General features: G+C 36.6%; 109 protein-coding genes, 1 tRNA gene and 3 pseudogenes (2 of these 113 cut by a window edge). 65 read left to right on the forward strand and 48 right to left on the reverse strand.

Annotation, left to right across the window (positions count from 1 at the left end):
- On the forward strand, positions 1 to 545 hold the 3' portion of the coding sequence (locus ACY45D_RS11660; RefSeq protein WP_463106902.1) for a lysophospholipid acyltransferase family protein. It extends 403 nt beyond the left edge of the window; the window shows 545 of its 948 coding nt (coding positions 404-948); its start codon lies beyond the left edge, outside the window; the stop codon is at positions 543 to 545.
- On the opposite strand, the gene ACY45D_RS11665 is transcribed toward ACY45D_RS11660, so the two are convergent.
- From ACY45D_RS11665 to ACY45D_RS11675, 3 genes are all read right to left on the reverse strand, one after another.
- A complete protein-coding gene (locus tag ACY45D_RS11665; protein ID WP_463106903.1) occupies positions 513 to 2,945 on the reverse strand; it encodes a DNA internalization-related competence protein ComEC/Rec2 in 2,433 nt (810 codons plus the stop codon). The two genes, ACY45D_RS11660 and ACY45D_RS11665, sit on opposite strands and share 33 nt — an antisense overlap.
- A gap of 169 nt (positions 2,946 to 3,114) precedes the next feature.
- Positions 3,115 to 3,822, reverse strand: a complete 708-nt coding sequence (gene lolD, locus ACY45D_RS11670) for a lipoprotein-releasing ABC transporter ATP-binding protein LolD (RefSeq protein WP_463106904.1) — start codon at positions 3,820 to 3,822, stop codon at positions 3,115 to 3,117.
- Positions 3,815 to 5,050 carry a lipoprotein-releasing ABC transporter permease subunit gene (locus tag ACY45D_RS11675; RefSeq protein WP_120384091.1) on the reverse strand — a complete coding sequence of 412 codons (1,236 nt, stop codon included), beginning with the start codon at positions 5,048 to 5,050 and terminating at the stop codon, positions 3,815 to 3,817. Before ACY45D_RS11675 ends, lolD begins: the two co-directional genes overlap by 8 nt.
- 22 nt (positions 5,051 to 5,072) lie before the next feature.
- On the opposite strand from ACY45D_RS11675, the gene ACY45D_RS11680 reads away from it, so the two are divergent.
- Positions 5,073 to 5,645, forward strand: coding sequence for a PilZ domain-containing protein (locus ACY45D_RS11680; protein ID WP_089604790.1), 573 nt, complete (start codon positions 5,073 to 5,075; stop codon positions 5,643 to 5,645).
- Positions 5,646 to 5,711: 66 nt separating this feature from the next.
- Here the strand turns inward: ACY45D_RS11680 and ACY45D_RS11685 are convergent, their stop codons facing one another.
- On the reverse strand, positions 5,712 to 6,620 hold the full coding sequence (locus tag ACY45D_RS11685) for a DMT family transporter (RefSeq protein ID WP_463106905.1): 909 nt from the start codon (positions 6,618 to 6,620) through the stop codon (positions 5,712 to 5,714).
- 48 nt (positions 6,621 to 6,668) lie between these two features.
- Positions 6,669 to 7,139: a YaiI/YqxD family protein gene (locus ACY45D_RS11690; protein WP_463106906.1), complete on the reverse strand. Its 471-nt coding sequence runs from the start codon at positions 7,137 to 7,139 to the stop codon at positions 6,669 to 6,671.
- A gap of 328 nt (positions 7,140 to 7,467) precedes the next feature.
- Here ACY45D_RS11690 and ACY45D_RS11695 point away from each other — a divergent pair, with 328 nt between their 5' ends.
- Positions 7,468 to 8,397, forward strand: coding sequence for a hypothetical protein (locus ACY45D_RS11695; protein WP_463106907.1), 930 nt, complete (start codon positions 7,468 to 7,470; stop codon positions 8,395 to 8,397).
- 999 nt (positions 8,398 to 9,396) lie between these two features.
- Here ACY45D_RS11695 and serC read toward each other — a convergent pair.
- The 3 genes from serC to ACY45D_RS11710 form a co-directional block, all read right to left on the reverse strand.
- Positions 9,397 to 10,476 (reverse strand): 3-phosphoserine/phosphohydroxythreonine transaminase, encoded by a 1,080-nt coding sequence (serC, locus tag ACY45D_RS11700; protein WP_463106908.1) that lies wholly within the window; start codon positions 10,474 to 10,476, stop codon positions 9,397 to 9,399.
- A gap of 151 nt (positions 10,477 to 10,627) precedes the next feature.
- Positions 10,628 to 11,065 carry a GNAT family N-acetyltransferase gene (locus tag ACY45D_RS11705; RefSeq protein ID WP_463106909.1) on the reverse strand — a complete coding sequence of 146 codons (438 nt, stop codon included), beginning with the start codon at positions 11,063 to 11,065 and terminating at the stop codon, positions 10,628 to 10,630.
- A 176-nt stretch (positions 11,066 to 11,241) separates the two neighbouring features.
- Complete coding sequence (locus tag ACY45D_RS11710) at positions 11,242 to 11,655, reverse strand: SRPBCC domain-containing protein (RefSeq protein ID WP_463106910.1); 414 nt, start codon at positions 11,653 to 11,655, stop codon at positions 11,242 to 11,244.
- A gap of 202 nt (positions 11,656 to 11,857) precedes the next feature.
- Here ACY45D_RS11710 and ACY45D_RS11715 point away from each other — a divergent pair, with 202 nt between their 5' ends.
- From ACY45D_RS11715 to ACY45D_RS11740, 6 genes and pseudogenes are all read left to right on the forward strand, one after another.
- Positions 11,858 to 13,351: a TolC family protein gene (locus ACY45D_RS11715; protein ID WP_463106911.1), complete on the forward strand. Its 1,494-nt coding sequence runs from the start codon at positions 11,858 to 11,860 to the stop codon at positions 13,349 to 13,351.
- A 246-nt stretch (positions 13,352 to 13,597) separates the two neighbouring features.
- Positions 13,598 to 14,554 (forward strand): annotated as a pseudogene (locus ACY45D_RS11720) (HlyD family secretion protein); the annotation flags it as partial.
- Between the two features lie 2 nt (positions 14,555 to 14,556).
- Positions 14,557 to 15,690 carry an ABC transporter permease gene (locus ACY45D_RS11725; RefSeq protein ID WP_463106912.1) on the forward strand — a complete coding sequence of 378 codons (1,134 nt, stop codon included), beginning with the start codon at positions 14,557 to 14,559 and terminating at the stop codon, positions 15,688 to 15,690.
- A complete protein-coding gene (locus ACY45D_RS11730; RefSeq protein WP_463106913.1) occupies positions 15,683 to 16,792 on the forward strand; it encodes an ABC transporter permease in 1,110 nt (369 codons plus the stop codon). Before ACY45D_RS11725 ends, ACY45D_RS11730 begins: the two co-directional genes overlap by 8 nt.
- A gap of 277 nt (positions 16,793 to 17,069) precedes the next feature.
- Positions 17,070 to 18,359, forward strand: coding sequence for a glutamate/aspartate:proton symporter GltP (gene gltP, locus ACY45D_RS11735; RefSeq protein WP_463106914.1), 1,290 nt, complete (start codon positions 17,070 to 17,072; stop codon positions 18,357 to 18,359).
- 172 nt (positions 18,360 to 18,531) lie between these two features.
- Positions 18,532 to 19,128 (forward strand): DUF3885 domain-containing protein, encoded by a 597-nt coding sequence (locus ACY45D_RS11740; protein WP_463106915.1) that lies wholly within the window; start codon positions 18,532 to 18,534, stop codon positions 19,126 to 19,128.
- A gap of 39 nt (positions 19,129 to 19,167) precedes the next feature.
- On the opposite strand, the gene ACY45D_RS11745 is transcribed toward ACY45D_RS11740, so the two are convergent.
- Both ACY45D_RS11745 and purL read right to left on the reverse strand, forming a co-directional pair.
- Entirely contained in the window at positions 19,168 to 19,293 is a 126-nt protein-coding gene (locus tag ACY45D_RS11745; protein ID WP_463106916.1) for a KGW motif small protein, read from the reverse strand.
- 467 nt (positions 19,294 to 19,760) lie between these two features.
- Positions 19,761 to 23,594 (reverse strand): phosphoribosylformylglycinamidine synthase, encoded by a 3,834-nt coding sequence (gene purL / locus ACY45D_RS11750; protein ID WP_463106917.1) that lies wholly within the window; start codon positions 23,592 to 23,594, stop codon positions 19,761 to 19,763.
- Between the two features lie 967 nt (positions 23,595 to 24,561).
- Here purL and ACY45D_RS11755 point away from each other — a divergent pair.
- The 6 genes from ACY45D_RS11755 (at position 24,562) to ruvB (ending at position 29,801) form a co-directional block, all read left to right on the forward strand.
- Complete coding sequence (locus ACY45D_RS11755; RefSeq protein WP_463106918.1) at positions 24,562 to 25,659, forward strand: radical SAM/SPASM domain-containing protein; 1,098 nt, start codon at positions 24,562 to 24,564, stop codon at positions 25,657 to 25,659.
- Positions 25,660 to 25,682: 23 nt separating this feature from the next.
- Entirely contained in the window at positions 25,683 to 25,901 is a 219-nt protein-coding gene (locus ACY45D_RS11760) for a hypothetical protein (protein ID WP_463106919.1), read from the forward strand.
- Positions 25,902 to 26,123: 222 nt separating this feature from the next.
- Positions 26,124 to 26,636 (forward strand): SMI1/KNR4 family protein, encoded by a 513-nt coding sequence (locus tag ACY45D_RS11765; protein ID WP_463106920.1) that lies wholly within the window; start codon positions 26,124 to 26,126, stop codon positions 26,634 to 26,636.
- An 80-nt stretch (positions 26,637 to 26,716) separates the two neighbouring features.
- The gene (locus tag ACY45D_RS11770; RefSeq protein ID WP_463106921.1) at positions 26,717 to 28,057 is read left to right on the forward strand and encodes a deoxyguanosinetriphosphate triphosphohydrolase; all 1,341 of its coding nucleotides are present in this window, start codon (positions 26,717 to 26,719) and stop codon (positions 28,055 to 28,057) included.
- Positions 28,058 to 28,176: 119 nt separating this feature from the next.
- Positions 28,177 to 28,779 (forward strand): Holliday junction branch migration protein RuvA, encoded by a 603-nt coding sequence (ruvA, locus tag ACY45D_RS11775; RefSeq protein WP_463106922.1) that lies wholly within the window; start codon positions 28,177 to 28,179, stop codon positions 28,777 to 28,779.
- Between the two features lie 17 nt (positions 28,780 to 28,796).
- Positions 28,797 to 29,801, forward strand: coding sequence for a Holliday junction branch migration DNA helicase RuvB (gene ruvB / locus ACY45D_RS11780; RefSeq protein ID WP_463106923.1), 1,005 nt, complete (start codon positions 28,797 to 28,799; stop codon positions 29,799 to 29,801).
- Between the two features lie 40 nt (positions 29,802 to 29,841).
- Here the strand turns inward: ruvB and ACY45D_RS11785 are convergent, their stop codons facing one another.
- Positions 29,842 to 30,702 carry an arylamine N-acetyltransferase family protein gene (locus ACY45D_RS11785; RefSeq protein WP_463106924.1) on the reverse strand — a complete coding sequence of 287 codons (861 nt, stop codon included), beginning with the start codon at positions 30,700 to 30,702 and terminating at the stop codon, positions 29,842 to 29,844.
- 76 nt (positions 30,703 to 30,778) lie between these two features.
- The gene (locus tag ACY45D_RS11790) at positions 30,779 to 31,363 is read right to left on the reverse strand and encodes a hypothetical protein (RefSeq protein WP_463106925.1); all 585 of its coding nucleotides are present in this window, start codon (positions 31,361 to 31,363) and stop codon (positions 30,779 to 30,781) included.
- Between the two features lie 248 nt (positions 31,364 to 31,611).
- Between ACY45D_RS11790 and ybgC the strand changes: the two genes are divergently transcribed.
- From ybgC to pal, 7 genes are all read left to right on the forward strand, one after another.
- Positions 31,612 to 32,019, forward strand: coding sequence for a tol-pal system-associated acyl-CoA thioesterase (gene ybgC, locus ACY45D_RS11795; protein WP_120383686.1), 408 nt, complete (start codon positions 31,612 to 31,614; stop codon positions 32,017 to 32,019).
- A 24-nt stretch (positions 32,020 to 32,043) separates the two neighbouring features.
- The gene (gene tolQ, locus ACY45D_RS11800) at positions 32,044 to 32,742 is read left to right on the forward strand and encodes a protein TolQ (RefSeq protein ID WP_463106926.1); all 699 of its coding nucleotides are present in this window, start codon (positions 32,044 to 32,046) and stop codon (positions 32,740 to 32,742) included.
- A 2-nt stretch (positions 32,743 to 32,744) separates the two neighbouring features.
- Positions 32,745 to 33,197, forward strand: a complete 453-nt coding sequence (gene tolR, locus ACY45D_RS11805) for a protein TolR (protein WP_463106927.1) — start codon at positions 32,745 to 32,747, stop codon at positions 33,195 to 33,197.
- A 3-nt stretch (positions 33,198 to 33,200) separates the two neighbouring features.
- Entirely contained in the window at positions 33,201 to 34,511 is a 1,311-nt protein-coding gene (gene tolA, locus ACY45D_RS11810; RefSeq protein WP_463106928.1) for a cell envelope integrity protein TolA, read from the forward strand.
- Between the two features lie 69 nt (positions 34,512 to 34,580).
- Positions 34,581 to 35,018, forward strand: coding sequence for a hypothetical protein (locus ACY45D_RS11815; RefSeq protein WP_463106929.1), 438 nt, complete (start codon positions 34,581 to 34,583; stop codon positions 35,016 to 35,018).
- A 101-nt stretch (positions 35,019 to 35,119) separates the two neighbouring features.
- Positions 35,120 to 36,403, forward strand: coding sequence for a Tol-Pal system beta propeller repeat protein TolB (tolB, locus tag ACY45D_RS11820; RefSeq protein WP_463106930.1), 1,284 nt, complete (start codon positions 35,120 to 35,122; stop codon positions 36,401 to 36,403).
- A gap of 61 nt (positions 36,404 to 36,464) precedes the next feature.
- Positions 36,465 to 37,034 (forward strand): peptidoglycan-associated lipoprotein Pal, encoded by a 570-nt coding sequence (gene pal / locus ACY45D_RS11825; RefSeq protein ID WP_463106931.1) that lies wholly within the window; start codon positions 36,465 to 36,467, stop codon positions 37,032 to 37,034.
- A gap of 139 nt (positions 37,035 to 37,173) precedes the next feature.
- On the opposite strand, the gene ACY45D_RS11830 is transcribed toward pal, so the two are convergent.
- Entirely contained in the window at positions 37,174 to 37,359 is a 186-nt protein-coding gene (locus ACY45D_RS11830) for an NF038105 family protein (protein WP_463106932.1), read from the reverse strand.
- Positions 37,360 to 37,534: 175 nt separating this feature from the next.
- On the opposite strand from ACY45D_RS11830, the gene ACY45D_RS11835 reads away from it, so the two are divergent.
- The 6 genes from ACY45D_RS11835 to ACY45D_RS11860 all read left to right on the forward strand — a co-directional run bounded on the left by ACY45D_RS11835 (position 37,535) and on the right by ACY45D_RS11860 (position 42,600).
- A complete protein-coding gene (locus tag ACY45D_RS11835) occupies positions 37,535 to 38,509 on the forward strand; it encodes a class 1 fructose-bisphosphatase (RefSeq protein ID WP_463106933.1) in 975 nt (324 codons plus the stop codon).
- A 104-nt stretch (positions 38,510 to 38,613) separates the two neighbouring features.
- Positions 38,614 to 39,390, forward strand: coding sequence for a TrmH family RNA methyltransferase (locus tag ACY45D_RS11840; protein ID WP_463106934.1), 777 nt, complete (start codon positions 38,614 to 38,616; stop codon positions 39,388 to 39,390).
- A 156-nt stretch (positions 39,391 to 39,546) separates the two neighbouring features.
- Positions 39,547 to 40,164 carry an RNA polymerase sigma factor gene (locus ACY45D_RS11845; protein ID WP_463109481.1) on the forward strand — a complete coding sequence of 206 codons (618 nt, stop codon included), beginning with the start codon at positions 39,547 to 39,549 and terminating at the stop codon, positions 40,162 to 40,164.
- A complete protein-coding gene (locus ACY45D_RS11850) occupies positions 40,157 to 40,483 on the forward strand; it encodes a hypothetical protein (RefSeq protein WP_463106935.1) in 327 nt (108 codons plus the stop codon). Before ACY45D_RS11845 ends, ACY45D_RS11850 begins: the two co-directional genes overlap by 8 nt.
- Entirely contained in the window at positions 40,473 to 40,880 is a 408-nt protein-coding gene (locus tag ACY45D_RS11855; protein ID WP_463106936.1) for a DUF3106 domain-containing protein, read from the forward strand. Before ACY45D_RS11850 ends, ACY45D_RS11855 begins: the two co-directional genes overlap by 11 nt.
- Positions 40,881 to 41,055: 175 nt before the next feature.
- Entirely contained in the window at positions 41,056 to 42,600 is a 1,545-nt protein-coding gene (locus tag ACY45D_RS11860; RefSeq protein ID WP_463106937.1) for a DUF4139 domain-containing protein, read from the forward strand.
- A gap of 49 nt (positions 42,601 to 42,649) precedes the next feature.
- Here the strand turns inward: ACY45D_RS11860 and rnk are convergent, their stop codons facing one another.
- The 3 genes from rnk to ACY45D_RS11875 all read right to left on the reverse strand — a co-directional run bounded on the left by rnk (position 42,650) and on the right by ACY45D_RS11875 (position 45,860).
- Positions 42,650 to 43,054, reverse strand: a complete 405-nt coding sequence (gene rnk, locus ACY45D_RS11865) for a nucleoside diphosphate kinase regulator (protein WP_463106938.1) — start codon at positions 43,052 to 43,054, stop codon at positions 42,650 to 42,652.
- A 155-nt stretch (positions 43,055 to 43,209) separates the two neighbouring features.
- Positions 43,210 to 44,463, reverse strand: a complete 1,254-nt coding sequence (glyA, locus tag ACY45D_RS11870) for a serine hydroxymethyltransferase (RefSeq protein ID WP_463106939.1) — start codon at positions 44,461 to 44,463, stop codon at positions 43,210 to 43,212.
- A 173-nt stretch (positions 44,464 to 44,636) separates the two neighbouring features.
- Positions 44,637 to 45,860, reverse strand: a complete 1,224-nt coding sequence (locus tag ACY45D_RS11875; RefSeq protein WP_463106940.1) for an alpha/beta hydrolase family protein — start codon at positions 45,858 to 45,860, stop codon at positions 44,637 to 44,639.
- Positions 45,861 to 46,501: 641 nt separating this feature from the next.
- On the opposite strand from ACY45D_RS11875, the gene ACY45D_RS11880 reads away from it, so the two are divergent.
- Entirely contained in the window at positions 46,502 to 47,191 is a 690-nt protein-coding gene (locus tag ACY45D_RS11880; RefSeq protein ID WP_463106941.1) for a 3'-5' exonuclease, read from the forward strand.
- 99 nt (positions 47,192 to 47,290) lie between these two features.
- Positions 47,291 to 47,932, forward strand: coding sequence for a hypothetical protein (locus tag ACY45D_RS11885; protein ID WP_463106942.1), 642 nt, complete (start codon positions 47,291 to 47,293; stop codon positions 47,930 to 47,932).
- An 18-nt stretch (positions 47,933 to 47,950) separates the two neighbouring features.
- Here ACY45D_RS11885 and ACY45D_RS11890 read toward each other — a convergent pair whose 3' ends face one another.
- The 5 genes from ACY45D_RS11890 to ACY45D_RS11910 all read right to left on the reverse strand — a co-directional run bounded on the left by ACY45D_RS11890 (position 47,951) and on the right by ACY45D_RS11910 (position 50,777).
- Complete coding sequence (locus ACY45D_RS11890) at positions 47,951 to 48,481, reverse strand: IS630 family transposase (RefSeq protein WP_463109389.1); 531 nt, start codon at positions 48,479 to 48,481, stop codon at positions 47,951 to 47,953.
- The gene (locus ACY45D_RS11895) at positions 48,478 to 48,855 is read right to left on the reverse strand and encodes an IS630 transposase-related protein (protein ID WP_463106851.1); all 378 of its coding nucleotides are present in this window, start codon (positions 48,853 to 48,855) and stop codon (positions 48,478 to 48,480) included. Before ACY45D_RS11895 ends, ACY45D_RS11890 begins: the two co-directional genes overlap by 4 nt.
- A gap of 311 nt (positions 48,856 to 49,166) precedes the next feature.
- A complete protein-coding gene (locus ACY45D_RS11900) occupies positions 49,167 to 49,391 on the reverse strand; it encodes a hypothetical protein (RefSeq protein ID WP_463106943.1) in 225 nt (74 codons plus the stop codon).
- Between the two features lie 575 nt (positions 49,392 to 49,966).
- Positions 49,967 to 50,551, reverse strand: coding sequence for a GNAT family N-acetyltransferase (locus ACY45D_RS11905; protein ID WP_463106944.1), 585 nt, complete (start codon positions 50,549 to 50,551; stop codon positions 49,967 to 49,969).
- Positions 50,552 to 50,591: 40 nt separating this feature from the next.
- On the reverse strand, positions 50,592 to 50,777 hold the full coding sequence (locus ACY45D_RS11910) for a hypothetical protein (RefSeq protein WP_089604752.1): 186 nt from the start codon (positions 50,775 to 50,777) through the stop codon (positions 50,592 to 50,594).
- Between the two features lie 778 nt (positions 50,778 to 51,555).
- Here ACY45D_RS11910 and ACY45D_RS11915 point away from each other — a divergent pair.
- Positions 51,556 to 52,506 (forward strand): sensor domain-containing diguanylate cyclase, encoded by a 951-nt coding sequence (locus ACY45D_RS11915; RefSeq protein WP_463106945.1) that lies wholly within the window; start codon positions 51,556 to 51,558, stop codon positions 52,504 to 52,506.
- 257 nt (positions 52,507 to 52,763) lie between these two features.
- Here the strand turns inward: ACY45D_RS11915 and ACY45D_RS11920 are convergent.
- Positions 52,764 to 52,839: transfer RNA gene (locus ACY45D_RS11920), tRNA-Arg, on the reverse strand.
- A gap of 187 nt (positions 52,840 to 53,026) precedes the next feature.
- Between ACY45D_RS11920 and ACY45D_RS11925 the strand changes: the two genes are divergently transcribed.
- The 8 genes from ACY45D_RS11925 (at position 53,027) to ACY45D_RS11960 (ending at position 61,783) form a co-directional block, all read left to right on the forward strand.
- Positions 53,027 to 53,959, forward strand: coding sequence for an ABC transporter ATP-binding protein (locus ACY45D_RS11925; protein WP_463106946.1), 933 nt, complete (start codon positions 53,027 to 53,029; stop codon positions 53,957 to 53,959).
- Positions 53,959 to 54,732 carry an ABC transporter permease gene (locus ACY45D_RS11930; protein ID WP_120383664.1) on the forward strand — a complete coding sequence of 258 codons (774 nt, stop codon included), beginning with the start codon at positions 53,959 to 53,961 and terminating at the stop codon, positions 54,730 to 54,732. The genes ACY45D_RS11925 and ACY45D_RS11930 overlap by 1 nt, the downstream gene beginning before the upstream one ends.
- Entirely contained in the window at positions 54,732 to 55,550 is an 819-nt protein-coding gene (gene queF / locus ACY45D_RS11935) for an NADPH-dependent 7-cyano-7-deazaguanine reductase QueF (protein ID WP_463106947.1), read from the forward strand. Before ACY45D_RS11930 ends, queF begins: the two co-directional genes overlap by 1 nt.
- A 16-nt stretch (positions 55,551 to 55,566) precedes the next feature.
- On the forward strand, positions 55,567 to 56,217 hold the full coding sequence (locus tag ACY45D_RS11940) for a hypothetical protein (RefSeq protein WP_463106948.1): 651 nt from the start codon (positions 55,567 to 55,569) through the stop codon (positions 56,215 to 56,217).
- A 356-nt stretch (positions 56,218 to 56,573) separates the two neighbouring features.
- Entirely contained in the window at positions 56,574 to 57,716 is a 1,143-nt protein-coding gene (rodA, locus tag ACY45D_RS11945) for a rod shape-determining protein RodA (protein WP_463106949.1), read from the forward strand.
- 31 nt (positions 57,717 to 57,747) lie between these two features.
- The gene (gene mltB / locus ACY45D_RS11950; protein WP_463106950.1) at positions 57,748 to 58,749 is read left to right on the forward strand and encodes a lytic murein transglycosylase B; all 1,002 of its coding nucleotides are present in this window, start codon (positions 57,748 to 57,750) and stop codon (positions 58,747 to 58,749) included.
- 284 nt (positions 58,750 to 59,033) lie between these two features.
- A complete protein-coding gene (locus ACY45D_RS11955; RefSeq protein ID WP_463106951.1) occupies positions 59,034 to 59,645 on the forward strand; it encodes a septal ring lytic transglycosylase RlpA family protein in 612 nt (203 codons plus the stop codon).
- Positions 59,646 to 59,938: 293 nt separating this feature from the next.
- Positions 59,939 to 61,783, forward strand: coding sequence for an amidohydrolase (locus ACY45D_RS11960; RefSeq protein WP_463106952.1), 1,845 nt, complete (start codon positions 59,939 to 59,941; stop codon positions 61,781 to 61,783).
- Between the two features lie 67 nt (positions 61,784 to 61,850).
- Here the strand turns inward: ACY45D_RS11960 and ACY45D_RS11965 are convergent, their stop codons facing one another.
- From ACY45D_RS11965 to ACY45D_RS11975, 3 genes are all read right to left on the reverse strand, one after another.
- Positions 61,851 to 62,204, reverse strand: a complete 354-nt coding sequence (locus tag ACY45D_RS11965; RefSeq protein ID WP_089604733.1) for a DUF1304 domain-containing protein — start codon at positions 62,202 to 62,204, stop codon at positions 61,851 to 61,853.
- An 89-nt stretch (positions 62,205 to 62,293) separates the two neighbouring features.
- Positions 62,294 to 63,271 carry a zinc-binding dehydrogenase gene (locus ACY45D_RS11970; protein WP_463106953.1) on the reverse strand — a complete coding sequence of 326 codons (978 nt, stop codon included), beginning with the start codon at positions 63,269 to 63,271 and terminating at the stop codon, positions 62,294 to 62,296.
- Between the two features lie 3 nt (positions 63,272 to 63,274).
- Entirely contained in the window at positions 63,275 to 63,877 is a 603-nt protein-coding gene (locus tag ACY45D_RS11975) for a TetR/AcrR family transcriptional regulator (protein ID WP_463106954.1), read from the reverse strand.
- Between the two features lie 262 nt (positions 63,878 to 64,139).
- Here ACY45D_RS11975 and ACY45D_RS11980 point away from each other — a divergent pair, with 262 nt between their 5' ends.
- Entirely contained in the window at positions 64,140 to 65,144 is a 1,005-nt protein-coding gene (locus ACY45D_RS11980; RefSeq protein ID WP_463106955.1) for a hypothetical protein, read from the forward strand.
- Between the two features lie 84 nt (positions 65,145 to 65,228).
- On the opposite strand, the gene ACY45D_RS11985 is transcribed toward ACY45D_RS11980, so the two are convergent.
- On the reverse strand, positions 65,229 to 65,861 hold the full coding sequence (locus ACY45D_RS11985) for a hypothetical protein (RefSeq protein WP_463106956.1): 633 nt from the start codon (positions 65,859 to 65,861) through the stop codon (positions 65,229 to 65,231).
- Between the two features lie 90 nt (positions 65,862 to 65,951).
- Between ACY45D_RS11985 and ACY45D_RS11990 the strand changes: the two genes are divergently transcribed.
- The 3 genes from ACY45D_RS11990 (at position 65,952) to ACY45D_RS12000 (ending at position 68,025) form a co-directional block, all read left to right on the forward strand.
- Positions 65,952 to 66,323, forward strand: coding sequence for a DUF3144 domain-containing protein (locus ACY45D_RS11990; RefSeq protein WP_463106957.1), 372 nt, complete (start codon positions 65,952 to 65,954; stop codon positions 66,321 to 66,323).
- A gap of 56 nt (positions 66,324 to 66,379) precedes the next feature.
- Entirely contained in the window at positions 66,380 to 66,781 is a 402-nt protein-coding gene (locus ACY45D_RS11995) for a DUF3144 domain-containing protein (RefSeq protein ID WP_463106958.1), read from the forward strand.
- 179 nt (positions 66,782 to 66,960) lie between these two features.
- Complete coding sequence (locus ACY45D_RS12000) at positions 66,961 to 68,025, forward strand: amidohydrolase family protein (RefSeq protein ID WP_463106959.1); 1,065 nt, start codon at positions 66,961 to 66,963, stop codon at positions 68,023 to 68,025.
- Positions 68,026 to 68,078: 53 nt separating this feature from the next.
- Here the strand turns inward: ACY45D_RS12000 and ACY45D_RS12005 are convergent, their stop codons facing one another.
- The 5 genes from ACY45D_RS12005 to ACY45D_RS12025 form a co-directional block, all read right to left on the reverse strand.
- Positions 68,079 to 68,681 carry a hypothetical protein gene (locus tag ACY45D_RS12005; protein ID WP_463106960.1) on the reverse strand — a complete coding sequence of 201 codons (603 nt, stop codon included), beginning with the start codon at positions 68,679 to 68,681 and terminating at the stop codon, positions 68,079 to 68,081.
- Positions 68,682 to 68,907: 226 nt separating this feature from the next.
- Positions 68,908 to 70,200 (reverse strand): glutamate-1-semialdehyde 2,1-aminomutase, encoded by a 1,293-nt coding sequence (hemL, locus tag ACY45D_RS12010; protein WP_463106961.1) that lies wholly within the window; start codon positions 70,198 to 70,200, stop codon positions 68,908 to 68,910.
- A 61-nt stretch (positions 70,201 to 70,261) separates the two neighbouring features.
- The gene (gene thiE, locus ACY45D_RS12015; protein ID WP_463106962.1) at positions 70,262 to 70,888 is read right to left on the reverse strand and encodes a thiamine phosphate synthase; all 627 of its coding nucleotides are present in this window, start codon (positions 70,886 to 70,888) and stop codon (positions 70,262 to 70,264) included.
- Between the two features lie 391 nt (positions 70,889 to 71,279).
- Positions 71,280 to 72,449, reverse strand: coding sequence for a helix-turn-helix transcriptional regulator (locus ACY45D_RS12020; RefSeq protein ID WP_463106963.1), 1,170 nt, complete (start codon positions 72,447 to 72,449; stop codon positions 71,280 to 71,282).
- A 285-nt stretch (positions 72,450 to 72,734) separates the two neighbouring features.
- On the reverse strand, positions 72,735 to 73,118 hold the full coding sequence (locus ACY45D_RS12025) for an Mpo1-like protein (protein WP_463106964.1): 384 nt from the start codon (positions 73,116 to 73,118) through the stop codon (positions 72,735 to 72,737).
- A gap of 268 nt (positions 73,119 to 73,386) precedes the next feature.
- Here ACY45D_RS12025 and ACY45D_RS12030 point away from each other — a divergent pair, with 268 nt between their 5' ends.
- Together ACY45D_RS12030 and ACY45D_RS12035 are read left to right on the forward strand one after the other, a co-directional pair.
- On the forward strand, positions 73,387 to 74,847 hold the full coding sequence (locus tag ACY45D_RS12030; RefSeq protein ID WP_463106965.1) for a CYTH domain-containing protein: 1,461 nt from the start codon (positions 73,387 to 73,389) through the stop codon (positions 74,845 to 74,847).
- A 222-nt stretch (positions 74,848 to 75,069) separates the two neighbouring features.
- Positions 75,070 to 76,539: a CYTH and CHAD domain-containing protein gene (locus ACY45D_RS12035; RefSeq protein ID WP_463106966.1), complete on the forward strand. Its 1,470-nt coding sequence runs from the start codon at positions 75,070 to 75,072 to the stop codon at positions 76,537 to 76,539.
- Positions 76,540 to 76,644: 105 nt separating this feature from the next.
- Here ACY45D_RS12035 and tsaA read toward each other — a convergent pair whose 3' ends face one another.
- Positions 76,645 to 77,355, reverse strand: coding sequence for a tRNA (N6-threonylcarbamoyladenosine(37)-N6)-methyltransferase TrmO (tsaA, locus tag ACY45D_RS12040; protein WP_463106967.1), 711 nt, complete (start codon positions 77,353 to 77,355; stop codon positions 76,645 to 76,647).
- Between the two features lie 105 nt (positions 77,356 to 77,460).
- Here tsaA and ACY45D_RS12045 point away from each other — a divergent pair, with 105 nt between their 5' ends.
- Positions 77,461 to 78,240, forward strand: a complete 780-nt coding sequence (locus ACY45D_RS12045) for a ferredoxin--NADP reductase (RefSeq protein ID WP_463106968.1) — start codon at positions 77,461 to 77,463, stop codon at positions 78,238 to 78,240.
- Positions 78,241 to 78,493: 253 nt separating this feature from the next.
- Here the strand turns inward: ACY45D_RS12045 and hemG are convergent, their stop codons facing one another.
- From hemG to ACY45D_RS12060, 3 genes are all read right to left on the reverse strand, one after another.
- Positions 78,494 to 79,027 carry a menaquinone-dependent protoporphyrinogen IX dehydrogenase gene (hemG, locus tag ACY45D_RS12050; RefSeq protein ID WP_463106969.1) on the reverse strand — a complete coding sequence of 178 codons (534 nt, stop codon included), beginning with the start codon at positions 79,025 to 79,027 and terminating at the stop codon, positions 78,494 to 78,496.
- A gap of 302 nt (positions 79,028 to 79,329) precedes the next feature.
- Complete coding sequence (locus tag ACY45D_RS12055; protein WP_463106970.1) at positions 79,330 to 82,095, reverse strand: M16 family metallopeptidase; 2,766 nt, start codon at positions 82,093 to 82,095, stop codon at positions 79,330 to 79,332.
- 151 nt (positions 82,096 to 82,246) lie between these two features.
- Positions 82,247 to 83,077 (reverse strand): PhzF family phenazine biosynthesis protein, encoded by an 831-nt coding sequence (locus tag ACY45D_RS12060; protein ID WP_463106971.1) that lies wholly within the window; start codon positions 83,075 to 83,077, stop codon positions 82,247 to 82,249.
- Positions 83,078 to 83,320: 243 nt separating this feature from the next.
- Between ACY45D_RS12060 and ACY45D_RS12065 the strand changes: the two genes are divergently transcribed.
- Positions 83,321 to 83,605 carry a hypothetical protein gene (locus ACY45D_RS12065; RefSeq protein WP_089604696.1) on the forward strand — a complete coding sequence of 95 codons (285 nt, stop codon included), beginning with the start codon at positions 83,321 to 83,323 and terminating at the stop codon, positions 83,603 to 83,605.
- Between the two features lie 125 nt (positions 83,606 to 83,730).
- Here ACY45D_RS12065 and ACY45D_RS12070 read toward each other — a convergent pair whose 3' ends face one another.
- The gene (locus tag ACY45D_RS12070; protein ID WP_463106972.1) at positions 83,731 to 85,122 is read right to left on the reverse strand and encodes an L-cystine transporter; all 1,392 of its coding nucleotides are present in this window, start codon (positions 85,120 to 85,122) and stop codon (positions 83,731 to 83,733) included.
- Between the two features lie 200 nt (positions 85,123 to 85,322).
- Between ACY45D_RS12070 and ACY45D_RS12075 the strand changes: the two genes are divergently transcribed.
- Together ACY45D_RS12075 and ACY45D_RS12080 are read left to right on the forward strand one after the other, a co-directional pair.
- Positions 85,323 to 85,904, forward strand: a complete 582-nt coding sequence (locus ACY45D_RS12075; protein WP_463106973.1) for a flavin reductase family protein — start codon at positions 85,323 to 85,325, stop codon at positions 85,902 to 85,904.
- A gap of 127 nt (positions 85,905 to 86,031) precedes the next feature.
- Positions 86,032 to 86,925: pseudogene (locus tag ACY45D_RS12080) on the forward strand (YbfB/YjiJ family MFS transporter); the annotation flags it as partial.
- Between the two features lie 24 nt (positions 86,926 to 86,949).
- Here ACY45D_RS12080 and ACY45D_RS12085 read toward each other — a convergent pair.
- On the reverse strand, positions 86,950 to 87,480 hold the full coding sequence (locus ACY45D_RS12085) for an IS630 family transposase (protein WP_463109389.1): 531 nt from the start codon (positions 87,478 to 87,480) through the stop codon (positions 86,950 to 86,952).
- Positions 87,477 to 87,854, reverse strand: a complete 378-nt coding sequence (locus ACY45D_RS12090; protein ID WP_463106851.1) for an IS630 transposase-related protein — start codon at positions 87,852 to 87,854, stop codon at positions 87,477 to 87,479. The genes ACY45D_RS12085 and ACY45D_RS12090 overlap by 4 nt, the downstream gene beginning before the upstream one ends.
- A gap of 57 nt (positions 87,855 to 87,911) precedes the next feature.
- Here ACY45D_RS12090 and ACY45D_RS12095 point away from each other — a divergent pair.
- Positions 87,912 to 88,193 (forward strand): annotated as a pseudogene (locus ACY45D_RS12095) (YbfB/YjiJ family MFS transporter); the annotation flags it as partial.
- Positions 88,194 to 88,357: 164 nt separating this feature from the next.
- On the opposite strand, the gene ACY45D_RS12100 reads toward ACY45D_RS12095, so the two are convergent.
- Together ACY45D_RS12100 and icd are read right to left on the reverse strand one after the other, a co-directional pair.
- The gene (locus tag ACY45D_RS12100) at positions 88,358 to 88,708 is read right to left on the reverse strand and encodes a DUF4124 domain-containing protein (protein ID WP_463106974.1); all 351 of its coding nucleotides are present in this window, start codon (positions 88,706 to 88,708) and stop codon (positions 88,358 to 88,360) included.
- A gap of 489 nt (positions 88,709 to 89,197) precedes the next feature.
- Complete coding sequence (gene icd, locus ACY45D_RS12105) at positions 89,198 to 90,454, reverse strand: NADP-dependent isocitrate dehydrogenase (RefSeq protein ID WP_463106975.1); 1,257 nt, start codon at positions 90,452 to 90,454, stop codon at positions 89,198 to 89,200.
- 197 nt (positions 90,455 to 90,651) lie between these two features.
- Between icd and ACY45D_RS12110 the strand changes: the two genes are divergently transcribed.
- Together ACY45D_RS12110 and ACY45D_RS12115 are read left to right on the forward strand one after the other, a co-directional pair.
- Positions 90,652 to 91,440 carry a pseudouridine synthase gene (locus ACY45D_RS12110; protein ID WP_463106976.1) on the forward strand — a complete coding sequence of 263 codons (789 nt, stop codon included), beginning with the start codon at positions 90,652 to 90,654 and terminating at the stop codon, positions 91,438 to 91,440.
- Positions 91,441 to 91,631: 191 nt separating this feature from the next.
- Positions 91,632 to 92,018, forward strand: coding sequence for a carboxymuconolactone decarboxylase family protein (locus ACY45D_RS12115; RefSeq protein ID WP_068975262.1), 387 nt, complete (start codon positions 91,632 to 91,634; stop codon positions 92,016 to 92,018).
- 122 nt (positions 92,019 to 92,140) lie between these two features.
- On the opposite strand, the gene ACY45D_RS12120 is transcribed toward ACY45D_RS12115, so the two are convergent.
- Positions 92,141 to 92,395, reverse strand: coding sequence for a hypothetical protein (locus tag ACY45D_RS12120; RefSeq protein ID WP_463106977.1), 255 nt, complete (start codon positions 92,393 to 92,395; stop codon positions 92,141 to 92,143).
- A 237-nt stretch (positions 92,396 to 92,632) separates the two neighbouring features.
- Between ACY45D_RS12120 and ACY45D_RS12125 the strand changes: the two genes are divergently transcribed.
- From ACY45D_RS12125 to ACY45D_RS12140, 4 genes are all read left to right on the forward strand, one after another.
- A complete protein-coding gene (locus tag ACY45D_RS12125) occupies positions 92,633 to 92,986 on the forward strand; it encodes a hypothetical protein (protein WP_463106978.1) in 354 nt (117 codons plus the stop codon).
- A gap of 1 nt (position 92,987) precedes the next feature.
- Positions 92,988 to 94,745, forward strand: coding sequence for a PepSY-associated TM helix domain-containing protein (locus tag ACY45D_RS12130; RefSeq protein ID WP_463106979.1), 1,758 nt, complete (start codon positions 92,988 to 92,990; stop codon positions 94,743 to 94,745).
- Positions 94,742 to 95,080 carry a DUF3325 domain-containing protein gene (locus ACY45D_RS12135; protein WP_463106980.1) on the forward strand — a complete coding sequence of 113 codons (339 nt, stop codon included), beginning with the start codon at positions 94,742 to 94,744 and terminating at the stop codon, positions 95,078 to 95,080. Before ACY45D_RS12130 ends, ACY45D_RS12135 begins: the two co-directional genes overlap by 4 nt.
- An 89-nt stretch (positions 95,081 to 95,169) precedes the next feature.
- A complete protein-coding gene (locus ACY45D_RS12140) occupies positions 95,170 to 95,682 on the forward strand; it encodes a tetratricopeptide repeat protein (RefSeq protein WP_463106981.1) in 513 nt (170 codons plus the stop codon).
- A gap of 48 nt (positions 95,683 to 95,730) precedes the next feature.
- On the opposite strand, the gene ACY45D_RS12145 is transcribed toward ACY45D_RS12140, so the two are convergent.
- Positions 95,731 to 96,693, reverse strand: coding sequence for a DUF4424 family protein (locus ACY45D_RS12145; RefSeq protein WP_463106982.1), 963 nt, complete (start codon positions 96,691 to 96,693; stop codon positions 95,731 to 95,733).
- 4 nt (positions 96,694 to 96,697) lie between these two features.
- Complete coding sequence (locus ACY45D_RS12150) at positions 96,698 to 97,249, reverse strand: hypothetical protein (protein WP_463106983.1); 552 nt, start codon at positions 97,247 to 97,249, stop codon at positions 96,698 to 96,700.
- 360 nt (positions 97,250 to 97,609) lie between these two features.
- Here ACY45D_RS12150 and ahcY point away from each other — a divergent pair, with 360 nt between their 5' ends.
- From ahcY to ACY45D_RS12180, 6 genes are all read left to right on the forward strand, one after another.
- Positions 97,610 to 98,992, forward strand: a complete 1,383-nt coding sequence (ahcY, locus tag ACY45D_RS12155; protein WP_010117714.1) for an adenosylhomocysteinase — start codon at positions 97,610 to 97,612, stop codon at positions 98,990 to 98,992.
- A 126-nt stretch (positions 98,993 to 99,118) separates the two neighbouring features.
- Positions 99,119 to 99,955: a methylenetetrahydrofolate reductase [NAD(P)H] gene (gene metF, locus ACY45D_RS12160; RefSeq protein WP_463106984.1), complete on the forward strand. Its 837-nt coding sequence runs from the start codon at positions 99,119 to 99,121 to the stop codon at positions 99,953 to 99,955.
- Positions 99,956 to 99,984: 29 nt separating this feature from the next.
- Positions 99,985 to 100,701 carry a 16S rRNA (uracil(1498)-N(3))-methyltransferase gene (locus ACY45D_RS12165; RefSeq protein WP_463106985.1) on the forward strand — a complete coding sequence of 239 codons (717 nt, stop codon included), beginning with the start codon at positions 99,985 to 99,987 and terminating at the stop codon, positions 100,699 to 100,701.
- Between the two features lie 157 nt (positions 100,702 to 100,858).
- On the forward strand, positions 100,859 to 103,717 hold the full coding sequence (locus ACY45D_RS12170; RefSeq protein ID WP_463109482.1) for an EAL domain-containing protein: 2,859 nt from the start codon (positions 100,859 to 100,861) through the stop codon (positions 103,715 to 103,717).
- A gap of 142 nt (positions 103,718 to 103,859) precedes the next feature.
- Entirely contained in the window at positions 103,860 to 106,130 is a 2,271-nt protein-coding gene (locus ACY45D_RS12175; protein ID WP_089604662.1) for an NADP-dependent malic enzyme, read from the forward strand.
- 113 nt (positions 106,131 to 106,243) lie between these two features.
- On the forward strand, positions 106,244 to 107,485 hold the full coding sequence (locus ACY45D_RS12180; RefSeq protein WP_463106986.1) for a multifunctional CCA addition/repair protein: 1,242 nt from the start codon (positions 106,244 to 106,246) through the stop codon (positions 107,483 to 107,485).
- A 375-nt stretch (positions 107,486 to 107,860) separates the two neighbouring features.
- Here the strand turns inward: ACY45D_RS12180 and ACY45D_RS12185 are convergent, their stop codons facing one another.
- From ACY45D_RS12185 to ACY45D_RS12195, 3 genes are all read right to left on the reverse strand, one after another.
- Complete coding sequence (locus ACY45D_RS12185) at positions 107,861 to 108,811, reverse strand: DMT family transporter (RefSeq protein ID WP_463106987.1); 951 nt, start codon at positions 108,809 to 108,811, stop codon at positions 107,861 to 107,863.
- A 31-nt stretch (positions 108,812 to 108,842) separates the two neighbouring features.
- Entirely contained in the window at positions 108,843 to 109,028 is a 186-nt protein-coding gene (locus tag ACY45D_RS12190; RefSeq protein ID WP_463109483.1) for an LbetaH domain-containing protein, read from the reverse strand.
- A gap of 103 nt (positions 109,029 to 109,131) precedes the next feature.
- Positions 109,132 to 109,506: a hypothetical protein gene (locus ACY45D_RS12195; protein WP_463106988.1), complete on the reverse strand. Its 375-nt coding sequence runs from the start codon at positions 109,504 to 109,506 to the stop codon at positions 109,132 to 109,134.
- A gap of 628 nt (positions 109,507 to 110,134) precedes the next feature.
- Here ACY45D_RS12195 and ACY45D_RS12200 point away from each other — a divergent pair.
- The 3 genes from ACY45D_RS12200 (at position 110,135) to ACY45D_RS12210 (ending at position 112,847) form a co-directional block, all read left to right on the forward strand.
- Positions 110,135 to 111,355 (forward strand): alkane 1-monooxygenase, encoded by a 1,221-nt coding sequence (locus tag ACY45D_RS12200; RefSeq protein ID WP_463106989.1) that lies wholly within the window; start codon positions 110,135 to 110,137, stop codon positions 111,353 to 111,355.
- Positions 111,352 to 111,519 (forward strand): rubredoxin, encoded by a 168-nt coding sequence (locus ACY45D_RS12205; protein ID WP_463106990.1) that lies wholly within the window; start codon positions 111,352 to 111,354, stop codon positions 111,517 to 111,519. The genes ACY45D_RS12200 and ACY45D_RS12205 overlap by 4 nt, the downstream gene beginning before the upstream one ends.
- A 293-nt stretch (positions 111,520 to 111,812) precedes the next feature.
- Complete coding sequence (locus ACY45D_RS12210) at positions 111,813 to 112,847, forward strand: AraC family transcriptional regulator (RefSeq protein ID WP_463106991.1); 1,035 nt, start codon at positions 111,813 to 111,815, stop codon at positions 112,845 to 112,847.
- 532 nt (positions 112,848 to 113,379) lie between these two features.
- Here ACY45D_RS12210 and ACY45D_RS12215 read toward each other — a convergent pair.
- Together ACY45D_RS12215 and ACY45D_RS12220 are read right to left on the reverse strand one after the other, a co-directional pair.
- On the reverse strand, positions 113,380 to 115,002 hold the full coding sequence (locus tag ACY45D_RS12215) for a GMC oxidoreductase (protein ID WP_463106992.1): 1,623 nt from the start codon (positions 115,000 to 115,002) through the stop codon (positions 113,380 to 113,382).
- A gap of 319 nt (positions 115,003 to 115,321) precedes the next feature.
- Positions 115,322 to 115,343, reverse strand: the end of a protein-coding gene (locus tag ACY45D_RS12220; protein ID WP_171057655.1) for an amino acid permease. 1,385 nt of this gene lie beyond the right edge of the window; 22 of the gene's 1,407 nt are visible here — the last part of the coding sequence; the start codon falls outside the window, past its right edge; its stop codon occupies positions 115,322 to 115,324.

Consider the following 115,343-nt stretch of genomic DNA (forward strand, 5'->3'; position numbering starts at 1 on the left):
ATACGCAAATGACCATTATGTATAAACCGATCAAAAGCAACGAAGCAGATCAGTTTGTACGTGCAGCAAGAAGTCGTGAAAATGCAAATTTAGTCCCTACAGATGAGTCTGGAGTACGGCAAATTTTCAAAGCCTTAAAACAAGGTGGGACAACTGTGATTTTGCCAGACCACACACCTGATATAGGTGGGGAGTTGATTGAGTATTTTGGTGTTCCACTCTATTCAAGTAATTTAAGTGCAAAACTGATTCAAAAAACCAAAGCCAAGGCCTTATTTTTATATGCAACGAGGAATAACGATCGTGGCTTCGATATGACCATTGAACCGATTGATGAAAGTATTTATCAGGTCAGTGCCGATGAAGGGACTGTGATTATTTTCAAACAGATCGAACAACTTATTCGACAGTTTCCTGAACATTATCATTGGAGTTATAAACGTTTTAAAGCGCACCCTCAGTTGAAAAAAATTTATAACATATCAAATCGTGATGCAATGTCTTTGGTTCATTCAGTCAGAAATCAAGTCATTATTGAAGATTAACCACTTTCGAGTTTGTCGAAAACCCATCATTTCCATTTGACCATTTGTCTTCACATTAAACGCTATTGATCCCTGTTCAATTGTGGTCTTTACAGGAATATTCAGTGCTTTTAATCTTTTTAAAACAATCGTATGTGGATGACCATAACGATTCCCATAACCCGCAGAGACAATAGCCAGCTTAGGTTTCAACTGTTTCAGAAATGCAAATGAAGAACTGTGCCGACTACCATGATGTCCCATCACCAATACATCTACATTTAAATCAGGATACTGTTGTAACAAACGGAATTCCGTTTCCCAACCCGCGTCACCCATGATCAAAAAGTTCTGATACCGATTCGATTGAGGCACTTGAATATAAACCACACAAGATAATTCATTTTGGTTATATGGCACTTCACTTAGGCTATTTTTCGGTAGTGACAACACCGCTATTTTGACCTGACCATATTGCCAATGTTGCCCTTGATAACAATATTCAAAATTGGAATGATCAAAACGCTGATCTTTTTCATTTGAATAAACCTTTTTAATATCGACTGCTTTGGCAATCTCTGCAAAAGCGCCACTATGATCTTGATCTAAATGTGTCAAAATCACTTGATCCAGCTGAGCAACTCCTTGTCGAGCCAAATATGGAATAACCAAATTTTGACCGATACTAAATTTGGCTTCATCATAAAAGCCGCCAGTATCAACCATCATTTTATGCTCAGGTAAATTGACAAAAACCGCCTGCCCTTGCCCGACATCTAAAACATTAAGTTGAAAAAGATACTGACTTTTATGGGGTAATAATAAAGGTATTAGACATAATGCAACCCAAAATTTGGGTATCACGCCTTTGGGTAAAAACAGAATAAATATTGCAAAAGCAATACATAGTATTTGCAAAGTACTCAAAGCCCACCAATCTAATTTGAAACCCAAAGCCTGATCTAAAAACTCAAGCAAACTTAATAGAAAACTCAACAACTGGTCTGCAACTTTAAAAAGTAATATCGCCAATGACTTAGAAAATATACTTATACATGCAGCCAAGACCTCTATTGGAACAACCAAACTTCCAATCACAGGAATCGCAATAAAATTACTGAATGGCGTGAGCCATGAAAACTGCTGAAAAATCCACAATACCAAAGGCAATAAGGCGATAAATGTTTTCCATTGAGAATCAAATAATACATGTACAAAATGCTTTAATTTCGCTTGCCACGACAGCACTTGTTGATCAGGTTGCTGCTGTATTGTTTGATAAACCCTAATCAGAATAAAGCATGCGCCAAAAGATAACCAAAATGCAGCGGATAAAATACTAAATGGATCGATAAGTAATAAAATACTTGCAGTGAATAACAAATGTTTAACGGCTTGAATCTTTTGTTTTAAAAGTATAATTAGACTAAAAACAGAGACCGTAATCATGGTTCGTAAGGCGGGTATTTCAAACCCCACAAAGGCCGTATAAAAAACCACGCAAGCCAAAAATGGATAGACCAATAAATAAGGCCGAGGTATTTTTAAAAATATTTTTGGATAAATTTTCCTTGCAATAAGATTAAAAATAAAACAAAACATCATGGCAAAAATAAGCACATGAGGCCCTGATATTGCAAGTAAATGTGCAATACCCAGCTTTTTAAATAAGCTTTGGATTTCAACAGACAGTAAGCTTTCATCTCCTGTTAATAATGCAAGCAAAAGTCCTTTATTGTGTAAAGATGAATTGGAAATAAAATTTCTAAAATCTAACCGTAGACGTTCTATTTTTAATAAAATACGTTGATCAAGCTGTTGCTGTTGATCAATAAAAGATTGAAAACCCAGCTTTTTTAGCTGACTTTCGTCAATCGCATGAATAGATTGTAAATCGAGTATCCCAAGTAGATTTTCTTGTAAGAACCATTTTTCTTTATCAAATGCACCTTCAACTGCATAACCATGTACAGCCTTGAATTGTCCCCTAACTTGATAATAATGTCCCAGTTGAATCATTTCTGTTTGCTGCTGATTGACATACATCAACATGGGAATGGGCTGCTGATTCGGTATTAAAACAACAATGCGTTGTTGAATAAGCTTTTGTTGTCGAAATGATGAGGTATTATTTTGGGTCTGATCATTCGATTTAATTTTATTCATGGATTGAATATAAATCAGATGTTGCGTCTGATTATTCTGTAAAGGTCTTAGCGCCAAACGCTTTTCTAATGCATGATCTGCATAAAATAAACCTGATAAATAGCTAAAAATACCAATGAAAATCAAACCAAAGTATCTAAATACAGATTTATCCGAAAATGAAAATTTAAAGTATTTTAATCCCAATAAAATTAAACTGAGTCCAAAAGTAAGTGCAAAATATAAGCTTAAATATTGCGGTGTTTTAAAACCCATGAATGAGATACCCAGTATCCATCCAATCAAAATGATGTAGCTATACATACTATAATACATAATAATTATTCGATTTTATTGTTATCTAAAGGGAATTTAAGCCCAATCGAGTTGAGCTTAAATGCGAATCTAAGACTAAAAAATAGGCTGTATTAAATATCAGTTGTGATTAAGCGTCAATCCACAAACCATCTTGCATATGTAAAATTCGATCTGCCGATTTAGCCAATTGTTCATCATGCGTCACGATTAACATGGCCATATTCAATTCTTCACGTAAATCACGCAGCAATTCAAAAATCGATTTCGCTGTTTTACGGTCTAAATTCCCCGTAGGTTCATCGGCTAACATCAATTTAGGTTGTGTGACCAAAGCACGCGCTAAAGCAACCCGTTGTCTTTCACCACCTGATAATTCACCCGGTTGATGCGTTAAACGATGCGTCAAACCGACACGCTCAAGTAAATATTCTGCCCGTTGTTTGACTTGTTTAAAGTCTGCATCTTTACGCAACATTAAAGGCATGGCAACGTTTTCTAAAGCGGTAAATTCTGGAAGTAAATGATGGAATTGATAAACAAAACCCAAGTGCTCATTACGTAAAAAACCACGCTCAGCTTCACCTAAATCATCAAATCGTTTGCCATTTAGATTTACCAGACCTTGAGTCGGTCGATCCAAACCACCCAAAATATGCAATAGCGTACTTTTACCCGAACCACTCGAACCAACGATCGATACAAACTCACCTTGTTGAACCTGTAGAGACAAACCCTTTATGACATCTACATTCGACTTACCATCGGTAAATGATTTATAAATGTCTTTGGCTTCAAGCACTGTGTTGCTATTTACAGCATTGGCAAAGTTACTCATAACGCAGTGCCTCCGCAGGTTGAATTTTTGCTGCACGTAAGGCTGGATAAATGGTCGCTAAGAAACTCAGCAATAAGGATAATCCAACGATCACAACCACATCTTGCCATCTTAAATAAGACGGTAAATAGTTGATAAAATAAGCATCAAATAAATGTAAACCTAAGGCAGTATTCAACCAGCCAATAAAATTGCTGATGCCTAAAGCCGAAATGATTCCTAAAATAGCCCCAGCCACTGTTCCAACAACGCCAATCACTGTACCTTGAACCATAAAAATTCGTGTAATCGTTGCAGGTGAAGCACCTAAAGTCCGAAGAATCGCAATATCAGATTTTTTATCGGTAACGACCATCACCAATGAAGAAACAATATTAAAAGCAGCAACCAAAACAATTAAGAAAAGTAGCAGACTGACCATCGCTTTTTCCATCTGAATGGCACTAAACAAATTACCATGCGTATAAGTCCAGTCAGAAGCATAGAACGTTCCTGGAAGTTCTTTTACAATTTGATTGGCAACTTGAGGGGCTTGGAAAATATCATCCAACTTCATACGCACACCTTGCGCACCATCTGGAAGGCGTAACAAAGTTGATGCATCATTCAAAGCAATATAACCAAGACTGGAATCCACTTCCGCACCAATACTAAAAATACCTACAATTTTAAAACGCTTAAAACGAGGTACTACCCCTGCTGGGGATGGTGTCGCTTCAGGTAAAACCAACGTGACATTATCATTCAGGCTTAGTCCTAAAGCGTCTGTCATTTGTTTACCTAAAACAATGCCATATTCACCTTTTTTTAGTTGATCTATACTTCCTTCCACCATATGATTCTGAATAATTGAAACCTTCTTCTCATATTGAGGTTCAATACCCGTGACCATGATCCCTGCGACTTGACCTTGTGCCGTGAGCATACCTTGCAATTGGGTAAATGGTGCAACACCAGTAACATGCTCATGTTGTTCAATTTTCTTTGCAAGAACGGGCCAGTCTGTTAAAATTTGCGTTGAAGAAACAGTGGCTTGAGGTATCATACCCAAGACGCGAGTCTTTAACTCTCGGTCAAAACCATTCATAACAGACAGAACTGTAATAAGTACAGCGACGCCTAAGGTTAGACCGATCATGGAAACCAGAGCGATAAAAGAAATAAAGTGATTACTACGCCGTGCGCGAGTGTATCTCAACCCTATATACAGCGAGATTGGTTTAAACATACCATCTAGTCCGAGGTGTTTTATGGAAGCGTTACAGCATCAAAATGAAACAAATGAACGTCGCGTTATGTCGCGCATCGATGCTGCATTAAGAATCAACTATCAAGTCATTTCTGAAGAAGTTGCGCTGAACGATCCATACGATTCTAATTTTGTATTACCGCGCTATTTTCTACTACTTGCAGAATTAGATCAATTTGATCATGCACTTCACTACGAATTAGAACAATTAAATGAAAAAGATCAACAAATTGCTCGAATCTTATCCTTATTCAATCAAAAGTTAAACCTTATTACAGGCTCTATTTACGATTCTATTGTACAAACCATGTTACCAACGCCTCAAAAGGTTAACTTTTCAGAGAGCGGTTTTAGCTTTACCAGCCAACAACACTTAAAACAAGGCACGTATATTCATGTGGCCTTAAGCCATCCTGAAAATTTCTTCCATATCGCAGCAACAGCGCAGATTGCTTATTCAGAAAGTGTTGAAAATGAACAATATCGTGTTGGCGCTTATTTCATTACTTTGCACCCGCAAGACCGCGTTAAATTGGCAGAATGCATTCAGCTCAATATCATACCGACCAACTGAGATAATTTATTGGTTTATCGTTGATTGATTTATAGCTTATTGATTTATAGCTTATTGATTTAAAGACTAAATTTTAATTTTTCGAGCGAGTAATTTACTCGCTTTAAAATCTTTGTAGAAATATAAAAATAAGCCAAAAATTAAAACAGCCGCCCCGATAAAGACTGTGATTGTTAATTTCTCATCATTCAGCATTGCACCAAACAACATCGCCAATAATGGCGTCATAACTGTAGTTAAAGATAAAGTTGTCGCTTTAATATTCTGTACCAGTTTGAAATAACAGAACATGGCTAATAATGATGCCATTAAAACAGTATAGATCAATGCCAAGAGCGATTGAGTATTGGGTAAATGTGTCGGTGCATATTGCCAAATAAAAGGAACAATACACAGTGCAGCAAAGGTAGAAAACAAAATTGAACCTGTTGCTTGCGCCATCGGTTCGATCTGCGCATTGACAGATTTAACCCAATAAATCGACAATGAGTATGCAAATACACTCAGCAACATTAGACCGATTCCGATCGGATGAACATGCTGACTTTCGCCACCGCTCATGCAAATAATACCTAAGCCAACAACAGAAACTGCCATTCCCAGCCACTGTAAATTTAGAAGCTTTTGCTGAAATCCAAAGCGACCAATCAAACCCGCCATAATCGGTGCAAACCCGAACATTAAAGCAATGATACCTGAGCTCAAATATTTCGTTGCAGCATACGTAAAGACTTGTGAGCCAATCAAACTCAATGAACCTGCTAAATAACTATGCATAGCAGTTTTATTAAAGGGTAACTTTATTTTAAGTAAGAACAAGACACCACAAGCGATCGGTAAGGCAATAAAAAAGCGTAACACCAATGCCCACATCAAATGTAAATCAGACACACTCCAGACAATCGCCAAGGGGGTACTTGCCCAAATGAAGACCAATAAAGCATAAGTCATCATCAGGTTAGATTTGGAGGGCATATAGCTTCCTAATAGATCAATGCAAAGGTCGAAAATGACGAAAGTTATTTATACAGCAGTTTTACGTTTTTGCTTTAAAATCGTTTGATCTAAACTACTGGAGAACTCACGCTTATCACGTTCTGAAATCGGTGGAGGCCCGCCAGTCTGGACACCTGCGCCACGTAAAGTATCCATAAAATCACGTAAATGTAATCGTGCTTTGACATTGGCAGATGTATAAACCTCACCACGTGGATGAATCGCAACACCTCCCTTTTCAATGACTTGAGCAGCCAAAGGAATATCTTGCGTGATCACAATATCATGTTCATTCATACGATCCACGATTTCTTGATCTGCTTGATCAGCACCTGCCATCGCTTGAATTGAATTAATACGAACCGATGGTGTAATTCCCACAGGTTGATTAGCAACAAAAGTAACTTCTAATTGATAACGATCAGAAGCGCGCAGAATGACTTCTCGTAGGATTTTAGGCAATGCATCTGCATCGACCCAAAGTTTAAATGGCAGCACACATTATCTCGCTTTATTGCATATGGCTAGTCTAACAAAATGTCAGCGAAGTTACTTTAACGCTTTTTATCATTTCTAGATTTAAACACTCTTATATCATCTTTGAGATTGATGACTCCATCGCTGTAACTTAAAATTGGAGCCATGTTTTAGCGATGATTTAAAATTAAACTGTTATGTTTACTCAAATTCTGGTTAATTTTAAAACAAACTCAAGTAGTTTTAACTTTAAAATATGGTTTTCATAGTGATTTTACATTTTAAGACTTGAAATATAACAATCACCCTCGATTTAATGTAATAAGAGCAGCATGAATCAATTGCAAATATGAACAATCAAAACAGACCAGAAATAATTACGATTGAAGATCAAACTTTTGGTAGTCATGTCGAGCATTGGAACTTACTGACAGAAAATCCAACGACACAAGTACCCAAATGGTTAGGTTTAGCACTCGATGCACCGATTATGCCTATGGGATTATGTGCCAAAGAATGTGATATGGATGAATCAGTTTGGCTGATTCAAGGTCCAAGTGGCGCATCGGTGCAACTCTGCCAAGTGATTGATGTAGAAAACAATAAACCGAAAGCGGTCAAAACTGCATTTCCGAGTTTTGAAAGTCCATATCAGCTCACAGCGTCGATAGACCGCATTATTACCTGCAAAACCAACACGCAAGCCGTCCTATCTTTAAAAGTCGGTAGCAATAGTGTGGTTTACGCTTTTGATAGCTTATATAGTGTCAATAGTCATCAATATCAACGTGATCAACAATACAAAGTACAGCTAAATGCATGGGCTTATGCACTTGAAAAAGTTTCAGATCACGAGCAAATCATTGTCGATGACCCTGCTTCAATTAAACACCATCGTGCGCTTAACGACATTCTTTCGCAAAATAATGGTATTGCACCTGAAAACCTGCAAGAACAAATCGATGCTTGGGAGCCAAAATCTGAGGATGACAAAGCGCCTGTTACCGTTGATTTTTCAAAAATGGTGGCTTATCTCTACGGCGAAACTTTGGGTCAAGAAGACGAAGCTTGGTTCCAAGGCAAAGTTGTTGGTAAAACATCCATGCAGTTTATGCAACAAGAATATACGCTCTATGATGTCACTTTGATTTTAGAAGAGGATCAACCTGCTATCTTAGTACGTATAGCGACCAAAGATCCTGCATTCAAAAACTTTGAAATTGGACAATATATTCGCGGCAATATCTGGATTCAAGCCAATATCTTTTCTGAAAAATAAGCAATTACAGATTCGATAGTCGATTCATTCTCAAAAAGCATGTTATGTGAATAGCATGCTTTTTTATTTGAATAAAAAATAATCTATTTTGATTTATTCTCAACATAATCTTTGTTTTAAATTCATTTATAGAAAGTTATCCACATTTTTAAATTCAAATCACCGTAAATAAAAATCTAAATATGCTAAAGCTCGATAAAATAAATTAATTTTGAATCATTCAAATAAACTGCACTCAATCACAATGCGAGGAAAAATGAATTTAAATAAAAGTTGGGGCAGCTTATTTTTAATATTACTATTGAGTAAATATAAATCAACCACTTAGATGCATTGACTACGATTCTAGTTAACTTTAGACCGATAATTTAATTTGAATCACAAATAATATATAGTTAAGTTATCCACAATATATCCACAAATTAATTATTTTAAATTTAAAATAATTAAAATCATTCTGCATTAATATATTTACAATCGTTGAATTAATGTAAATTAGTGCTTTATTTAACCAATATTTTATGTTAAAAATACGACGAACCAATAGGATTTAACAATAATTTTAAAATCTAGGCTCAGTAATGAAAATTATACCTGAACAGTCGACTAGTCTTATTAGCGAAAATAGTGGTTTTCGCTTACGCTTGGATAAAGGAGCTTGCTGCTTTTTTGTTCTGGGGATGTTTTTGGCCGCAATGATCATTCATATTCTAGGCATTTTTCCTTCTGCCTAATCAGAACCTAGTAACACATATATAAATCTTTCACTTTGAAGTAATACTGATGAGTTAAGCTTTATTAAATCCTCCCCAACCCTCCTTTTTCAAAGGAGGGAGTATCAAGAATCTAAAATTATTTTAAATTCTGAATAGTTCCCCTCTTTTTTAAAGAGGGGTTAGGGGAGATTCTCAGAAGAGTAACGACTAAATTACTCTTAACTGACTAGTATTTCTCGTAGTGAAGGATTTTTTATATCTAAATCTTGTTTAAAATTATGGATTAAGCATTACGCTTAGCAAAATCATCCATAAAGTTAACCAATGCTTGAACGCCTTCTAAAGGCACAGCATTGTAAATACTCGCACGCATACCACCCACTGAACGATGACCTGCAAGATTCAATAAATGATTTTCTTCAGCTTCTTTCAAAAATAATTTGTCTAAAGATTCATCCGCCAAAGTAAAAGGGACATTCATAATTGAACGGTTAGGAATCGCGATTGGATTATTATAAAAATCACTTGAATCGATATAACCATAAAGTAATTTAGATTTTTCCAAATTGATTTTGTGCATTGCGTCTACACCGCCCTGCTCAAGTAACCATTCAAAAACTAAACCTGATAAATACCATGCATAAGTTGCAGGTGTATTCACCATTGAATCATTTTTAGCTTGCGAGCCATATTTTAATAGGCTTGGAATTTCAGGTTTTGCTTGATCGAGCAAATCATCACGAACAATCACCAAGGTTAAACCTGCTGGACCGATATTTTTTTGCGCACCCGCATAGATCAAACCAAATTTAGATACGTCTAAAGGTGCAGATAAAATACTTGATGATAAATCAGCAACCAAAGGTTTATCTGTTACAGGAATATTGGCAAATTGAATACCACCAATGGTTTCATTTTCAGCATAATGCACATAAGCTGCATCATTCGATAAGTTCCATTGGCTTTGATCGCTGATCGCAAGTTTGCCATCAATTGTTGTACCCGCTTCTATGACATTGATATCGCCATATCGTTGCGCTTCTTGAGTCGCTTTTTCAGACCAAATACCCGTATGAATATAATCTGCTTTAGGATTTTTACCCAAAAGATTTAAAGGAATTGCAGAAAACTGAAGTGATGCACCACCTTGTAAAAACAAAACTTTGTAATTTTCAGGGATGTTCATCAACTGACGAAGATCAGCTTCTGCTTTTTCAGCGACAGCCACATAGTCTTTACTACGATGGCTCATTTCCATGATGGATAAACCTTTACCATGCCAATCTAACATCTCTTGTTGAGCTTTTTCTAAAACGGCAGTAGGTAATGCAGCAGGACCAGCACAGAAATTGTACGCGCGCATGATTTTTCCCTTTATAAAAGTGAAACGAATGAAATAGGCGCATTTAACCACAAATCGGCTTTTCTTGCAGTAGCTTTGTCAGTCAATCTTTCAATGTGTTTGACAATTTACAGTTGAGATTTCAATAACAAAGACCAGTCAACTACAGACCTTAAGTCTGTTTGACTGGTTTAGGAATATGGTAAGTCATCGAATTGTATTTAGGCTGCTGAACACAATAGATTGCAGAACCATTTAAAGATTCTGCAATTTGTCGACTTGAATGGTTTTCGACAGCTACAGGATAAATAAAATGTTCCAAGTCATTCCTTGCTGAAGCCCAATGCACAATCGTTGTGACAGCTTCTTTTCCGTAGCCAAAACCATGACGATCTTCTCGAATCCAAATACCAAGCTCAGGTGTTTTCCCTAGCGTTTGATGAAGTCCTACCAATCCTAAAAATTCATGATTTAATTTATGCCGAATCACAAAATTTAAATCAGAACCCTCTTGGATTGTGGTTAACCATACTCGCCATATCACCTCGAAAGCGGCTTGATCTGGTGGTGGATCCCAAGACATAATCGGGTTAATGATGGTGTTATACATGCAAAACATTCCTCTGCATCGTTCGATGTAAAAGGTTTCAATACCATACGTGCAGAATCAATCATGATCATATTGATATACCAAATGAATTTCAAAAAAACTAATTCAGCCTTTAAACATTGCTTTGAATATTGTCCTGAATGCTATCTTAAAAACACCTTTAAACAGGCTTTCGATTATGCATTCTGCTGTTCTACATAGTGTGCAAAATTATTTAAAATCGCCTGCCAACCCGCTTGTTGCTGTTCAATTGGATATTGATTTTCAGGGTCAAAGTTAATTCTGACCAAAACAGCACTTCCCTCCTGCTTAAATATAACCTCTGCAATACGATCACCAAATGTATAAGCAATTTTTTCATGTGGAATGACCTCAGTATACGTTCCTGCAAAATCAAATCCCATACTGCCATCTTTGGCTTCCATGCGATTTGAAAACTGACCACCTACTCGCAAATCATTGATTGAGTTGACTGTATGCCAATCTGCTGAAGCAGTGTTCCACTGTTCTATATCTTGAGGATTGTTATAGATCTGCCACACTTGATCTATTGATGCATGTACTTTGGATTCCACTGTAATTTTTGTCATCGCTACTTCACCTAATTTTTATTAAATATATGATTGAAAATTCTATTACACATTTAGAATATTCACTCTGTTTCATTCAAGCAATATTCACAAAATACACGCTACAAAAACCACACATTTATTCCGCTACTTTTAGATTATTTATTCTAGTCAATAAAGGTTAGAATGCTGTAAATACAAGCAAATACTGATGATTTTTCAGATGAAATTTACAACACAATATTCTCGAAAAGCATTATCCAGATCTATACAGCACATTACTTTATTGAGCCTGTTCTCAGGTATCACCAGCTACAGTTCAGCTGAAAATCTCAGCTACATTCAAGCTGAGCAATATTTCCTTGAAAATTCTTATACAACTCAAGCCAATGATGCTTTGAACAAAGCCTCTAAACTTCAAGCAGATGCGGTAAAAAATTTAGGTTTACCACGAATCGACTTAAACGTACGGGCTTATAAATTTCATACTGAAACAGATATTCCACTCAATGAGGTAAAAAATAATTTAGAACAAACACTTTCTCAAGGGGTCAATGAACGTGTCGATCAGTGGCAGTCTCAACAAAATATTCCTTCGACCATCACCGATCCTTTAAAAGATGGTCTTGCGCAGGGAATCCATAGTGGTATTGGCCTCATTCCAGATACCGCAAATGTTGTTATGGAAGATGAAGTCGTCCGACCGACCGTATCGATAATGATGCCGATTTATACAGGTGGCATAACGACCACAACCAAACAGATCGCACAGCTTAAAGCTGAACGCAGCCAACTTGACTCGAAACAGCAGCAAGATACACAGCGTTTTGAAGTGATTCATGCTTATTTTAATGTACAACTGCAACAACAACTTTTAGAGGCAAGTCGTCTCAATTTATCGACCATGCAACAACATTATGAAAATGCATTAAAACTTGAAAAACAAGGTTTTATTAGCAAAGGGCAACGTATGCAATTTGAAGTTGCTCGTAATAATGCGCAACGAAACCATCAAAATGCTATGGCGAATTTACAATCAAGCCAATTTCAACTCAAAAACTTATTGAATAAACCATCGATTGATCAGTTGACCACACCACTTTTTGTCAATCGTCTGCAAAGCCAGTCTTTAAATCAACTCCTTGCTTCTTATCCTGAAACGTCGAGTTTGGTTCGTAAAATGCACATGGATACACAACTTGCCAATCAGAATATAAAAGTTCAAAGTGCTGCTAAAAAACCAAGTTTGTTTGCTTTTGGCGAATATAGTCTGGATCAAGACCAGAACTGGATTGTTGGTGTTGCAGCGCGTTATAACTTATTTTCAGGTATTGATAAGAATAAAAATGTCCAAGCTGCTGAATTACAACGTTATGCAACTGAGTTATTCACTGCGCGCACTCAGCAAGAGATTGAGAATGTCATTTATAAATCCTACAGCGAATTGAGTTCAGCACAACAAAGCAATCTATTACTGCAACAAAATGAACAAGCAGCCCAAGAAAATTTAAGAATTCAAACCCTTTCTTTTAAAGAAGATATGGGCACAGCAACGCAAGTGATTGATGCTCAAGATCAATTGAGTGCTTTAAAAGCTGAAAAAGCGCTCAATGCATATAAATACGTCATGTCACTTGCAACACTACTACAAAGCCATGGTTCAATTGACCAATTTAGTCACTTTGTAAATCAGTCTAATACTGATTATCTGCGTTAGGATGGAAAATAAATGACACAAGAAAATAAGCATCCAGATACAAGCAACAACGCTGATCAAAACGACAGTTCATTGGATACGAAACAAGGTTTAGAATCTAATTCTTTAACAGAACAGCACGATATTCCCATGAGTTCAGATGCCTCAGATGTAGATGTTAAAAATGATGCAGACTTAAAACCTAAAGAACAAGCTATAGCACCAAACGATTCTTCTAAAAAGAAAGCAATAATCGTTATTGGATCAATCATTCTAATTGCGCTACTTGGACTGATTGCATTTGGCTTATGGAAAAGCTATCAACCGAAAACGATTGATGTACAAGGCCGTGTCGAAGCCGAAACTTTGCATGTAAGTACCAAAGTTCCCAGTCGAATTGAAGGTATTTTTGTCCACGATGGGCAAAAGGTTGAAAAAGGACAGTTACTGGTCACTTTGAGTAGTCCTGAAATTGCAACAAGTAAACAGCAAGCTTTAGCAGGTTTACAATCGGCGCTTGCCTTGCAATCCAGTGTAGATCGAGGTGCTCAACAGGAAAATATCGACAGTTTATATGCCAATTGGCAAAGTCTGAAAGCTCAAGAAAATCTTGCCAAAACAACGTTTCATCGTGGGCAAAATCTTTATCAGCAAGGTGTTATTTCTCGTCAACGTCGTGATGAAATGCAAGCCGCGGCAATTTCAGCCGCTCAACTTACAGAGGCAGCGTACCAGCAATATGCACGTGCAAAACGTGGCAGTACTTCTGAACAAAAAACCAGTGCTGATGCACAAGTAGAAATCGCCAAAGCTGCTGTCGCTGAAGCTAATGCATTGGAAGCCGAAACAAAACTATTTTCTCCAATCAGTGGAACAGTCTCTAAAACCTACGGTAAGCCCTCGGAACTCGTTGCAATAGGTGTGCCTGTGGTCAGTATTCTTCAGGATGACGAACAATGGGTCAGTTTAAATGTTCGAGAAGACCAATACACGCAAGTTTATCAAGCGAAGTCTTTAGATGGTTTTATTCCCGCACTGAATAAAACCGTGAAGTTCAATATCAAAAACATTGATGCAGAAGGTGAATTTGCAACGATCAAGACCACACGCCAAACAGGTGGATACGATATTCGTAGTTTTAAAATTAAATTAACACCCGCAGAACCATTAGCCGATTTAAAAGTCGGTATGAGTGTTATTTTTAAACTGAAAGAGAATCCATAAATATGTGGGCGAGCATGTTGAGAGAGTGTCGTTATTTACTCAATCACAAGTGGGATTTGTGTTTAGTCACACTCGCCCCGCTCTTGATCATTATTTTATTTAGTAGCATGTTTTACTCAGGTAAAGCAGAACACTTACCTATTGCAATTATTGATCAAGATCACAGTGAACTGAGCCGAAATATTGAAAAACATTTGAGTCTCAACACTACCATTCATGTTTATCGTATTTCAGAAAACCAAAGCGAAATTGAACAATTAATCAACCAAACTAAAATTTGGGGCTATGTTCATATTCCACAAGGCGCTGAGCAACGTTTAGTGCAAGCTCAGGATGCCCAAATCAGTATTGCCTTTAATCAATCTTATTTTAGTATTGGGAATAGCATATCTTCTGCAATGCTACTTTCTACCGTAGAAGCGATTGGTGAACTTGCAAAAGATTCTTATCTTGAAAATAAAATCCCTTATGCTGAGTTTTCAACAACACATGTCAAAATCTCTCCATTATTTAACCCAAACCTAAGTTATGAGTTTTACTTAGAACCTTTTATGATCCCAGCCATTCTGCATTTATTGCTCTGTTGTTGCGTGGCTTTTGCCGTGGGTCAAGAGCTGAAATATGGCACACTCAATCAATGGGTCAACGGTCAAGCTACATTTCAGGCACTGTTTGGTAAAAACTTAGTTTATGTACTGATTTTTTGCTTTTGGACATGGGCTTGGATGTTTTGGCTTGTGGTGATTCGAGGCTGGTTTATTGCAGGTAGTTTGTGGATTATTTTACTTGGACAATTCTTACTGTTTGGTGCTTATGCATTGATCAGTAGCACAGTCGTTTTAGCCACTCGAAATTTATCTAAAACCTTTGGTTTTATTGCCGTATATGGCGGTTCTTCCTTAAGTTTCGCAGGCGTTACCCTTCCACTGAATAATGCACCCATTTTTACACAGTTTTGGGCGAATATTATCCCCTATACACCTTATGCAAAATTACAAACTGAACAATGGGTGATTGGAAGTCCTCTTTCTATCTCATTTATCCCGTTGATGATTTTAACTTTATATTGCATCTTTTATTTTGCTGTTTCGACCTTGCTTCTCAATAAGAATTTGAAGGAAGCACGTCATGGCTAATTTCTTTCGCAATCTATTAAAATATTATCTTGAGACATTTAAAAATATTGCAAAAAACTCATCAATCCTGACCACAATGGTGTTGTCAGTATTTTTTTATAGCTTTTTCTATCCTGCTGCTTATCAATCACAAACCGCTGAAAACCTCCCTATTGTTATTGTCGATGAAGAACAAAGTGCCATCAGCAATACTATCATTAGCCAAATTGCTAAAAGCCCAAATATCAAAATTACAGAAATAACCACCAACTTTGAAGAAGCCAAGCAAATGGTTCAACGGCAGCAAGCTGATGGTATTTTGTTATTGCCTGAAAATCTGTCAAATAGTATTGCTCGTGGTGAGGCAGGAGGAATTGGTTTATATCTGAGTGCTGCTTATTTTCTAAAAACTAAGCAAATTGGATTAGGGCTTGCCACAGCCATTGAGCATGCTATTGCTGAACAAGCAGAAAAATTTGGCCAAGTTTCACATTTTGAGTTCTCACTGCCCATTCACCAAATTGCACTTTTTAACCCACTTTCAGGCTATGGAAGTTATATTTTCCCTGCCGTTGCCCCCTTAATCATCCACCAAACCATAGTCTTGGGTTTATGCATGCTCATTGCGGGTTACCGTGAAAGACGATGGAAAGCGACAACCGCTGAGTTTTTTGGAATTTACCTCGCTGCATTGACCATTGGCTGTTTAGGTTGCTTTTATCTTTTTGGATTTACATTTTGGTTAAATGATTATCCACGAGGCGGTAACTTCTGGGGAATGTTAATCGCTGTCCCTATTTTTATCAGTAGTGCGATTGCATTGGCTATGGTTTTGGCAAGTTATTTAGATATTTCTGAACGTGCTGGACATTTGATTGTTTTTACATCAATTCCATTATTTCTTCTTTCTGGCGCCGCTTGGCCACTTCAGGCCATGCCACTTTGGATGCAATATTTTGCAAATATTTTACCTTCGACGCAGGGAATCAATGTATTTATCCAGCTGAATCAAATGGGTGTTGCGACCCATTTGATTCTGCCTAAGTTGATTTTTTTAACCTGTTTTAGCCTGATTTTTATGATTTGGGCATTTTATCGTTTAGCTAAAATTGACAAAAAATAATCAGAATTACCCTCAATTTAATCTACAAAGATAATCAAATAATAATAATTTATCGAATCGACAAATTAAACTGAACTAATTTCAAACGATTGAACTAAGTTTATGCAAAAAAAATAGTACAGTTGCCTAAATAAGCGCAAAATAGACCATTTTCGAAATACTCTGAACGTTCAGAATCTCCCACCCTAAAGCATCTATATGTTTTAGTGGGCGTTTTTTTGCGTTTTTTTCATAGAGTGTTCCCTTTTCGCCAAAATCTGAATTTTAAGGGCTCAGTATGAAGAAAATGAAAATAAGCCTAGCTTGGCAAATTGTTATTGCGCTCATTCTAGGTATTCTTGTTGGTGCTTTTCTGCACAATTCTCCTGAAATCCGTGACAATGTTGTTGCTAACTTTTTACAACCATTGGGTAAGATTTTTATCAATCTTATTAAAATGATTGTGATCCCTCTTGTGCTTTCCATGCTGATTTTAGGAATTGCCAACGCTGGGGACAGTAAAAGTGTTGGTAAGCTAGGTTTCAAAACCATTGTTTATTTTGAAGTCATTACGACTGTTGCAATTATTGTTGGTTTAATTGCAGCGAATGTTTTCCAGCCGGGTGCTGGTATCGATATGTCGAAATTATCGACATCGGACATTTCACAATATCAACAAACCACTCAGGAAGTCAGCCACCAAGCTCATGGCTTAGTGAATACTGTGCTTTCGCTGATTCCATCCAATATTTTCGCTGCAATGAATGATGGACATATGCTTCCTATCATTTTCTTTGCTGTGATATTCGGTATTGGTTTAGGTTCTTTAGCTAAAGAAACCAAACAGCCTTTGATTGATGTGTTAAGAGCTGTTTCTGAAACCATGTTTAAAGTAACGCATATGATCATGATGTTTGCACCTTTCGGTGTATTCGGCTTGATCGCTGCAACCGTTGCAAACTTTGGTTTTAGTTCACTTTTACCTTTAGTTAAGCTCGCTGTTTTGGTTTATGCATCAATCTTGTTCTTTATCTTTATCGTGCTTGGTTTTGTGGCTAAATTCTGTGGTTTCAGTATTTGGACGATTATCAAAATCTTAAAAGATGAATTGATTCTTGCTTACTCTACCGCAAGCTCTGAAACCGTTTTACCTCGTATGATGGAAAAAATGGAAGCTTACGGTGCACCAAAATCGATTACCAGTTTCGTTGTTCCTATCGGTTATTCTTTTAACTTAGATGGTTCTACGTTGTACCAAAGTATTGCGGCGATCTTCATTGCTCAGCTTTATGGTATCGATTTGAGCATGACTCAACAAATTGTTTTAGTGCTCACTTTAATGATTACCTCTAAAGGTATCGCGGGTGTTCCTGGTGTATCTTTTGTTGTATTGCTGGCAACATTAGGTAGCGTCGGTATTCCGCTTGAAGGTCTTGCATTTATCGCAGGTATTGACCGTATCTTAGATATGGCGCGTACTGTATTGAATGTGATTGGTAATGCGCTTGCTGTTCTTGTGATTAGTAAATGGGAAGGCAAATTCGATACTGAGAAGCAAAAATCTTATAATTTTGATGCCACACATTAAGATTTTTTAAGATCAATAAGAGCCACTTTCGGGTGGCTTTTGTTTGACGGTTTCAAAAACAGAAATATAAAAATACTTCACCGATGAAGTTTCAAATTTATTGCCTTTTATATTTATTCAAAAATTTTCCAAATAATCTTATAATTTACAGCCTAAGATCAAATAATGATTAATGATGGAAAATTTTCACTCACTTTGGAATACACAATTTCCTAATAAATTACCTATTTCGCACTTATTTCGTCATTATTTTCATGAGTTTTGGTTTCGCATCCATAGTTTGCCTGAGTCCAAAAGATATGCAGAGACAAAAGAAGAGTTTGCGCTTTTAATATCAAGACACAACCAGATCATTACCGATTGTTTTGGTTTAAATACACCTATTTATATTGTTACAGGTTATTATTTTTATCCTGAAAGTGATTCATCTAAATATCATCCAAAAGATATTCTTCATTACAATTTAAACTCAGCACCTTCAATTAATTTACATCAAGTCGCCCCTAAAATTTTTGATGATGGTGAATCAAATGACCTTTGTTTCACGTCCTTATACGTTCAAATGAATTGGCAACCCAATATTCACAATGATTTACTTTTAAAAATTGCAGATGATAAAGTTAAAGGTTTTTTGATTTCATTTGAGAAGAATATTATCGTTGCACCTTATGATGGAGGTATTGATTTTATTATCCAAGATGACTCTTTCAAACAACAACTAAAAGAAAAATATCGGGATTGGTTATCTTCAAGAGCTGATGGTTTATAACAAACTATCTTTAATATAAGTAACCATTAAAATGGAAAATCAACTTACAAAGTAGGTAATCATAATCATCAATATTTGCAAACTTAAAACCACAGCAAACCATTTCCAGCCTTTATGGCGCATGGCAATACGATCAACACTTGAATAATTGACTGTTCTTATCATTTTATCACCTCATTTTTGCTACATTATGGAACATTGTTGGGGCAAAACATTGATCTTTTAATAGACAATATAGGATAAGCAATAATTAAACCAACGCTTTAACTGTAACTAAAATTATCTTGGCTTCATCAATGGAATTAACCTGAGATAAATTAAATTGCTTTTGTTTTATTTCATCATTTAATTATACATAGTTCGGCTATCGCGTGGCGGCATGGATGCCGCCGTTGGGCGGGGATATAGGATGTATCCCTCGCCCAACAAAGGATTTTCGTCACTTTTTATCCCTAAAAAGTGAGGCATCAGCGACGCAAATTAGTCTAAGTTATTCAACCCAATACAAGACTATGCTCATTTTATGATGTTATCTGCCAACAAAGAATTACATCATGATTTCTTCTAGGGTGAATATATTCAAAAACAAAAAAGCCCCTTGCGGGGCTTTTAATCAATTTAATCGGTTCTAATTAACCAATAAACTTACGTGCATTACGGAACATACGTAACCATGCACCATCTTCAGTCCATTCTTCAGGTTTCCAAGAATGCTGAATCGCACGGAAATTACGCTCAGGGTGTGGCATCATAATCGTTGCACGACCATCTTTCGACGTCACACCTGAAATTGCTTCAGGTGAACCATTCGGGTTCAATGGATATTGTTGAGTTTCATTACCCAAGCTGTCTACATAACGTAAGATCACTTGATTACCCGCATTCAAAGATGCAAAGTTTTCAGCAGAAGCTTCTGCACGACCTTCACCATGTGCCACAGCGATAGGTAAAATTGAACCTTCCATACCTTCTAAAAGAATCGATGGTGATTTTTCAACCTTAACATTCACAACACGTGCTTCAAAAACTTCTGAAGTATTACGGCGGAAACGTGGCCAGTTGTCTGCACCCGGAATAAGTGGAGCAAGCTGAGCCAACATTTGACAACCATTACAAATACCGACGGAGAACGTATTGTCACGGTTAAAGAATTTTTCGAACTGATCACGTAGCTTTGGATTAAATAACACTGATTTCGCCCAGCCACCACCAGCACCCATGACGTCACCGTATGAGAAACCACCACATGCAACCAGACCTTCAAAATCATCTAAATCCACACGACCTGCAAGTAAATCACTCATGTGAACATCGACTGTGTTAAAGCCAACTTTATCAAATGCTGCTGCCATTTCGACATGGCCATTGACACCTTGTTCACGTAAAATCACCATATTCGGGCGACGTTCGTTGATATACGGTGCTTCCACTGGCTCATTTAAATCGAATGTAGGTAAAGCAATAATACCTTTATGATTTTTATCTGTAATTAACGCAAATTCAGAATCCGCAGTTTCTACGTTGTCACGTAAGCGTTGGATTTGATGTGAAACTTCAGTCCATGCTTGTTGTAATTCAGCACGATCTAACACCAAACCATTCACAGACAACTGGTCAGAATCGTTTACTGTACCCACAACAGTAATGGCATCTCTTAAACTTGAAGTCGTAACTTCTGCTTGTAAGCTTGTCCAATCTGCTTGGCTAATCTGTAATACTGCGCCAATTTCTTCTGCGAATAAACTTTCAGTCGTTTGATTTTCTAAAGCAACACCTAAACGAGAAGCGAACATCATTTCTGCAACAGTCGCCAATAAGCCACCATCACCAATGTCATGGTACGCCTTGATGAGACCACGGTTGTTCCAATCTTGTACCAATGCAAAGAATGCTTTGAAGTCATCAAAACTGTCGACATCTGGAGTAACTGAGCCAATCGCTTTATAAACTTGTGCAAGGATTGAACCACCTAAGCGGAACTGACCTTTTGATAAATCAATGCGAACTAAGACTGAATCTTCACTCTTCAATTCAGGTGTCAATGTTTTACGGACATCTAAAACTGGTGCAAAGGCTGTAATCACACCTGACATTGGTGAAGTAACAGCTTTATCTTCACCTTCATCATTCCAAGTGGTACGCATTGACAATGAGTCTTTACCTACAGGAATAGCGATCCCTAAAGCTGGACACATTTCCATACCAATGGCTTTTACGCCTTCGAATAGCGCTTGGTCTTCACCTTTTTGACCTGCTGCTGCCATCCAGTTCGCAGACAACTTAATGTCACTGATCTGTTCAATATTGGCACACATGATATTACTAATCGCTTCTGCAACAGCCAAACGTGCTGAAGCAGCAGGATTTAACAATGCCACAGGTGGACGTTCACCCATTGCCATTGCTTCGCCTGTATAACCTTGCAAACTTGTTGTGGTTACCGCAGCATCTGCAACAGGAACTTGCCAACGTCCAACCATTTGGTCACGTGCAACCATACCTGTAATTGAACGGTCGCCAATCGTAATCAAGAATGATTTAGATGCAACTGTAGGGTTTTTAAGTACACGGAAAATCGCATCTTTTAAATCAACTTTAGATGCATCAAAAGCATCGCCTTTGCGCTCTACAGTTTCATATGAACGGCTCATGCGTGGTGTGCCGCCAAGCATCACCTGCATTGGCATATCCACAGCTTTGTTATCGAATAATGGATCGTTCACTGTCAATTGACGTGCTTCAGTGGCTTCACCAAGTACTGCAAATGGGCAACGTTCACGTGCACAGATTGATTCAAATAATTCTAAAGAACTTGGGTGAATCGCTAAGACATAACGTTCTTGCGCTTCATTTGACCAGATTTCCATCGGAGACATACCAGGCTCAAGTGATGGAATCTTACGAAGATCAAGGATCGCACCAAGTTCATGGTCATTGACCAATTCAGGCATCGCATTAGAAACACCACCCGCCCCTACATCATGTACAGACACGATTGGGTTGAAGTCTTCCATTCTCCAACAAGCATCGATCACTTCTTGGCAACGGCGCTCCATTTCAGGGTTTTCACGTTGTACAGATGCAAAATCTAAGTTTTCACCCAATTTACCGCTATCTACAGAAGACGCTGCACCACCACCTAAACCAATCAGCATTGCAGGACCGCCGAGAACAATCAGTAAATCGCCCGGTTGAATTGCATCTTTTTCTACGTGGTCAGGGCGAATATTCCCGTAACCACCTGCAATCATAATTGGCTTATGGAAACCTTTTACATCACCATTGACATTTTGTTCAAAGGTACGGAAATAACCATTCAATGCAGGACGACCAAACTCGTTGTTAAATGCTGCACCACCTAAAGGACCATCAATCATGATCTGTAATGGAGACGCCATACGAGATGGTTTGCCGTAATTCTCTTCCCAAGGTTGTTCAAAACCCGGAATATTCAAGTTTGAAACCGTGAAACCAGTTAAACCTGCTTTTGGTTTACCACCACGTCCTGTCGCGCCTTCATCACGAATTTCACCACCTGAACCTGTTGCAGCACCTGCAAAGGGTGCAATTGCTGTTGGATGGTTGTGGGTTTCCACTTTCATTAAAATGTGGGCAGCTTGGCTCTTGTATTTATAAATGTGGTGACCTGTCGCTTCGTCTTTTTTCGGATAGAAACGTTGCGTGTCAAAACCAACAATCACTGAAGCATTGTCCTTATATGCTGACAATACATCTGTAGGTGACTCTTTATAGGTGTTTTTAATCATTTGGAACAATGACAATGGTTGAACTTCACCATCAATTGTCCATTCAGAACCAAAGATTTTATGACGACAATGCTCAGAGTTTGCTTGAGCAAACATCATCAATTCAATATCGTTTGGATTACGACCTAATTTATTAAATGCAGCCGTTAAGTAATCAATTTCTTCATTTGACAGTGCAAAACCAAACTCAGAATTGGCTTTAACCAAAGCGTCTTTACCCTGACCTAAAATATCAATCGAATTTAAAGGTTTTGGCGCTGTTTCAGAGAATAATGCAGCAGCCTCGTCCATTTGATTGAATACACTTTCCGTCATACGGTCATGCAGAACTTGTTTTACTTGGTCAGATACTTCTGAAATACCTTTTAAAGTAAACAAAACACCGCGTTCAAGGCGGTGTATTGGAGTATTACAATTGGCAAAAATATCTGTTGCCTTAGATGACCACGGTGAAATAGTACCCACACGTGGTGTAACTAAAATTTGGACTTCATCTTTTGCAGCTTGACGAACTTGGAAGCTTGTCCCGTCATTTAAGAGCTGTAAAGCAGATTGCTGTTGTTGCTCGTTGAGCGCTTGGTCAAACAGATAGACCCATTGGCTTTCTATTGATTGAACAGAACTGATAGACGATAAACGTGTTAATAGTTGTGTTTGCTTAAAAGAAGAATGTGCGGGTGCACCGGCAATGATAAACATGCTGTTTTTGGCTCCACGGGCAGGTATTAGGCAACCTACCTCAATGTGACTTGAAGAGAGCGCATATTCTACTGTGAAAGCAGGTTTTCAGCTAGTCATATCCACTTTAAAAATCGGAGATTTTTTTCACGCAAGTACTTGCTTTTACGTTCATTGCTTTAATTTCAATGTAAATGGTAACAAATATTTTTCAGACATCGCGTCACTAGAGCTTCGTTGGATGTGTTTTTGATACTTTAATTTTTAAATCTGATCGTTATAAACTTAGCTTTTTTTATAAGCACGTATATCTTTCATAAAATTCAATCAAACATAATCAAAATATTTAGATGGACCTCAGTACTTTATTTTTAAAATATTGGTCAAAATCATTAAAATATTGATAAAAACATATCTCCATAACCATAAATATCAAAAACAGAAATTCATAAAAACCTATATATCACTCTAAATTATAGAGTATTTAATTTTCAACTTATTTTCTTATCTAAAATATTTTAATTTTCAAAAATACAATCATTCAGAATTTAAAATAAACCCAACAATTACACCGGTTTAAAAAACCAAGTTTTAAAGGCTATAAAAATAAATTCAAACCACTGTTATTCAATATAAATAACAATATATTGAATTTTTATTTAATTTAAAGTTAAGAAAAAATTAACAATTAAGCGTAAAAATAACCTTTCTCCGCACACACTAAAAATAATATCAACACCAAAACATAAAGTTAAATTAATTCTAAATCGTAGTAAAAAAATATGGTAATTAAAATAAAAATACTATTAACATAAATAATCATATTAATAAAATATAACAAAAGTTTTAAAACCCTAAAAATCCCTTTTAAATATGATTTTCTAATTTCAAAAAACAATATCAACCATACAATTAAATAACATGCATATTCAATAAATAATCTAGTTTTAATTACCGCCCATACATTAGGCATTTTTAAGTCAGAATAATGATGAAAAAGCTTAAACTCAAAGAATGGATTCCAACCGAAGTGCATGATTGGGAAGGAAAAGAAAATGATGTTTTAGTCCTGAATTACACAATGAAATGTGCCTTAGCTTGCGATTTTTGTTGTTACGGATGTAACCCAAATCGTAAAGAAAAAATGCCTTTTGAATTGGCCGAAAGGCTGATTAGAGAGGCCGCTGAGCTCGATACATTTTCATCTGTTGGTTTTACAGGTGGTGAACCTTTACTTTTCCCTGAAGAAATCTGTGCTTTAGCTGACGTACTTGATGAAGTCAATCTACCTTTTACCATTGCAACTGCGGCACATTGGGCTGTAGACGATGCTTATAGTAAGGAGTTATTAGGTTATTTAAAAAATAAAGGGCTAATTCGGTTAAATATTAGCCACGATCCAAGTCACATGAAATTTGTAGACAAAGCGATTGTTATGAATGCTGTCCGTGCGGCAAGTGAACTGGGTATCGCCACTTATGTTGTTGGCACATTCAATAGTATTCATGATTCATTAGAATCCTTCTTACCTGAAGCAATTGATTTACCGAAAGTTTCTTTATTGACCAAATATGTCGCAAAAGTAGGAATGGCAAAAAAATGGGACATTACTCAACAACGCTATGGTTTGTCTTTGGACACAGAAGATCTTTGCTGTTACCGCAGAGTCAATCATGACATTGTCATTTGGCATGATGGTTCGGTTTACCCTTGTTGCTCTACATTTAATCGAGCCACACCCGGTATAAAAGTGGGTAATGCCCATGATCTATCTTTACGAGAAATTTGGGAAAAAATAGAAGGTTCTTTACTGTTTAGAATAATGAAAAGGCAAGGCTTTGGAGAGCTGTATTCAATTTTACATAGCCGAGCGCCACATCTATATACGCAACTCCCTCAGGCTCAAGATGTAGTCGGGCCATGCAGTTTATGCAACGCTATTTTTAAAGATAAAGCGATGTGCAGTGAGGTATTGCAAGTTATTTCAGAGTATGAGAAGGAAAAAGTCTCTCATGCACTTGAAATCGTCGTTGAGTTATTGGGTATAGACAAAGCGACGTCTGTAGTAGAAGAAATCATAACTTAATGTTTTAAAAGGAATAAAAAATCATGAATGATATGAAAGCTTTGCAAAAAAAACTTGAAACCAATCCTATCGCGCGGACTCGGTTTCTTGCAGATCTATTAGGGACACTAGAACGTAGCGGGGTTGATATTCAAGACCCTAAAGTTCTAGATCAACTCAATTTAAATCTTGATTTACGTGACGGTAAAAAGTTTTTGGATGGACTCAGAGCAACCACCAATATTATTACGATTGTTGGTTAGTTTCTCTGGTCTTAATTTTAATATATAACTAAATAAGCAATGAACAGCATTATTAATATGTTGTTCATTGTAATTCATTCCATAAAAGGTCTTTGGGTAACTAAATTCTTCTTACTCAAAAAGAATAATGTCATTAAACTTAAGTAAAATTTCAGGCATATTATTCAGACATCATTTTGAATATTCTTTTTTCAAATAGATTGAAACATTAAATGGATTAAAATGTACAAAGAACTTATTGCAAACACTCAAAACCAATACTTATTTCCAAAGAATAATTCAAGTATTAGCTCCGATCTAGGTTTTAGATGTCTATTTCATCATGGCGTAGAAGCCTCGCAATTATTAAAATTTAACTTTCCTAATGAACTCAATGAGTTTTTCAAACAATCAAATGGTGCATATCTATTTCAAGATGCAACATATGGTCAATGGGGCTTACATCTACTTGATTTGCATCTAATTCAAAGAATTACAGCTGCGTTCTTTGAGGATAGATACGATGACGCTTTAACTGGTGACCGTATTATTGGTGAATTTTTAGGTGATGGTGAGAAACTTTTAGTAAGGCTTGATCCAAGCATAGCGGATTTTGGAACAATCATAATTGTTTGCCCCATTTCACCAAGGAATGAATGGCAAATTATTGAAACGAATTTTTATGATTTCATCATCAATTATTTTCAGAATAATGGCGGAAAATATTGGGAAATCCAAAACTCTAAAATTGATTAAGACAACTTATGTCGCTCTCCCCTAGAACATTCACCATAAATTTGGCATGATGCAAATAAGCAATAACTGAATAACGATAAATGACTCAAATGCGTTGGTTAGAACTACTCTCAACAGTTCGAATGGGTAGTAAAAAACAAAATACAGAACAGGCACGTAGCCCTTTTCATAAAGATTATGACCGTATTATATTTTCACAAAGCTTTAGACAACTGAATCGTAAAACTCAGGTTCATCCACTGACACAACATGATGGTATCCATACCCGCTTAACGCACTCTCTTGAAGTTTCATGTATTGGACGATCATTGGGCATGTTGGCGGCGGAGAAAATTAAAGATGAATTACCTATGTGGATTTCCCCTGCCGATGTTGGTGCAATCATTCAAGCAGCATGTTTAGCACATGATATTGGTAATCCGCCTTTTGGGCATGCAGGTGAATATGCGGTTCGAGAATGGTTTGATGATGCTTCACATACAGACTTTCTTAAAGATTTGAGCCCAGAGCAACAAGCCGATGTACGCCAATTCGAAGGCAATGCACAAGGTTTAAGACTGCTAACAAAAATTGACTACCATCCTAATGATGGCGGTATGCGCCTAACTTACGCAACGTTAGGGGCTTACTTAAAGTATCCTTGGCTTTCAAAAACCATTGAATCGCAAGGTGATACACCTGCAAATAAACGTGCAAAATTTGGTTGTTACCAAGCAGAGAAAGATATTCTTAAACAAATTGCAGATCAGCTTGGTCTCATTCAACTCGGTGAATATCATTACTGCCGTCATCCCCTCACCTATCTTTTAGAAGCTGCGGATGATATTTGTTATGCGCTTATTGATTTAGAAGATGGCATTATTTTGAATATGCTGTCTTATGAAGAAGTTGAGCCGATCTTTCTCGATTTGATTGGCGATTTTGGAATACCTTCTGAACTCAGCATGCCTTATACCACATGGCAACAGAAAATTGCTGCTTTGCGTGGTCGTGTGATGAAACGTTTAGTCGATGAAGTGACCACTGCTTTTGCACGACATCATTTTCAAATTCTATCGGGTCAATTAAAAGGCTCACTATTGCAATATTGCGCACAGGACATTGAAATTGGCATTGACCGTGCTAAAAATCTTGCTCGTGAAAAGATTTTTGAACATCCACAAAAATCTGGTTTGGAAATTATTGCACATCAAAGTTTGCAACACATTTTAGATGCATTTATTCCATTGACCACACCCAATAAAACTTTAAGCTTTAAAGATAGTCGCCTCATGTCTATTTTAGAGCGTTTTGGTGCACGTTTTAGTGATGATCACTATGACAATATTATGCAAGTTTTGGATATTGTCAGTAAATTTTCAGATCATCAGGCATATAACTTAGCGCAAGAGTTACAAGGTAATAAGGTTGGTTTCTTTTAAATCATCCGAATCATTTTGAGTATAGGTCACTCACAGTTTTGGTTATACTCTGACAATTCAATAAACAAACTGAGTTTTCAAGCAGCTTAGTTTCACAATTTTAAAAGTGAACAATATTCATGATCGGATGTCTTATTGGTGAAGTCTTTGCATTAGAAGCACCGACTGTACTGTTAAATGTAAATGGTGTGGGTTATGAAATTGACACGCCACTTTCAACTTTTTGCCAATTGCAAAAAGGTCAAGAAGTCACGCTATGGACGCATTTGGCTGTTCGTGAAGATGCGCAGCTGTTATATGGTTTTTCAAATGCTCAAGAGAAAACCATTTTCCGTACCCTTCTAAAAGTTAACGGCGTAGGCCCGAAAATGGCTTTAGGTATTCTTTCTACCTTAAGTGTGGAAATGCTCATTCATACCGTTGAACATGAAGATGTAAATACCCTTGTGAAAGTGCCCGGTGTAGGTAAAAAAACTGCTGAACGGTTAATGATTGAATTACGTGATCGTTTTAAAGCCATGTCATCTGGTACGATTCCGAGCAACTCAACTGTTGAACAAATTCAATTTACAGGAAATTCAGCCGTTGCAGAAGCTGAAGCAGCTTTACAATCTTTAGGTTATAAACCTTTGGAAGCACAGAAATTAGTCAATGCCGCTAAAGGTGATTTTACTGAAGCAAGTGATATCATTCGTGCTGCCCTTAAATCCATGAATAAATAAGATAGATTAAGACAATCATGCAAGATCGTTTAATCAGTGGTTCTGAAAAACCAGAAGATCATTTTGATCGTGCCATCCGTCCGACTTCACTCGATGACTATATCGGTCAACCAGTGGTTCGTGAACAAATGGAAATTTTTATTGGCGCGGCACGTGGTCGTGGCGAAGCGCTAGATCACACTTTAATATTTGGCCCACCGGGTTTAGGCAAAACTACCTTGGCTAATATCATTGCACGTGAAATGGGCGGAAATCTCAAATCAACCTCTGGACCAGTCTTAGAACGTGCTGGTGATTTAGCTGCAATGTTGACCAATCTTGAAGAAGGTGATGTTTTATTTATCGATGAAATTCATCGTCTTTCACCCGTGATTGAAGAAATTCTCTATCCTGCGATGGAAGATTACCAACTCGATATTATGATTGGTGAAGGCCCCGGAGCGCGTTCTATTAAATTGGATCTGCCCCCTTTTACATTGGTTGCAGCAACGACTCGTGCAGGTTTATTGACCTCACCTTTACGTGATCGTTTCGGGATTGTGCAACGTTTAGAGTTTTATTCAGTTGAAGATTTAACGCATATTGTTGCACGTTCGGCTTCGTTAATGGATGTACCAACCACAGCCGATGGTGCTTTAGAAATCGCTCGCCGTGCTCGTGGCACACCACGCATTGCCAACCGTTTATTACGTCGTGTACGTGACTATGCGCAAGTCAAAGGCACAGGTGAAGTCACACAAGAGATGGCGCAACGCGCTTTAGATATGTTGAATGTGGATAAAGATGGTTTAGATACATTAGACCGTCGTTATTTATCGATGTTACTAGAGCGTTTCGATGGTGGCCCTGCTGGTGTAGAAGCTTTGGCTGCTGCGATGGCTGAAGATTCTGGCACATTGGAAGATGTGATTGAGCCATATTTAATTCAACAAGGTTATGCCATGCGTACTGCACGTGGGCGTATTGCAACCAACCAAGCTTATTTACAGTTTGGAATGACACCACCTGAGCCAAAGGCTTAAATAATCATTGATGATGCTGTTCATTTATCTAAGCTCGCTTTTAAAGCGCTTGAAATTTATGAATGGCATCATCAATATTGAGTGCATCAAGGTTAAGTTTAAAAATCGAAATAAAAATTTCTTTTAATTCATCGTCACTCTTTATAATCTGTTGCTGTGTTTGATTATTCTTATGATGAATATTTAAAACACCATTGCTAAAATTATAACGTTTATCTTGCTTTACGATCGATAAAATTAAATTTCGAGTAAATGAACACTTGGGATATGTAGACATAAACCAATTTGCAATTTTGATATCAGAATCAGCAGCGATCTGTTCTGGATTAAATGCATAGACATTTCCCCATTCACCAGAAACACAAACTTGAAGCATATATTTCATATCGAATCGTGCTGACTCAGCAATTCCACTGTCCTTCACTTGAATAAAACGGAATGATTCGTTTAAAGTGACTTGCGGTGTTTCTAAAGAATGAATCGTCAAAACACTTGTAGGCGTCATTCCTCCGAAACCTGGATCAAATAAATACAGCTCACCATTTAAACGGACAATAGTCACTAAATGTGACTTTGCAGGTGCCTCACTAGGATGACTTTTATAATAAACGCGACACAGTACATTAAAAACATCATAACCTAGCTCATTCAAGACATGTTTCGCTAAGACATTATGTTCAAAACAATAAGCATCTCGACCTTGCACTAAAATCTTTTCAACCAATGTTGTAAGATCTAATTCTACGGGTAAACCTAGAAAAGGATTAAAATTTCCAAAGGCAATATTCTGTACATGTAACTCTAAAAGTTGATTTAAATTCTCTAGTGTTGGCTCAACAATTGCGTTAGTTATACCCAATTTTTGTAAATATAATTGTGAAACATTATTTGTCTTTCCCATAATTGAAAACTTCCTCTATTTTCAGTAACGATTCATCATCCAGTGAGTAAATACTTAACACTCTGTATTTGTAATATCAAGTACTTGTTATTATTCTTATATTTTCAACCAAAAATAATTCACAAGCACCATTTCCAGTATCTTCACGAGTCAAAGAACTACGCCATACCCAACCATCCTGTGCACGAACCTCAACAAGATGCCCTTGTAAATAAATTAAATCATCCTGATCGACCTTAGATATTTGTTTTGCAATTTCTTTATTTGCAGGAATGATATGCATATTTGCACTGTGTGTTTCTATTTCTCTAACATCGATAGGTGGTGCATTTTCATAACGCCAATAAGACCATCGATTACTTTGTCGAAAGGAAAGTTGTTTGTAAATTTGAGGTTCTGCCATTTTTCCCCACCCTAAAGCAAAATCTACTGGGCTAATTTCTGCTTCACGCCCCATGCTATAGTCTTCACGTGACAGAACCCGAAACTCTCCTTCAAATACAGATAAGTTTTCAATTGTATATTGATCAAAGGTTTTGATGTGTTCATTGATCTCTTGATAATGATCCGCCTCCATAATCCCTTTATTGGGCTTAAGCCAATGTACCCATAAGCCATAAACCAATAGCACGCTCATCAATATATAGATAAATCGTTTCATCAGACATTTTCTCAATTTTTATTATTTATAAATCCCGTCAATCATTCTATGGGCAAATAAGATTTAGACAAAATATTTCAGCCTAAAAAGAAATGACACCTTGTGCCATTGGACTGAAAAATCAGAGTGCTAAACTGCCACGCATTATATAACTTGAATTCCGATTGGAATGGCTCATTTCTCTCAAATGATACTTCCAACATTCAAGTGATTAATCAGAAAACTGAATTAAGAAGTGGATCACCATCATGGCAAACAAATTTGAATTTCAAATCCGTGTATATATAGAAGATACAGATGCTGGTGGTATCGTATATCATGCCAATCATATCCGTTTTATGGAGCGTGCTCGTACCGAATGGTTGCGCGCATCTGGTATTGACCACTATTGGCATCAAAAAGATTACAATTTTGTGGTACATAAAATTGCATTGAAATATTCACGCCCTATACTTATGGATGATCTTATTACTGTTACAGCAAGTGTAGTTTCATGTAAAGCTTCGTCATTTGTATTGCAACAAAATATATATCGTGGTGAAATCATGCTTGCTTCTGGTGAGGTAGAATTGGCATGTTTAAGTACAGACATGAAACCTCGCAGAATTCCTGACGAAATCCGTGATTTAATTCTTCGAGAATTAGCTCACGAATAAAAATACTATTGGCACATGTAACTTATGGCAACACAACTAGAATCTTCTCTACACATCTCTGATTTAATTTTACAAGCGAGCCCTGTGGTTCAATTGGTCATGCTGGTTTTAGTACTGGCATCTGTTTTTAGTTGGTATTTGATTGCCAAGTTACATATGGGCTATAAACGCGCAAGACAAGGAGATAATCATTTCCAAAAAATCTTCTGGTCTGGCGCTGAACTGAATACGTTATATAACAATGCTCAACTCAACTCTAAACGTGATGGTTTAGAAGATATTTTTTATCAAGGTTTAAGTGAATTCTTAAAACTCAAAAAACGCCATGTGGAAACTTCGTCAATGATCGAAGGTACTGAACGTATTCTACGTGTCGGTTTAAGCCGTGACCAAAGCCGTTTAGAACAGGGTTTAAGCGCCTTAGCCAGTATAGGCTCAGTTGCACCCTATGTTGGTTTATTTGGTACCGTTTGGGGTATTATGAATGCATTCATTGGTTTAGCTCAGGTCGACCAAGTTACACTTGCTACCGTTGCTCCTGGTATTGCCGAGGCGTTGATTGCAACAGCGATTGGTCTTTTTGCTGCAATTCCTGCTGTATTGGCATTTAACCATTACACAGCTAAAGGCGAAGAAATCTATTCAGATCGTGCATTATTTGCAGAAGAAATGGTGGCGCTATTACAACGTCAGTCTGTGGGAACTACACAGGAAGCTGAATAACAATGGCAATCCAACGTTCAGGTCGCTTTGACCGTGTCAAGAAACCTCTTAAGAGTGATATGAATGTCGTTCCTTATATCGACGTCATGTTAGTTTTATTGGTTATTTTCATGGTCACAGCACCTATGATTACCACTGGGGTAAAAGTTGATTTACCACAGGCCAATAACAACCCAATTCCTTCTCAAGATGAGCGCCCTGCGATTGTCACTTTAGAGGCTGATGGTACGATTAAACTCGAAGACAAAGTGCATAAAAATGATGTAATGACACTAGACGAGTTAAAAGCAGTCTTAGTGGAAAATCAAAAACAAGCTGAAACTGACAAAAAACAATTAACCGTGTTAATTAATGGTAGTGAATCACGCCCTTATGGTGAAGTCATCAAACTCATGGCTGCCCTTCAAGATGCGGGTTTAAGCCAAGTTGGGTTACTGACTGAGCCTGTAAAGTAAGTTATGAAAAATATTCAAAAGCCACAGTCTAAAGAAAAAGCGATTGCGCTTGGATTTACCTTTGGAATCCATGTGGTGGCAATAACAGGTTTACTTTTTCTCGGTTTAAGTAAGCCACCTGAACCACCCAAACAGATTAAAACGGTGTTGATCAAGCCAGAAGATTTGCCACCACTTGAAGCAAAACCGTTAGAACAAACTGATTCTCAAGAAACAGCGGATACCAAAGTTGCGGAACACGTTCAACAAACGGCTGAACCAAATCCAACTGCACCTGTCATTCCAACTGAAAACAAACCCAAGCCAGAAGATACGAAAGCTGCTGAGATGAAAAAAGCAGCCGAAGAAGCCAAAGCTGTAGCACTTCAACAGCAAGCAGCCGCTGCACAAATGGCACAAGAAAAAGCAGCCAAATTAGCGCAAGCTAAGGCAGATGCCGCTGAAAAGGCAAAACAAAAAGCTGCGGAAATCATGCAACAAGCGAAAGCAGATGCTGTCGTAAAAGCTGAAGCTGCTGCCAAAGCAAAACAAGAAGCCCTTCAAAAAGCCAAAGCCGATGCCGCTGAAAAAGCACATCAGTTGAAACTTAATGAACAAGCTAAACGTAATGCAGAAGCAGCAGAAAAAGCGCGTCAGGCTAAAGCGGACGCTGCTGCAAAAGCCAAAACGGATGCAGCAAATAAAGCTAAAGCCGACACTGCCGCAAAAGCCAAAACGGATGCAGCGAATAAAGCCAAAGCTGATGCTGCTGCAAAAGCGAAAACGGATGCAGCGAATAAAGCCAAAGCTGATGCTGCTGCAAAAGCAAAAACGGATGCAGCAAACAAAGCCAAAGCCGACACTGCTGCAAAAGCCAAAACGGATGCAGCGAATAAAGCCAAAGCTGATGCTGCTGCAAAAGCAAAAACGGATGCAGCAAACAAAGCCAAAGCCGATGCAGAAGCTAAACGCAAAGCTGATTTAGCACGTGAATTAGATGAAGAGAAAGCATCTGCGGCTGAAAAAGCCAAAGAAGCAGCTGCCAATAAAAAAGCAGAAGCTAGAAAAATTGCTTCTTCTGCAAAACGTGACTTTGAAAATAAAGTTCGTAATGCATGGCGCATGCCTGCAGGTTCATCTGGACAAAAAGCAACTGCTCGAGTCACATTAACAGAGAGCGGTGGTGTTGCTTCTGTGATTGTAAATGCTTCTGACCCAGATGTGAAAGCCAGTGTAGAACAGGCAGTCAGAAATGCTGCACCATTCCCGATGCCTTCAGATCCCGATGCACGTCGTGAAGCACGAAGCTTTAGTGCTACATTTACTGTGAAGTGAATATTTTAAACCCTGCTTCGGCAGGGTTTATGCTATTTTGGAGTTGTTAGCATTTTGGGAACAATAAAAATGAATTGGAAAATCTTCAGCTTAATCAGCATACTCACTTTATCTTCTGCTACTTTTGCAGAACAAGCTACAGATACACAGAGTCAACAAAACCGAGATTCATCTGGTGAGCCTTTAACTGTCACTCACCTACCATTAACACTGATTAATACGCCTCAATTACTCACTTGCCATACCAATAATTTACAGAAAATTATGGATAATCTAAAATTACCCTTCACCGCTTCCAACCAAAATCTACAGGTGCTGGTTGAATTTAAAGATGATGGAAAAATTAAAAGAATTCAAACCAATGGACGCAATAATGACATTACGGTTCAAGCAATAAAAAAAGCTATTTTTAAATCCGTACCATTTGATATACCTAAAGATGAAAGTAAAATTCACCTTTGCAATAAAATTGAGTTCGTTTTTTATAGCGAAACTAAACTACTTTAATCTTTTGTACATAATTACATGCTTTATATAGATTAAAATTATCTCTTTATGCTACAAAGCTATGCATAGTTTAAAACCAATATTTGAGTACATGAAGTCCAATGAAAATCATGCCTAAACAACTATTAGGATTAGCAATTATTGCTGCACTGAGTCCTGCACTCGTTACCACCTCTTATGCACAGCTCCATTTGGAAATTGCCAAAGCGCCTGAATCCGCACCCAAAATTGCAATTATTCCCTTCAGCAATGATCAGTCAATTTACCCAGTGGTAGAACAAGATTTAAACCGCTCAGGCCGTTTTACCAGTGCATCACAAAATCTTCCTGCAACGGCATCTATAAACAATGTGAATGCAGAAGCATGGAAAGCTGCTGGTGTTCCTTATGTGGTTTTAGGTGAATCAAAAGCCAATCCTGACGGTTCTCTTTCTGTTCACTATCAATTGTATGATGTTGAAAAACAAAAATTCTTACTCAATGAATTACTCACTGTTCCAAGTTCACGTGTACGTTCTGCCGCACATATGATCAGTGATACCATTTATCAAGCTTTGACAGGTATTCAAGGCGATTTCAGCGGTCGAATTGCGTATGTATTGCGTAATCCTGCAACACCAGAACAACGCTATACACTACAAATTGCAGACACAGATGGTGAGCAACCGAAAACTGTTTTAAGTTCACGTGATCCAATTCTTTCCCCTGCTTGGACACCTGATGCGAAAAAAATCGCATATGTTTCGTTTGAAACCAAACGCCCTGCAATTTATGTACAAGATTTAGCGACAGGTCAACGTGAGAAATTAGCCAGTTTCCGTGGTTTAAATGGTGCGCCGAGCTTCTCGCCTGATGGCAAATCAATGCTATTTACTGCATCTATGCATGGTAATCCTGAAGTTTATCAAATGGATTTAGATTCACGCCAGCTGAAGCGACTTACCAACGATAGCGCAATTGATACAGAAGCACGTTATTCTCCAGATGGAAAATCATTTATTTTTACATCTGACCGTGGTGGATCAGCTCAAATTTACCGTTATAACTTTGCTGATGATTCAACTAAACGTTTAACTTTCCGTGGTGCATTTAATGCACGTGGGACGCTAAGCGCAGATGGTAAATATGTCGCACTCGTACATCGTCCATCTGGCAGTAACTACAAAGTCGCGATTCAAGAAATTTCGACAGGTATTACCAATATCCTCACACCTACCAGTTTAGATGAATCACCAAGTTTCTCTCCAAATGGGCAAATGGTGGTTTATGCGACACGTGAAGGAAGCCGTGGCTTATTGGCAATCATGTCGACAGATGGTCGTTTCCGTATGAATTTACCAAGTGAGCAAGGTGAAGTACGTGAACCCGCTTGGGCACCGAAGTAGTGCCAAAGACAATCTTTTTTATGTGTATGCAGTATTAATTTAAGAAATCATGGAGATTAAAATGAATTCGATAAAATATTTAGCTTTACCATTATTGGCTGTAAGCCTTGTAATGACTGGTTGTGCAAGTCGTAAGCCTGCTGCAACTGTTGAAACAGGGACAAACCCAAATGGTGCGACAACAGTGAATACCAATGGTTTAAGTGAAGATGCTGCTTTAAATGCTCAAAATTTAAATGGTGCTTCTGCTAAAGGTGTCACTGAAGCAAATAAAGCATTTTTAGCGAAACGTGTTGTTCATTTTGATTATGACAGTAGCGATCTTTCAAATGAAGATTATCAAACACTACAAGCACACGCTCAATTCCTGATTGCCAATGCAAACTCTAAAGTTGCTTTGACAGGTCATACCGATGAACGTGGTACACGTGAGTACAACATGGCTTTGGGTGAGCGCCGTGCTAAAGCCGTTGAAAGTTACTTAATTACCAATGGTGTTAAATCAACTCAGCTTGAGGCAGTCAGCTATGGTAAAGAAATGCCGATCAATGCTGGGCATGATGAGGCAGCTTGGAAAGAAAACCGCCGTGTTGAAATCAATTACGAAGCTGTTCCGCCATTATTAAAATAATGTCAAAGTAATCTTTCTGACTGATTCATCAATGCTCAATTCAATTGGGCATTTTTATGGTCATAAGTTTGAACAACTTAGATTCTCGAAAATAGCCACATAAAAAAAATGCTCATTGATTATGGGCACTTTTTATTGACTAAACCTTTGATTCATCAGGCTTGGGGCTTTGCATGGATTCGATCATATCGTGCTTATTAAACTCTTTAAATTCGGGTTTTGCTTCATAATCTTTCCAAGCATCTTTCACATTTTCAGCACTGATTTCTTTTAAATCAATACCTTCACCCTCTGTTGGAGTCGCATCGAACTTTGCTGTCGTCATGTTAGTACTCCTTATTTCCTTTGTCTATAAATTCAACATAACACTTTATGAAATACTTTCAAGGGTATTTTCACGACAAATAACACAGGATAATTTTTATTTTCTGTCGAACTCATCTAAAATAGTCGCATTCTTTAATTTAATAGAATTTTATTGCTTTTGGAGCACAACAGATATGTCATATCGCACCCTATCCCAATATTTAGAACAACAACAAGGGAACTTAACAGCAGAACTTGCCGATGTTATTGAAACCATTGCCAATACATGTAAAACCATTGATCAGGCTTTGCAAAAAGGTGCTTTAGCAGGTGTATTAGGCAGCGCACAAAATGAGAATGTTCAAGGCGAAGAACAAAAGAAACTGGATGTTATTTCAAATGATTATTTAATTGATGCTTTAAAAATCAATAAAAACGTGGGCGGTTTAGCATCAGAAGAACTTGATGACTTCACCCCTGCTCAAGAAAATGGCAAATATCTTGTCTTATTTGATCCACTTGACGGTTCAAGCAATATCGACATCAATATGTGTGTAGGCACAATCTTCTCAATTCTGCCTGCAAAAAATGCTGTAACACAAACAGAAGATTTCATGCAAGCAGGTACACAACAAGTTGCTGCGGGTTATGTGCTTTATGGCCCATCAACAATGATGGCGCTCACTGTTGGCGCTGGCACAGTATTTTTTACATTTGACCCAGAAACTAAACAATTTTTGCTCACTTCTGAAAATATTCAAGTTGCAGCAGATACTAAAGAATATGCAATCAATGCTTCAAACCAGCGTCATTGGGAAGCACCTGTAAAACGTTATATTGATGAGTTGCAAGCAGGTAAAACCGCTGGTCGTGGAAAAGATTTTAACATGCGTTGGGTTGCATGTATGGTGGGTGATATTCACCGTATTCTTTGCCGTAGCGGTATTTTCTTATATCCATACGACACTAAAGATCCGCAAAAAGCAGGTCGTCTACGCTTAATGTACGAAGCAAATCCAATGAGTATGCTGATGGAACAAGCAGGTGGTTCTTCAACGACAGGTCGTGTTCGTATCATGGACATTCAACCGACTGAATTGCATCAACGTGTTCCAGTGGTAATTGGTTCTAAAAATGAAGTTGAATTGGTGACCAGTTACCACAACTAATCCATACTTTTTACTCCCTGCTTCTATTCATTTAGCGGGAGTACATCATTTAGGGGTTGTCGCATCTTGCACAACCCCGACTTACTTTTTATGGATGCACTCCCATGCCTACTATTTTCCTAGAATCAAAAGATAATCCAAAAATTAAACACTTACGTGGTTTAATTGAGCAAAACACCTATCGTAAAAAACAAGGACAAACCGTACTTGAAGGTACTCACCTAAGCTTAGCTTGGCTTGAAAAAGGCCGTAAAATCAATTCAATTTTTACCACTGAACATGCTTTAGAGCATGAAGATCTTGGTGAAATCATCGACCAATACCAAGGGGCAGTTTTTGTTATTAGCGAATCTCTATATAAAGATTTAAGTACTCTAGGTACAACACTTGCCTGTTTAGCCATTGTTGATTTACCTACATCAACCCAAGCACTGAACTTCAATGAAGACACCTTAATTCTTGAAAATGTTCAAGATCCGGGTAATGTTGGAACATTACTGCGTTCAGCAGCTGCAGCTGGTATTGAACAAGTGGTTTGTACCAAAGGCTCTGCATCACTTTGGTCACCTCGTGTACTTCGGGCAGGCATGGGTGCGCATTTTTCATTACAGACTTATGAAAATGTTGTACTTGAAGACATTATTAAGCAATTTAAGATTCCAGTTTATGTCACCAGTTCGCATGATTCAGAAAGCTTGTACTCAAAAAACCTACGTAAACAATGCGTTTGGATTTTAGGTAATGAAGGTCAAGGGGTTTCTGAGTTTGCATTGAAATATGCCGAGTCTGTAGCTATTCCACAGCCAGGTGGTCAAGAGTCGCTCAATGTCGCAGTGGCTGGTTCGATTTGTTTTTTTGAAATGGTTCGTCAACGCCTATAACGTTAAATTATTTTAAATATTGCCCGTTATTGGACAAAATCATTTAAACTGAAAAAAATAATTGATTTACATGTCAACCCAAACCATTTTTTAAACGTTATATGTATACGAATTTAAAAACATGGTGGGTACCCAATGACGGGATTTTCCATCTCTATGGACTTAGCACCAAAGAAGTCACAGTCTGAAACAGCAAGTGCTCAAACGAGTACGGCTGAGCAGCGCCTGAGTTTTTTTATGCATGATGTAACTGGTCGTGCTTTAGTGATGATGGAAAGTGCAACGCAGGGGCACAATGGTATTGCTATGGACTTGGTACAGGAAGCATTTATTTCCTTGCACAAATCTTATTCAGACAAATCGACTGAAGAATGGTACCCATTGTTTTACACCATTTTAAATAACAAATTACAAGACTGGCGTCGCAAAGAAGCGAGACGCGCCTCCCCTTTTTCTTTGTTTCGTAAAATTGACTTAGATGGGGACGATGATGAAGCAATGGATATTGTGGATGAATCGACACCCAATCCGCTGCAATTCCTAGATCAAAATGTAACAGTTGAAGAAATACAGCAAGCAATTAGTCAATTACCAACACGCCAACAACAAGCCTTTATGTTACGCGCTTGGGAAGGGTTTGATACTCAAACCACGGCGTCAATTATGAATTGTACAGAAGGTAGCGTTAAAACCCATTATCACAGGGCGATTCAAGGATTGAGAGCTTCGCTATCCCACCTAAATCCATATGGAGGAGGTTCATCGAATGAATAATGATGATTTCACCAAACAAGTGACGTCTAAGCTTGATGGACTTGCGCATAATCATCGCAATAAAGCTGTGGTGATAAATAATGTGCTCGATCATATTGAGAATAAGTCTACATCTCGTTATGGTGCGTGGAAAATGACTGGTTTTGCACTTGCTGCTGCAATCACTGGTTTTGTGGTCATTCCGAATGCATTTGATGTTTCAAATGAACCACACAATCAACAGCAAGTCATTGTTAGCCCTAAACTTTCACCTCAAATGATGGAAGATTTAGATATGTTATCTGTATTTGGTGAGGATAAAAATTCCCATGGCAGCTAGAAAATTAGCTTTGGCTTTTTGTGCTATTGGTTTTTTGCAGACAAGTTTTGCTGGCTTTGAACGTTTTTGGATTTTTTCTAAAGATGCGAATAGTCAGGTCAATGAAACATGGGATAATTTATCTGAGGACGAACAGAAAGCCCTCATTAAACGCTATCAAAATTTAAAAGAAATCCCTGCTGATCAAAATAATAATTTGCAACAGCGTATGGATTGGTTTACTCAACTTCCTGAACAAGATAAACAAAAAATGCGTGAAGTTTGGCAGCAAATGAGCACAACTGAGCGCAATGAGCTCCGTAAAAAAATGCAGAAAGCTTCAACTTCTGATCAACGTAATGAGATACGTGAAGAATATATGCAAAAATATCAAACCAGTATAGTGACTTCTCACTAAAGCTATACGTACGTTTGAATATTTTTAAACAGTAGGCCTCTTTTGAGGCTTATGTTATTTTAAAATACGTTAAAAATATCTTTTTAATTTTACTAGTTTCTTGTATTTAGCTTATTTCAACTTTCTGCTACATTTTATCAATCAGACTGATCTCATTACTCTTTTGGACACTATAATGAATATAAAATCCGCCATTCAATTCAGCATTCTCTGCATTCCAAGCACGTATAGTTTTGCTTTAGGCTTAAATCATTCTCCGATTCAACAAGTTACGCTTTATCCAACTTCGGCAAAGATAGAAAGAACCATTCCTGTACAAGCTGGCGAGCAACTGGTCACATTGACTGGACTGGCTGCAAACTTTGATATTAATCAATTGCAATATCAAAGCAGTAATATTGAAGTCAATGCCGTTTCACATACAGATAGTGCAATTGATAAACCATCGGGGAATGAATCCTCACAGCTTCGTACCCAAATCGAAGCATTAAAAAAGAAAATCTCTGAGCAAAATTCAATTATCCAAGCTGCTGAATTACAAAATAAATTTCTAGGCAATGTGACTCAAGGCTCTGCACCTAAAGTTCGGCAAGATGCTTATGTCGCATTTATTGCAATCGACCAAGCAAAAATTGAGAAAGAAAAATTAGAAAAACGTTTAGAAGAACTGGAACAAGATTTAAATGCAATTGGGGACAGTGATTTTAACCAACGCACACTTAAATTTTATGTCAATGCCAAACAACAGGGCGAGATCAAGATTAGCTATTTGATACCCTATGCACGTTGGCAGCCGACTTATAAAGCCGAGTTGAATACGCAAACTAAGCAAGTCAAGCTAACCCGTATGGCGATGATTGCCCAAAAAACTGGGGAAGATTGGAATAATGTGAAACTGGCATTATCGACATCAAAACCTCAAAGTTACGTACAGCAGATTCAACCTCAGCAATGGTGGGTAAATTATTATGAACCTGAAGTACATCCAGTTTTTGCACCTGCTCCGGCCCCTATCGCAATGGCTGAACCAGCAATGGATAGTGCATCGGCAAAAACCAGAGGCGCTGCTCGAAATAGTGAACCTAGCTTTCCTCAGTTTCAAGCATCGGATTTAAATTTTAGCACAGAGTTTCGCTCAGAAACCAAAGCCTCTATCCCAAGCAGCCAGCAACAGATCTTCTTGCCTTTAAGTGCTGAGCAATACCCTGCAAAACTATCAGTTTGGGTCCTGCCAAAACAGAGTACACAAGCAACCATTAATGCTGAAATTGCTAAACTTGATAGTAACTGGCCTTCAGGTATTGTAAAACTTTATCGTGATGGAGATTATATTGGGCAAAGAACTTGGAACAATAATGCCGACGAAGCACTGCAAATGAGCTTTGGTGTAGATGAGCAAATTCAAGTGAATGTTACAGATTTAACAGATAAAAAAAATCCTGTTCGTTCACGCTCTGAAACCATTCAAAAACAACAATATTCCGTTCAAAACTTACACAATTATCCAATCCAAGTGACGGTTTTTGAGTCTGAGCCACAGAGCCAAAATGGTAAATTAACCACTCAATCTACTTATAGTTTAGCGCCTAGCGCAACGACGTGGAATGGACAGCCAAATATCAATCAATGGCAAATGAGTTTAGAACCTAAACAGACTTTTAAGTTAGACGTACAACATCAATTTAAATACCCAACCAAAGGTTATACTTCTGGTTTTTAAATTGCAAATCGTGCAATAAAAATAGCCATCAATAATGATGGCTATTTTTTTAGTTAAAATCGCCTTCTCTTTCAGGTTGATACAACACCTTCTCAATTTTCACTTTCATCATATGACCATCTGGTTGTGGCCATTCAATCTCTTGCCCTTCTGTAAGCCCAAGGATTGCAGCGCCAATCGGAGCTACCACATTCACCTGCCCTTTCTCACCATGAAAATCATGTGGATATACTAGCGTGACTTCTGTCATTTCTTCTGATGGTGCAAGGGTAATAAGGACTTTTGCATTCATACTCACGACATTCGCAGGCATTTGATTCGGTTTCACAACCTCTGCTCTTGCCAGTTCATCTTCTAAATGCTTCATGGTGTCTGTGAGTTTAGCTTGATGCTCCAACATGGTTTCTAAACGATTTAAATCTTGTTCTGAAATAATAATATTGGGTTTATTCATATCTGTTATTCCTATGATCTTTCACATCATTCTTACTACAATAGTATGCTTTTCAATCACTATTTTTTCTTTTGAATTGGTATTTTACAATGCACTTAATTTTTTATCCCAATAAAAAAACCCCCTTGAAAGGGGGCCTTTCTCAAGTTAATGCCTTATGAAGCATAAACTGGGAATTTAGCACATACCGCTTCTACTTTCGCCTTCACAGCACTAATTACAGCTTCATCACCTTTAGAGTCAAGGATGTCTGCAATCCAACCTGCAAGGTCACGAACTTCCGTTTCACCGAAACCACGTGTCGTCACAGCAGGTGTACCGATACGGATACCTGAAGTTACGAATGGAGAACGCGGATCATTTGGTACAGAGTTTTTATTCACAGTAATGTGAGCATCACCTAACCAAGCATCAGCTTCTTTACCTGTAATGTCTTGTTTAATTAAAGACAATAGGAATAAGTGGTTTTCAGTACCACCAGAAACAACATCATAACCACGTGCAATTAATACTTCAGCCATTGCTTTAGCATTGATAACCACTTGTTTTTGATATTCTTTATATTCAGGTGCCATTGCTTCTTTAAAGCAGATTGCTTTTGCAGCAATTGCATGCACCAACGGACCACCTTGGTTACCAGGGAATACAGCAGATTGAAGTTTCTTCTCGATTTCTTCATTTGCTTTCGCAAGGATTAAACCAGAACGTGGGCCACGTAATGTTTTATGCGTAGTTGTCGTTGTTACATCGGCAATTTGCACTGGGCTTGGGTAAACACCAGCAGCAACTAAACCAGCAACATGTGCCATATCTACAAATAGGTAAGCGCCCACTTTATCCGCGATTTCACGGAAACGTTGCCAATCTACAATTTGGCTATAAGCAGAGAAACCAGCAACGATCATACGTGGCTTATGTTCTAATGCTAAACGTTCAACTTCTTCGTAATCGATCTCACCCGTTTCAGGGTTTAAACCATATTGAATCGCGTTGTAGGTTTTACCAGAGAAGCTTACTTTAGCACCATGAGTCAAGTGACCACCATGCGCCAAGCTCATCCCTAAAACAGTATCACCAGGATTAAGAAGTGCTAAGTAAACTGCTGAATTTGCTTGAGAACCAGCGTGTGGCTGAACGTTAGCATAATCAGCACCAAATAATTCTTTTGCACGATCAATCGCCAATTGTTCGATCACGTCAACATATTCACAACCGCCATAATAGCGTTTACCTGGATACCCTTCTGCGTATTTGTTAGTCAGTTTTGATCCTTGCGCTTCCATTACAGCAGGAGAACAATAGTTTTCAGATGCGATTAACTCAATATGCGCTTCTTGGCGAGCATCTTCGTTTTGAATTGCTTGAGCTAATTCTGGATCAAATTCAGAAATAGAGATATTGGCGAACATTAGCGAGGTCCTATGAATTAGGGCTTTTAAGCCGTGCTAAGATTGCGCACATTGTAGCATGAAGTTTGTAATTAAACAGAATGAACTTTACTCAGTTTTAAATAAAAATAGCTCATGTTTTCAAAACATGAGCTATTTATGAAGAGGCTTATAAAATATCAACAGACCTAAAATTATTTAGCCAACATTTGATTGACATCAAACACAATATTATCAATGTTTAATGCATAAGCTGATCCATGATCCCACGTTGGACTGGTGATGTAATTCACTTGTGTTCCAAACGCTTTCGCTGTTCCTATTAAAGCATCCGTCGCCACTTGAGGCACAGTCGTGTCAGCCCCACCTTGGTAAATCACGACAGGTGTTCTGACTTGTACTTGCAGAGGTTGCGAATCTTTCTCTAAGAACGTTTTGACAATAGGTAATGACATAAAAGTATCTGTCGTTCTTGGATAATCTTTTAAAGATCCATTCACTGCCGCATATTGCCCCATTGCCACAGCAAATTGCTTACCAAGCACGTCATAACAAACACTTTCAGCATTTTTGGCAATTTGATCAGTTGGTGTTTTAAACACTTGATTGTATTGAAGTGTTGGATTTGGATTACGCAATCCAGCTGCAATTAATGCAGTAAAGGTATCTAAAGATGCATAAACTGGAATTTGCTTATCTGGTGTTGCATTTGCAACAGATGCTTGCCCTGCATTTAAAATTAAACTTAATTGTGAAGCAGGTGCAACAGCAACTGTTCCTTTATAGTCTAAGTTCGCACGCTCTGCATACTGTGCTGCGCCTAACGCTGCTTGACCACCTTGTGAATGCCCTACGGTCACCCATTTTTTAGAAACTTTATTGCCTAACCAATTATGCGTCGCAACCACAGCATCTGTAATTGAATAGCCTTCACTCTTTAAGTTTAAGAATGGATGCAATTCAGTACCTGTTGGCTCACCTAGACCTTCATAGTCAGGTGCAACCACCACATAACCTTCAGCCAAGAACTTAGAAATCATGCCTTTAACATAATCATTCATTGCATTTCGACTTGGTGCACACTGATCAGCCACACCTGTTGTGCCATGTGCCCATACCACAATCGGCCAACCTGTCGCAGGCGCTGCTGTTTTAGGCGTAAATACCAATGACGTTGCTTGTACTTCTGTACCGTTAATTCCTTTCATTTTATATGTCATGACAACACTTTCAGCTGCGGCTGCAGACATGTCTGTCAATGCATACGTCGTTGGTGTGCCCACAACAGGATTTGCAATCGTATTTACATCTGTATTTGATGACGAAGTAGAAGAGCCACCACCACCGCCCCCATTGTCACATGCGCTAAGAAGCAACCCCGAACTTAAAACTAAAACCGTTAATAATTTTTTTTTCATGTGACTTATCCTTAAACACAGTTTTTAGAAATTTTGTATGCAAAATATACTCTACATATTGACTCATCAATACGACAAAAAAACCTGTTAGGCAAGTCTTTTCATTAAAATTATCGTAGATCAATTTCAATTTATATCACCGAGCTAAACTCAACTTTTTCAATTCTATCTATTTGAGGATTTTCAATGGGTTGTTCTCTTTATAAAAACTTAACAAGGTTGAACTGATGATCATCATTTTGGTTGATTTTCCTAAGAATTGAACATACCAATTTATTCACACTAATCAATACTACTCAAAGACAAATACACAACTTTAAGTTTACTTTTATCATCAATCGGAAAATGGTGTTTTGAACTGGGGAATCACCTTTTATTCAAATTGTTATTCACAAAATACTTTTCCATCATTTTTGTTATTACTCTTTAATAACGCATTACAAATGAATGAAAGTTTTTAAAATTCAGGCTCGGAGTAAAGCCTACTATTTGGTGTTTTTAAATTTGATACAGATCATGGATAAACATTGCACGAGCAACCCAGCACAATCATGTGAAATATAGATTAAGAATTGTATTCAAAGCACAAAAAAGCTAGTGTTATTGGGGTTTATTCTTTTGCATTGATTTTGGAGCAACGTATGCAAGCAATTATATTAGATACCGAAACACATAATTTAAATGGTTTACCGATTGAAATTGCTTATGCGCCTATCCAAATTGATCATGGTAAGTTAAGTTTAGATCGTGAACTTATTTTTGACCAACTCTATAGTATTGGTGACGAAAAAATTTCGTATGCATCTATGGCTGTGCATCATATTTTAGAGTCTGATTTAATTGATCAACCCAACTTTTCAACCTTTACGCTCCCAAAAGAAACGACTTACATTATTGGTCATAACATTGATTATGATATTCGTGCGATTCAACAATGTGGTGTCGACACTTCACATATCAAAGCGATTTGTACATTGGCTTTGGCGCGTTTAGTTTGGCCAAATGCTGAAGCACATAATATTTCAGCGCTGATCTACATGATTAGTAAAGGCAGTGAGAAAGCACGCGACATGTTAAAAGGAGCACACCGTGCAGATGCAGATATTATTTTAACTGCAAATATTCTGATGCATATTGTGTATCAACTCAAAATTCAAAATATTGAAGAACTCTTTGAAGCATCTGAAGATGCCCGTATTCCACGTAGTATTAACTTTGGTAAACATCGTGGCACAGCGATTGTAGATTTACCTACAGACTATGTTCAATGGCTACTCCGCCAAGAGGATCTAGATCCTTATCTACGTAAAGCGTTAGAAAATGCAAAATAGATCATAAATCAACCTATTGATTTGTAATAAAATAGTCATGTTAGTGTAATTTTCACTCTTTATCCTAAAGCCAATTTATCAGGCGGAATAGATTGGCTCATGGATCATTATGTTAAGACTGATTTAGGTATTCAAGCCTTAAAACAGCGTTCATTTCAACTCAATGCTCGTCAAAGACAATTGCTACTTCTCATCGGTACAGATGATTTTCGAATATTGAATAGTGCAATGAAACAACGCTTAGCGACGCCTGAAATTGTTCAACAATTAGAACAATTGGGTTTAATCCTCCCAAACAATAATAACGCTCATAAATCTGTTGAATTCAAGCAGGAAAATGCCCATCAAGTTGTTTTAGATCAGCATGTTGAAGATAGAAAAGATAAATATAATGTTAATAAAATTGAAGATAAAGACAATAAACAGCCAAGCGATAATCATGAATTAATAGATCCTCAGATCATTTATCAACAAAAACAAACTGAAGCAATAAAGCCCCAAACTATACAAACTCAAGATTTATCAGCAAATAATGATGTAAATCACATCAATGCCACGCCTTTAAACTTTGAAGAAGTAAAACAAACCATGATGGGCTTATTAAAATTACATTGCGGTTTGATGGCAAAGCAATTGATTGTGAAAATTCAAGAGGCTCAATCTGTCCGTGAGATTAAACTCTGTCAGATGCAATGGATTACAGCTTTACAAGAAACCCGTATTCCACGTGATGAATTATAGCCACATGTAAATTAAAGGCTACATTTCTTTAAATCCAATATCTAAAGCCTCAGAGATAGAAATACTCTGCTGACTTACAATATTTCTGACTTTCCTTTTTAGTACAGACCATGCTTGTTCAATTGGATTTAAATCAGGGCTATATGCAGGAAGATAGGCAATTCGTACATTATACGCTTCCGCAAGCTGTACTATCTCTTTGCCTTTATGAATAGAAGCATTGTCTAGAATCAAAAGATACTTTGACCTAGGTAAATTTTGAAATAAATAATCAAGCCATCCTGTGAATAACTTTCTGTCACATGAACCTTGAAAAACTATTGGTGACAAAAAACTGTATGGGGAATTTGATCTCACGGCACTGAGCATACTTATTCTTTTTCCATGACCACCTGATTTTAAATCTTGACAACGTTTCCCTTTAAATGACCAGCCATATTCTGCTGTCTCAGCACTGTTTATTCCAGATTCATCTACATACAGAATATTTTCCTGACCATATTCACTTTCCCATTGAGGGAGAATCCATTGAAATACCGTTCTGCTTATTTTGCAGGCTTGTCTGTAGAGGAAACTCTTTTTTTATGAGTCCAACCTAATTTATGAAGTGCAGCAAGCACGACATCATAAGTAATCGCATATCCAAACTGAATTTCAAATAAGGCAACTAAGTCTTTTGCCTGTGAAAACTTTGTATTTTCCACGAATACTTTGAATGCCTGCCAATCCTTAATGGATGATGGTCTACCAACATTGACAAGTTTAGGCTGAGCCAGTTGTCCAGTCTGCTGTTCAAGTAGAATCCAGTCATCCAATGTTGTTCGGGCGATGTTGAAAGTCGTGCAGGTATTTGATTTATGGTTGCTCTTTGTGTAGAACTCCATGACTTTCTGACGTAAGTCTTCTGAATATATTTTTGGCATGTAAAAACAGTTTAAAAGAATTTATCTATTGTAGCTCAAAAATATCTTTTTTCTATAAACCTAAACATGCAGCAAATAAACCGTTCTTTGCAGCATTTATGCACTTCATAACAGGAAAGCCCTCTTGAATTGCTTTATTCAATCTCGTCTTTGAATATTTGGATCATGTTTAAATTTGGCAATATCTTAAAAAGATAAATAAGTTAATGAATCACAAAAGTTAAAAAATAGATATTTTTGAAACGAGACACATAAAAGTGCATTGAATTTAAATGATTCAATGCACTTTTTAAATCAGCATTTAGAAAGGTTTAGTCTACTTCTTCTATAATACGATAAATACTGTCACTACTTTTACTTTCAAAAAGCAGCTCAATATTCGGTAAAATTTTTTCACCCTCAACCACAATATGATCAATACGTTGAAATAATGAATAAGACTCATCATCGTGTTCTTGCAATTTATTCAGCCATGCTAAAGCATTGAGTTCGTTGCTATATTGATCTTTAATCTTGACTGTAATCATTTCAGACATTTTTATACCCTCCATTTCGTACATAACCTCTTATATCATGCTATTGGATTGAAGTACTTTTGAAGATGTTAAATTTTATGGCATTGTTATTTTAGATTAATACAACTCAGAAATTAGCGCTAAACTGCTATTAGAAATTTATATAAGTTTGATCTAATTTACATTATTGCTTCGCTAAGTGTTACAAATGAAAAAACTCGCATTTCTGCGAGTTTTTTAATGTTGGATAGCTAGTGCCTATTTTTTATTTGAACAACTGTTGCAAATTCAATAAGCTGTCATTGATCTGTCCAACTGCTTCGTAGCGTCTTAACGACCTACTGTAGTTTTAATATAGTGTGATTAATTTTTCTGCGCAAGATGCATTTACATTATTCAACTTTTATATAGCAATTTTTGCATTGATAAATCTAGCAATAAGTCGATAATAGTGTCGCGATACAAAATCAATTTAAAAGCGAATCACTTATTAAAATATACACTCTACTTTTTATAAAATTTTTCTTTATTCAGAGTGATTTATTTTACATCTAAAAAATATATTCTAAATATATTAATTCAAATATGTGACTTTCTTAATCCAAAAAAATAAGATCTTCTCTCGTACTTTTTAAATAAACTTCTGGTGAACGATATAAACCTGAAATCACAGCAACTTCTTTCGCATTTAATAGATTTTCATAAAGCTTTCTAGCAAAATTATCCGCTCCTGTGGTCACCAATATACTTTTTATACTTTGATGTGTATTTGCTAACTGAGCCTGAATATCTCTGAGAGATTCAACAATGAGCTTTTTACTTAATCCTAAACCTTGGAAATTTTGATGAATTGCAATTTGATCTAACTCCAGTATCACCTCAGCTCTAAACCCTGACTTTTGTGCCCAAAAAATGTAGCCTATTATTGTTTGATCTTCAATGACATAACAAAAAAACCGAGGATAAGCAGCAAGCGTAGATTCTACCCATTGCTGCGACTCTGTTTGGCGAAGGAAAGCCTGTTGATGTATCAAAGCAATATGATTTGCATCATTTAGGGTAGCTTTTCTAACTAAGGCTCTCATTTTCAATACTCCGATCAATGTAGCATCGTAGTTTAACAATTTATAAAGAAATTCAGGAAGATGACCGAGTTCTATATTTCTTTTTTTCTGCCACAAAAGAAAACCCACTCAAAGCGGGTTTTAATATTTTCAATGTTTAAGTAAAAAATTCTTTCAACCCAATCTTATTTAAAAATCTGGCTTGACTATCATGGTTTGGAAACTCAAATCGTCTCACTAAGTCTCCACCAAGAAAAATTCGAACAAACTCTCCATTTTCATCTACTTCAATTAAACGAATTTGATCTGTATTGATTACGGTATTGGCAATTTGAATTAGCATAGTACCCCCAAAAGAAAAATAGAGTTTTAAAATATCAATCTATCAGTAAGCTATTTTATAATCAATCATTTCAAATCTGCTTTTATTTTGACCTAGCTTATAATTGGATTTGCACCTTTAATTAGCTTTTCGCTAGATGTAAAACTAGAAATCTTGATACTTTGATCATAAAATTTAAATAAAGTCTTTATTTCATCTATAGAAATGTTTAAAAAAGTATTTTTTCAACACCAAAACCCAACATTTGTTTAAATATATTTTAAAACATAATGATTAATGATGATTCACTTAAAAATTCTTAAATGAAACTTAACGAATTAAAAGTCCTTAATTATTAAATCTACCAATGTATATTAATACACAATATAAAATCAGAAATGCCAAGTGCTCCATATAAAACATCACTAAAAAACAGCTTTGGTATTACTTTATAAGGATTTTTATAATGAACTTCCCTAAAATCAATGTCACTGTAGCCAATATAAAATAAATAAAATCAAATATTCTATATGCCTATAAGTGCTGCAAATGTACCAATTTTATTATTCTTATTTTAGATAATCTAAATTATTTTATTAGTTAAAAAACAATTGCTTATTTATATATAAATCTACTTTCAGTTACTATAAAAATGTTTTATATTTAAAAAATAAATTGATATTATATAAAATATTAAACAGTAGAATGATCAAAAGTCTTTTTATTATACAAGTTATAAACAATGTGGTTTTCAATTTGTCTCGATATAAAGAATACATGAGTATGGCAGGCAAACTAAATGAATGACTTTAAATTTAAAAACTTCGAAGAAGCGAGTTGCGCTGTTCTCACATTTTTAAATCAACGATTTGGTTTTAGATTATGGATGATCACACGCACTGAAGGCGATGACTGGATAATACTTCAAACTAAAGATCAGGGCTACAATATAGAACCTGGCCAAGTATTCCCTTGGGCCGATACTTTATGTTCACAAATGGTACAAGGAAAAGTTCCTAAAATTGCACCTCGCTCAAGAGATATTCCTGAATATGCAAATGCAGCAGTCAATAAGCTCGCAGATATTAAGGCATATATTGGTCAACCACTTACAAATGAGGATGGTTCTTTATTTGGCACACTTTGCGCAATCGATCCTGAACCTCAACCAGAAGAATTAGTCAAAGAAGAAGGCTTAATTAGTTTATTGGGGCAAATGCTTAGCTTTATTTTACAAGGTGAATTAAGAGAAATTGAACATATACGCCAAAGTGAACGCTTCAAAGAAGAAGCGCTTACTGACTCTATGACAGGATTATTCAATCGTAGAGGATGGGATAAATTACTCAGTTTAGAAGAAGATCGTTGTAAATTTTACGGACACCCTGCCGCGATCATCATGATTGATCTCAATGATTTAAAAGCTATAAATGACAATTCAGGGCATATCGCTGGAGATGAACTTATTCAAAAAACGGCCACTACTTTATCAAAGTGTGTTCGGAGTAATGACATCGTTGCGCGTTTAGGTGGAGATGAATTTTCAGTTTTAAGTATTGAAAATAACCTTATTAATGCCACTGGCTTGGCAAATCGAATTCTTCATGCATTTGCAGAAGAAAATATCAGTGCTGCGATTGGAGTTGCAATGCGCAATCCAGCCTATGGTCTCTTAACAGCAATGCATGAAGCTGATAAAAAAATGTATCAGCATAAAAGAATGCTTAAGTCTCAGAAATATAAAGTGTAATATTTTTCACGAATCATCGGCTTAAATAAAAATGTTGCGCATACATTTTAAATAAACTGAATATAGGTTAATTTTTAGCTTTCAATAATAATTAAGATATTGATATTTAAAATAAATAAAAATAATTTCTGGTGTATTATTTAAAAGATCAATCAAATGAACTTTAGATCGTGGGATGAGAAAAATCAGAAGTGTTCTGAAGTTATAATAAAAATGGATTTTTAAATAATTACAAGTTATTGATTTTATTAATATCATGGTACGCCCAGCGGGACTCGAACCCACTCCACAGGCTTCGGAAACCTGTACTCTATCCAGTTAAGCTATGGGCGCTTAAATCGAGATGGCACATCATACCAAAAAATTGGATCAGGTAAAGCATTTATAAAACAACCTATTGAATTGATGCCTATGCTTTGAGCAATGTTCCAAATTTGAAACAGATAATTCCGTGTAATACGCTTGGTTTATTTTTCTATATCGCTCACAATACACACTCTTCAAACCATGTGAGAATTTCATGACTGATGCTTTGGCGTTAAGAGATTTATCAAAAACTTATCGAAATGGATTTCAGGCTCTCAAAGGGATCAATTTAACTGTTCCTGAGGGTGAATTTTATGCACTTTTAGGACCGAATGGTGCAGGTAAATCTACGACGATTAGTATTATCAGCTCTTTGACACATAAAACATCAGGTACAGTCGAAATTTTCGGCAATAATCTTGATACTCACCCTTCACATGCAAAACAATGTTTAGGTGTTGTTCCTCAAGAGTTTAACTTTGGTCAATTTGAAAAAACCTTTGATATTTTAGTGACTCAAGCTGGTTATTACGGTATTCCGAAGAAAATTGCGGAAAAACGTGCTGAAGAATATTTAGAAAAATTGGGTTTATGGGAAAAGCGTAACACCCAAGGGCGTATGCTTTCAGGTGGTATGAAACGCCGTTTAATGATTGCTCGTGCCATGATGCATGAACCAAAACTTTTAATTTTGGATGAACCAACTGCTGGTGTAGACATTGAATTGCGCCGTTCTATGTGGGACTTTTTGACTGAAATGAATGAAAAAGGCACTTCAATCATTTTAACCACACATTATCTAGAAGAAGCAGAAATGTTGTGTCGTCAAATTGCCATCATTGACCGTGGTGTAATAAAAGAAGACACCTCGATGAAAGCATTTCTGAATCAGTTAAATGAAGAATCTTTTATTTTTGATTTAGAGCATCCTATTGAACCACTTCATGTAGACATCATCGGTGTAAAATTTAACTTGATCGATCCAATGACCTTAGAAGTGACAATGGATAAAGCACATTCTTTAAATGATCTATTTCAACTATTAGAAGCGCAAGGTATTCGTGTACGCAGTATGCGCAATAAATCGAATCGTCTTGAAGAGTTATTCGTAAAAATGGTCGAAAAAAATCTTGAAGGAGCGCAATAATGAATTTTAGCCAACTTCGAGTCGCGCTTTACACCTTAGTTTATAAAGAAATTCGTCGCTTTATGCGCATTTGGCCACAAACTTTATTACCACCTGCAATCACCATGAGTCTGTACTTTGTGATTTTTGGAAATTTGGTTGGTTCTCGTATTGGGCAAATGGGTGGATTTAGCTATATGCAATTCATCGTGCCTGGTCTGATTATGATGGCTGTCATTACCAATAGTTATGCAAACGTGTCATCGAGTTTCTTTAGTGCAAAATTTCAAAAAAGTATCGAAGAACTCATCATGAGCCCTGTTCCATTACATATGGTGCTATGGGGCTACGTCATAGGTGGTGTCTGCCGTGGCGTTTTAGTCGGTGCTATTGTCACTGCCATGAGCCTGTTCTTTACTGATTTAGCGATTCACAACGTTTTCGTAACAATATATACCGTCATTATTACATCACTGCTTTTTTCATTGGGTGGTTTTATCAATGCGGTTTATGCAAAATCATTTGATGATATTTCCATCATCCCAACGTTTGTTTTAACACCACTTACCTATTTAGGTGGTGTATTTTACTCTATTAGTGCTTTAAGCCCTTTTTGGCAAAATCTCTCTTTAATTAACCCGATTGTATATATGGTCAATGCCTTCCGTTTCGGAATTTTAGGTCATAGTGATGTGAATGTTTCACTTTCATTGGTTGTCGTAACACTGTGCTGCGGCGTACTCTATGCCATTGCCTACTATTTACTTTCTCGTGGTTCAGGAATGCGTGAATAATGTCTGTTGAACTCTCTCTATTGGGTAAAGAAACCAATTACCCGACTACATACCAACCTGAAATTCTTTTTCCTATCTCACGTGCGCCTGCACGTGAGCAATATGCAGATATTGAAGGCATCTATAAAGGAAAGGATTGGTGGCATGTTTTCGAAATTTCTTGGCTGAATCTTAAAGGCATTCCACAAGTTGCCATTGGACGAATCACCCTACCTGCAAGCTCAGCAAATCTGATTGAGTCAAAATCTTTAAAACTCTACTTTAATAGTATGAACTTTACAGCATTTGAATCCTCAGAAGCCTTTATTGCAACGGTTGAAAAAGACTTGTCACAAGCAGCTCAAGCTGAAGTGACACTCACCTTATTTCAAGTTGATGAGCTTGATATTGCAAAACCACAAGGTATTTGTATAGATGATCAGCAACCTGAGCGTTTGGTCGATCATCCAGATGCGTCGCTTTTAGCCTTAGATGAAAATGATTTGGCTGAAAGTGTTGAAGTACAACTCTATTCACATTTATTAAGAAGTAATTGCCCTGTCACAGGACAACCCGACTGGGGAACTGTTTTCATTCGTTATCAAGGCAAAAAACCTTGTTATCGCAGTGTTTTAGCTTATATTATCTCTTATCGTCAGCATAATGGTTTCCACGAGCAATGTGTGGAGCAAATTTTTGCCGATATTTGGCAAAATTTAAAACCGGAAAAACTGATGGTTTATGCAGCATATACACGCCGCGGAGGATTGGATATTAATCCATGTCGTGTATCGGATGAAACATGGATGCCAAGCCCAATTCGATTGGCTAGACAATAACATTGAGGTTGAAAACATGCCTTTTTTTGGTTTTGTACCATCTGAAGAACTTTTAAGGAATATTCAGACTGGTATCGAGAAAAAAAATTCTAACGAACCACTTTACCCATTGCGTGATCAAACAGCTTTATTAATCAATGATGAAATCATTGATGCAATACTTATTGAGCTCGTGCGTCGCTTTCCACCGAGTGATCGACGTGACACTGCTGAAAAACTTGCTGGTTATGTAAAATCGACTGTGGCTGTGTTGCTTAAACAACTATTAAGTAAAGCAGACAATGAAGTCGTTCGTCAGTCGATCAATTTTTCTGAAAATAGCTTATTTAAAGACTCACAAGGCCAACCACGTGTTGGTGCAAATTTGAATGCAAATTTAGTCACCAATATGAAGCATAGTTTTTCTGAAATTTTAGAAAATGGTGATATCGACCGTGGTGTTTTGTCTGAACAATACAAACAATTCGCTGATGCATCGATTAACCATTTCATGCGTGAATTTAATAAAACACTTGATTTGGGCATGATTAAACGTAAAGCTTCAGACATCGGCGCTGCCGCAGTGACGAAAGCTGTACACATTGCAGTTGATAAATTGATTCCAAACTTGAATAAAGATGAAATCAAAGCACTGGCTGAATATCACAGCACATTATTTTTTAATTGATCATTAAAAGTTAATTGAATTTTTTAATGAAAAAATACTCTTGTACTCAAGGGTATTTTTTTCGTTTTGAGAATAATTTCAACAAAAAAATATAGAATATTATCTTTAAATTCAAACAAATAAAAAGTCTATTATTTTTAATCAAAAACTTTACTGCAATATAAAATCTTACATTCAAAATGTTCAGCTTTGTGCTTCTTAATTTAATTTTAATATTGATCATTTTTGGTTTATTTTTTAAACATAATTTCACTACTTTTCTGGATCTTACAAATCATGCTGAATATAGGCCAAGGTTAACTTATATAAGGCTTATGTTAGCATTCGCAAACCGTTTCATGCGCTAAAATAGTCCAATGGTTCCAAGCTCACAGTATAAGTTTTTACGTCACGCACCCCGTGATGGATTAAGCACAGCAATGCTCCCCTCTCGATGGCAAAAAATACACATTGATCCATGGCTGACCTTATTTTTAATTTTAAATGCTTTGCTCGGTTTAACCGTCTTATATAGTGCATCAGCTGAAAATACAGGACTCGTCGCGAAGCAAGCTATGAGCTTTAGCCTTGGTCTCTTGGTCATGTTTGGATTGGCGCAGATTCCACCAAAGGTCTATCAAGCTTTTGCACCTTATTTCTATCTGTTTAGTGTTGTGTGCTTAATAGCAGTTAAACTTTTTGGTGAAGTTCGTATGGGCGCTCAACGCTGGATTGATATCCCTGGTGCAGGCAGTGTGCAACCCAGTGAATTTATGAAAATTGCCATGCCTCTTATGATTGCTTGGTTTTTATCACGTCATCGTCTTCCTCCGAGCGCTAAACATGTTTTTCTGTCTTTGATCTTGATTGGTCTTCCTTTTATTCTCATCGCAGAACAACCAGACCTTGGCACATCATTGCTTATACTCGCCAGTGGCATTTTTGTACTATTTCTCAGTGGTCTGTCTTGGAAAATGATTTTAGCTGCAATTGCTGCGGCGGCGGCCGTGATCCCGATTGCTTGGCAATTCTTACTACATGACTATCAAAAGCAACGTGTCTTAACCTTAATTCATCCTGCTGCGGATGCTTTAGGTACAGGTTGGAATATTATTCAGTCTGAAACAGCCATTGGCTCTGGTGGTTTTATGGGCAAGGGCTATTTATTAGGTACACAATCCCACTTACACTTTTTACCAGAAGGTCATACTGACTTTATTATTGCCGCATTTTCAGAAGAATTCGGCTTAATTGGCATTATCTTATTGATTGTGATCTATTTTGCAATTATCTTCAGAACATTCCAAATCAGTTTAAACTGTTTCCATAACTTTGGGCGCTTGGTTGCTGGTGCTTTTGGATTGTCGTTTTTTGTTTATGTATTTGTAAATGCAGGCATGGTCAGTGGTATTTTACCTATAGTTGGTGTGCCATTACCCTTTATGAGTTATGGAGGGACTGCAATTATTACTTTAATGGCCACTTTTGGTATTGTAATGTCAATTCATACACATCGTTAATTTCATCATAAATAATTAGGAAATATAACCTATGTTTAATTTTGGGCTTTTGCAAAAAGTAAGAAACCTGTCTTTTTGTGCAGCTGCATTTTCGATTACCAGTTTTTGCCAAGCCAACGAGTTTGCCAGCCACCCTGACTATAACAATTTTAAAGCAAAAACCATGCAAACTTATGGTTTAAGTAGTGAACAAGTCGATTGGGCAATGAATGGTTCAAGAAATCTTCCCAACATTATTAACATTATGAATCGACCAGGAGAAAGTAAACCTTGGTATGAATATAAAACCAATTTCCTCTCGGAAGGCACCATTCAACGTGGTGTCCGTTTTAAAAACCAGTATGCTGACACTCTAAATCGCGCTGAACAGCAATTTGGCGTCCCTCAAGCGATCATTCTAGGGATTTTAGGGGTAGAAACAGGCTACGGCTCAAATAAGGGCTCATTTATCACCCGTGATGCACTTGCAACACTGGGTTTTGGTTATCCACGCCGTGCACAGTATTTCCAAGATGAGCTAGGTGCTTTAATTGCTTGGTCGTATAAAGATGATGTACCAACCAACTCGATTGTCGGCTCATACGCAGGTGCTGTTGGTTATCCTCAGTTCATGCCAAGTAATATTTCAAAGTTTGGCGTGGACTATGACGAAAATGGGCATATCGATCTGCGAAATTCAGCAGTAGATGCGATCGGCTCAATTGCAAACTATTTAGCGCAACATGGCTGGCAAAGAAATCAACCTATTGGATTTTTAGCGCGTTATACAGGTAATAATCCCGATGCAATTATTGCCAAAGATTTAACTCAGCCTGTTCCTTATGGCTCTATTAAAAACTTAGGTATTGCCCCGCTCAACCCTATTGTCAAAATTGATGACTTAGATTTAGTCAATGTCATTCAATTGCAAGATAATTATGGCCCAATTTATTACATCACTTATCCTAACTTTCAAGTGATCACGACCTATAATAAAAGTCGTATGTATGCGACCGCTTTATGGCTTTTAGGCACTGAAATTGTAAGCCGATAAGGCTTACAATTTCCTAAAAACAGAAAAAGTCAATAAATTATTTTGTTAATTTGATCACATTTTCTACTTTTTAAATAAATTGTTACACTTTTGATTATTTTTTAATCAATTTCTGTAAGAATTTGTCCTTTTTGTAACTATTTTCCAAATAATACTAGACACATTTGTTATCGCTTGAATATTATCCTTTTCGTTAAATGCAGTTGCACAAGTGAATTTACAGACCTCTATGGTTAATTTTCAGCGACTTAGAAAGTTAAATTGAGGTTCCAAGGAGTTAAACGATGCATGCTTCACTAAAATATATGATAGTCCTGACCATGGGTTTAAGTATGACGCAAGTGAACTCAGAAATGGTTCAGTCATCATACTTAAACAATGATTCAGATAGTTCGAGCTTAGCTTCTCGTGTAGTAAGCAAAGACTCAACGAATTTTAATTCACATTTCTCAAACCTTAACAGTTTGTCAATTACTGAACGTTCTGGCGATAAAATTCGCCGTGAAACAATTGCAGCTAAGATTCAAGTTCCTGAAGATGAGCCTTCAGTAATTGATAAACTAAACGAAGTAGCTTCAAATACAGTTCGCAAATTCAGCCAAACAGGCGTTGCGTCTTGGTATGGTCGTCAATTCCACGGTCGTAAGACTGCAAGTGGTGAAACATTCGATATGAATGAATTGACAGCTGCTCATCGTAGCCTTCCATTGAACTGTTATATCCGTGTAACGAATAAAGACAATGGTAAGAGTGTGGTTGTAAAAGTAAACGATCGTGGTCCTTTCCATGGTAACCGTGTACTTGACCTTTCATACGGCGCTGCGAAGCGTTTAGGTATTACAAATTCAGGAACGGGACGCGTAAGCATTGAACGCGTGGACGGTCCAAACTCGTAAATTCACTGCATGCATTTAACGAAGCCACTTTAAGTGGCTTTTTTAATGTCTAAATGTACAAGGCTTTTGATCATGCCTCTCTCCATTCAGCAATAGTGCGATTCAAATCGCACTTTATTGGAATTCCTATACACTCCTATGATTTAAAGCTAAATTTGCTTCTATACAACAATAATGATCTCTGTTAAGTTAAATTTTCAGTATGCTTATCTAGTGTTGATTTAATACCGATTTAACCCTGAATGCTTTTTTATAATTTAAAATTTTAATAATTTAAATCTTGGGGAATAACAATGTTGCTACGCCCTGCTCTACTTAGCTCAAAGATTTTACCCATATTATCAATTACGAGTTGTATCTTGATCGGCGGTTGTGCGACCACAAAACAACAAGCTATAAAAACACACTCAGATGCTCATCCCAACGCTCAAATTGAACAAAGCTCACACAACATGCTCATCCATGGTGGTTCTATATTAACCATGCAAGGAATGACGCCGCATTATGTAGAAGCACTATTGGTTCAAGATGGACGAATTACATTTGCAGGTGATTTAAAACAGGCCAAACGACAACAGCAACAACAGAAAACTAGCCAAGAGATTGATTTAAAGCATTACACCCTATTACCAGGCTTTATCGATGCGCATAGTCATCTCAATAGTGTCGGGCTACAGCAAACGGTTGCGAATTTATATCCTAAGCCCGATGGCAATGTGTCTGATATTCCCTCATTGCTCAATGCTTTATCAGAATGGCAACAACAAAATCAGGCATTTATCCAAGCCACTCAAGGCTGGATTATTGGCAATGGCTATGACGATGCACAACTGGAAGAAAAACGTCACCCTACAGCAGATGACCTCGACAAAGTCTCAAGCAATCATCCGATTATTATTTTGCACCAATCAGGACATTTAGCTTCAGTCAATCATAAAGCGCTTGAGTTACTTAACATTGATAAAAATACAATGAATCCAACTGGCGGCATTATTCGTCGTAAAGCGCATTCACAAGAGCCTGATGGCGTATTAGAAGAAGCTGCAGTATTTTCAGCTATGGCAACGGCTTTTAGTAAAGTTCCACCTGAAATTATGCAGAATATGGCAAAAACGGCGTTAAACACTTATATCAAGAATGGTTATACCACTGTGCAAGAAGGGCGTGCAGATGCAGCAACTGCTGAATTGTGGCGAAGCTTTGCTGATATTGGGCAGTTAGATATTGATGTGGTGGTTTATCCCGATATCATCAATGAAAAAGCATATATGGTGCAACATGGCTCAAATTCTCAATACCAAAAGCATTTTCGCATTGGTGGTGTGAAAATAAGTTTAGATGGCTCTCCTCAAGGAAAAACAGCATGGCTCACAAAACCGTATCTAATTCCCCCAGAAGGACAAAATAGCAACTACCGTGGTTACCCTGCTTATCCTGAACAATCCACGGTTCAAAATGCAATTAATCTAGCCTATCAACAACATTGGCAAATTCTCGCACATGCCAATGGTGATGCTGCCATAGATCAGTATTTAGAGACAATAGAAGTGGCGAATCAAAAGTTTGGACAAGCAGATCGTCGCAATGTCATCATTCATGCGCAAACCATGCGAGAAGATCAGCTCGATCGGGCAAAAAAATTAGGTTTAATTCCATCGTTTTTCTCCTTACATACTTATTATTGGGGTGATTGGCATAAACACGAAACTTTAGGTGTAACACGTGCCAATCATATTTCCCCAACTGGATCTGCATTAAAAAGGAATATGATTTTTACTGAACATCATGATGCACCTGTTATTCCACCTAAAAACATGATGGTGATTGATGCAACAGTGAACCGTACTACACGAACGGGCGATGTTTTAGGTGAAGATCAACGGGTTAGCCCTTATATTGCGCTGAAATCTGTTACAGACTGGGCGGCTTATCAGTATTTTGAGGAAAAAGATAAAGGAACATTGGAAAAAGGCAAACTTGCCGATTTTGTGGTTTTAGATGGTGATCCGCTGAAAGTACCATCACAGCAAATAAAGAATATTAAAGTTTTAGCGTCTTATAAAGCAGGTCAATTGATTTATCAAACGGGTAGTTTCAAGCCTAATATATCTGTGAATTCAGATACGTCTAAAAAATAATTTATAAGTTAATGACAGTGGCAAGTAAAAACTCGCCACGATCATACTCATCAAAACGACTTAAGACTTAGAATAAATTGACCGCTAATAACGCCAATAATGCAGGAACAGCTTGAATATAGATAATTTTCTTACTTGCTGTTAAGCCACCATAAATTCCTGCAACCAATACACAGCCTAAAAAGAAATTGGCGAGTGCTAAGGCATAGGTTTCAGGGGCGAGTAAAGACCAAAATAAGCCTGCTGCTAAAAAACCATTATATAAACCCTGATTTTGTGCCATCACTTTAGTTAATTGCGCTTTTTCAGGCGTATTTCCAAAGGCTTTTAAACCATAGGGTTTATCCCATAAAAACATTTCTAATATCAAAATGTAAACATGTAATATTGCAATCAATCCAACCAATATTTGCCCAATCATCTTTATTGTTCCTTTTCTATGTTCAGTTCTATATTCGGTATTTATTTCAAGCCAGCCTCTCGGCTGACTGTTCGGTTCAATGAATAATGTTATGGCTTTAACAGAACTTTCCCCTGTCTCGCCCCTTGCGTTGCTTTTGCCGCAGCTGTAGAAATATCTGAAAACTCAAAAATACCATCAATAGGTAGCACGAGTTTGTTCTGCGTTGCGAGTGTTAACAACTCAATGATTAATGCTTTTTTACGTTCAGCAGGCATTTGTTTATTCACAACACTTGCCCAGAAACCTTTCATCGTTGCTTGTTTAAAGATCAAATCACCTGAAGAGATTTGCATCAATTCTCCAGTCATACTACCAAAAGAAACCAGTAATGCATTTTCAGACAATGTGTTTAATAATTCTCCGCTGGCTTTCCCACCAATCGAATCTACACCCACTAACAATGGTTGGTCAGCATGAATGGCTTTAACTTGTTGTTGCCAATCAGGATTATCTGTTGCAACAACATGTTGAATGCCTAGCGCTTGCATTTCACTGATCGCTTCTTGACGACGAACCAAGTTAATCACGTGAATACCACGTGCTTGTGCAATCATCGCAACAGTTTTACCGACTGCACCATTGGCTGTATTTTGAACCATCCATTGTCCAGCTTGAATATCGACAAAATCAAGTAGCATTAAGGCACTGATTGGCATTCCAATGAGTTGTGCTGCTAATTCATCAGGAATCGCATCGTTCAAGGGAACAACGGCTTGTGCAGGGGCAATAAAGTATTCAGCCCAACTGCCATGTACGCCTGCAACAGCAACACGTTGCCCAATTGCGAAACCTATCACACCCTCCCCTAATGCATCAATAATACCGACAGCTTCACTACCGCCAATTGCAGGTAACTCAGGTTTATAACCATAGCTACCCCGTACTGTCCATACGTCATGGTTATGCATTGGAGATAGAATTGTTTTAATACGCACTTGGCCTGCTTTAGATTCAGGCTGTGGCATTTCCGCCAATTCCAATACATCTACAGGTTCGCCAAAACTACGGTGAATAATACTTTGCATAGATCATTCCTTAATTGGATCTAATAGATTTTGTGTGGTTTCTAAAGCCAAATGAAGTGGTGCTTTATCTTGAGCCAGTTTTGCTAATAATGCTGCGCCTAACCAAAGCTGATACATCACTTGTGCCATTTTATTTGGATCAATATGTAGTGGAATTGAACCTTCTTGCTGCCCTTCGTGTAGTAAACTTGCAACACGCTCAGTCAGTTTATTCACACCAAAGTTTAATATTTTCCGCATATCTTCCGATAAATCAGCAACTTCTGCAGCCAACTTCACAATCAGACAATTTTCTGCCCAACCACCATGAATTGGATCTTCTATCCATGCCTGCCAAAGCGCCATCAGACGTGCATAGGCACTGCCGTCGGTCTGCAACCAAATTTGCTCAATTTTCGCTTTATAGTCATGTATATATTGCTCTAATAAAGCACAACCAAACGCTTCTTTTGAGGAAAAATAATAGTAAAACGAACCTTTCGGAACGTCACAGGCTTTTAAAATTTCTTGCAGGCCAACGCCGACAAAACCTTTATGTAATACCAGTTCAAAACTGGTATCTAAGATGTGTTGTCGCGTTGCTTCACTTTTTTTTGATCGTTTCATCACCTTACTATAAATAATAATAGACCAGTCGTCTATAATTTTTTAACCAATAAAAATGTAATTTCAAAATTCAAAATATTTACCCAATCACTCAAAGAAATATGCACATCGCATTTCTCTTAATCAATTATTTCATTTAAAGTTTTTGGTAAATCCAAGCCTTTGATTAAAAATAGCTTGTAAAAAGAGTTTATTAAAATATGATGACTGTGAAGTATTTTTATACTCATAAATATGAACATTTATATTTTTTGGATAATTTATGAAAATTAAGGCAATTTCTTTCGCCATTTTATCATCTTTACTTTTAACTGCATGTGGTGGAGGGGGTGGCTCTAATTCATATACAGGCGGAAATGAAAATACAACACCACCCGATGTATCTGCGAATCAACAATGGAGTATTGTTGATATTGGTGAGGTCTATTCAGACCCATATGAAGGCCCCTTGGGTTATGAAGAACATAGAATAACCTTAAAAGATGGCAAATATTATGTGAAACAAACCAATACATTAGATGATAGTAAGAGTTTATATCTCAGTTTTATGGTGACCAAAGATGGTGTTTATGAAGATGGTCCTATCAGTCAAGATGGAGCGTTGATTGGAACTGTGTCTATAAACGCAAATCAATGGACTTTGCTACCTTATTCGAAAATTGGATCGGCTGGTTTAAAGTTTTATCATACCTACAAAACAATCGATATCAGTGGTCAATCGTTTAATCATGTTATTGCTCCATTAAATATGTGGGCAATCAAAAATGGGCGAACAAATGACATCTCTGTCAGCAATGCTGAGTTAAAATTCTATACAGCCAATACCACCACCAAATTTCCAAGTGGTTCAACCTGCTTACAATTGATAAAAGAGGAAAATAATCAAGAATATATTGAACTTGAAATAGAAAGCGAAAATAGCCCGTATGTGATAAACAGATGGAATGATTTTGTCCTTGCGGGTTCTGGAGCGACACAACAAATATTTAAAGATACAACAGCATATATAACCTCTCGGAATGAAGGAGATAATACAGATACATATGCAAAATACCAAAATAAGTATTTTGCAGGAAATTATACTGCTAAAGGCATACAATTTGATTTTGAGGATTTACTTAAAGCGCTTAGCGAGAGCAGTAAAGCTTTAACAGGTCAAGACAAAGTCATTGCAAATGAGTATATAGATGCCGTCAAAAATACATGTATGCTTTATAATGACAAAGCGACTCAAACCATCCTTAATGCTATTAAAAAAACAAATTAAAGCATTATATTAAAAACAAAACACCACGTTTTTAAGCGTGGTGTTTTGTTTAATAATTCATTCCATATCATGCAATTGAAAACCTTATCTATACTTTCCAAAAATTTTCCACACGCCATTATCAGCTAAAGGATCACTATAACTATCATTGCGTTGCTTACGTGGCTTCTCTCTTGCATCAACAATTTCGAAATCTTTTCCTGCACTTAATACGATACCATTCACATAAAAACGGGTACGTGTATATTCACTTTGACCATGTTGAAATACATAGGTTCTTAAATCGATAAACTCCCGATGTGCGACCAATGCTGCAGTATCATCACTATTCAGCCAATACGTCATTTTAGCGACTTGTTCGGCATCAAATTGCCCACATTTTTCTAATAATGAAGCAATGCCTCGAAATGTTTTAGATTCTTTTGCTCGGGTCTTGTTAATGCGTACACGGTCTACATGAAAAAAGAATAACGGAAAATTCAAATGACTTGGCAAGTGAATAGCATCTAACACTTCATCTTGCATAAAAGGTTGATAAAGATCTTGCGCCCTTTCAATCAAACCAAGCCAGTGCGTATAATATTCATCGACTTGTTGTTTTGTCCCATAATAAATCGGTAAACCTTCAACATTGGATAAATCTACAGGCGGCCAAATATTTTGCTTTAATAATGCAATATCACTTTTTAAACTTTGCACCGCAATTGCATCTTGCATCTTATTTTCCTGAATTATTTCAATTACGCTTAGGCTATTTTGAGTATGCTATAGTTGCAAAAGCTAAACAAGATCACAAAAGGAAATCAAATGTCTAAAAATGATGAAATATATGAAAATAATGAGCCATCTGAATCGGATGAGCAATTTTTTGAACGAGCAGATGAATTCATTAATTTAGCAAATCAGCTTATAGATTCAACACATCAAGTTTCCCATCTCACCACTGAACCTGGAAAAGTAAGTGCTTCCTTTATGTATGCCAATGCTCGCTTTAGCGCATGGCATGCTGCTTGTTCTTACCAACAAGTTGATGATTTCAAAAAAGATCGTCAAGTCATCTTGGATTATTATTTAGAACAATTCAAATCGATGCTTGAAAGTAATCTTGATGAATATGAAGAAAATTTTGAAGCGTATTTCCCAAAATCTGATCCTGAAGAAGTAAAACGTTTCGTTTAAGTACGGGATTGCCTATAATACTTGAGTAAAGTTAATGTGTAGTTGTGGAATAAAACATGTCTCAAAAAATCGATGCGGCTGATGTTACCGAAGAAGAAGCTTTGAATGCTGTCTTTTTTGAGCGTGCTGATGAATTTATTAAACAAGCCAACGAATTTTGTCGTCCTGCAAAAGGACAACAACCCAAACCAGAAGAACTTCGTGGTCAAGTGAGTGCGGCAATGTTATTTGCAACTGCACGTTTTAACACTTGGGTTGCTGCCAATACTTTTAAAGATGGCGAAGAAATGCGTGAAGCAAAAGAACAAGTCATGTCTTATGTCTTGCAACAGTTCCAAATGATGCTTGAAGACAATTTTGATGAATATTGTGAGCAGTTTGATAACTATCTTCGTTTTAGAAAAAATGAAGAGTTTCATACGCATAAACATGATGATAAAAATGGTCACCAGCACTAATTTAGTTCAATAATGCAATATTAATAAAAGCCCGATTGGGCTTTTGTTTTAATCGATTTAAAATGAATAAATCTTTCAATTAAGATACTAATGGTCAACAACTTTACTAATCATAACATTCATAATCTATCAATTTGATGTATTGTATTTCTAATAATAAAGAACAACTTGGATGTTATATGCAACATATCGATTTCCCAATTATTGATCCTCATATTCATCAATGGGATCCATATAACACACCACATGCAGCCGCACTTGCCGTTAGACTACTGGGAAAGCGCCCTTTCCTCTTAGATAAAATGGTGCGTTTGGTTAAACCTAAAGATCTGATCGATACTGTGGGCTTGACCACACATATTACTCAACCTTATTTACCTCAAGATTACAAAAACGATATTGGCCAATATCAAGTTGAACAAGTCGTCCATGTAGAAGCGAGCTGGGCTAACCATAAGGGCAAAGGCGTCGTTGGTGAAACTGAATTTCTAGAATCCTTGCCTTTTAATGATGATACTGTTCAGCTAGGCGGAATTGTTGCCACTGCTGATCCTTGCGATAGTAGCTTTAAGAAAATCATTAGAATGCATCAAAAAGCATCTAAGCGTCTGCGTGGTATCCGTCGCATGGCTTCATTCCATGAAGATAAAGGTGTGCATAATTGGACGGATGATCCAAGTTTATATACCAATAAAAAATTTCTAAAAGGTTTTGAACAGATTGCGCAACATAATCTCAGCTTTGATGCATGGGTCTATTCGACTCAGATTCCTGATGTGATCGAATTAGCCAAAAGATTTCCTGAAACATCGATTGTTTTGGATCATTTGGGCACACCTGCTGGATTATTTGGAAAGGTAGGGCAAAATACGGGATTAACTCAAACAGCTCGAGAAAATATTTTCTATCAATGGCAAGACTATATGGCCGAACTTGGTACTCTACCCAATGTCTATACCAAAATGTCTGGGCTATTCATGCCTGTTTTAGGGCATCAATTTTATAAGAAAAAGCAACTGGCGTCTAAACAGCAAATTATTGATCTTGTTGCCCCTTTAATTACTCATGCCTTTGATAGTTTTGGAACCTATCGTGTCATGTTCGCTTCAAACTTCCCAATGGATCGGGTCAATACCAGCTTGGTGAATATCATTGATGCGTTTAGTGATATCGTGCTGCAATACGATGAAAATGCACTAGAAAAAGTATTCCACCACAATGCAAAACAGTTTTATCGGTTGTAGTTTTCTTATAAAGAATATGTGGTACTCAAATGAGCACCACAGAGGAACCACTTTTAATATTGAATGTTCATTCTTGCGTACAGCTGTTTTTTTACTGAGTTAGGTGGAGCTAAGAATTCTTCAAGTATTTCTTTATTTAATATAGCAGCAACAGCAGAACCTCCAAAAAGAATTCCGCCTATTGAAATAAAAATCATCAATACTATAATACCTTTGATTAGTATAAATATTCCATACATTTTATCATTTGCGTTAGTCTGAATTGTAGATAACATATTTATCCATTCTAATACCCAATTAAGCTGGTATGTAGGTTCTAAAAAAATCATTCCTAACGCTACAGCACAAGGTGCCATAAAAATACTAAACAATAAATAACTAAGATTTTTTTTGAGAGCATAATCTCTAAATATCATCAGAAATATTGCAATTGATAGACCTAAGATAAATGCCGAAAATGAATAAGATAAATATGCTATTGGTATTGTAACAATCAAAATGACAAATAAAATACCAGCAAATAATGGAAAAACAAGTACTGAAATAACAGTTACATAAGCGATCAAAGCTATCCGCAAAATACTGGTCAGTAGAAGTTCTTTACAAAAGATTAAAATACCTAAAAAAATTATTGCTGGTGTCAACTTTATTTTCATTTAACTGCACCTGAGTCTAACTATTTATAAATACTATAACTACAAAGCTGACTATTTTAACTACCCTCTGTCGAATAATCTCATTTATTTTCCAACTATACTTATCCATGTAATCAAATACTTACAAAACAACAAATAGTTTAGTGCATTTCTTAAATAATATTTTAATAAAAAAGCTCGCTGTTAACAGCGAGCTTTGTTTCATAACGAACGATTGAATTGAAAACTACTTCATTTCAGCAAAAACTTGTTTAGCCATCTCAATCGTAAATTGAATATCTTCGTCACTATGCGCAGCAGAGATAAAACCAGCTTCAAACGCTGAAGGTGCCAAATTTACACCACGTTGCAACATGCCATGGAAGAATTTACGAAATGCGTCAATATCACATTTCAGAATATGGTCAAAACTGGTGATTTCCTTTTGATCTGTAAAGTAAATTCCAAATAAGCCACCCGCTTGCTGGGTAAAGAATGGAATCCCTGCTTGATCAGCTGCTACTTGTAAACCTTTTAGTAATTGATCTAATTTTGCAGACAAATTTTGATGAAAATTAGGCTGACGTAAATTTTCAAACATCTTGATCCCTGCACGCATTGCCAATGGATTTCCTGACAATGTTCCAGCTTGGTATACACCACCTAAAGGTGCAATGCACTCCATAATTTCACGTTTACCACCAAATGCACCCACTGGTAGCCCTGCCCCAATGATTTTGCCGAGTGTGGTTAAGTCAGGTTTTACATTGTAATACGCTTGCGCACCGCCCAATGCAACACGGAAACCCGTCATGACTTCATCAATAATAAATACAGCTTGATATTGATCGCACTGTTCACGAATCGTTTCTAGAAAACCTGGCACAGGTTTAACCAAATTCATATTACCCGCAACAGGTTCAACGATTACACCAGCGATCTCATTTCCGAATTTAGCAAAACATGCTTTGACAGCTTCAATATCGTTATATGGCAAAGTCACCGTATGTTTAGCAAAATCAGCAGGCACGCCTTTCGAAGTCGGCTCTCCCATGGTTAACATACCAGAACCCGCTTTCACCAATAACGAATCTGAATGTCCATGATAACAACCTTCAAATTTTACAATCATGTCACGACCCGTATAACCACGAGCGAGACGAATTGCAGTCATGGTTGCTTCAGTACCTGAATTGGTCATTCGTACCATTTCAATCGAAGGCATAACTTCACAAATAATATCTGCCAATGTCGTTTCGTGTACTGTTGGTGCACCGAAACTTAAACCATCAACAGCAGCATCTTGCACCGCTTGGATAATATCAGGATGAGCATGACCTAAAATCATTGGTCCCCAAGAACCCACATAATCAACATAGCGTTTACCATCGACATCATATAAATAAGCACCTTTGGCTTTTTCAATAAAAACTGGCGTACCACCCACACCATTAAATGCACGTACAGGTGAATTCACACCACCCGGAATATGTTTACTGGCTTGTTTAAACAATTGTTCTTGCTTTGGAGATAGGCTCATAAATCTACTCAATCCTGTAAAATACTAAAATTTCAATATGATATAAAAACGACAATATAAATTAAGATGTTGCAGTTTCTGCAAAAAGTTGCGCCCATGCTGCGACACGTGCAGGAATATTTTCAACGGGTAAAGCTAATATATCACTAATCACAGCGCAGAGGTCAGCACCAGAATCAATCACAACTTTTGAATTTTCAGCAGTTAAACCTCCAATTGCACAAATCGGTAAGTCAAATTTTCCTGAAGCTTGTTTTAAAACATTTAGACCAATATTCCCTGCTTCAGGTTTAGTCGATGTTGCATAAATTGCCCCAAAAGCAATATAAGTTGCGCCATCAGCAATGGCTTTTTCTGCGAGTTCAATCGAATTTAAGCAAGTTCGACCAATAATGACACCTTGTGGCAACCGTGCAGCTGCATCCGAAATTTCACCATCAGATTGCCCCAAATGCACACCTAAACCAAACTGCTCTGCAAGTTCCAAATCATCGTTGATCACAAATGGGGTTTGATACTTTTCACAAAGTTGTTTGATCGACTCAACTTCACCCAATTGCTCTGCTTTAACAATATTCTTACGACGATATTGAAGTATAGCAACGTTATTTGTTGCTAACGCTGCTTCTAATTTTTGTAGGAGTAAATCAATCGGATCATCATTGGTGATGAGGTAAAGGCCGCGCATACTTTTACTCGTACTCATATAAATCAAAGTAGAAGTATAACCAGTGTTTTATTTAAATACATATTGGCTTAGAAAATTTATTGTTTTTGAAACACCTCAAGACTTAGCTGCTACCAACTCAATTGAAAGCCAGTGCCTCATGGGCTATATCAATATTCTCATTCACCCTTTCACATTTACGACATACTGCAAAATTTGATCAAAATTGGATCCCTTATTTTCGATATCTTAGCCCTTTAATAGATTTTAAACTCAACCATATAAACAAAATAAGCATGTTATTCAAAAACTGATTTATATTTTATGATACTCATTTCGCAAAGAATGAATATTTAATCTAATAAATATCTTTCAACATGAAAATACTTATAAATAGGGATTGAAATTTTGATTAATTTAAAACCTCATTAAAATATTTAGGCATACTCAATAACAATTTCACCAAATCAGATTGTCGATTTGTGTCAGTTTTCCTTAAAATTTCCTTAATTTGCTTTCTCACAGTATCGATTGAAACATTATTTTTAATTGAAATTTCTTTTGCTACAAAGCCTTCCAATAATAAAATAGCAACCCGTGATTCCGCTGGTGTCAAATTAAATGCTGTATGTAATAGATGTGAATTTATCGTAGGTGCATATTTAGGATGATATATCGTCAACATTACCGTTGGTCGAATACCAAAAGTCTTTAACTCATGTTCTGAAATTAATAATGTCGCAAAAATATAGATCTTACCACCATTTTCATCATCAAGTTTAATACAACCATCTTTTACGACTTCATGTAATTGATCACTTTTTTGTTTAAATAAGCATTCGATATTTTGTAAATTACTGGCTAATTGTTGTTGAAATGGTTGTGGTAATAGTAATTCATCATCACATATATTCAGTATATTGGTTTTTTGAATGAGTTGCTGTGCAGAGGTATTCAAATGAACCACTTTACAGTCTAAATTGATGAGAATGATCGGTTGCGATAATTTGTCAATGAGCGAATACCCGATAATTGCTTTACTCGAAAATTCAAAGATATAGCGTTGAATTAATGCAATTCTTTTTAGGTGTACCACCAGTTGATCTAAAAAATCTAATTCATCTTGATTTAAAGGCGCACGTTGTTTGGATGTATTTATACCGATAATGACACATAAGCGATCATCTTGAATTAGCTCATGTACAGCACTATAACGAATTTGATTGGGTTCTAAAATATTCTTATAAACTTCCGAAGATTCCATGGTCGCATCATCAATAAAATGATGGCATTGATACCAACCCGTTTGTTGTTTATTTAAAACATCAGCCCAGCGTGGATCATTCTTAATATAATTTTGTATGTAATTGACTTCTATACTGGCACTTTCTTCTTCAGTATTTAATGAAATTGCACGACTATATGAAAACGCGTTATATTTTAAATCCATGCCGATAACATGAATCGCTGAGGAATCCATTACTTGATTGAGTTTGGCTAGAAAAATCCCCCATCCATCATTTTGAATAGGAATCTTATAAATCAACTCAACAAGTTCGTCATAATATTCTCTATAAGTCATTGTATTTTTTAACTCATGGACTGATCTTTAATATAACAAAAATTCACATGAAATATAGAGAATTATATTCAATATTTTTTAATCCAGATAGTGATTATAACGATCAATAAAATTATCTATAAAATCAAAATGATTATTACATTAAAATATTGAGTTTAAATATAAAGTTACTTCAAACAATGAAAAAAACTCACATTTAATAGTTTAAAAAACAAACTTACCTAAAATTAGAACATTGATCTAATTATTATGATACCCAACACCTATTTATGTTAGAAATAGACATTAACTGTCAATTTTATCAAATTTGCGGTCTTTTAAACTTAAATTGCCACGGATAATATCGGACAACATTCGCCAATCTGAAATAAAGCTATATAAAGGTTGTTTAAAACTTGCAGGTTTATTTTTTTCAAAAACAAAATGCCCGACCCATGCACATGCATAGCCCGATACCAATCCATAAATGAAATATTTTGGCTTTCTATGACGAATCGCTTGAGTAAAAAAATAAATTCCAACGCTGCTTCCAACAGCATGCAGACGACGGCTCATAATATTGCGATGCTCAGTTAAATAAAAACGATAAAATGCTGAATAATTTTTTATAGGTAATTGAAATTGTTTAGGTATTTCTGCATCTGCTTTGGGTTCAATATGTGCATTCATGTAATCATCCTGATCTATTTTTTATCCTTAAGCTCTAATTTATGTTGAATTCACAATCAAAGCAATACTTCTATCAAGCAAAGCCAAAAATATGAGCACAAATCGACATTAGAACACTCATTTTAATTGATATTTTTACGTTACAATGTCTCACTAAAATTCAGTTCGATTCATTTACAACGATTATTTTTTTAAAATGGTTGACCACTAATCGTTGGATGTGTCGTTATAGACTTTCTGATTTAAACAATATTACTAGGATTTGATCATGCTTGAAGTTGAATTAAAATTTCAGATTCCTGAGACTCGTCGAAATGCATTACTTAAAGCATTAGACCCAAAAAAATCTGAGTTAATTCAATTACAAGCAAAGTATTATGATACAGATGATAAAAAGCTGTCTTTAAATGGCGCAGCACTTCGTCAGCGCCTAGAAGGCACACGTTGGATACAAACACTCAAAGCCGCGACAAAAAGCCACTTGCAACGTATTGAAGAAAACCATGATTTGGGGGAACTTTCCGAAGCACCAAAGCTGGATTTGTCAATTTATAGTGAACAATCTGAAGCACATCAGATTTTAAAAAATGCCTTGGGTGATCAATTCGAGCACCTGAAACTTCAATTTGAAACAGATATTCAACGTACCTTCCGTGTTATTCATTTTGAAGATGCAGAAATTGAAGTCTGTTTGGACATTGGAGAGGTTCGCACTGATTCAGCCCAACAAGAAATCCATGAAGTTGAATTTGAACTCAAAAGTGGTTCGATTCAATCTTTATTGGCTTTTAGTTTTGAATGGGTAAAGAAATATCAACTTTGGCTAGATGTGCGTAGCAAAGCAGAGTTTGGAAATTTGCTCACACTCAAGCAAAAAGTGAGTCCTGCAAAACACAGTAAAGACATTATTCTCAATAAAAAAGACAGTGCTGATAAGAACTTGAGAGCACTCATTGCCAATCATATGCAACATCTTTTACCCAATATTTCTGCAATTTCAGCACAAGTGGCTGAGGCCGAACATATTAACCAAGCTCAAATTGCATTACATCATTTGCATTTAAGCCTTTCTCTCTTTAAAGATTGGACTGAGATTAAAACAGACAAATGGGCACATCAATTGGCTGCTTTTGAAAGCCATTTTAAAAACCTACAACATTTTGAGCATATGCAAAGCACGCTAGGCGCTTTATTGCAAAATCCTAAAACAGCAGAAAGCTTAGACAAAGACATTTTATATGCCCAAGAGAAACTCAATAACTTGGTGAAATCTACACAGAATGTGCAGCATTATTTAGAATTATTGATGTTTAGTTTAGGCCAATCTGAAAAAGCACAAGAGCATGATTTAAAATGGTATGCGCAAAATACCTTGCAAAATCAATATAAACACCTTCAAGAAGCTTTAACGCAGGCTGATTTAGCAGATTTGGAAAGTTTAGAACTCTTAGCGCAACGGCTCAATGAATTAAAATTTAGTTTTCCAATCCTAACCCATATTTATGATGTTAAAAATCTGCAAAAATATGCGAAATCTTTAAATGATGCTCAACAAGCATCTGAGCAATATCAGGTGCTTGCCTCTTCTGCATCGTATTTACAACAAACGGAACTTGAAGCCAGTGATTGGTTTGCCTTAGGTTGGCTTACCGCGAAACAAGAGGCTTATGCGCAAACTTTACTCGATGCGACTGAACAATTCTTGGTGAGTCGTAAATTCCTTAAATAACCATTTTTATCTAGGATGTGAATGATTTTAAGTGGATGGTTTTTAGGTGAATGACCTTAAAAAAATTTTCATTTAAAATCTTCACTTCCTTGATTTTATTATCGTATTAGCGCAAACAATGACAATAAACATTCAATAATCATCACAACATAAAAATGACGTAATCATATTGCAAATAGCGTTAGACTAAATTGAAGCATTTATAAGAATGGAATTATAACAATGCAAGAAATTGAGCTTAAGTTTCAAATTCCAAAAGACAAACGTGAATTAATTTTCAAAGCGTTGCAACGTAAAAGTGTGCAGCATAGATCGATTGAAACCCTTTATTTTGACAATCACCAATTTGATCTATTTCAACATGCAATTTTACTCAAACAACGTTTGGAAAATGAACAATGGACACAGATTGTTAAAATTGCATCGGATCATTCAAGTAAAAAATTTGAAATTAAACAAAATATGACTTCCAGTGAAAATAATATTTTAATTCAACATGTTTTAAAAGATGATAAAAATAACAAAATCCCAAAAGATGTTCGAAAATTGATTGTAGACATTGAACAGCAATTGCTAATTCAATTTCAAACAAAACTGGAAAGATCGTCCACGCTATTTAATTTTCAAAATAGCCAAATTGAAGTAGAACTTGATCGCGGTTTTCTAAATATCAATAAAGATCAATTGGAAATTTATGCAGTTAGATTCAAACTCAAACAAGGTACAGTTCAAGATCTCATCTCCTTTATCTTACCGCGGGTTAAACGTTATGGCTTATGGTTAGATACTTTGAGTAAAACGCAACAAGGCTTTCTACTCGCTCAAAATATTCAGCAAATACCTGCTCAACTTCAAGTGCCTTTATATTTAGATAAGAATGATTCAGCCGAAATTGCATTAAAAAAAGTGATTTATAATTGCCTACAACATTTACTCCCCAATAGCACAGCGATTGCTTTGCAACAGTTCAATAGTGAACACGTTCATCAAGCCCGTGTAGCGATTCGACGATTACGCAGTGCTTTAAAAACCTTTTCGAATTGGTCACAACATATTGATTTAACTTGGCAAAGTGAATTGACACATTTATTTCGAGTCTTAGGTACTTCTCGGGATTTGAGTATGCTCAATGAAGAAATCTTACCGCAGCTTGCAGCAGTAAATGCACCTCAGCTACAGCTTGAAGCACAGCCGCAGCATGAGAATCATCAAATCAGTGATGCTTTTAAAACCTTAAGTTTTGCAAGTTTGGTGTTGTCCCTCATTCAATTTTCACAACAAGAAACACATGAGCATTCCACAAAATCATTAGAAAAAAGTATTGCTAAAAATCTCGAAAAGCTTCATCGCAGCATACAATCCGATGCTGAAAACTATTTAAATTTAGAGATTGAAGCACGTCATCGCACTCGCAAACGGCTGAAAAGATTACGTTATAGTATTGAATTTATTTCATCTTTATATAACCTACATGCTGTAAAAAACTATTTAAAAACACTAAAACCAGCACAGGAAAGTTTGGGAAAATATAATGATTTGATTGTTGCCGAAAGCTTATTAAAGCCTTACATCCCAACCCAACCTGAAGTGTGGTTTGCTCTGGGATGGCTTGCAGCCGAAAAACAAAAAGCATTGTTACAATCACAACAAGATTTGCTTTACTTTGCTCAATCCAAACGCTTCTGGAAATAACCACAACCACACAAGTCATCATGCAGTTAACATGAATGGATTATTTACTTGATAAATCCAAAATCGATTAACTTCGCTAACTTAGCAAAACTAATTTTTAAGAATTTATTCAATATTTTGAATAAAAATTGCGTCTTGATGACAATTAAACTGAATATTAAATTCACCAAACTTCATCCCATAAATACGCGCTTCGTCATGCTGATAAGCTGGACGTGGATCTAGAGATAAAACTTGTTCTAGCTCATCAATATATTGCAGATTAATTTTTTTTGCCTCAAGTAACTGTTGCTTTATCAATTGAGCTTGTTCATTCCACTGCACCGCTTTACGTACAGGTTCATTTTGGGCATAACCACTTTCAGCATTAACTACGGCATCTGAATATTGGATATAAGGTTTGATGTCGAGAATTGGTGTTCCATCCAATAAATCACTCCCCTCAAGATAAACTCTAATCGTGTTTCCTTGTTTTTCAACACTTTTAATCTTGACTACGGATAATCCTATCGGTGCAGGACGATACATACTTCGAGTCGCAAAAACACCTATCTTCTTATTACCACCCAAACGAGGTGGGCGAACCTGTGGTCTAAATTTTTCTTTATCTTGTTGATTTTTATTGTCATGGAATTGCCAAATAATCCATAAATGACTAAATTCTTCGATACCTTCAAACGCCAATAAATCATTATATGGCGCAAGCATTTCTATATAAGACTCAACTTGAACAAGATTCGGTTGGCGTGGAATACCAAACTTTTCTTTATAAGGCGATCGCATATAACCAATTATTGGCAGGGTCAATTCAGTCATAATCACTTTTTCTGATAAGCTCAATTAAATATATTCAGTTTATCGAGAATGTTTTTAGATTAGAATAGTAAACTGTTCTAATTTGATAATTTATTGAGACCTTTAATGGCTGCTTTCAACGTCGAAAAGATTACTCACGTGCACCACTGGAATGACACATTATTCAGTTTTAAAACGACACGTGATACTGCGTTACGTTTTAAAAATGGTCAATTTGTGATGATTGGACTTGAAGTCAATGGTAAGCCTTTAATGCGTGCTTATTCTATTGCTAGCGCTAACTACGAAGAAGAATTAGAGTTTTTCTCTATTAAAGTGCCTGATGGTCCTTTAACTTCGATTTTACAGAAAGTAAAAGTTGGTGATGAGATTCTTATTTCAAAAAAACCAACAGGTACTTTAGTTCATGACGATCTAAATCCTGGCAAAAACTTGTACCTTCTTTCTTCAGGTACGGGGCTTGCGCCATTCTTAGCGATTATTCGTGACCCTGAAACCTATGAACGCTATGAAAAAGTCATTGTGGTTCATGGTACTCGTTTTATTTCAGAATTGGCTTATCAAGATTTAATCTTGAATGAACTTCCAAGCCATGAGTTTTTCCAAGAATTAGGCGTTAAAGACAAACTTGTTTACTACCCTACAGTGACTCGTGAAGAATTCCACACTCAAGGTCGTGTAACTACAGCGATTGAAACAGGCGAGCTTTTTGAGAAAATTGGTTTACCTCCCTTTAATCCAGAAACGGATCGTGCAATGCTATGCGGTAGCCCTGCATTTTTAAAAGATGTTGTGGCGTTGTTGGATCAACATGGTCTTAAAGAATCACCACGTATGGGTGAGCTCGGCGATTATGTGATTGAACGTGCATTCGTTGAGAAGTAATTCTGATTGATAGAAGAATAAAACCGAGGTGAATGCCTCGGTTTTTTATTGCGTATTTAAGAAATTAATATAAAAAGTTCAAATCTATGTAAAGGATAAAACTTAGAAAATCACAAATTTTTTTTTACACTAAAATGCATATTAGAATTAGAAAAAAACTTGAAAAATTTCATTGAACCCATGTAACACAATCTAGAAAAAACTAAAAAGAGTTCCACACTTGTACATCCTAACCCAACTTAATCAAATAGATTTACTCCTTTAGGATGTAAGATATTTGAGTAGCAAATAATCGAACTTTATTCCAATCTGTAAACTCAAAAGAATTCGAAGAATCAGTAGGTCCATTCGTTAAATACATAATCACTTGAATCATATAGCGATCAAAAAAATTATATTTTGGATATGAGATAGCACCTGAAAAAATTCCAGCAATACACGGAGTCCAATTAGATTTTCTTTTAAATTTTTGAAAGTAATGATCTGTTTCAGGAATATCTCTTCCTATTTTTCTTGCTATTGCACTTACTGAAAAAAAACCAGTCTTTGCCACTTCTAGTTCATATAAATTATTTTCAATAAACTTATAAAGAGATCGACGATACCCTCCATAACGAATACTTGCTCCTATAAGAATAAAATCATATTTGGTATTTATTTTATGATAGTCATCAATAGAAGCGATATGAATATTCAAACCATCACTCACCAATAAATCTTTTATATAATTACAAATTTTTATGGTTTGACCATCTACAGATGAAAAAACGATTAGTATATTTTTCATAGAATATTAAGAATTCTCTTATTTTACGCTATCAAATAATATATTAAATTGCTGTATACGAGAACTTTTGAGCTTCTCTTAAAACTGTTGCATATAAATGAATTTTATTGCCTAGTTTTTATTGCCAAATAATTTTAATAAATGAAATTTGGTTTTTATTAAACTTTACTAATGATAATACTTTCATTGTTATAAATATGGAGTATCGGTCCTTTTAACCATGACTGATTGTGAGTTAAAAAAAGCCACACAACTGTATGGCTTTCCTTCTTCACGTTATAAATCTAAATCAGTCTAAAAATTTACTTTTGCGCTTTTGCATATTGATCAGACATTACTTCAACCAATTGATCAAGCTTAATATATTTTTTAATTACAGCATCCACATCTGCTTTGGTTAATTTTGCAATTTCTTGATCACGCAGTGCGCGGCTTTCCATTTTCTTGTTACGTTCAAGTTGGCTATTCAACATACGATGGATGACACGTTCATCTTCTAAAGACGTCACACGTTGTTTCATAATACTTGCTTTCGCTGCTTCCAACTCTTGAGTAGTCACACCTTGAGTGAATAAATCAGAAAGCACTTTATGCACAACTTGCGAAACTTCAGCAGACTTCCCTGCGGTATAATTCGCCTCAATACTTAACGCACCTGCATCATTAAAAGAATCCAAATCTAGATCACTGCCAAAACCATAAACCAAAGCATTTTTCTCACGTAACTCTTTGCCTAAGCGTGAAGAAAGCTGAGAGTCACCCAAGATATAACTAAACACAATCAATGCTGCTGCATCTTTATGATCCACACCTACAGGCAAAGTCTGTAAAGCTTGATAACTACCAAATTCACGTTGCTCAGAAAGCGCATGTACTTTTTGTGCTTTATAAGCATGGTATTCCGTTGTAAGACGTTGGTACGGTTGTTTACTCGACCACTGAGAAAACGCTTGATTTAATAATGCTTGCATATTCTTAGCATCATACTGCCCTGTAATCGAAATTTGAGCATGATCCATCGCAAAGTATTTTTTATATAAATCGATCACTTGCGCATTACTTGCTGCATTGATTTGTTTTTTGGCAAGCTCAGGTTCAAAGTGATAACGTAAATCTCCAGGTTGATAAGTTTCCAACAATCTCGCAATGGTCAAAGCAGCAACAGTTTCAGGCTCCGTATAAGGTCGATCTAAACTCGCTAAACTCTGTAATTTGATCAAATCAAATTGAGATTGTTCAAATTTTGGATTCTTCATTACGGAAACAATGTATTTAAAGAATTCTTCAAACTTCTCTTTCTTCGCAACTATTTGGATGGTCATGCCATTCTCTGAAGCAGCAGCCGTCGCAGATCCACCTGCATCGATACTTTTATCTGCGATATCCTGCAAACTGTATTGTTCAGAAGCACGTAATAACAAATATGCAGTGAAGTCTAAAACCTCAGTTTTATTCATTAACGATTCTGCTGTACCAAAATTCACATTAATCGTGGCATAGGTTTTATCATCACGTGTTGTGGTTGGGAACAACGCATATTGCATACCATTTTTGAGTGTCCCACGTTGAATCTTTTTCTCTGTCTGATCTAAATGCTGCTTAGACTTTTCAACAAACTGTCGTACTTCGGCTTGGTATTCACTGACATCTTTTAGTGGTTCTTCAGCAATCGCTTGCTGATCCAATGTTTTAGGTTTTTCACTGGCTTGCTTTTGCTCTAAAGCTTTTTTCTGATCCTCAGGTGTCGGCTGGATATCACCATTAAAACGATGATTTGGTGTCAAAAATGCTTTGAGGGTTGCATTGGTTTCAGCAACAGTGAGTTTTTGGATCGCTTGTTGATCTCGGAAATATTGCGCCCAATCTCCATGCGATGACACCACATAATCACTCAGCATTCCACCAACAGCAGTCGCATTGTTCAGTAGATTTTCATTGGCATTGCTCATTAAATTTTTGACACGTTTTAATTCAACTTCGTCAAATTTTTTGTTTTGCTCTACACCTTGAATCAGTGAATTTTCAATTTTTTTAGGGTCATGCGATGGTGCATAAATTGCGCCCATAAAAACCAAATTAAAATCATCATCTAACCATGTCGTAGACTGCACATTGGTGGCAATCCCCGTTTCCACCATATTTGAATATAAGTGTCCACTTGGTTGTAATGTATAAAGATAAGGGGCTAATGCTAAAACAGATTGAATTTTCTCATCTTTTCCATTCATATAGATATTGAATTTAGCTAAATCACTGCCCTTTTGTACTTTAAAATCACGGGTCTTAATCGTTGCAGAATCCAATAAAGGCACTTGTGCTTGAGCAGGTAATTTTCGCGCAGGAATTGGACTAAAATTTTGGTCTATTTGCTTTAAGACTTCTGCTTTATCAAATTTTCCTGAAATCACCATCACCGCATTGTTTGGTGCATACCAGTCTTTATAAAACTGATTTAACTCACTCATTTTAATCGATTGTAATTCAGATAAATCCCCGATTGGTAAACGCCCTAGAGACTGATTACCATAGGCTGCTTTCCACATTTGATCCATTAAAACTGCAAATGGTTGGTCCATACGAACTTCACGTTCACGCATGACAATATTAATTTCAGAAGGTACATATTTTTCTTGGAGAACTAATTTATCCATACGTTCTGCTTCTAAATGAATAATTTCATTTAGCGCTGTTTTCTCAGGACGTACGATATTGGTGTATTTTGTTGAATAATAATCTGTACTTGCATTGGTCATTAAGGTGTATTGATCTAAACGGCGTTGGAACTCCTCACCTTTTACATTTTCAGTCCCCTTAAAAGCCAAATGTTCCAGTAAATGTGCTAAACCGCCTTTACCTTTTGGATCATTCAATGAACCTGTAAAATAAACTGTATTTACAAAAACTTTACTCTCTTTATCATTCGGAGCAAGCAAAACTCGCATGCCATTATCGAGCTTATATTCTTCGATATTATGTTCAGATTTTACTAAAATAGTCTGTGCGAAAGTTCCTGCACTAATACCAATAAGACATAAAGATAAAGTGAGTTTTTTTAACTGCATAAGCATAAAAAGTCCAGATTTTTTGAAATATTAAAATTTATATGTCATCCATCTTAAAAAATCCTGAACAGAATAAACAGTAAAGTTTTGAAAAAATAGCCGTTTATTTCAACGGCTTTTGTAATGATTAGAAATGTTGCGTTGATTTGAACTCTTTTTATAGTGAAATTTCAGCCTGCATATACAACTTTGCATAACCTGAAATTTCAATACGATCTTCTGATTCAATCTTGCAATAAAGCTCCCCGCCTCGCTCCGAAGCTTGGTAGCCAATCAATTGGTTCTTGTTTAATTTCTCCGCCCATAATGGTGCTAAACCCGTGTGCATCGAACCTGTAACGGGGTCTTCGTTAATCCCTTTATGCGGTGCGAAATAACGTGCGACATAATCATAGTTGTCAGATTCAGCAGTAATCGTCACATCTAAACCTTCGTGATAGGCAGTGATTGCCGTACTCACTTTATGCTCTTCTGCAATCTTTTGAATATGGGCAAGATTTGGTATTGCATCAATCACGTCTTGTGCTGAATCACAGACTAAAATAAAAGCTTGTGTATTGGCATAAACCTCTTTAAATGGTTTATCAATCACATGATTGAGTAATTCAGGATAATCTATGAGTTTTTGAGCTTTTCGAATTGGAAAATTCATTTGAATCTTGCCATCTTCTGCTTGATGGATCGTAAAAATACCTAAATCTTTAACATGAAATTGGATCTTTTTTGCTTGGGTAAAATCTTTAAACAAAACAAAAGCCGATGCCAAAGTCGCATGCCCACAAAAATCAACTTCAACTTTTGGAGTAAACCAACGAATTTGGTAATTTTCATCATCAATGCGTTTTACAAAAGCCGTTTCAGCCAAATTATTTTCCAAAGCAATATTTTGCATTAATTCATCATCAAGCCATTGATCCAGTACGAGCACTGCAGCAGGATTACCTTTAAATAATTGTTGTGTAAAAGCATCAACTTGGTACATTTTCATTGTCAAAACTCCTGATTTTTGTTGATTCTAAGCGAAATAAAAAATGATTACAGATACAATCTCTGTTTTAAAATGGATACAGAACAATAATTCAACAGTTTTCCTTACTGATCGATATAATACTTATTTTGAATAAGCTTTTTTAAGACAACTTAAATGAGCAATCAAACTTAACCATTCATTTAACCAACAATAAATAGGAGATGATCTGTGAAAATAACCCATCTACTCATTGGCTGTTGTATGCTTTTCTCTCCTTTGGCTCAAGCAGACGATACCACTTGGACTGCAGGTTCATCACATGTTGGAACAGTTACCGTGCCGATTGAAAATGGCCCAAATGTGGTTTGGAAATGTGATGGTACGACTTGTCGCTTGACTGGCCCGTGGGGAAAAGAACTTTCTATAGACTCATGTCAGAATTTAGTGATCCGTGTAGGAAAAATTAGTTTCTATAAAAACTCTGCGGGGAAAATCTGGACAAAAAACTCTGCTGAGTTAAAAGAATGTAATCAAGTCGCAGATTAAAAAGCGAAGTTAAGAAGCAAATAAAGTCAGCCTCTTATTCATGGTTTGAATAAGAGGCTGACTTTATTTCAACTACACCACGAACGATGATGTGGTCACGATTTAATTTTTGGAAGGATTGAAAATTATCGGTTTGATAACTCTAAATTTTCATCACTTAATAAAATCGCTTTATCAGTTTGCCCCATCAATTGACTGGTCACCACACCTGCGGTCATTGAACCATCGACATTTAAAGCAGTACGCCCCATATCAATTAACGGTTCGATTGAAATCAGTAACGCCACCAAAGTTACAGGTAAACCCATAATCGGTAACACGATAAGTGCAGCAAAAGTTGCTCCACCACCGACACCCGCTACACCAATTGAACTCAGAGTAACCACACAAACCAATGTTAAAATCCAAACGGGATCCAGCGGATTAATACCGACGGTTGGTGCAACCATCACCGCTAACATCGCAGGATATAAGCCAGCACAACCATTTTGACCAATCGTGGTACCAAATGAAGCTGAGAAACTTGCAATGGATTCAGGTACACCTAAACGACGAGTTTGTGCTTCAATATTTAACGGAATACTGGCTGCGCTCGAACGACTGGTAAATGCGAATGTAAGTACAGGTAAAACCTTTTTAAAGAAGCGTAATGGATTGACACCTGCGAGCAGTAATACCAGTGCATGTACCAAAAACATAATCGCTAAGCCGAGATATGATGCAACAAGGAAGCCACCTAGATTAACCATATCCGCAACTTTAGAGCTCGCAACAACTTTAGTAATTAAAGCAAAAACACCATAGGGCGTTAATGTCATCACCAAACGTACCAATTTCATGACCCAAGCTTGCAACGTTTCAATCGCGATAACGATACGTTGCCCTTTCTCAGCATCAGTTTTAATTAAATTAATACCTGCCATACCCAATAACGTTGCGAAAATCACCACACTAATAATTGAAGTAGGATGCGCACCCGTTAATTCTGCAAATGGGTTGGTTGGAATAAAAGACAACAAAAAGTCAGGAACACTAAGATCCGTAACTTTACCAATATAATCTGTTTGAATCGCTTCAAGTCGTGCAGTTTCTTGTGTACCTTGCACCAAACCCGCAGCACTCAAGCCAAATAAATTGGTGACAAATACACCGACTAATGCCGCAATAAAAGTGGTGATCAGTAATGTACCGATACTAAAAATACTGATTTTACCCAATGATGAAGCATCGTGAAGTTTAATCACTGCACCTAAAATGGAAACAAATACCAATGGCATAACCACCATTTGTAAAAGTTTGACATAGCCATTCCCAACGATATTAAACCATTGAATAGACTCTTCTAAAATTGCAGTATTGGCACCATAAACCAAATGTAAACCTAAACCAAATACCACCCCTAGACATAAACCTGCAAAAACTTTTTTCGCCAAACTCCAGTCGGTTTTTCGCGTTTGCATGAGTAATATGATTAAGGCAATGAATATAACAATATTCAAAATAAGTGGATAATTCATCTGAGTTCCAAAAGTTTTGATCTGGTTATTATAAGCGTATTGATCATTATTCAACAGTCTTTAGCATTTTTTGCGATTTACATGCGGTTTTTTTATCTGTTTATAAACAAGAATAAAAACAAAATCTTATTGCTTTCATATATAAATTGAATAAGCTTTTCTAAATAAAGACTATAGCTTTTTAAAATATAGGTTATTGAATGAACATACATATTAAACCTGTAGAACTTGCCAAGGCATATCGCCTCCTCAATCATGGCCCAACAGTGCTTGTTTCAGCCAAATATGAACATGAAGAAAATGTCATGGCTGCCGCATGGGCATGCGCACTAGAGCTTATTCCTGCCAAAGTTTCAGTTGTCTTAGACAAAAGTACTAAGACACGAAAATTAGTGGAAAAATCAGGCTATTTCATCTTGCAAGTTCCGACATTAAAACAACTCAAATTGGTACAGCAACTTGGCTCAATCAGTCAGTTCAATGACCCCGAAAAATTAGCACACTGCCATACCCCATTATTTCAATTTGAAGGTTTTAATTTACCTGCCGTTGAAGGCTGCGCAGCATGGTTAATTTGTGAATTGATTCCAGAACCACACAATCAACAGGCTCATGATTTATTTATTGCTAAGGTCGTTGCAGCCTATGCAGATGATCGCGTCTTCCGTGATGGGCATTGGTACTACCATGAAGCACCTGCTGAATGGAAAAGCTTACATCATGTTGCAGGCGGTCACTATTACACAATTGGCGATGCAGTTGATGCAAACCTTTTGGAATAGTCTTATGTCCAATATTCACAACACTATTGTATATTCACAAAATAAATAGCGAGCATTATTTGTGATTTATTCAAATCCTGATTAAGGTCTTTTAACTGAAACACAAATCATCAGTATCGAGAATTGAATGTTTTCAAATAAGATTAAGCTTAGCCTATTTCTATGTCTTAGCATGTGTTTAGGTATAGGTATCTTGCGTTTTTCATATACGGCACTACTGCCTACAACTCGTCTTGCTTATGAATGGACAACTCAATTTTCCAGTATTCTTGGTAGCGCAAACTTACTTGGCTATTTAATCGGTGCATTTTGGGCAATGAAATTGCCTCAGAACCCAAGTATGCCAAAATTTATATTAGGTGCCGCATTTGCAGGCAGCATTAGCCTTTTAAGTTGTGCATTCTCAGACTTTTCAGCATCTTGGTATGTGTTTTGGCGAGTAATTTCGGGGATCAGTGGTGGTTTATTGATGATTCTTGCACCCAGTGTGGTCGCTCAATGTAGCATTCCTGAAGAACGCTTAAGTATTAACTTCATCGGCTTTAGCGGAATCGGCATAGGTGTTTTACTTGCAACATTATTCCTCCCCTATTTAGACCGCATTTCAACACAATCGGCATGGTTAGTTTTATTCGGTTTTGCTTTTTTAATCAGTCTTATTTTGAGTTATTTACTCAAAATATTTCAAAGTCATCTCAGCAATCTGCCTTCAAATACCCATGCATTGACTACGCTTAATGGCATGTACTTCAGCTTACTGATTGTATATGCATCTAGTGCTTTTGCTTATGTACCGCACTCCTTATTTTGGATTGATTATTTAAAAAATACATTACACTTAAATCTTTATCACATTAATTTTAATTGGATTTTATATGGTTCAGGTAGTGCATTAGGCGCAATCAGTGCGTATCTATTGGCACGAAAATTCGGTAATTTCACCGCATTGAAAATATTATACAGTCTCTACGTCGGTGCAATTTTTATTGCGATTTTCCAGTTTAATCCAATACTCACCTACGTATAGCCACATGTAAATTAAAGGCTACATTTCTTTAAATCCAATATCTAAAGCCTCAGAGATAGAAATACTCTGCTGACTTACAATATTTCTGACTTTCCTTTTTAGTACAGACCATGCTTGTTCAATTGGATTTAAATCAGGGCTATATGCAGGAAGATAGGCAATTCGTACATTATACGCTTCCGCAAGCTGTACTATCTCTTTGCCTTTATGAATAGAAGCATTGTCTAGAATCAAAAGATACTTTGACCTAGGTAAATTTTGAAATAAATAATCAAGCCATCCTGTGAATAACTTTCTGTCACATGAACCTTGAAAAACTATTGGTGACAAAAAACTGTATGGGGAATTTGATCTCACGGCACTGAGCATACTTATTCTTTTTCCATGACCACCTGATTTTAAATCTTGACAACGTTTCCCTTTAAATGACCAGCCATATTCTGCTGTCTCAGCACTGTTTATTCCAGATTCATCTACATACAGAATATTTTCCTGACCATATTCACTTTCCCATTGAGGGAGAATCCATTGAAATACCGTTCTGCTTATTTTGCAGGCTTGTCTGTAGAGGAAACTCTTTTTTTATGAGTCCAACCTAATTTATGAAGTGCAGCAAGCACGACATCATAAGTAATCGCATATCCAAACTGAATTTCAAATAAGGCAACTAAGTCTTTTGCCTGTGAAAACTTTGTATTTTCCACGAATACTTTGAATGCCTGCCAATCCTTAATGGATGATGGTCTACCAACATTGACAAGTTTAGGCTGAGCCAGTTGTCCAGTCTGCTGTTCAAGTAGAATCCAGTCATCCAATGTTGTTCGGGCGATGTTGAAAGTCGTGCAGGTATTTGATTTATGGTTGCTCTTTGTGTAGAACTCCATGACTTTCTGACGTAAGTCTTCTGAATATATTTTTGGCATGTAAAAACAGTTTAAAAGAATTTATCTATTGTAGCTCAAAAATATCTTTTTTCTATATCTTCATTTTTGACGGGTTTACTCAATCCTGCTGTGGTGTTTTTAACGTCTTATACCATCATGCATCTGTATGGCGTTGCCTATAAAAAACTATGGAGTGTCGCCACATTATCTTTTGCGATAACTCAATTGATCGGTGGACTTTGTTTTAGTGGATTACAGCATTTTGGAATTTCGTATCATCAACAATTTATTCTTGCTTCTATTGTATTGGGTTTAGGAACACTACAATTTTTTATTTATACACAAATAAAACAAACCCATCCAAACTCACAGTTCTAATTAAAGTTCTATATCAGCCAAGTATAATATTCAGATATCATTATAATTAAAATAAAGATCAGCGATCACCTTATTTAATACTTCATTCCTAGGTAAAGAGTTTAAATCAAATATCTGAACATTATTTAAAACTGACTTAAGAATAAACTTAATGCTTTGGAATTTTAACGATCTTTCGTCATTTTATAAGCATCTTGGGCAATCGCCATGCTTTTCTTCTTCCCTTCAACGGTATCAGGAATCTCGTTTGACGTTCCATTACTTGACTTACGTTGCAAGTGTTGTTGCTGAGAATAACGGCTAGATACATCAAGCGCTTTCTGTTTAGCATCTTGACTTGCTGTACGTTGAGAAAGCATTTTTTGATATTCTTGTTGTGGATTTGGGATCACTTTTCCAGCACATGGTCTAGCTTGGTAAGTCACTGTTCCCTTATTTACACATTTATAAACTTCACTCGCCTCTGCGCTTACAGAAATTCCTAAAAATACAAAAAATATCAAGCCAGCTTTCATCGTTATACTCCTTCTAAGCGCGTATAAAATATCAACTAATGATTCAAATAGCTATTGACGTAAGCGTTTTTATCTCATGCTATTTTAAGGCTTACCACAAACGGATAAATCTGACTTTTTTTGCCATTTTCGACATGTTTTTGTCATTCAATATATTCAAACTCATGTATTTAAATACATATCACTAGGTACTTTATTTAAATATATATAATAAGCAATAACTTAAATATACTTAGATTTATACTGCAGTTATTTAAAATAAAAATAGAATAATAAATGAAGCTCCACTTTTCTTTCCTATTCTTTTTCCTAGATATTTCATACACATCGTCTTGAGAATCAACATGTGAATACGAGTTTTAATCATCATTCTTCTATTATTGAATTTGGGTCTTACTCAAAATAATTAACCATAAAAAAACCCGCAAAAAATTGCGGGTTTTAAAATGCAAAGCTCAATGATAATTAAATCATCAAGCCGCTCACCAGTTATTGATCCATGTTTGCAATAATCGCTTGACCAAACTCAGAACAACGAAGCAATGTTGCACCAGGCATCAAACGTTCAAAGTCATACGTGACAGTTTTTGCTTCAATCGCACCTGATATCCCTTCAATGATCAAATCAGCTGCCTCTGTCCATCCCATATCACGTAACATCATTTCAGCAGAAAGAATAATTGAACCCGGATTTACTTTATCCTGACCTGCGTACTTAGGCGCTGTACCATGCGTTGCTTCGTAGACAGAAATTGCGCCACCAATATTTGCACCAGGTGCAATACCAATACCACCAACTTCTGCTGCAAGTGCATCAGAAATATAGTCACCATTTAGATTCAATGTTGCAATGACTGAATAATCAGCAGGTCGCATCAAAATTTGTTGTAAGAATGCATCGGCAATCACATCTTTAATGATGATGTCTTTACCTGTTTTAGGGTTTTTAATTTTAACCCAAGGACCACCATCCATCAATTCACCACCAAAACGGTCAATAGCAAGCTCATAACCCCACTCTTTGAAGGCACCTTCGGTATATTTCATGATGTTACCTTTGTGAACCAAAGTCACATTTGGCTTATCATTATCAATTGCAAATTGAATCGCTTTACGGACTAAACGTTGAGTTCCTTCTTTAGATACTGGTTTGATACCAATACCACAATTATCTTCAAAGCGGATTTTGGTCACGCCCATTTCTTCTTTTAGGAATTTGATGACTTTTTTCGCTTCAGGAGAATCCGCCTTCCATTCAATCCCTGCATAAATATCTTCTGAGTTTTCACGGAAGATCACCATGTCTGTCAGTTCAGGGTGCTGAACCGGCGAAGGTACACCTTCAAACCAACGTACTGGACGTACACATACATAAAGGTCAAGTTCTTGACGTAAAGCAACGTTCAATGAACGGATACCACCACCAACAGGTGTCGTTAAAGGGCCTTTGATAGAAACAACAAACTCGCGAAGTGCTTCGAAAGTTTCTTCAGGCATATAACTGCCATAAATTTTGTCTGCTTTTTCACCGCAATAGACTTCCATCCATTCGATCGAACGTTTGCCACCATATGCTTTTTGAACCGCAGCATCGACTACAGCTTTCATTGCGGGTGTAATATCTACACCAATACCGTCGCCTTCAATGAAAGGAATAATAGGATGATTTGGAACATTCAATGACAAGTCTGCATTCACAGTAATTTTGCTGCCGTCTGCAGGTACTACGATCTTCTGATAACCCATTGTGCAAGCTCTCCCTTTTATTATAATTGGAAAATCCAAAAAAAATTGTCAATTGACAATACTTTCAACGCTTCTTAACGCATAATAGTGTAATTGAATTCCAGTGTTTTTGAGATTTATACGGGGAATAACAACATTTCTCAATTAAATAAAGCTCAATGTTCTCCCATATTATGTAATTACAGAAGTCATTTTTTATGAAAATTGTCATTCTTAATAAGCCCTATGACGTCCTCTCCCAATTCCGAAAAGACGAAGCGCATATGACTATGTCTGACTTCGTAGATGACCCAAGCCTGCGTTTGGCTGGTCGTCTTGATATGGACTCTGAAGGTTTAGTCTTTTTAACGGATCATGGTGGCTTAAACCAGTACATCACTAATCCAGCAAACAAGAAATTTAAGACTTATTTAGTACAACTCGATGGCGATATCACTGAAGAAGCTTTAGAGCAGCTTCGCAAAGGTGTCGAGCTTAAAGATGGTATGACGCTACCTGCTACAGCGATTAAAGTTGAGCAACCTGAATGGTTGTGGGATCGTGATCCACCCGTTCGTTTTCGTGCCAATATTCCAACATCATGGGTAGAAATTTCTATTTGTGAAGGACGTAACCGTCAAGTACGTCGTATGACTTCTGCTGTCGGCTTTCCAACTTTACGTTTAATTCGTACTAAAATTGGGGCCATTGACCTTGTCAGATTAGGTTTACAACCGGGTGAAACCAAAGAAATTGAGCCTTTGCTTTATCCTGATTTTCAAAATATCCCTGCTGAAGAACCATACCGTTCACGTTCTTATGTTAAAAAACCAGGTGGAACAGGTGGTAAGCCCATGGTTCGTAAAAACAAAGATGGTTCTGTTAAAAAATCTGGAACAAAACGTATTTGGCAAATGGATGATAGTGAAAAACCAAAGCGTAGAACCAATGGTACGACACGTCCAAATACCAAAGCACCACGTGGCCGCGGACGTAATGGTCGTTAAGATTTAAGGGTGAATGAAAGCTTGGATGCCTGAGCTTTCATTAACACCACATAAACGTCTTTTTTAAATCAATCTGCATATAAATCCCTAGATCTATAAAATTTAAACCCCTTATCCCCTACGAATCTGAGACATTCAGATATAAACTGTATTCACATCCTCATTGATATTGATAATTTAAGAGAAATGACATGTCACAACAAGATTATGAAAATGGCTTAAAAGTGCGTACGGAAGTCATGGGTGAAAGTTTTGTAAAACGCGCACAAGATAATACCGTTCCTTTTACTCAGCCTTTACAAGATTGGATTAATGAACATGCTTGGGGCTCTACTTGGCAACGTGAAGGTGTTTTACCACGTAAATACCGTTCGTTGATTACCATTGCATTTTTAACTGCACAAAAAAGCCCGACTGAGCTAAAAGGTCATGTGCGTGGTGCTTTAAACAACGGTGCAACAGTTGAAGAAATTCAGGAAGTCTTGCTACATAGCCTGCCTTATTGTGGTGCGCCTGCAACACAGGAAGCTTTCCGTGCTGCACTTGAAGTGATTAATGAATACCAAAAAGCCGAATAAAAATTAAATGTTGAACCTGAAATTGAATATTGATAAAGTCTATTTCTAGACTTTATCAATAAACTTCTTGTTTAAGCCGAGTGCTGATAAACATAGAAAATAAACCGTGTATTTAAATCCAATTAATTCCAAAACACATTAAAACTATAAAAAGATTCATCGACTTCAAAGCGCACGTGATAACCCAATTGCGTCAACTCAGAAGAAAGCCCTCGAATATCCGCTAAAGCTAAATGTTTAGGTAAAACTGTAAACACCGCGGTATTGCCCTGATTGGCATTGTCTTCAATCAATTGTGCCAAGCGCATTTTATAAAGCTCAATGTTCACGTTTGAGTTTTCAACCAATCGCTTGGCTTCAGATGCCGAAATGAACATAGGTAGATATCCTATTGATCTTTTACTTAAGATATAAAGAAAATGTGAAAAGCTGTGTATTGTTTATGTTTAACAGACAATTCAATACAAAACCTTTTGCTCTGAATCTTTAAACAGTCCATAAAAAAGCTTATAAATCCATTGCTTTATTTCATCAAAAGTTAAATTATCTATATTAAATATAAATGATAATTGTTATTATTCTCATTAATTTAAATCTCCTAGATTTCATTGCTTATGAATAGCCAGACTGAACTAGATGTCGCGAATGCATCAATTTCAACTCCGACTTTGAACACACAAATTAAATCCGCCTCATCATTAACAACCTATCGATTAATGATTTTTTACCGTTTCATCCTTGCTATTTTTGGCGGTTATATTCTTGCCGCACTTTCAGCCATCGTGATTGCCAAGACATTTGCTGAATACAGAGTTTCGAGTGTTATGAGCGCAACACTCATCGCATTTAGCATTCATTGTGCTGCCTTCATTTGGGTATTTATGGTCAATAAAACCCTTAAAGCGAGTTTAGGAATTGTTGTTCCTTGCTTAGTTTTATGGATGATTTATAAAATGGCAGGAAATTAAAATGCGCGTAGATGCAAAAATTGAAGGGCCTCGTCAGTCGATGTCATGGCTACACACATGGGCCAGTTTAATTCTAGGTTGGTTACTTTATGCAATCTTCCTGACAGGAACATTAAGTTTTTTCCAATCAGAAATATCCGTTTGGATGAAACCTGAAACCCATCAATCTGTACCTCATCCTTCTCAAATACAGCAAACCCAAGTTGCTTTGGCATATTTACAGAAAAACTATCCCAATGCAGGAAGTTGGATGATCCAACTACCGAATTCTAGACAAACAACGACTGAACTGAATATTCGTAAACAAGGTGAAGATTTAGAAGCGCGTCGTGGTGGTGAGCGGATCACTATTGATAGTGCAACGGGACAAGTTATCGATACCCGTGAAACACGTGGTGGTGGTTTTCTGTATCGTTTCCACTTTGAGCTCTACGGTTTACCACGCCTTTGGACACGTTGGTTGGTCGGTTTAGCGACAATGTTGATGTTAGTTGCAATTGTTAGTGGCATCATTACCCATAAAAAGATCTTTAAAGACTTCTTTACCTTTCGCTCAGGCAAAGGGCAACGTTCATGGTTAGATGCACATAACGCAACAGCCGTTTTTGCACTGCCCTTTCATATTATGATCACTTTTAGTGGTTTGTTATTGCTGATGTTTACGTTTATGCCTTGGGGAATCAACCAAGTTTATAAAGATCGACAAGCGTTTTTCCAAGAGATGCGTGGAGATACAGTTCAGCAAAATAATGCTCGAAATAAGAATCCCGAAAACCGTTCTGGATCTGCAAACAGCACCCAAACTCAAGGCACAGAACGAGCCAGAGCTCAACAAGCGGATGAAAATAGACAACGATCACGAGGTGAAAACGGTAAAAAGCATCCTCAACACGTTGCTCATCCTGCACCACTGGTCGACTTAGCACCCATCGTCACCACAGCACAGTCGCAATGGAAAAATAACCCGATTGCATCGATCAATATCATTGCGCCAAATACCAATAATGCGAGTATTGAACTTCGTGCTTTGTATGCTGAAAGTGTCGTAAATCGTAATACGTCTTTATTTTTAAAATTCGATGGTGTTACAGGTAAAAACATTACCCATGCGAATACCCAACAAAACAACCTGTCTATTCCTATGGGAATTTATAATGTCGTCACCGTGTTACATGAAGCTCGTGGCGTAGATTTAGCACTGCGTTGGTTATTATTTTTCTCGGGGGTGATTGGCACACTCATGGTCACCACAGGCCTTATTTTATGGTGTGTTAAACGTGCGCCGCAGCAACAAAAGCAAGGATATAAATCCTTTGGCTATCGTGTCGTTGAAGTGACCAATATCACAGCAATCATTGGTTTACCGATTGCTTGTGCAGCATATTTCTATGCCAATCGCTTCATTCCTACAGAGATAGAAATGCGTTTAAACTGGGAAATTCGTGCATTTTTTATCACATGGCTTTTGACTTTTATTTATGCAGCCATGCGTACACACCGTCAGGCTTGGCTAGAACTTTTGTTATTTGCAAGTGTTGCCTATGCCCTATTGCCAATCGTGAATTTTATAACGGGCGGACATGCGCTATGGAGCAGTATTCCTCATGGTCAGTGGATGATTGCATCATTTGATTTAATGACACTTGCAATCGCTATTTTATTTTTCTTCTCATTCTACAAAGTGAAAAAGCATAAAGGTCTTCCAAACAAGAAAGCTAAAAAACCAAGTCAGACAAATACTCAGGAGATTAAAGCATGATATTTTTTATCTTGATTTGGTCTCTATGCAGTCTCGCCTTTATCGCATTGGCGAGTTCAATGTCCAAACATCAGAAACAGATTTTTGGTCGAGAATTAAGCTCAAAACAAACCCTTGTTGCTACCATTGTTGGATGGAGCGTATTCGGTATTTCATTGACCTTTTGTTTGATGGCTGGAAATATCAGTAATATGCTCAGTTATTGGATTGGCGTACTGACCTGCTCTGCTTTATTGGTAGGACTGTGTTTAAGTTATTTCGATGCTCAGATTAAGTACATTTTCAGCTTCAGCATGCTCATTGCTTTTTGCAGTGGTGTTGTTTATCTCTTCTAAAAAAATATTCTAAATTACGCTATAATTAAATAAGCCAATCGACACATTGGCTTATTTTTTTATTGGTCACTTTGTTTAGCGGAATGTTTATGTCTAAGCCTCTTTCAATCCCTGCAGAATTGTTAAACCGTGCTGCCATGGGCAATTCCAATGCACAATTTGAACTTGCTGAAATTTATATGCAAAGTGATGATGAACAAGATAATCAACTTGCTGAAGAATGGGCGCTCAAAGCAGCACAACTGGGTCATGTAGAAGCAATGTATTGGCTTGGCGAAGGTTATCATGCCTATGCAAAAGACTTACTTGAAGCAGATCCCGATGAAGCAAAAGTTTGGTTTGAACATGCCCATCGTTGGTTAGAACAAGCTGTAAAACATCGCCACCCTGCTGCGATTTTAGAATTATCTAATTTTTATCGTCGTGGTGATGTGGTTGAAAAAGATATCGTTAAATCTGTAGAGATGGTCATCCAAGCTGCCGAACTCGGTGAAGTACAAGCCATGCGAGATTTAGTATGCATTTATGAACATGGTTTGGGTGTCGATGTCGATGAAACCAAAGCTGATTTTTGGGCGGAAAAAGCCAAAGTTGCGGAATAATTCAAATCCAATAGACAGTATGCCCATTTTATATGGGCTTTTTATATGTTATTCCTCACGTAAATGGACAAAGATCACATCTAAATCCTGTTTAGGAATAAAATTTTTCTCGACCATTTGAAATTGGGTCGCACTGATTTTTTTCACATGACCTTTCCAACAAAAAGAAACCAATTCATTAGGTTCACGTTCAATAGTCAATTTGAAATTCTGAATCGGTTTTGCCCAGTTTGCGCCCGTTGTTAAAATATAACCCAATGCACTAAAAGGAGCATTTTGCGACTGTGCCTTTTTCAAACCTTGCTTGAAATTTTGATCCATACAAAATTGATGATTATATTCATCAGGATAAAGTGAAACAGAACCGCCAACCAAAGGTTGATATTGATGAGACACTTGTGTGATGGTATTGGCCTTAAAGGTCTGCTGCCAACTATAAATCACCTGCGATTGCCAACGAATATAATCATCATCTTGTATTTTTAGTAATTTCTGAACTTTTGGATTTTGACAAGCTTTAATTTTTTGAATGACCTTGGTTTCATTGTCTGAATCTTCTTTTTTCCAAGGCGACATTAATTCTTGCTCTGTTAGCCCACAAGCTTCTAGTTCTGCTGTCACATCTGCCTGAAAATTTTCATCTTGGTTGTATTGATCGGCATTACTGGGTAAAAAAGCACGAATATGAGTTTTCGGTTTAAGCGCTTTACCATTCACAGTAACTTTAAAACTATCAATCAATCCTTTTACATCTGCAAAATCATGTTCAATATAATTCTGTGCTTTTGGTAGCGGGAACAAAACAGTTTCGGTAATATCACGCTGACTTAGATTTTTAAATTGGTAATCCACTTTAATCAATTTTTTGCTTATGGATAAATCTTCACTTTGCATGGCAATATTTTTATTTTTCAAATATTCAATACCACCTGTACCCACATAGCCTGTAGAGTCGTTGGCAACGACAGAGGATGCAACACAAAATGAAGCTACAAATAATATAATTTTCATTCGTTTAGTCCAAATCAGCAAATTCAATCGATTGGTAGCGTTGCGTATAAATTGACTCATCAACAATAACATTTTCAGAAAGTTCATTCATTATTTGCTTCTGGAAAATAATTTCTTGTTCTAAAACTTGATTCCAATACGCAGGGGCGTCTGAGAAATTTTCATAATAATCGAGCACTTCAATAACGCCGCTCAACAATGCAAGTAGGTTTTTGGATTTATTTTGATTCGACACCATCATAAAAAAGGCATCCAGTGTAATCACTTGAATTGCTTCCAGCTCTTCATAATCATCTGAATATTCATCGACCTCAGCATTGGCAAGTTTAATTTGGTTTTGATAAAACGCTAAATTTTCTTGGTCTATATCTTTCAGCAATTGATTATTTTCAATATGAATATGGTAGTGCTGTTCAATCGTCTGATGAAAATAAGGCAATTTTTCATAAAACCCAAACACCGCTTTTACTAAACTTTTACGTTGCATTAACGAAGCTTGTTCTATTGCATGTTTTAGAGCAAAGGTATGCTGATCAATGATTTGTACAATATTCATAAACGGTATGCTCCAACACTCATTCCAATGACTTAATGAATAGAGATGATCCCCATTCATTTAATTTAGACGCTTGCTATAACGCAAGAATTTAACAGATTTTTTCTATTTTTTAGTTTACAACACAACTCCTCATTCACCTTAATTGATAGGTTTTTATACAATCAACATTGGAACAAAATTAAAATATCGGTACAATAGCCTCCAGTCGAGGGATGCTGCGACTTTTTCACAGGCACATAAATGTGAAATCGCTAGGCTCGACGATTCGGTTAAAATTTCTGTGAATACTGGTTTTAATCAACAACGGCATCCGCGAACTGAATGATCAATTATTTTTTATTAATAAAGGAGATCGTGATGAACGCGGTTAATGCTTCATTTACAGATTATAAAGTTGCTGATATTTCTCTAGCAGACTACGGCCGTAAAGAAATCAAACTTGCTGAAGCAGAAATGCCAGCTTTGATGGGCTTACGTAAACGTTATGCTGCTGCTAAACCACTTGCTGGTGCAAAAATTCTTGGTTGTATTCATATGACCATTCAAACTGCTGTACTTATTGAAACACTGGTTGAATTAGGTGCAGAAGTTCGTTGGACTTCATGTAACATTTTCTCTACTCAAGACCACGCTGCTGCTGCAATTGCTGCTTCTGGTGTTCCAGTATTTGCTTGGAAAGGCGAAACTGAAGAAGAATACATGTGGTGTCTTGAACAACAAATCAATGTAAATGGCACACCTTGGGATGCCAACATGATTTTAGATGATGGCGGTGATTTAACTGCTGTTGTTCATGAAAAATATCCTGAATTGATTGCTAAAATCCACGGTATCACTGAAGAAACAACGACAGGAGTACAGCGTCTGCATGAAATGTTCCGTGATGGTACTTTGAAAGTTCCTGCGATCAACGTAAACGACTCTGTAACTAAGTCTAAAAACGACAACAAATATGGTTGCCGTCACTCACTAAACGATGCAATCAAACGTGGTACAGATATGCTTTTATCTGGTCGTCGTGCACTTGTGATCGGTTATGGTGACGTAGGTAAAGGTTCTGCTCAATCACTTCGCCAAGAAGGCATGATTGTACGTGTAACTGAAATCGATCCAATCTGTGCAATGCAAGCATGTATGGATGGTTATGAAGTTGTTTCTCCGTACAAAAACGGCGTTCAAACTGGCAAGAAAGAAGACATTAACTTAGATCTTCTTCAAAATACTGATTTGATCGTAACAACGACTGGTAACTACCACGTTTGTGATGCTGCAATGTTAGATACATTAAAAGCAGGTTCTGTAGTATGTAATATTGGTCACTTCGACACTGAAATCGATACCAATTATTTACGTGGTTACAAATGGGTTGAAGTTAAGCCTCAAGTACACCAAGTGTATCGTACAGAAAACGAAAATGATTATTTAATCTTGCTTTCTGAAGGTCGTTTAGTGAACTTGGGTAATGCAACAGGTCACCCTTCACGTGTTATGGATGGTTCATTTGCAAACCAAGTCTTAGGTCAAATGCATTTATTCGCTGAAAAATTTGCTGATCTACCAGAAGACCAAAAACAAGCGTCTATTCGTGTAGAACTTCTTCCTAAGAAATTAGATGAAGAAGTTGCTGCTGCAATGGTTGCAGGTTTTGGTGGTGTTCTTACTCAATTGACTCCAGAACAAGCTGATTACCTTGGCGTTGCTGTTGAAGGTCCGTTTAAGTCTGAGACTTATAAATACTAAGTTTTAATTTACACCCTCATCCAAACCTTCTCTCTGAGGGAGAAGGGACTTGGTTTCCTCTCCTTATAGGAGAGGGTTAGGGAGAGGTTAAAGTAATTAAAATAGTATTATAAAAAGGATTTAACCATGACTAAACGTGTTCCAATTTCGTTTGAGTTTTTCCCAACAAAAACAGACGCAGGTGCGGAAAAACTTAAGGTTGTTCATCAAGAATTACAACTGCTTAATCCTGAATTCTTTTCAGTGACTTATGGTGCAGGTGGTTCTACACGTGAACGCACACTTGCTGCAATTACTGACTTTAATGGTAAAGGCACTCCTGTTGCCCCTCACCTTTCATGTATTGGTGATGATAAAGTTCGTATTGCTGAATTACTGGATTTGTATAAAGCGCAAGGCATTGACCGTATTGTCGCACTTCGTGGTGACTTACCATCAGGACAAGTTGGATTAGGTGAATTACCTTATGCAACTGATCTTGTACGTTTTATTCGTGAACATTCAGGTGATCATTTTAAAATTGAAGTTGCAGCTTATCCTGAAATGCACCCTCAAGCGGATAACTTTGATGCGGACGTTAAACATTTCGCTGAAAAAGTAAAAGCAGGAGCAAATGCTGCAATTACGCAATTCTTTTTTAATCCAGATGCCTATTTCTATTTTGTAGAACGTATTCAAAAGCAAGGGATTGATATTCCAGTTGCTCCAGGAATTATGCCTATTACCAATGCAAGCAACTTAATTCGCTTTGCTGATGGTACAGGTGCAGAGATTCCGCGCTGGATTCGTAAGCAACTTGCGACTTATGGCGATGATTCTGCCAGTATCAAAGCATTTGGACATGAAGTTGTAGTAAAACTATGTGAACGCCTGATTGCAGGTGGTGCGCCAAGTTTGCACTTCTACTCTATGAACCATACAGAACCAAACCGTCAACTTGTACTTGACCTTGGTTTAGCATAATTTCAAACCCACGACTTGAGTAAAATTGAATGCCCCGTTTTTATATCGAAACTGATTTAACTGTCGATGTGAATATCCAACTCACTGAAACAGTGTTTCATCACTGGGTTAAAGTTTTACGTGCGCAAGTGGGTGAAAAAGCCACTTTGTTCAATGGACAAGGTGGTGAATATGCCGCAGAACTCATTGAAGTTTCAAAGAAATCTGCCACTGTTAAAATTACCGACTTCAATCCAGATAATCGAACCTCTGCTTTTACAGCCTTATTGGGCCAAGTCATGAGCAAGGGAGATCGTATGGATTACGCGATTCAAAAAGCAGTAGAGTTAGGTGTATCAGAAATTCAACTATTGACTTCTGAACGTTGTGAAATGCGTTTAAAATATGATCGTGATCAAAAAAAGATTGATCATTGGCAAGGCATTGTCATTGCAGCCTGTGAACAGTGCGGCATGAATATTGTGCCCAAAATACGAGCACCACAACCTTTGCAAGAATGGTTAAAAACTGATTTACCTCAGTCACGTTTAGTTTTAGCACCCAATAAAGAGAACCTCAACCCGCTTGAAGCAATTACCCCTCATCTTGTCCTTTTAATTGGGCCTGAAGGTGGCTTATCCGAACAAGAAATTGTCGATGCGAATGGTTACGGTTTTAAAAATTGGTGTATTGGCGATCGAATTTTACGAACAGAAACCGCACCTGTTGTTGCGTTATCAATTTTGAATCATATAATTGTAAAATAGTGACCTGTTTATTAAAAAATTATTGCAATTGTGATAAATACACAGTATTTTACATTAAAAGTATTCGTTTTTAATTCGATTAAAATATAAAACAATTATGCTTTTTTGAATTACTTTTAGTTCGATATTATTCAAATGAAATAAGGTGCAGCAGCAAATGATGGATGTTCAGGATGAGCTTCTTTCGCAAAGCATGAATGCATTACAAGTCAAAAGTATGGCAGATCATATGCAGATTTTTCTTGCATGGGTCTTGTTTGCAAGCTTTTTTGATATTTTTATTTATTATTTATATTTCAATGATTATTCAAACTATTTAAATCATTGGTTTTTTGTTTTAATCGGCATTATTTCTACCATGATCTTATCGATTTCATATTTGAAAAAGAATCAGATTGGAAGAAATAACGATAAAATCGATGCGCTGTTTCAATTTTTTTGTCTGGTAATTGGAACAACTTTAGGCATTGGTATATGCATTATTTATTACTTTCTTAAGATTGAGAACCCGCAACTCGATCATACTCAAATTATTGTTTTATCTGGTTTATTGCTCAGTATTACTTATGTGATGGCACTCACCTATTTGGTTGAGCGCTTTAGCTATTTTCTTTGCATATTTTTACCTTCTGCACTTCCCGCTATTTGTGCTCAATTGTTGTTTTTCCATGATGCATTCTTCTTTTACAGCATTATCACGGCTTTATGGTTTTCAACGATTTTTATCAGTGCCTTAATGGCCAGTCGAATGCATAATCGCTTGAAAATATTAAATAACAATAACACCATCTTAATTGAACAATCGCAACGCCATTTAAATGCATCTAAAGAACTGCAAACACAACTAAAAAAGGAATTTAATCGAACTGAAGAAATTAAAAATGAATTACAACTCAATAATCAACTACTAGAACAAAAAGTTAAAGAACGGGTAAATGATCTTAAGCAGATTAATGATCGCTTAGAAAACCATCAAGCAAACTTAGATTTTGCTCATGAAACAGCTGGGATTCATTCTTGGATTTGGGATATTGAAAAAAGAACTTTTGAAATTGCAAAAGCAAATAATGAAGTCGAATTCAGACAGATGAATGTAAAACATAATAATATTGCTGAATTTATTCACCCTGATGATCTTACCCATTATAAAACGATAATGGTACAGCACATCAAAGGTAAAACTGATCGTTTTGAAACCATTTATAGAATTAAGAAAAATGACCAATGGTGTTGGATTCAAGATATTGGTCGAGTGATTGCTCGAAATACCAATAATAAACCACTGAGAATGGTAGGTATTCACCGTAATATTCAAAAAGAAAAGTCTGATCAAGAAAAATTAAAACTTGCTGCAAATGTTTTTAAGCATGTTGCTGAAGGTATTTTCGTTTTAGACAGTAATTTATGTTATCTCGAAGTTAACCAATTTTTTGAAAAGTTACTCGGCTATAAACAAGAAGATGTTATCGGTCGGCATTTATTTGATATTACTGTCAATACGGGCTCATATGCTTCAAAAACATATGCCCAAATGACACAGCAACTTATAGAAACTGGTGAGTTTGATTCTGAATTACACATTGAATTTACCTCAGGTAAAAAACTTGTTCTTTGGATTCATATCAATGTTATTCATGATGAAAAGAATAAAGTTGTGAACTATGTGGGCATCATTACTGACTTAACAGATCGAAAAAAACAAGAACGTAAATTATCTTATTTGAAACATTATGACATTTTAACGGATCTACCGAATCGTTTTTATTTCAAGCAACAATTGCACAATTACCTTACTGATTATTCTAATTTATTTAAACATTTTGCTGTATTACGAATTAATATTGACCGTTTTAAAGCCTTTAATGATTCTTTAAGTCAGAAGCATGGCGACGAATTATTAAAGAAAGTCGCACAAAGATTAAGACTATGCTGTGCAAATGCTTCACTGACTGCTTATTTAAACAACGATGATTTTGCTGTGATCTATAATTTAAGCAGCGGCAATATTCCCATTCATCAGCAAACACAAAGTATTTTACAAGCTTTTAAACACCCCTTTGAAGTCAATGGACAAGACCAAACCATTACCATTTCAATAGGTGTCGCATTATTTCCTGAGCATGGTTTACATTTAGACAGCTTAGATGGACATGCCGAATTCGCTTTGGACGAAGCAAAACGCTTAGGCGGAGATACTGTTAAATTCTATTCAAACTCAAAAATACCAATTTTGAGTCAAGGAATTAACCTTGAGAATGAGCTTCGAAAAGCAATTAAAGAGCGTAATTTATCGGTAAATTATCAACCTAAAGTCTGTATTCAGACCAATCGAATTTACGGTTTTGAAGCGCTTGTGCGTTGGCAACATCCTACACTTGGCTATATTGCCCCTGATATTTTTATTCCTTTGGCGGAAGAAACCAATTTAATTTCTGATATTGGTTTGATTGTTTTAAACGAAACTTGCAAACAGATTCATCAGTGGCAATCACTAGGATTCGAAAACTTCCGAGTATCGATCAACATTGTTGCTCAACAAATTCATCGTGGACATTTGGTGGAAGACATTGATTATGCACTCAGAAAATACAATATTTCTGGGGATATGTTAGAGCTCGAACTGACGGAATCTTCTTTATTGGATAAATCAGAACAAGTCGACCAACTATTACGACAATTAAAAGACCGTCATATTTCTATTTCCTTAGATGATTTTGGAACTGGGTATTCATCTTTATCCTATCTCACCAGCTATCCTATTGATGTTTTGAAGATTGATAAATCCTTTATTTCTAAAATTGGACGTGAAAAGGATGAGGCGATTGTGAATGCAATCATTGCAATGGGCACAGCAATAGGTATTACTTTAGTAGCTGAAGGTGTTGAAACAAAAGAACAAATTGATTTCTTAGAAAAGCACGGCTGTCATATTTTACAAGGTTTTTATTTTTCTAAACCGCTCACCGCTGCTGAAAGTACACAATATTTAGAACAGCATAAACTTATTACGATTTAATCAATATTTTAGACTTTTAATCTACAACTTGAATTGAAATATATACTTTTTGACTGTCGATAGCGCTCAACAAATGGTATATTCGTTCATATTTAGTCAAAACGACCAGCCTCGCTGGAACATTGTAACAATCGAGATTCAAATGGACGATCAATCATTAAAACAGCAAGCTCTTTATTACCATGAATTTCCTACCCCAGGAAAAATTAGCGTTACACCAAGTAAACAACTGGTCAATCAACATGACTTAGCACTTGCCTATTCTCCAGGTGTTGCTGCTCCATGTTTAGAAATTGAAAAAGACCCTTCAAAGGCAGCACTTTATACTGCACGTGGAAACTTGGTTGCTGTGGTCAGTAATGGTACGGCTGTTTTAGGCTTAGGAAACATTGGTCCATTGGCTTCAAAGCCTGTAATGGAAGGAAAAGGCGTTTTATTTAAAAAATTCGCTGGTGTTGATGTATTCGATATTGAAATTGCTGAAAATGATCCAGATAAAATTGTCGATATCGTTGCAGCGTTAGAGCCCACTTTTGGTGGTATCAATTTAGAAGACATTAAAGCACCTGAATGTTTTTACATTGAGCAGAAACTTCGTGAACGCATGAAAATTCCTGTGTTCCATGACGACCAACACGGTACTTCAATTATCGTGGGCTCTGCACTTTTAAATGCTTTGCAATTGAATGGCAAAAAAATTGACGAAATTAAAATCGTTGCATCTGGTGCAGGTGCTGCTGCCCTTTCTTGCTTAGATTTACTTTGTGCAATTGGTGCGAAAAAAGAAAATATCATCGTTGCAGACTCGCGTGGTCTATTGACGACACGACGTGAAGGTTTGGATGAATCTAAAAAGCGTTATGTACAAGATATCGAAGGCAATCAACTTGCAGATGTGATTGCAGGTGCAGATATGTTCCTTGGTCTTTCAGCTGCTGGCATCTTGACCAAAGAAATGGTTAAGGTTATGGCTAATGATCCAATCATTTTTGCATTGGCGAACCCAGATCCTGAAATTTTACCTGAACATGCACATGAAGTGCGTAATGATGTCATTATGGCGACGGGTCGTTCAGACTATCCAAACCAAGTGAATAATGCACTATGCTTCCCTTATATCTTCCGTGGTGCTTTAGATGTTGGTGCAACCACCATCAATGAAGAAATGAAGATTGCATGTGTGCATGCGATTGCACGTATGGCGCATGTTGAAGCGGATGCTGCATCTTATGGTGAAAAATCAGCATCATTTGGTCGTGATTATTTAATTCCACGTCCACTTGATCAACGCTTAATTCTTGAAATTGCACCTGCTGTTGCGCAAGCTGCGATGGATTCAGGTGTTGCAAGCCGTCCAATTGAAGATTTCTCAGCATATCGTCAACGCTTATCTGAGTTTGTTTATAACTCTGCTTTGATGATGAAACCAATTTTTGCGCAAGCGAAAACTGCGCCTAAACGTATTGCGTATGCTGAAGGTGAAGACTTACGTGTATTACGTGCAGTGCAAATCGCAGTAGATGAAGGTTTAGCAAAACCAATTCTTGTCGGTCGTACTTCAGTGATTGAAGCGAACATCAAAAAATTAGGTTTGCGTTTAGAACATGGCGTAAACATCACGATTGTTGATCAAGAAAAAAATCCTGATTACGAAAAATTTGCAGATGATTATTACAACATCATGCAACGTAAAGGTGTAACACCTGAATATGCACAACGTGAATCACGTCGTCGTTCTACACTGATCGCAGCAATGTTAGTTCGTCATGGTCAAGCAGATGGTATGTTATGTGGTACATATGCAAGCTATGACATTCACTTAGATTTCGTAAGAAACGTGATTGGTTTAAAAGAAGATCGTAATAACTTCTTTACCTTGAATGCATTGATGCTTGAAGATCGTAACCTGTTTATTGCTGACACTTATGTAAATACTAACCCAACTGCTGAACAGCTTGCTGAAATGACAATTTTAGCTGCTGAAGAAGTACGTCGTTTTGGTATGACACCGCGTGTTGCATTACTTTCACATTCAAGCTTTGGTTCAGATCAAAATGATCCAAGTGCACAAAAAATGCGTAAAGTCTTTGAAATTTTATCTGAAATTGCGCCAGAGTTAGAGGTTGAAGGTGAAATGCATGCGGATGCTGCACTTGATGAAAATATTCGTCATTTTGCATTCCCGAACTCACGCTTCAAAGGTTCTGCAAACTTGTTAATCATGCCAAACCTTGATGCTGCAAATATTTCATTCAACTTGTTAAAATCTACATCGGGTAATAATGTGACTATTGGTCCAATCTTACTCGGTGCAGCTAAACCAGTTCATATTTTAACACCTACGACAACAACTCGCCGTTTGGTAAATATGACGGCTTTAACCGTTGCAGAGATTCAACAAGCTCAAAGCTAGGTTTAAAATCAATTTGAGATAAATACTGTTAAAGTTTAGCAAATCGCTAGGTTTCAACACTTGAGAAAACCTCTATTCTGTTGCATGATGGCACTAAGAATAGAGGTTTTTTCATGCAAGTTTATTTAGTAGGCGGTGCCGTCAGAGATCATTTACTCGGACATCCCTATCACGAAAAAGATTATGTTGTCGTAGGTGCTACACCTGAGCAACTTCTCGCCCAAGGTTATCAGCCTGTTGGTAAAGATTTCCCTGTTTTTTTGCATCCCAAAACAAAAGAAGAATATGCACTTGCCCGTACTGAACGTAAATCAGGACATGGCTATCATGGGTTTGAATTTTTCACAGATCCAAATGTAACCCTCGATGAAGATTTAATTCGCAGAGATTTAACCATCAATGCGATGGCGATGGATGAGTCTGGGCAAGTATTTGACCCTTATCATGGGCAAGACGATTTAAATAATAAAATTCTTCGTCATGTTTCTGAAGCATTCGCAGAAGACCCTTTACGTGTATTGCGTGTCGCTCGTTTTGCAGCTCGCTATGCACAATATGGTTTTACGATTGCAACTGAAACCCTTGCTTTAATGCGTCAATTGGCTGAATCAGGCGAGCTTCAAGCTTTAACACCTGAACGTGTATGGAAAGAAACTTCACGTGCTTTGATGGAGAATCATGCAGATGTTTATTTTGAAGTATTACGTGAATGTGGTGCTTTAAAAATCTTGTTCCCTGAAATAGATGCTTTGTTTGGTGTTCCGCAACGCCCTGAATATCATCCTGAAATTGATTGTGGTATTCACACACTGATGTCTTTGCAACAAGCCTGTAAAGCTGATTATTCTTTAGATGTACGTTTTGCAGTTTTAGTTCATGATTTAGGCAAGGCGCTAACACCTAAGGAAGAATTACCACGTCATATCATGCATGAAGAACGTGGAATTCAACCAGTCACCGAAGTCTGTGATCGATTAAAAGTTCCAACTCAAACTAAACAGCTTGCTTTAGCGGTATGTAAAGAGCATTTAAAGTGCCATCAAGCATTTACTTTAAAGGCTGGTACTGTATGGCGTCTTTTACAACGTTTGGACGTATTACGTCGTCCTGAGCGTGTGGAAGCGTTTATTCAAGCTTGTGAGTGTGATGCTAAAGGCCGTTTGGGTATGGAAAATCGTGAATATCCTCAAGCTCATTATCTTTTGAATGCAGTGAAAACTGTACGGACAATTAAAGCTTCTGACTTACCGCCAGATGTTCAAGGTTCTGATATTGGAGAGATGCTGATTCAAAAACGTATTGAAGCGATTGCTCATTTAAAGCATGCGTTAGGTCATCATAGTCATACTGTTTAAGGGAACATCCTCTCAGTATCCCAGTAACGGGGGGCTTAGTAGATTTACGTTGTTGTGGTTTAATAAAACTGGATACCGCTTAGACTGTTATCACCATCCAAAATCATGAACAATCAAAGACAGACAATAGCCCTAGATTCAAATTTGAAGCAACATGTGTTGTTTTATCACAGATGCTTAAAATGTATGCGTTCCGATTTAATCTGACAGTGACCAATATTTCATAGAGACTGTCAGATTAAATTTGAGCTAATTTTTATCAGACTTTTAAAACGATCATATCTCATGTTTGAATTCGCCCTTATTTAGCTTGAGCTTACTAAGTATAATTTTAGTATTCCAGCTAATAAAGATCATTTTTTCCTTAATATTGAGTTAATCCTTATTTTTTCTTTTAAAAAACTGATTAGAAAAAAATTTATGTAATGGAAATTTGGTTAATGCGAACCCTAACAACATAAGAATTGAATAGAAAATAAATTGAGGGGTAACCGCTTTATGTTCATAGTGTGTATCTATAGCAATTGCAACGACTGGAAATATAATAAAAATAAATGATAAAATGATAGGGCTCATACGTTTTAACAAATAGAAATAGACAATAAATCCTCCAACAGATGCGACAACACCAAGGTATAATAAAGCCAACCAACTACGTGCTGTAATCTCATCAAGCTTTGGTGCTTCAAAGAAAAAACTAAAAATACACAATAATCCTCCAGCGACACCTATAGGCAAAGTATTAAATGTAAAAACACTAATATTTGATGCTATTTTCTTAGAATAAACATAAAGAAATCCATGCATAATTGCAGCACATAAAATAGCTATCACACCTAAAAAATCGGTATATGAAACAATCAATCCTTCCGAAATTAAAATAATAACCAAACAACAAAAACCAATAAATATACCTGAAATTTGATTAATAAAAATTTTCTCTTTTAAAAGTATAATTGAAAATATCATAGAAAATACGGACATGGTGCTAAATAATAAAGAGGTTAACCCTGAAGAAACATATTGCTCACCATAACTAATCAAATAATATGGAATTGTAAAATAAAATAGTGTCAGTACAATAAAAAAGGAACGTTGTGCTTTTGGAAAAATTAGAGGTGCTTTGACTAAAACAGTTATCAATAACAAAAAAGGAAAAGCAATAATAAATCGTAAACCAGATGCAAATAATGGTGGGGCACTTTCTACAGCAATCTTAATCCCAATCCATGTAGTTCCCCACGTTAAGCAAACAATGAGATAAAGCACAAACGTTAAAAAAGTACTTTTCCATATCCTATTTCGTGTATTACTATTTAATTTCACTGGTTAAGTTCTCTTATCGTTATAATATTTTTTATAAAATTTTCTTTATAACTTGATTCGTGCTTTTCTTGATAACTTTGTATCCATTTAGAATGTCTTCTGCTACAACACAATTTGGACCAATAAAAACATCATGACCAACTTCGATATTACCAAAGAGTCGACTAAATGCGCCAATCTCAACATTATTACCAATTTTCGATGCCTTCTTTCGAATAGATTATTTGCAATGCCTGTCGCTCCCAATACAACTCCACCTAAAAAATAACAATTATTTCCAACTATACTCGTTTCACCAATAACTGTTCCAAAACCATGATCTAGAATAAAATTAGTACCAATATCACTTTTATAATGAAGCTCTGCACCAGAGAGTATTTTCCCACGATTTGAAATAAGTATTGAAAATGATGTTTTTCTTCTAAATCAATCTGCTTATAAATAAAATGAGCAACTCTATAATGTAATGTAGCTTTAAAAAAAGTATAACCTTGTAAAATACCTGATAAACACTCACGTGATGCAGGATCCTTTTTTGAATAGGCTGTTGCATCTTCAAAAATCATCTCAATCAATACTCCATAATTTCTATGATTAGAAACTAAATTTGCAAAATTAGGATGACAACACTCCCATAATGCTGCTTGTATCTGAGTATGAATCATTTCTTTAATCTCACCGACACTTATAAACATTTTAATTCTCTTATTATATCGTTTTATTTCAATCACTCATTTCAACATATATAAATCAAACTCCTTTATTTATTTTAACCAAAAAAAATCTCATTACCAAATTTAACCATATTAATTAAACTATCAAATGAAAAATTATCCGTAAACAACAGATACTCAACCAATATAAAATACAACACCAATAATCATTTAAATAACTGTTCTAATTTAAAATATTAAAATGTTTTTTAATGTAAGTTTGAAAAATGACTAATTTTTAGAATGCGCATAAAAATTAATAAAAAATAGAATTTAAAAAGTAAAAATAACTAAATAAACGAATAAATTAAAACCAATAAAGCATATAAATACTTAAAAAATAAATTTTAATTAAAATTTAACCTTTAAATAAAGTCTATATTATTAAAATAACTATCACATGAAAATAAAATTTAACAAAGGCGATTTGGAGTTATGCCCCAATTATACAAGCTATTGCTGCACTATCATTTCTTTAAAGAGACATTTCATAACATCAGACAGTGCAATCAATGTCCTTTTAAGAATAGTCATCGTCCTTTTATGCAATGCATTGCATTCAATAATATTCAATCATGTGTTAACCAAGTTAGATTTCACAAGGTGTAACATGAATGCTGTTGCTCAAATAACAACTGATTCACCAAAATTTAAAGACAAAAAAAGAAAATTATGGCTACTCGGACTCGTGGTTCCCAATATTGCCAATGTGGCAATGCTCGGCTATCAGTTTGGGCCTAAAAAAACCAAAAAGCTTTTTGCAGCGGCAGGCCCTATTGTTCTGCATGGTATCATTCCTGTCATCGACCGTTTTTTAGGTGAAGATTCAGAAAATCCACCTGAAGATGCTATTGCTGAATTAGAAGCAGATCCCTTTTATGAAAAAGTCGTTAATCTTTATATCCCTCTGCAATATATAGCAAATATTTATGGAAATTATCTTGCAAGTAAAGACTCGACACCACTTTCTGACCGCGTTCTCATTGGCTTAACACTGGGTGTCGTTAATGGTGTTGCCATTAACACAGCTCATGAACTGAGCCACAAAGCTGGTAAACGACAACATTATCTTTCTCACTTATGTTTAGCGCCGACAGGATACAATCATTTCCGTATTGAACATCCTTATGGGCATCATTTACGTGTAGCGACACCAGAAGACCCCGCTTCGTCACAGTTTGGTGAGACATTTTGGAAGTTTTGGCCACGAACTGTTAGCGGGAGTTTTAAATCAGCGATTGAAATTGAAAAACGACGCTTAGAAAGAAAAGGCTTATCTTTTTGGTCTATACATAATGAGCTGCTACAAGGCTGGGCAATGTCAGCAACCTATCACGGAATCATGCTGAAAATGTTCGGGAAAAATATTATCCCAACACAAATTGCTCAATCTGCTTACGGTATTACTTTATTCGAAGCCGTAAATTATATGGAGCATTATGGTTTAAAACGTCAGAAGTTAGAAAATGGACGTTATGAAAGAACCATGCCTGTTCACAGTTGGAACAACAACAGTTTGTTCAGCAATATTCTGCTGTATCAATTACAACGTCACTCGGATCATCATGCCTATCCGACCAGAAGTTACCAAGCACTCAGACATTATGAAAACGTTCCACAATTACCTGTCGGCTATGCGAGTCTATTTTTACATGTCTTTATTCCGAAATATTGGTTTAGCATTATGGATAAACAAGTTATTGATTATTACCAAGGTGATATCAATAAAATCAATCTCTACCAACCTGCTAAACAGAAAGTATTAGAAAAATATAACGATTATTTCAACTTTCAAAATAATCAAGAAATCAAAGAGGTTTCTCAATCATGAAAAGATACCAATGTATTGTTTGTGGGTGGATCTATGACGAATCTGTAGGAATGCCAGAAGAAGGTTTTGCAGCAGGGACTGCATGGCAAGACATTCCCGAAAGCTGGAGTTGCCCTGATTGTGGTGTTTCGAAAGCTGATTTTGAAATGATTGAGATTGCATAGAAAATCAATTTTGAGAATAGAAGTATTTAGTTACAGGCTCAAATCGAAAGATATTATCTCTTGCTTTATCTATTGATTTGTCTCGTTATTGAAGCGCTGTTGATTGATGAATATCAAATATTTATGCTAAATCACAGTCGCTTCAATCTGTTTATTGCACGGCAATCTTCTGTCCATCACATCATTGCTTTACACTTTCGATTATTTATAACCTCTAGTCATACACAATTTATACAGTTAATATTTAAATCATCAATGCATGATGATTCCTCTCTTGGCGAATGAATAGTCATATGAATAATCAAATTCCCATTATCCCTGCAAGATATTATTTCAAAGTTTTAAATCTTTTAGAGTCTCGGAATATTTCAACCGTAGATATATTGGCTGAGGTCGATATAGATCTAAAGAAATATTTAAGCTCACCAGATATGAAGATTTCTCAAGAACAAGTCGAGAAATTTATCTCCTTTTGCCTAAAATTTCCTTTTAATTATGATTTGGCCTTTGAATTAGGTCGTTCGCTAAAAGTCAGCTCACATAGCTTGATTGGCTATGCAATATTGACCTGTGACAACTTAGAACAAGCGGTCATCTATATTTCTAAATATTTTTCTTTGATTCTACCAAGTTTTAAAATTTCGTATTTTTATCATGAAGATCAGTCGATGGAGCTGATTTGTGAGCCTGTCATTCCCATAGATACGCTATCGCTCAATTTCCATCTTGAAGCAATTGCTGTTGCTTTACATTGTGCTATCCATGAACTGGTTGAAGAACGCTTAATGCCCTACCACATTTTTATGTCAATCAATGAACCCTTACATATACATCGCTATGCACAATTATCTAAAGTTCGTTTTCACTTTAATGCATTAAAAAAACCAAGCATTGTCCTGCAATTAAGCAAACAACTGATTAAACAAAACCTACGCCTCGCAGATGAAGGTACACGTAAAGCGATTGAATTGAAGTGTCAGGAACAAATTGATGAGATTAAAAATAATATGGATTTGATTGCATGGCTTAGGCAATTATTTTTAAATTCTTCAGATATTCCGAGTTTGCAGGAATGTGCTACCTTTTTGAATATTTCCAGTAAAACACTACAAAGAAGCTTGAAAGCACAAGACATGTCATATCAACAATTAAAAAATGAAGTGGTGATTGATAAAGCCAAAAAAATGTTAGTTTCTTCAAATAAAAATCTGATCGAAATTGCAGAAGAACTGGGTTATGCCTCTGCCTCTAACTTTTCTCGTTCCTTTAAATTCTTTGTCGGTGTTGCACCGAGTTTCTATCAAAAACAAAATAAGTATGTTGGATGATTTAGGATAATAAAACGTGGTTTATGAACATTAAAGTGCTTTGTAGATCTTGTATTATTCGCTGATCCTTATTCTTTTGATTATTGTTTATTTTCAAGTCTAAGCAAAGCACTTACCATTCCATCTGACACAAAGATGAGTTAAAAATTCCTGTGAAATAATAATCTTAACCTGAGTTCGAGATAAGATGTGTTCCCAACTATATGATACGCGGAAACGTCAGTCGCATTGTTCGAGGCATGAGGAATATATTCCGAAATAGCTGTAATATACTGTTTTTGCGATATATTAGATACTTGATAGTATCTGTCGAGTTGGCGACTGACAAATGGTTTTGCCCTTGCGTGGCAGTGCCACTCATCCCGAAAGCCTTGCGAGGTAGTACCTCTCAGGTCGAACCGAAGGTTAATCCTTGCATTTGACTTTTACACGGTAAGACTCCGCTGTGCCTGATCTATTATTTCAATAACTTACATCAAAATTTATCCCGAACTGACGTTAATCTTAGGAATTTTTAACCATTTTCTCAACCTTAACCTACATTTTCCAAAATCGCTTTATCTGGAATAAATGACATAGCACGTTCAGCTAAAGCAGTAATTGTTAAACTTGGATTTACACCTAAGTTCGCACCCAGCATTGCACCATCGATTACGTACATATTTTTATAATTAAAAACTCTGTTTTGCGCATCTACAACACCAGTTTCTACTGAATCAGACATTGCACAACCACCCATGCAATGTGCCGTAAAAGGAACATTAAACAATATTTCTGTTTTGGTCGTCATTGGATGACCATTAAACATTTTGGCAACTTTTTCAGTAAATGCATTGGCTTGTGGAATATAAACAGGTAAAGGCCTGCCCTCTGAAGATAAGGTTTTACCAAAAGGCCACCACCAATTTCTTTTTAATTTCATCTGAATAGATGCATCTACAGTCTGCATGACGAGGAAAATTAAAGTCTGCTTGGCAAAACCAAAGGGACTATTCATTTTTAGGAAAATAATTGGATGACAGATCAATGCCCATAACCATGAAAATATTCTCGATAATCCGGGTTTCCCATCTGCCATATAGGTGGTTAATAAACCCATTCCATCTGAACCACGTTGGTAACGTGTTGCCTCAATATGGGTATTGTGATCGATATAGATACTCGAACCAATTGCAACACCTTGGCTCATGTCTATTTCTTTATCAAAAAAACGAACACCCAATATCGACTCAGCATTGGTTCTCACCTGCTTGCCTAATTGTTCTGAAATATTCGGTAAAACCTGACGATCCTTTAAACGTAATAGCAATTCTTGTGTCCCTAAAGACGATGCTGAAAAGATGACATTTTTAACGATCCACGTCCGCTTATTCTTTTTGCCCCAAGACATCGAATCAACCGTTGTCACTTCATAACCGTCACGACCATCTTCTCGATCATTTAAAGGACGAATATCAATAACTTTGGTTTCTGCAAAAACTTGTGTTCCTTGTTTTTCAGCAAAATAGAGATAATTTTTATCTAATGTATTTTTAGCATTATACTTACAGCCTGTCATGCACCCACCACAAGCCGTACAAGTCGCACGATCAGGGCCTTGACCATTAAAATAAGGATCGGGATAGGTTTTCCCACCCGTCTCACCTTCTGGTGGAAAAAAAGTGGCTACTCGCGTGGGTTTAAAAGTATCACCAACCCCAACAGCCTCACCCATTCGTTTCAACATATGATCTGCTGGCCCTAAGATCACATTATCCGTTACACCGAGCATTCGTTCTGCTTCAGCAAAATATTGTGGCATTTCTTGTTTTAAATTGGGAATATTTCCCCATGACCCTTCAGACCAAACGCTATCTGGCGGTATCAATAAAGTATTTGCATAAGTAATTGATCCACCTCCAACAGCATTGCCACAAATAATGGTGACATGTCGAAAGATTCGCAAATTAAAAAAACCAAAGAGTTTTAAAGCAGGTCGCCAAATCCAACGTGGCGTATTCCAATTGGTTTTAGGAAAATCTTTCGCTTCCCAACGTTTCCCCATTTCCATAACAGCAACAGAATATCCTTTCTCTGAAAGTCGATGTGCTGAAACACTTCCTCCAAACCCAGATCCAATGATGAGATAGTCAAAATCGTAATTTATTTGATGCATTGAATTGAGCTCCTTTCAACCCTTCTTTTAAATATTGCGGACAATAAATGAAGAAATCATTTTAAATTTTCAATCTTTATCATGAATAGAATTAGAAAATTCTTATAAGCTTAAAAGGACACAATCTATTCTTAAAAAGACAAATTCAGCAGAAAAATGAAAAGCCCTTGAAGATCAAGAGCCTTATAAAATATTTAGCAATATGTTTAAAAATAATGTCCGTGATTTATAAATATATATTCAATAATTTTTTTTATTACTCACCGAATTGCATCAGTGAGTATGTTTTGAAATAACAAATTACGATTCACAATAACTTTTATGAAATTGTGTCTTTGTCT

The organism is Acinetobacter sp. BZX-2, from assembly GCF_055179795.1.

Coding starts and splice junctions, on each gene's coding strand:
- ACY45D_RS11665 (WP_463106903.1), bottom strand. CDS start 2,945: ATGGGTTTTAAAACACCGCAATATTTAAGCTTATATTTTGCACTTACT.
- lolD (WP_463106904.1), bottom strand. CDS start 3,822: ATGAGTAACTTTGCCAATGCTGTAAATAGCAACACAGTGCTTGAAGCC.
- ACY45D_RS11675 (WP_120384091.1), bottom strand. CDS start 5,050: ATGTTTAAACCAATCTCGCTGTATATAGGGTTGAGATACACTCGCGCA.
- ACY45D_RS11680 (WP_089604790.1), top strand. CDS start 5,073: ATGGAAGCGTTACAGCATCAAAATGAAACAAATGAACGTCGCGTTATG.
- ACY45D_RS11685 (WP_463106905.1), bottom strand. CDS start 6,620: ATGCCCTCCAAATCTAACCTGATGATGACTTATGCTTTATTGGTCTTC.
- ACY45D_RS11695 (WP_463106907.1), top strand. CDS start 7,468: ATGAACAATCAAAACAGACCAGAAATAATTACGATTGAAGATCAAACT.
- serC (WP_463106908.1), bottom strand. CDS start 10,476: ATGCGCGCGTACAATTTCTGTGCTGGTCCTGCTGCATTACCTACTGCC.
- ACY45D_RS11705 (WP_463106909.1), bottom strand. CDS start 11,065: ATGTATAACACCATCATTAACCCGATTATGTCTTGGGATCCACCACCA.
- ACY45D_RS11710 (WP_463106910.1), bottom strand. CDS start 11,655: ATGACAAAAATTACAGTGGAATCCAAAGTACATGCATCAATAGATCAA.
- ACY45D_RS11715 (WP_463106911.1), top strand. CDS start 11,858: ATGAAATTTACAACACAATATTCTCGAAAAGCATTATCCAGATCTATA.
- ACY45D_RS11725 (WP_463106912.1), top strand. CDS start 14,557: ATGTGGGCGAGCATGTTGAGAGAGTGTCGTTATTTACTCAATCACAAG.
- ACY45D_RS11730 (WP_463106913.1), top strand. CDS start 15,683: ATGGCTAATTTCTTTCGCAATCTATTAAAATATTATCTTGAGACATTT.
- gltP (WP_463106914.1), top strand. CDS start 17,070: ATGAAGAAAATGAAAATAAGCCTAGCTTGGCAAATTGTTATTGCGCTC.
- ACY45D_RS11740 (WP_463106915.1), top strand. CDS start 18,532: ATGATGGAAAATTTTCACTCACTTTGGAATACACAATTTCCTAATAAA.
- ACY45D_RS11745 (WP_463106916.1), bottom strand. CDS start 19,293: ATGATAAGAACAGTCAATTATTCAAGTGTTGATCGTATTGCCATGCGC.
- purL (WP_463106917.1), bottom strand. CDS start 23,594: ATGTTTATCATTGCCGGTGCACCCGCACATTCTTCTTTTAAGCAAACA.
- ACY45D_RS11755 (WP_463106918.1), top strand. CDS start 24,562: ATGATGAAAAAGCTTAAACTCAAAGAATGGATTCCAACCGAAGTGCAT.
- ACY45D_RS11760 (WP_463106919.1), top strand. CDS start 25,683: ATGAATGATATGAAAGCTTTGCAAAAAAAACTTGAAACCAATCCTATC.
- ACY45D_RS11765 (WP_463106920.1), top strand. CDS start 26,124: ATGTACAAAGAACTTATTGCAAACACTCAAAACCAATACTTATTTCCA.
- ACY45D_RS11770 (WP_463106921.1), top strand. CDS start 26,717: ATGACTCAAATGCGTTGGTTAGAACTACTCTCAACAGTTCGAATGGGT.
- ruvA (WP_463106922.1), top strand. CDS start 28,177: ATGATCGGATGTCTTATTGGTGAAGTCTTTGCATTAGAAGCACCGACT.
- ruvB (WP_463106923.1), top strand. CDS start 28,797: ATGCAAGATCGTTTAATCAGTGGTTCTGAAAAACCAGAAGATCATTTT.
- ACY45D_RS11785 (WP_463106924.1), bottom strand. CDS start 30,702: ATGGGAAAGACAAATAATGTTTCACAATTATATTTACAAAAATTGGGT.
- ACY45D_RS11790 (WP_463106925.1), bottom strand. CDS start 31,363: ATGAAACGATTTATCTATATATTGATGAGCGTGCTATTGGTTTATGGC.
- ybgC (WP_120383686.1), top strand. CDS start 31,612: ATGGCAAACAAATTTGAATTTCAAATCCGTGTATATATAGAAGATACA.
- tolQ (WP_463106926.1), top strand. CDS start 32,044: ATGGCAACACAACTAGAATCTTCTCTACACATCTCTGATTTAATTTTA.
- tolR (WP_463106927.1), top strand. CDS start 32,745: ATGGCAATCCAACGTTCAGGTCGCTTTGACCGTGTCAAGAAACCTCTT.
- tolA (WP_463106928.1), top strand. CDS start 33,201: ATGAAAAATATTCAAAAGCCACAGTCTAAAGAAAAAGCGATTGCGCTT.
- ACY45D_RS11815 (WP_463106929.1), top strand. CDS start 34,581: ATGAATTGGAAAATCTTCAGCTTAATCAGCATACTCACTTTATCTTCT.
- tolB (WP_463106930.1), top strand. CDS start 35,120: ATGAAAATCATGCCTAAACAACTATTAGGATTAGCAATTATTGCTGCA.
- pal (WP_463106931.1), top strand. CDS start 36,465: ATGAATTCGATAAAATATTTAGCTTTACCATTATTGGCTGTAAGCCTT.
- ACY45D_RS11830 (WP_463106932.1), bottom strand. CDS start 37,359: ATGACGACAGCAAAGTTCGATGCGACTCCAACAGAGGGTGAAGGTATT.
- ACY45D_RS11835 (WP_463106933.1), top strand. CDS start 37,535: ATGTCATATCGCACCCTATCCCAATATTTAGAACAACAACAAGGGAAC.
- ACY45D_RS11840 (WP_463106934.1), top strand. CDS start 38,614: ATGCCTACTATTTTCCTAGAATCAAAAGATAATCCAAAAATTAAACAC.
- ACY45D_RS11845 (WP_463109481.1), top strand. CDS start 39,547: ATGGACTTAGCACCAAAGAAGTCACAGTCTGAAACAGCAAGTGCTCAA.
- ACY45D_RS11850 (WP_463106935.1), top strand. CDS start 40,157: ATGAATAATGATGATTTCACCAAACAAGTGACGTCTAAGCTTGATGGA.
- ACY45D_RS11855 (WP_463106936.1), top strand. CDS start 40,473: ATGGCAGCTAGAAAATTAGCTTTGGCTTTTTGTGCTATTGGTTTTTTG.
- ACY45D_RS11860 (WP_463106937.1), top strand. CDS start 41,056: ATGAATATAAAATCCGCCATTCAATTCAGCATTCTCTGCATTCCAAGC.
- rnk (WP_463106938.1), bottom strand. CDS start 43,054: ATGAATAAACCCAATATTATTATTTCAGAACAAGATTTAAATCGTTTA.
- glyA (WP_463106939.1), bottom strand. CDS start 44,463: ATGTTCGCCAATATCTCTATTTCTGAATTTGATCCAGAATTAGCTCAA.
- ACY45D_RS11875 (WP_463106940.1), bottom strand. CDS start 45,860: ATGAAAAAAAAATTATTAACGGTTTTAGTTTTAAGTTCGGGGTTGCTT.
- ACY45D_RS11880 (WP_463106941.1), top strand. CDS start 46,502: ATGCAAGCAATTATATTAGATACCGAAACACATAATTTAAATGGTTTA.
- ACY45D_RS11885 (WP_463106942.1), top strand. CDS start 47,291: ATGGATCATTATGTTAAGACTGATTTAGGTATTCAAGCCTTAAAACAG.
- ACY45D_RS11895 (WP_463106851.1), bottom strand. CDS start 48,855: ATGCCAAAAATATATTCAGAAGACTTACGTCAGAAAGTCATGGAGTTC.
- ACY45D_RS11900 (WP_463106943.1), bottom strand. CDS start 49,391: ATGTCTGAAATGATTACAGTCAAGATTAAAGATCAATATAGCAACGAA.
- ACY45D_RS11910 (WP_089604752.1), bottom strand. CDS start 50,777: ATGCTAATTCAAATTGCCAATACCGTAATCAATACAGATCAAATTCGT.
- ACY45D_RS11915 (WP_463106945.1), top strand. CDS start 51,556: ATGAATGACTTTAAATTTAAAAACTTCGAAGAAGCGAGTTGCGCTGTT.
- ACY45D_RS11925 (WP_463106946.1), top strand. CDS start 53,027: ATGACTGATGCTTTGGCGTTAAGAGATTTATCAAAAACTTATCGAAAT.
- ACY45D_RS11930 (WP_120383664.1), top strand. CDS start 53,959: ATGAATTTTAGCCAACTTCGAGTCGCGCTTTACACCTTAGTTTATAAA.
- queF (WP_463106947.1), top strand. CDS start 54,732: ATGTCTGTTGAACTCTCTCTATTGGGTAAAGAAACCAATTACCCGACT.
- ACY45D_RS11940 (WP_463106948.1), top strand. CDS start 55,567: ATGCCTTTTTTTGGTTTTGTACCATCTGAAGAACTTTTAAGGAATATT.
- rodA (WP_463106949.1), top strand. CDS start 56,574: ATGGTTCCAAGCTCACAGTATAAGTTTTTACGTCACGCACCCCGTGAT.
- mltB (WP_463106950.1), top strand. CDS start 57,748: ATGTTTAATTTTGGGCTTTTGCAAAAAGTAAGAAACCTGTCTTTTTGT.
- ACY45D_RS11955 (WP_463106951.1), top strand. CDS start 59,034: ATGCATGCTTCACTAAAATATATGATAGTCCTGACCATGGGTTTAAGT.
- ACY45D_RS11960 (WP_463106952.1), top strand. CDS start 59,939: ATGTTGCTACGCCCTGCTCTACTTAGCTCAAAGATTTTACCCATATTA.
- ACY45D_RS11965 (WP_089604733.1), bottom strand. CDS start 62,204: ATGATTGGGCAAATATTGGTTGGATTGATTGCAATATTACATGTTTAC.
- ACY45D_RS11970 (WP_463106953.1), bottom strand. CDS start 63,271: ATGCAAAGTATTATTCACCGTAGTTTTGGCGAACCTGTAGATGTATTG.
- ACY45D_RS11975 (WP_463106954.1), bottom strand. CDS start 63,877: ATGAAACGATCAAAAAAAAGTGAAGCAACGCGACAACACATCTTAGAT.
- ACY45D_RS11980 (WP_463106955.1), top strand. CDS start 64,140: ATGAAAATTAAGGCAATTTCTTTCGCCATTTTATCATCTTTACTTTTA.
- ACY45D_RS11985 (WP_463106956.1), bottom strand. CDS start 65,861: ATGCAAGATGCAATTGCGGTGCAAAGTTTAAAAAGTGATATTGCATTA.
- ACY45D_RS11990 (WP_463106957.1), top strand. CDS start 65,952: ATGTCTAAAAATGATGAAATATATGAAAATAATGAGCCATCTGAATCG.
- ACY45D_RS11995 (WP_463106958.1), top strand. CDS start 66,380: ATGTCTCAAAAAATCGATGCGGCTGATGTTACCGAAGAAGAAGCTTTG.
- ACY45D_RS12000 (WP_463106959.1), top strand. CDS start 66,961: ATGCAACATATCGATTTCCCAATTATTGATCCTCATATTCATCAATGG.
- ACY45D_RS12005 (WP_463106960.1), bottom strand. CDS start 68,681: ATGAAAATAAAGTTGACACCAGCAATAATTTTTTTAGGTATTTTAATC.
- hemL (WP_463106961.1), bottom strand. CDS start 70,200: ATGAGCCTATCTCCAAAGCAAGAACAATTGTTTAAACAAGCCAGTAAA.
- thiE (WP_463106962.1), bottom strand. CDS start 70,888: ATGCGCGGCCTTTACCTCATCACCAATGATGATCCGATTGATTTACTC.
- ACY45D_RS12020 (WP_463106963.1), bottom strand. CDS start 72,449: ATGACTTATAGAGAATATTATGACGAACTTGTTGAGTTGATTTATAAG.
- ACY45D_RS12025 (WP_463106964.1), bottom strand. CDS start 73,118: ATGAATGCACATATTGAACCCAAAGCAGATGCAGAAATACCTAAACAA.
- ACY45D_RS12030 (WP_463106965.1), top strand. CDS start 73,387: ATGCTTGAAGTTGAATTAAAATTTCAGATTCCTGAGACTCGTCGAAAT.
- ACY45D_RS12035 (WP_463106966.1), top strand. CDS start 75,070: ATGCAAGAAATTGAGCTTAAGTTTCAAATTCCAAAAGACAAACGTGAA.
- tsaA (WP_463106967.1), bottom strand. CDS start 77,355: ATGACTGAATTGACCCTGCCAATAATTGGTTATATGCGATCGCCTTAT.
- ACY45D_RS12045 (WP_463106968.1), top strand. CDS start 77,461: ATGGCTGCTTTCAACGTCGAAAAGATTACTCACGTGCACCACTGGAAT.
- hemG (WP_463106969.1), bottom strand. CDS start 79,027: ATGAAAAATATACTAATCGTTTTTTCATCTGTAGATGGTCAAACCATA.
- ACY45D_RS12055 (WP_463106970.1), bottom strand. CDS start 82,095: ATGCTTATGCAGTTAAAAAAACTCACTTTATCTTTATGTCTTATTGGT.
- ACY45D_RS12060 (WP_463106971.1), bottom strand. CDS start 83,077: ATGAAAATGTACCAAGTTGATGCTTTTACACAACAATTATTTAAAGGT.
- ACY45D_RS12065 (WP_089604696.1), top strand. CDS start 83,321: ATGCTTTTCTCTCCTTTGGCTCAAGCAGACGATACCACTTGGACTGCA.
- ACY45D_RS12070 (WP_463106972.1), bottom strand. CDS start 85,122: ATGAATTATCCACTTATTTTGAATATTGTTATATTCATTGCCTTAATC.
- ACY45D_RS12075 (WP_463106973.1), top strand. CDS start 85,323: ATGAACATACATATTAAACCTGTAGAACTTGCCAAGGCATATCGCCTC.
- ACY45D_RS12090 (WP_463106851.1), bottom strand. CDS start 87,854: ATGCCAAAAATATATTCAGAAGACTTACGTCAGAAAGTCATGGAGTTC.
- ACY45D_RS12100 (WP_463106974.1), bottom strand. CDS start 88,708: ATGAAAGCTGGCTTGATATTTTTTGTATTTTTAGGAATTTCTGTAAGC.
- icd (WP_463106975.1), bottom strand. CDS start 90,454: ATGGGTTATCAGAAGATCGTAGTACCTGCAGACGGCAGCAAAATTACT.
- ACY45D_RS12110 (WP_463106976.1), top strand. CDS start 90,652: ATGAAAATTGTCATTCTTAATAAGCCCTATGACGTCCTCTCCCAATTC.
- ACY45D_RS12115 (WP_068975262.1), top strand. CDS start 91,632: ATGTCACAACAAGATTATGAAAATGGCTTAAAAGTGCGTACGGAAGTC.
- ACY45D_RS12120 (WP_463106977.1), bottom strand. CDS start 92,395: ATGTTCATTTCGGCATCTGAAGCCAAGCGATTGGTTGAAAACTCAAAC.
- ACY45D_RS12125 (WP_463106978.1), top strand. CDS start 92,633: ATGAATAGCCAGACTGAACTAGATGTCGCGAATGCATCAATTTCAACT.
- ACY45D_RS12130 (WP_463106979.1), top strand. CDS start 92,988: ATGCGCGTAGATGCAAAAATTGAAGGGCCTCGTCAGTCGATGTCATGG.
- ACY45D_RS12135 (WP_463106980.1), top strand. CDS start 94,742: ATGATATTTTTTATCTTGATTTGGTCTCTATGCAGTCTCGCCTTTATC.
- ACY45D_RS12140 (WP_463106981.1), top strand. CDS start 95,170: ATGTCTAAGCCTCTTTCAATCCCTGCAGAATTGTTAAACCGTGCTGCC.
- ACY45D_RS12145 (WP_463106982.1), bottom strand. CDS start 96,693: ATGAAAATTATATTATTTGTAGCTTCATTTTGTGTTGCATCCTCTGTC.
- ACY45D_RS12150 (WP_463106983.1), bottom strand. CDS start 97,249: ATGAATATTGTACAAATCATTGATCAGCATACCTTTGCTCTAAAACAT.
- ahcY (WP_010117714.1), top strand. CDS start 97,610: ATGAACGCGGTTAATGCTTCATTTACAGATTATAAAGTTGCTGATATT.
- metF (WP_463106984.1), top strand. CDS start 99,119: ATGACTAAACGTGTTCCAATTTCGTTTGAGTTTTTCCCAACAAAAACA.
- ACY45D_RS12165 (WP_463106985.1), top strand. CDS start 99,985: ATGCCCCGTTTTTATATCGAAACTGATTTAACTGTCGATGTGAATATC.
- ACY45D_RS12170 (WP_463109482.1), top strand. CDS start 100,859: ATGATGGATGTTCAGGATGAGCTTCTTTCGCAAAGCATGAATGCATTA.
- ACY45D_RS12175 (WP_089604662.1), top strand. CDS start 103,860: ATGGACGATCAATCATTAAAACAGCAAGCTCTTTATTACCATGAATTT.
- ACY45D_RS12180 (WP_463106986.1), top strand. CDS start 106,244: ATGCAAGTTTATTTAGTAGGCGGTGCCGTCAGAGATCATTTACTCGGA.
- ACY45D_RS12195 (WP_463106988.1), bottom strand. CDS start 109,506: ATGTTTATAAGTGTCGGTGAGATTAAAGAAATGATTCATACTCAGATA.
- ACY45D_RS12200 (WP_463106989.1), top strand. CDS start 110,135: ATGAATGCTGTTGCTCAAATAACAACTGATTCACCAAAATTTAAAGAC.
- ACY45D_RS12205 (WP_463106990.1), top strand. CDS start 111,352: ATGAAAAGATACCAATGTATTGTTTGTGGGTGGATCTATGACGAATCT.
- ACY45D_RS12210 (WP_463106991.1), top strand. CDS start 111,813: ATGAATAATCAAATTCCCATTATCCCTGCAAGATATTATTTCAAAGTT.
- ACY45D_RS12215 (WP_463106992.1), bottom strand. CDS start 115,002: ATGCATCAAATAAATTACGATTTTGACTATCTCATCATTGGATCTGGG.